The sequence below is a fragment of the Arthrobacter sp. fls2-241-R2A-200 genome, from assembly GCF_030209745.1.
In the GTDB taxonomy this organism is placed as follows: Bacteria; Actinomycetota; Actinomycetes; order Actinomycetales; family Micrococcaceae; genus Arthrobacter.
The window spans coordinates 172,066-273,673 of sequence record NZ_JARVRJ010000017.1 but is presented as its reverse complement, the minus strand read 5'-3'; the positions used below and the strand labels follow the sequence as shown (position 1 = coordinate 273,673).

The 101,608-nt window shown below is 62.9% G+C and carries 99 protein-coding genes and 3 tRNA genes (1 of these 102 cut by a window edge); 45 read left to right on the top strand and 57 right to left on the bottom strand.

Annotated elements, in window-relative coordinates:
• A partial coding sequence (locus QRN42_RS17055; protein ID WP_284980299.1) for a 6-phosphofructokinase occupies positions 1–233 on the top strand: 233 nt, incomplete at its 5' end.
• 49 nt (positions 234–282) lie between these two features.
• On the top strand, positions 283–1,023 hold the full coding sequence (locus tag QRN42_RS17050) for a GNAT family N-acetyltransferase (RefSeq protein WP_284980298.1): 741 nt from the start codon (positions 283–285) through the stop codon (positions 1,021–1,023).
• A gap of 33 nt (positions 1,024–1,056) precedes the next feature.
• Here QRN42_RS17050 and QRN42_RS17045 read toward each other — a convergent pair whose 3' ends face one another.
• The 7 genes from QRN42_RS17045 to QRN42_RS17015 form a co-directional block, all read right to left on the bottom strand.
• Positions 1,057–2,595 carry a DHA2 family efflux MFS transporter permease subunit gene (locus QRN42_RS17045; RefSeq protein WP_284980297.1) on the bottom strand — a complete coding sequence of 513 codons (1,539 nt, stop codon included), beginning with the start codon at positions 2,593–2,595 and terminating at the stop codon, positions 1,057–1,059.
• Positions 2,579–3,208, bottom strand: coding sequence for a PadR family transcriptional regulator (locus QRN42_RS17040; protein WP_284980296.1), 630 nt, complete (start codon positions 3,206–3,208; stop codon positions 2,579–2,581). The genes QRN42_RS17045 and QRN42_RS17040 overlap by 17 nt, the downstream gene beginning before the upstream one ends.
• Before the next feature lie 139 nt (positions 3,209–3,347).
• A complete protein-coding gene (locus tag QRN42_RS17035) occupies positions 3,348–3,761 on the bottom strand; it encodes an ankyrin repeat domain-containing protein (RefSeq protein ID WP_284980295.1) in 414 nt (137 codons plus the stop codon).
• Positions 3,758–4,843 carry a CAF17-like 4Fe-4S cluster assembly/insertion protein YgfZ gene (ygfZ, locus tag QRN42_RS17030; protein WP_284980294.1) on the bottom strand — a complete coding sequence of 362 codons (1,086 nt, stop codon included), beginning with the start codon at positions 4,841–4,843 and terminating at the stop codon, positions 3,758–3,760. Before ygfZ ends, QRN42_RS17035 begins: the two co-directional genes overlap by 4 nt.
• 39 nt (positions 4,844–4,882) lie before the next feature.
• Entirely contained in the window at positions 4,883–5,605 is a 723-nt protein-coding gene (locus QRN42_RS17025; protein ID WP_284980293.1) for a flavodoxin family protein, read from the bottom strand.
• A gap of 63 nt (positions 5,606–5,668) precedes the next feature.
• Positions 5,669–6,268 carry a nitrobindin family protein gene (locus QRN42_RS17020; protein WP_284976339.1) on the bottom strand — a complete coding sequence of 200 codons (600 nt, stop codon included), beginning with the start codon at positions 6,266–6,268 and terminating at the stop codon, positions 5,669–5,671.
• Between the two features lie 166 nt (positions 6,269–6,434).
• Positions 6,435–7,169 (bottom strand): permease, encoded by a 735-nt coding sequence (locus QRN42_RS17015; RefSeq protein ID WP_284976338.1) that lies wholly within the window; start codon positions 7,167–7,169, stop codon positions 6,435–6,437.
• 263 nt (positions 7,170–7,432) lie between these two features.
• On the opposite strand from QRN42_RS17015, the gene QRN42_RS17010 reads away from it, so the two are divergent.
• The 8 genes from QRN42_RS17010 (at position 7,433) to asd (ending at position 15,618) form a co-directional block, all read left to right on the top strand.
• Positions 7,433–8,131, top strand: a complete 699-nt coding sequence (locus tag QRN42_RS17010; protein ID WP_159706924.1) for a winged helix-turn-helix transcriptional regulator — start codon at positions 7,433–7,435, stop codon at positions 8,129–8,131.
• Between the two features lie 274 nt (positions 8,132–8,405).
• The gene (mshD, locus tag QRN42_RS17005; protein ID WP_284980292.1) at positions 8,406–9,374 is read left to right on the top strand and encodes a mycothiol synthase; all 969 of its coding nucleotides are present in this window, start codon (positions 8,406–8,408) and stop codon (positions 9,372–9,374) included.
• Between the two features lie 105 nt (positions 9,375–9,479).
• Positions 9,480–11,729 (top strand): RNA degradosome polyphosphate kinase, encoded by a 2,250-nt coding sequence (locus QRN42_RS17000; RefSeq protein WP_284976336.1) that lies wholly within the window; start codon positions 9,480–9,482, stop codon positions 11,727–11,729.
• 9 nt (positions 11,730–11,738) lie between these two features.
• Positions 11,739–12,707, top strand: a complete 969-nt coding sequence (locus tag QRN42_RS16995) for an NUDIX hydrolase (protein WP_284980291.1) — start codon at positions 11,739–11,741, stop codon at positions 12,705–12,707.
• A gap of 59 nt (positions 12,708–12,766) precedes the next feature.
• Positions 12,767–13,570, top strand: a complete 804-nt coding sequence (locus QRN42_RS16990; RefSeq protein WP_284980290.1) for a thymidylate synthase — start codon at positions 12,767–12,769, stop codon at positions 13,568–13,570.
• Positions 13,567–14,169 (top strand): dihydrofolate reductase, encoded by a 603-nt coding sequence (locus tag QRN42_RS16985; protein WP_284980289.1) that lies wholly within the window; start codon positions 13,567–13,569, stop codon positions 14,167–14,169. The genes QRN42_RS16990 and QRN42_RS16985 overlap by 4 nt, the downstream gene beginning before the upstream one ends.
• 10 nt (positions 14,170–14,179) lie before the next feature.
• Entirely contained in the window at positions 14,180–14,401 is a 222-nt protein-coding gene (locus tag QRN42_RS16980) for an NF038396 family protein (RefSeq protein ID WP_284976332.1), read from the top strand.
• Positions 14,402–14,463: 62 nt separating this feature from the next.
• Positions 14,464–15,618 carry an aspartate-semialdehyde dehydrogenase gene (gene asd, locus QRN42_RS16975; RefSeq protein ID WP_284980288.1) on the top strand — a complete coding sequence of 385 codons (1,155 nt, stop codon included), beginning with the start codon at positions 14,464–14,466 and terminating at the stop codon, positions 15,616–15,618.
• A 2-nt stretch (positions 15,619–15,620) separates the two neighbouring features.
• On the opposite strand, the gene QRN42_RS16970 is transcribed toward asd, so the two are convergent.
• Positions 15,621–16,766 carry a winged helix DNA-binding domain-containing protein gene (locus tag QRN42_RS16970; RefSeq protein WP_284980287.1) on the bottom strand — a complete coding sequence of 382 codons (1,146 nt, stop codon included), beginning with the start codon at positions 16,764–16,766 and terminating at the stop codon, positions 15,621–15,623.
• An 84-nt stretch (positions 16,767–16,850) separates the two neighbouring features.
• Between QRN42_RS16970 and QRN42_RS16965 the strand changes: the two genes are divergently transcribed.
• The gene (locus QRN42_RS16965; protein WP_284980286.1) at positions 16,851–17,330 is read left to right on the top strand and encodes a hypothetical protein; all 480 of its coding nucleotides are present in this window, start codon (positions 16,851–16,853) and stop codon (positions 17,328–17,330) included.
• Between the two features lie 30 nt (positions 17,331–17,360).
• Here the strand turns inward: QRN42_RS16965 and QRN42_RS16960 are convergent, their stop codons facing one another.
• The 5 genes from QRN42_RS16960 to QRN42_RS16940 all read right to left on the bottom strand — a co-directional run bounded on the left by QRN42_RS16960 (position 17,361) and on the right by QRN42_RS16940 (position 20,614).
• Entirely contained in the window at positions 17,361–18,428 is a 1,068-nt protein-coding gene (locus tag QRN42_RS16960) for a UDP-N-acetylmuramate dehydrogenase (RefSeq protein WP_284980285.1), read from the bottom strand.
• Positions 18,429–18,513: 85 nt separating this feature from the next.
• Positions 18,514–18,960, bottom strand: a complete 447-nt coding sequence (locus QRN42_RS16955) for a MaoC family dehydratase (RefSeq protein WP_284976327.1) — start codon at positions 18,958–18,960, stop codon at positions 18,514–18,516.
• A 2-nt stretch (positions 18,961–18,962) separates the two neighbouring features.
• Entirely contained in the window at positions 18,963–19,412 is a 450-nt protein-coding gene (locus tag QRN42_RS16950; protein WP_284976326.1) for a MaoC family dehydratase N-terminal domain-containing protein, read from the bottom strand.
• Between the two features lie 9 nt (positions 19,413–19,421).
• Positions 19,422–19,646 carry a DUF3188 domain-containing protein gene (locus tag QRN42_RS16945; RefSeq protein WP_284980284.1) on the bottom strand — a complete coding sequence of 75 codons (225 nt, stop codon included), beginning with the start codon at positions 19,644–19,646 and terminating at the stop codon, positions 19,422–19,424.
• A 104-nt stretch (positions 19,647–19,750) separates the two neighbouring features.
• Positions 19,751–20,614 carry an HpcH/HpaI aldolase/citrate lyase family protein gene (locus QRN42_RS16940; RefSeq protein WP_284980283.1) on the bottom strand — a complete coding sequence of 288 codons (864 nt, stop codon included), beginning with the start codon at positions 20,612–20,614 and terminating at the stop codon, positions 19,751–19,753.
• Between the two features lie 370 nt (positions 20,615–20,984).
• Between QRN42_RS16940 and QRN42_RS16935 the strand changes: the two genes are divergently transcribed.
• The 4 genes from QRN42_RS16935 to QRN42_RS16920 are packed head-to-tail and all read left to right on the top strand — an operon-like array spanning position 20,985 to position 24,818.
• Complete coding sequence (locus QRN42_RS16935) at positions 20,985–22,031, top strand: ABC transporter substrate-binding protein (protein ID WP_284980282.1); 1,047 nt, start codon at positions 20,985–20,987, stop codon at positions 22,029–22,031.
• A 2-nt stretch (positions 22,032–22,033) separates the two neighbouring features.
• Positions 22,034–22,924 (top strand): ABC transporter ATP-binding protein, encoded by an 891-nt coding sequence (locus QRN42_RS16930; RefSeq protein ID WP_284980281.1) that lies wholly within the window; start codon positions 22,034–22,036, stop codon positions 22,922–22,924.
• Positions 22,924–23,841 (top strand): ABC transporter permease, encoded by a 918-nt coding sequence (locus QRN42_RS16925; protein ID WP_284980280.1) that lies wholly within the window; start codon positions 22,924–22,926, stop codon positions 23,839–23,841. The genes QRN42_RS16930 and QRN42_RS16925 overlap by 1 nt, the downstream gene beginning before the upstream one ends.
• A gap of 29 nt (positions 23,842–23,870) precedes the next feature.
• Entirely contained in the window at positions 23,871–24,818 is a 948-nt protein-coding gene (locus QRN42_RS16920; RefSeq protein WP_284980279.1) for a TauD/TfdA dioxygenase family protein, read from the top strand.
• Positions 24,819–24,892: 74 nt separating this feature from the next.
• On the opposite strand, the gene QRN42_RS16915 is transcribed toward QRN42_RS16920, so the two are convergent.
• Positions 24,893–25,852 carry an aldo/keto reductase gene (locus QRN42_RS16915; protein WP_284980278.1) on the bottom strand — a complete coding sequence of 320 codons (960 nt, stop codon included), beginning with the start codon at positions 25,850–25,852 and terminating at the stop codon, positions 24,893–24,895.
• Between the two features lie 23 nt (positions 25,853–25,875).
• Positions 25,876–27,636: a glycoside hydrolase family 13 protein gene (locus QRN42_RS16910; RefSeq protein WP_284980277.1), complete on the bottom strand. Its 1,761-nt coding sequence runs from the start codon at positions 27,634–27,636 to the stop codon at positions 25,876–25,878.
• A gap of 105 nt (positions 27,637–27,741) precedes the next feature.
• Here QRN42_RS16910 and QRN42_RS16905 point away from each other — a divergent pair, with 105 nt between their 5' ends.
• Positions 27,742–28,944: an ROK family transcriptional regulator gene (locus QRN42_RS16905; protein WP_284980276.1), complete on the top strand. Its 1,203-nt coding sequence runs from the start codon at positions 27,742–27,744 to the stop codon at positions 28,942–28,944.
• 23 nt (positions 28,945–28,967) lie between these two features.
• Here the strand turns inward: QRN42_RS16905 and QRN42_RS16900 are convergent, their stop codons facing one another.
• From QRN42_RS16900 to QRN42_RS16860, 9 genes are all read right to left on the bottom strand, one after another.
• Entirely contained in the window at positions 28,968–30,539 is a 1,572-nt protein-coding gene (locus tag QRN42_RS16900; protein ID WP_284980275.1) for a Na+/H+ antiporter, read from the bottom strand.
• A gap of 135 nt (positions 30,540–30,674) precedes the next feature.
• Positions 30,675–31,331 (bottom strand): SDR family oxidoreductase, encoded by a 657-nt coding sequence (locus QRN42_RS16895; protein ID WP_284980274.1) that lies wholly within the window; start codon positions 31,329–31,331, stop codon positions 30,675–30,677.
• Positions 31,332–31,393: 62 nt separating this feature from the next.
• Positions 31,394–31,467, bottom strand: a tRNA-Met gene (locus QRN42_RS16890).
• 61 nt (positions 31,468–31,528) lie between these two features.
• Positions 31,529–31,600, bottom strand: a tRNA-Thr gene (locus QRN42_RS16885).
• Between the two features lie 117 nt (positions 31,601–31,717).
• Positions 31,718–32,191, bottom strand: a complete 474-nt coding sequence (locus QRN42_RS16880; protein WP_284980273.1) for a LysM peptidoglycan-binding domain-containing protein — start codon at positions 32,189–32,191, stop codon at positions 31,718–31,720.
• Positions 32,192–32,364: 173 nt separating this feature from the next.
• The gene (locus QRN42_RS16875; RefSeq protein ID WP_284980272.1) at positions 32,365–34,506 is read right to left on the bottom strand and encodes a DEAD/DEAH box helicase; all 2,142 of its coding nucleotides are present in this window, start codon (positions 34,504–34,506) and stop codon (positions 32,365–32,367) included.
• A 416-nt stretch (positions 34,507–34,922) separates the two neighbouring features.
• Positions 34,923–35,579, bottom strand: coding sequence for an MOSC domain-containing protein (locus QRN42_RS16870; protein ID WP_284980271.1), 657 nt, complete (start codon positions 35,577–35,579; stop codon positions 34,923–34,925).
• A gap of 9 nt (positions 35,580–35,588) precedes the next feature.
• Entirely contained in the window at positions 35,589–36,263 is a 675-nt protein-coding gene (locus QRN42_RS16865; RefSeq protein ID WP_284980270.1) for a response regulator, read from the bottom strand.
• Complete coding sequence (locus QRN42_RS16860) at positions 36,260–37,774, bottom strand: sensor histidine kinase (RefSeq protein ID WP_284980269.1); 1,515 nt, start codon at positions 37,772–37,774, stop codon at positions 36,260–36,262. The genes QRN42_RS16865 and QRN42_RS16860 overlap by 4 nt, the downstream gene beginning before the upstream one ends.
• Positions 37,775–37,838: 64 nt before the next feature.
• Between QRN42_RS16860 and QRN42_RS16855 the strand changes: the two genes are divergently transcribed.
• Both QRN42_RS16855 and QRN42_RS16850 read left to right on the top strand, forming a co-directional pair.
• A complete protein-coding gene (locus QRN42_RS16855) occupies positions 37,839–38,027 on the top strand; it encodes a YciI family protein (protein WP_284980268.1) in 189 nt (62 codons plus the stop codon).
• 78 nt (positions 38,028–38,105) lie between these two features.
• A complete protein-coding gene (locus QRN42_RS16850; protein WP_284980267.1) occupies positions 38,106–39,290 on the top strand; it encodes an acyl-CoA dehydrogenase family protein in 1,185 nt (394 codons plus the stop codon).
• 67 nt (positions 39,291–39,357) lie between these two features.
• On the opposite strand, the gene QRN42_RS16845 is transcribed toward QRN42_RS16850, so the two are convergent.
• From QRN42_RS16845 to QRN42_RS16825, 5 genes are all read right to left on the bottom strand, one after another.
• A complete protein-coding gene (locus tag QRN42_RS16845; protein WP_284980266.1) occupies positions 39,358–40,704 on the bottom strand; it encodes an MFS transporter in 1,347 nt (448 codons plus the stop codon).
• Positions 40,701–41,234 (bottom strand): winged helix-turn-helix transcriptional regulator, encoded by a 534-nt coding sequence (locus tag QRN42_RS16840; RefSeq protein ID WP_284980265.1) that lies wholly within the window; start codon positions 41,232–41,234, stop codon positions 40,701–40,703. The genes QRN42_RS16845 and QRN42_RS16840 overlap by 4 nt, the downstream gene beginning before the upstream one ends.
• Positions 41,235–41,370: 136 nt before the next feature.
• Positions 41,371–42,534, bottom strand: coding sequence for a cystathionine gamma-synthase (locus tag QRN42_RS16835; RefSeq protein WP_284976306.1), 1,164 nt, complete (start codon positions 42,532–42,534; stop codon positions 41,371–41,373).
• A 40-nt stretch (positions 42,535–42,574) separates the two neighbouring features.
• Complete coding sequence (locus QRN42_RS16830; RefSeq protein WP_284980264.1) at positions 42,575–43,960, bottom strand: cystathionine beta-synthase; 1,386 nt, start codon at positions 43,958–43,960, stop codon at positions 42,575–42,577.
• Positions 43,961–44,025: 65 nt separating this feature from the next.
• Positions 44,026–44,418 carry a VOC family protein gene (locus tag QRN42_RS16825; protein WP_284980263.1) on the bottom strand — a complete coding sequence of 131 codons (393 nt, stop codon included), beginning with the start codon at positions 44,416–44,418 and terminating at the stop codon, positions 44,026–44,028.
• A 131-nt stretch (positions 44,419–44,549) separates the two neighbouring features.
• Here QRN42_RS16825 and QRN42_RS16820 point away from each other — a divergent pair, with 131 nt between their 5' ends.
• Complete coding sequence (locus QRN42_RS16820; RefSeq protein WP_284980262.1) at positions 44,550–45,524, top strand: DNA-3-methyladenine glycosylase family protein; 975 nt, start codon at positions 44,550–44,552, stop codon at positions 45,522–45,524.
• A gap of 25 nt (positions 45,525–45,549) precedes the next feature.
• On the opposite strand, the gene QRN42_RS16815 is transcribed toward QRN42_RS16820, so the two are convergent.
• On the bottom strand, positions 45,550–47,226 hold the full coding sequence (locus QRN42_RS16815) for an AMP-binding protein (RefSeq protein WP_284976302.1): 1,677 nt from the start codon (positions 47,224–47,226) through the stop codon (positions 45,550–45,552).
• Positions 47,227–47,308: 82 nt separating this feature from the next.
• On the opposite strand from QRN42_RS16815, the gene QRN42_RS16810 reads away from it, so the two are divergent.
• A complete protein-coding gene (locus QRN42_RS16810) occupies positions 47,309–47,587 on the top strand; it encodes a putative quinol monooxygenase (protein WP_284976301.1) in 279 nt (92 codons plus the stop codon).
• Positions 47,588–47,615: 28 nt separating this feature from the next.
• Here QRN42_RS16810 and trxA read toward each other — a convergent pair whose 3' ends face one another.
• Complete coding sequence (gene trxA / locus QRN42_RS16805) at positions 47,616–47,993, bottom strand: thioredoxin (protein ID WP_284980261.1); 378 nt, start codon at positions 47,991–47,993, stop codon at positions 47,616–47,618.
• Positions 47,994–48,136: 143 nt separating this feature from the next.
• On the opposite strand from trxA, the gene QRN42_RS16800 reads away from it, so the two are divergent.
• The 3 genes from QRN42_RS16800 to QRN42_RS16790 are packed head-to-tail and all read left to right on the top strand — an operon-like array spanning position 48,137 to position 50,611.
• On the top strand, positions 48,137–48,835 hold the full coding sequence (locus tag QRN42_RS16800; protein WP_284980260.1) for a TetR/AcrR family transcriptional regulator: 699 nt from the start codon (positions 48,137–48,139) through the stop codon (positions 48,833–48,835).
• Complete coding sequence (locus QRN42_RS16795; RefSeq protein WP_284980259.1) at positions 48,832–49,818, top strand: ABC transporter ATP-binding protein; 987 nt, start codon at positions 48,832–48,834, stop codon at positions 49,816–49,818. Before QRN42_RS16800 ends, QRN42_RS16795 begins: the two co-directional genes overlap by 4 nt.
• The gene (locus QRN42_RS16790) at positions 49,811–50,611 is read left to right on the top strand and encodes an ABC transporter permease subunit (protein WP_284980258.1); all 801 of its coding nucleotides are present in this window, start codon (positions 49,811–49,813) and stop codon (positions 50,609–50,611) included. Before QRN42_RS16795 ends, QRN42_RS16790 begins: the two co-directional genes overlap by 8 nt.
• Here the strand turns inward: QRN42_RS16790 and QRN42_RS16785 are convergent.
• Positions 50,608–51,153, bottom strand: a complete 546-nt coding sequence (locus QRN42_RS16785) for an acyl-CoA thioesterase (RefSeq protein WP_284980257.1) — start codon at positions 51,151–51,153, stop codon at positions 50,608–50,610. The two genes, QRN42_RS16790 and QRN42_RS16785, sit on opposite strands and share 4 nt — an antisense overlap.
• Positions 51,154–51,281: 128 nt before the next feature.
• On the opposite strand from QRN42_RS16785, the gene QRN42_RS16780 reads away from it, so the two are divergent.
• Positions 51,282–51,503 (top strand): hypothetical protein, encoded by a 222-nt coding sequence (locus QRN42_RS16780; protein WP_284980256.1) that lies wholly within the window; start codon positions 51,282–51,284, stop codon positions 51,501–51,503.
• Positions 51,504–51,573: 70 nt separating this feature from the next.
• Positions 51,574–52,326: a potassium channel family protein gene (locus QRN42_RS16775; RefSeq protein WP_284976294.1), complete on the top strand. Its 753-nt coding sequence runs from the start codon at positions 51,574–51,576 to the stop codon at positions 52,324–52,326.
• A gap of 74 nt (positions 52,327–52,400) precedes the next feature.
• Here QRN42_RS16775 and QRN42_RS16770 read toward each other — a convergent pair.
• Together QRN42_RS16770 and QRN42_RS16765 are read right to left on the bottom strand one after the other, a co-directional pair.
• A tRNA-Tyr gene (locus QRN42_RS16770) sits at positions 52,401–52,482 on the bottom strand.
• Between the two features lie 128 nt (positions 52,483–52,610).
• Complete coding sequence (locus tag QRN42_RS16765) at positions 52,611–52,877, bottom strand: hypothetical protein (RefSeq protein ID WP_284975419.1); 267 nt, start codon at positions 52,875–52,877, stop codon at positions 52,611–52,613.
• Between the two features lie 178 nt (positions 52,878–53,055).
• On the opposite strand from QRN42_RS16765, the gene QRN42_RS16760 reads away from it, so the two are divergent.
• The 5 genes from QRN42_RS16760 to efeB all read left to right on the top strand — a co-directional run bounded on the left by QRN42_RS16760 (position 53,056) and on the right by efeB (position 57,374).
• Positions 53,056–53,547 (top strand): YajQ family cyclic di-GMP-binding protein, encoded by a 492-nt coding sequence (locus QRN42_RS16760; protein ID WP_284975420.1) that lies wholly within the window; start codon positions 53,056–53,058, stop codon positions 53,545–53,547.
• Between the two features lie 102 nt (positions 53,548–53,649).
• On the top strand, positions 53,650–53,793 hold the full coding sequence (locus tag QRN42_RS16755; protein ID WP_284980255.1) for a hypothetical protein: 144 nt from the start codon (positions 53,650–53,652) through the stop codon (positions 53,791–53,793).
• A gap of 135 nt (positions 53,794–53,928) precedes the next feature.
• Complete coding sequence (gene efeU, locus QRN42_RS16750) at positions 53,929–54,780, top strand: iron uptake transporter permease EfeU (RefSeq protein ID WP_284980254.1); 852 nt, start codon at positions 53,929–53,931, stop codon at positions 54,778–54,780.
• A 48-nt stretch (positions 54,781–54,828) separates the two neighbouring features.
• Positions 54,829–56,016: an iron uptake system protein EfeO gene (gene efeO / locus QRN42_RS16745; RefSeq protein WP_284980253.1), complete on the top strand. Its 1,188-nt coding sequence runs from the start codon at positions 54,829–54,831 to the stop codon at positions 56,014–56,016.
• On the top strand, positions 56,013–57,374 hold the full coding sequence (gene efeB / locus QRN42_RS16740) for an iron uptake transporter deferrochelatase/peroxidase subunit (protein ID WP_284980252.1): 1,362 nt from the start codon (positions 56,013–56,015) through the stop codon (positions 57,372–57,374). Before efeO ends, efeB begins: the two co-directional genes overlap by 4 nt.
• 11 nt (positions 57,375–57,385) lie before the next feature.
• Here efeB and htpX read toward each other — a convergent pair whose 3' ends face one another.
• Together htpX and QRN42_RS16730 are read right to left on the bottom strand one after the other, a co-directional pair.
• The gene (gene htpX, locus QRN42_RS16735; RefSeq protein ID WP_284980311.1) at positions 57,386–58,246 is read right to left on the bottom strand and encodes a zinc metalloprotease HtpX; all 861 of its coding nucleotides are present in this window, start codon (positions 58,244–58,246) and stop codon (positions 57,386–57,388) included.
• A 92-nt stretch (positions 58,247–58,338) separates the two neighbouring features.
• Positions 58,339–59,610: an MFS transporter gene (locus QRN42_RS16730; protein ID WP_284980251.1), complete on the bottom strand. Its 1,272-nt coding sequence runs from the start codon at positions 59,608–59,610 to the stop codon at positions 58,339–58,341.
• A 130-nt stretch (positions 59,611–59,740) separates the two neighbouring features.
• Between QRN42_RS16730 and QRN42_RS16725 the strand changes: the two genes are divergently transcribed.
• The 7 genes from QRN42_RS16725 (at position 59,741) to QRN42_RS16695 (ending at position 64,741) form a co-directional block, all read left to right on the top strand.
• Entirely contained in the window at positions 59,741–60,208 is a 468-nt protein-coding gene (locus QRN42_RS16725; RefSeq protein ID WP_284975426.1) for a Fur family transcriptional regulator, read from the top strand.
• A 25-nt stretch (positions 60,209–60,233) separates the two neighbouring features.
• Positions 60,234–61,730, top strand: coding sequence for a catalase (locus QRN42_RS16720; RefSeq protein WP_284980250.1), 1,497 nt, complete (start codon positions 60,234–60,236; stop codon positions 61,728–61,730).
• A 120-nt stretch (positions 61,731–61,850) separates the two neighbouring features.
• The gene (locus QRN42_RS16715) at positions 61,851–62,486 is read left to right on the top strand and encodes a DUF2461 domain-containing protein (protein WP_284980249.1); all 636 of its coding nucleotides are present in this window, start codon (positions 61,851–61,853) and stop codon (positions 62,484–62,486) included.
• A gap of 367 nt (positions 62,487–62,853) precedes the next feature.
• On the top strand, positions 62,854–63,036 hold the full coding sequence (locus tag QRN42_RS16710) for a hypothetical protein (protein ID WP_284980312.1): 183 nt from the start codon (positions 62,854–62,856) through the stop codon (positions 63,034–63,036).
• On the top strand, positions 63,011–63,571 hold the full coding sequence (locus QRN42_RS16705; RefSeq protein ID WP_284980310.1) for a GAF and ANTAR domain-containing protein: 561 nt from the start codon (positions 63,011–63,013) through the stop codon (positions 63,569–63,571). The genes QRN42_RS16710 and QRN42_RS16705 overlap by 26 nt, the downstream gene beginning before the upstream one ends.
• 8 nt (positions 63,572–63,579) lie before the next feature.
• Positions 63,580–63,882: a hypothetical protein gene (locus QRN42_RS16700; RefSeq protein ID WP_284980248.1), complete on the top strand. Its 303-nt coding sequence runs from the start codon at positions 63,580–63,582 to the stop codon at positions 63,880–63,882.
• 136 nt (positions 63,883–64,018) lie between these two features.
• Positions 64,019–64,741 (top strand): GAF and ANTAR domain-containing protein, encoded by a 723-nt coding sequence (locus tag QRN42_RS16695; protein ID WP_284980247.1) that lies wholly within the window; start codon positions 64,019–64,021, stop codon positions 64,739–64,741.
• A 120-nt stretch (positions 64,742–64,861) separates the two neighbouring features.
• Here QRN42_RS16695 and QRN42_RS16690 read toward each other — a convergent pair whose 3' ends face one another.
• The 5 genes from QRN42_RS16690 to QRN42_RS16670 all read right to left on the bottom strand — a co-directional run bounded on the left by QRN42_RS16690 (position 64,862) and on the right by QRN42_RS16670 (position 71,473).
• Positions 64,862–66,418 carry an amino acid permease gene (locus tag QRN42_RS16690; RefSeq protein WP_284980246.1) on the bottom strand — a complete coding sequence of 519 codons (1,557 nt, stop codon included), beginning with the start codon at positions 66,416–66,418 and terminating at the stop codon, positions 64,862–64,864.
• A gap of 147 nt (positions 66,419–66,565) precedes the next feature.
• Positions 66,566–66,982, bottom strand: a complete 417-nt coding sequence (locus tag QRN42_RS16685) for a DUF779 domain-containing protein (RefSeq protein ID WP_284980245.1) — start codon at positions 66,980–66,982, stop codon at positions 66,566–66,568.
• 26 nt (positions 66,983–67,008) lie between these two features.
• Positions 67,009–68,532, bottom strand: a complete 1,524-nt coding sequence (gene exaC, locus QRN42_RS16680) for an acetaldehyde dehydrogenase ExaC (protein WP_284980244.1) — start codon at positions 68,530–68,532, stop codon at positions 67,009–67,011.
• 71 nt (positions 68,533–68,603) lie between these two features.
• A complete protein-coding gene (locus QRN42_RS16675; protein WP_284980243.1) occupies positions 68,604–69,959 on the bottom strand; it encodes a sigma-54-dependent transcriptional regulator family protein in 1,356 nt (451 codons plus the stop codon).
• Positions 69,960–70,033: 74 nt separating this feature from the next.
• The gene (locus QRN42_RS16670; RefSeq protein ID WP_284980242.1) at positions 70,034–71,473 is read right to left on the bottom strand and encodes an FAD-dependent oxidoreductase; all 1,440 of its coding nucleotides are present in this window, start codon (positions 71,471–71,473) and stop codon (positions 70,034–70,036) included.
• A 128-nt stretch (positions 71,474–71,601) separates the two neighbouring features.
• On the opposite strand from QRN42_RS16670, the gene rarD reads away from it, so the two are divergent.
• Positions 71,602–72,672 (top strand): EamA family transporter RarD, encoded by a 1,071-nt coding sequence (rarD, locus tag QRN42_RS16665; RefSeq protein WP_284980241.1) that lies wholly within the window; start codon positions 71,602–71,604, stop codon positions 72,670–72,672.
• Positions 72,673–72,778: 106 nt separating this feature from the next.
• Here the strand turns inward: rarD and gabT are convergent, their stop codons facing one another.
• Positions 72,779–74,134 carry a 4-aminobutyrate--2-oxoglutarate transaminase gene (gene gabT, locus QRN42_RS16660; RefSeq protein WP_284980240.1) on the bottom strand — a complete coding sequence of 452 codons (1,356 nt, stop codon included), beginning with the start codon at positions 74,132–74,134 and terminating at the stop codon, positions 72,779–72,781.
• A gap of 55 nt (positions 74,135–74,189) precedes the next feature.
• On the bottom strand, positions 74,190–75,620 hold the full coding sequence (locus QRN42_RS16655; RefSeq protein WP_284975435.1) for a gamma-aminobutyraldehyde dehydrogenase: 1,431 nt from the start codon (positions 75,618–75,620) through the stop codon (positions 74,190–74,192).
• 144 nt (positions 75,621–75,764) lie between these two features.
• Between QRN42_RS16655 and QRN42_RS16650 the strand changes: the two genes are divergently transcribed.
• The 3 genes from QRN42_RS16650 (at position 75,765) to QRN42_RS16640 (ending at position 79,240) form a co-directional block, all read left to right on the top strand.
• Positions 75,765–77,207, top strand: coding sequence for a PucR family transcriptional regulator (locus QRN42_RS16650; RefSeq protein WP_284980239.1), 1,443 nt, complete (start codon positions 75,765–75,767; stop codon positions 77,205–77,207).
• 78 nt (positions 77,208–77,285) lie between these two features.
• On the top strand, positions 77,286–78,557 hold the full coding sequence (locus QRN42_RS16645) for an MFS transporter (RefSeq protein ID WP_284980238.1): 1,272 nt from the start codon (positions 77,286–77,288) through the stop codon (positions 78,555–78,557).
• Positions 78,554–79,240: a FadR/GntR family transcriptional regulator gene (locus QRN42_RS16640; RefSeq protein ID WP_284980237.1), complete on the top strand. Its 687-nt coding sequence runs from the start codon at positions 78,554–78,556 to the stop codon at positions 79,238–79,240. Before QRN42_RS16645 ends, QRN42_RS16640 begins: the two co-directional genes overlap by 4 nt.
• A 116-nt stretch (positions 79,241–79,356) precedes the next feature.
• Here QRN42_RS16640 and QRN42_RS16635 read toward each other — a convergent pair whose 3' ends face one another.
• From QRN42_RS16635 to QRN42_RS16620, 4 genes are all read right to left on the bottom strand, one after another.
• Positions 79,357–80,823, bottom strand: a complete 1,467-nt coding sequence (locus QRN42_RS16635) for an FAD-dependent oxidoreductase (protein ID WP_284980236.1) — start codon at positions 80,821–80,823, stop codon at positions 79,357–79,359.
• A 20-nt stretch (positions 80,824–80,843) separates the two neighbouring features.
• A complete protein-coding gene (gene cobA / locus QRN42_RS16630; RefSeq protein WP_284980235.1) occupies positions 80,844–82,115 on the bottom strand; it encodes a uroporphyrinogen-III C-methyltransferase in 1,272 nt (423 codons plus the stop codon).
• A 119-nt stretch (positions 82,116–82,234) separates the two neighbouring features.
• Positions 82,235–83,146, bottom strand: coding sequence for a glutaminase (locus QRN42_RS16625; protein WP_284975441.1), 912 nt, complete (start codon positions 83,144–83,146; stop codon positions 82,235–82,237).
• A 4-nt stretch (positions 83,147–83,150) separates the two neighbouring features.
• Positions 83,151–84,767 (bottom strand): PucR family transcriptional regulator, encoded by a 1,617-nt coding sequence (locus QRN42_RS16620; RefSeq protein WP_284980234.1) that lies wholly within the window; start codon positions 84,765–84,767, stop codon positions 83,151–83,153.
• Positions 84,768–85,137: 370 nt separating this feature from the next.
• Between QRN42_RS16620 and QRN42_RS16615 the strand changes: the two genes are divergently transcribed.
• From QRN42_RS16615 to QRN42_RS16605, 3 genes are all read left to right on the top strand, one after another.
• Complete coding sequence (locus tag QRN42_RS16615) at positions 85,138–86,631, top strand: amino acid permease (protein WP_410550901.1); 1,494 nt, start codon at positions 85,138–85,140, stop codon at positions 86,629–86,631.
• A gap of 34 nt (positions 86,632–86,665) precedes the next feature.
• Positions 86,666–89,434 (top strand): aminotransferase class I/II-fold pyridoxal phosphate-dependent enzyme, encoded by a 2,769-nt coding sequence (locus QRN42_RS16610; protein ID WP_284980233.1) that lies wholly within the window; start codon positions 86,666–86,668, stop codon positions 89,432–89,434.
• 113 nt (positions 89,435–89,547) lie between these two features.
• Positions 89,548–90,297, top strand: a complete 750-nt coding sequence (locus QRN42_RS16605) for a hypothetical protein (protein WP_284980232.1) — start codon at positions 89,548–89,550, stop codon at positions 90,295–90,297.
• A 49-nt stretch (positions 90,298–90,346) separates the two neighbouring features.
• On the opposite strand, the gene QRN42_RS16600 is transcribed toward QRN42_RS16605, so the two are convergent.
• The 10 genes from QRN42_RS16600 to QRN42_RS16555 all read right to left on the bottom strand — a co-directional run bounded on the left by QRN42_RS16600 (position 90,347) and on the right by QRN42_RS16555 (position 101,199).
• Positions 90,347–91,393 carry an LLM class flavin-dependent oxidoreductase gene (locus QRN42_RS16600; protein WP_284980231.1) on the bottom strand — a complete coding sequence of 349 codons (1,047 nt, stop codon included), beginning with the start codon at positions 91,391–91,393 and terminating at the stop codon, positions 90,347–90,349.
• A 41-nt stretch (positions 91,394–91,434) separates the two neighbouring features.
• Positions 91,435–92,379: an ABC transporter permease gene (locus QRN42_RS16595; RefSeq protein WP_284975446.1), complete on the bottom strand. Its 945-nt coding sequence runs from the start codon at positions 92,377–92,379 to the stop codon at positions 91,435–91,437.
• The gene (locus QRN42_RS16590) at positions 92,369–93,100 is read right to left on the bottom strand and encodes an ABC transporter ATP-binding protein (RefSeq protein ID WP_284975447.1); all 732 of its coding nucleotides are present in this window, start codon (positions 93,098–93,100) and stop codon (positions 92,369–92,371) included. Before QRN42_RS16590 ends, QRN42_RS16595 begins: the two co-directional genes overlap by 11 nt.
• A gap of 37 nt (positions 93,101–93,137) precedes the next feature.
• Complete coding sequence (locus tag QRN42_RS16585; RefSeq protein WP_284980230.1) at positions 93,138–94,289, bottom strand: ABC transporter substrate-binding protein; 1,152 nt, start codon at positions 94,287–94,289, stop codon at positions 93,138–93,140.
• 203 nt (positions 94,290–94,492) lie between these two features.
• Positions 94,493–95,446 carry a homocysteine S-methyltransferase gene (mmuM, locus tag QRN42_RS16580; RefSeq protein ID WP_284980229.1) on the bottom strand — a complete coding sequence of 318 codons (954 nt, stop codon included), beginning with the start codon at positions 95,444–95,446 and terminating at the stop codon, positions 94,493–94,495.
• Between the two features lie 18 nt (positions 95,447–95,464).
• Complete coding sequence (locus tag QRN42_RS16575; RefSeq protein WP_284980228.1) at positions 95,465–96,895, bottom strand: sulfate adenylyltransferase subunit 1; 1,431 nt, start codon at positions 96,893–96,895, stop codon at positions 95,465–95,467.
• On the bottom strand, positions 96,896–97,855 hold the full coding sequence (gene cysD / locus QRN42_RS16570; RefSeq protein ID WP_502869522.1) for a sulfate adenylyltransferase subunit CysD: 960 nt from the start codon (positions 97,853–97,855) through the stop codon (positions 96,896–96,898). It abuts the gene before it with no gap.
• Entirely contained in the window at positions 97,852–98,598 is a 747-nt protein-coding gene (locus tag QRN42_RS16565; protein WP_284975452.1) for a phosphoadenylyl-sulfate reductase, read from the bottom strand. The genes cysD and QRN42_RS16565 overlap by 4 nt, the downstream gene beginning before the upstream one ends.
• Positions 98,595–100,337, bottom strand: a complete 1,743-nt coding sequence (locus QRN42_RS16560) for a nitrite/sulfite reductase (RefSeq protein WP_284980226.1) — start codon at positions 100,335–100,337, stop codon at positions 98,595–98,597. Before QRN42_RS16560 ends, QRN42_RS16565 begins: the two co-directional genes overlap by 4 nt.
• Positions 100,338–100,437: 100 nt before the next feature.
• Positions 100,438–101,199, bottom strand: coding sequence for a sirohydrochlorin chelatase (locus QRN42_RS16555; protein WP_284980308.1), 762 nt, complete (start codon positions 101,197–101,199; stop codon positions 100,438–100,440).
• Between QRN42_RS16555 and QRN42_RS16550 the strand changes: the two genes are divergently transcribed.
• Positions 101,200–101,608, top strand: the 5' portion of a protein-coding gene (locus QRN42_RS16550; protein ID WP_284980225.1) for a trimeric intracellular cation channel family protein. It continues 263 nt past the right edge of the window; the window shows 409 of its 672 coding nt (coding positions 1–409); its start codon is at positions 101,200–101,202; the stop codon falls past the right edge of the window. It begins immediately after the preceding gene.

The following is a 101,608-nucleotide window of genomic DNA, read 5'->3' as shown; positions in this document are numbered from 1 at the left end:
GCGCCACCATCCTCGGCCACATCCAACGCGGCGGCGTCCCCACCGCCTTCGACCGAGTCCTCGCCACCCGACTCGGCATGGCCGCCACCGACTCCGTCGTCGACGGCCGCTGGGGAACCATGGTCGCCCTCAAAGGCACCGACATCTCCCACGTCGGCTTCGAAGAAGCCCTCGGCAAACTCAAAACAGTCCCCCAACACCGCTACGACGAAGCGTCCGTCCTGTTCGGATAGTCGGGATGCATGTCGGATAGGCTGAATTTATGTCCGATAGGCTGAATTCATGACCCTGGAGTCCACGTCCGCTGCCATTATCCAGTTGGCGTGGGCTCGCCATTTAGGGCTCGACGACGACGCTTTCGCCGGCGGACTCACGGGACGGAACTCCGACCCGAGCGATCCTTCAGGACGCATCACGCGGATAGACGACTCGGCACGCGCCCTGGTCTTTCTGCGATTGTTCGGTGCTTCGGCACTGGTAGGACCGCAATGGGCACTGGATGCCGCGGCCGACGTGCCCGATACCGAACTTGCCCAGCATGTGACGCTCTTGACCTTGACCCGGTCACATGGTGGGCACGGGCTGGGGTCCTCAGCCTTGTTCTTCGCAGACGACCTGCCACTTCGGCAACCGGCCGCGGAACTCACTGTCTCCCGGGGAAATCCCGAGGCGACGGGGTTGGAGGGCCTTTGCCCTCCGGATGATGTCAACGAAGTAGGCCTCCAAGGACTCGAACACCGCTTCACCATCATGCACTCGGATGAAGAGCAGGCTACTCCGGTGGCTTGCGGGGCCTACTCGGAATGGGAAGGCATCCTGGGGAACATGGGGGTCTTGGTGGCACCTCCGTGGCGCCGCCGCGGCCTCGGTACCCTCGCGGCGTCGATCGCTGCGCATGAAGCACTAGCCGCAGGGTTGACGCTCCAGTGGAAGGCTGATGTCAGCAACACAGGAGCGCTCGCGATGGCCCGCAGCCTTGGCTTTGCCACGGGCGGGCTTCACGCGAGCGTCCTGCTTGGCTGATCAATCAACAGCCAGTCCCGGCTGTGGGCATGCCTACTTGCGGGCGGCGTCCTGGGAGGAGGCTTCCTGAACTGCCGGAGTTCCGGCAGCGGCTGGCTTGTTACCCCAGCCGCTGACCGACTTGGGTTTGCCGTAGAACGCGGCAACGACCGCACCCAGCAGAATCGCACAGGCTGGCAGCACGATCGCCTGGCTCATCGCCGTCGAGAATCCCGCGTGAAGTGCCTGCGGCAAGGTTCCGGACATGGAAGCTTCTCCCACCGGCGCTCCGGCGGGGGCTGCAGGCAACTCCGCAGCCAAGCGGGCTTGGATCAGTGCAGCGATAGCCGCTGAACCCAGGACGGCGCCGATCTGCCGCGTGGTGTTGAAGACACCGGAACCGGCGCCCGCCTGCCGCGGCTCCAGGTTACGGGTAGTTGCATTCGAAACCGGGCCCCAGATGCAAGCGTTGGCTACGCCCTGCACAGCGCTCGGCAGGAGGAACATCCAGATGGGCGTGTCCGGACCCAGCAGGTTTGCCGTCCAGAAGAGTGCACCGGCGAGGCAAACGAGTCCGAAGGTTGCAAACCAGCGCGGGTTGGTTTTGTCGATCAATCTGCCCACCACCGGGGCGAGGGCACCGGATATGACGGCCATGGGGATCATCAGCAGTGCGGACTGAGTTGGCGTGAGGCCCCGTACCACTTGGTAGTAGAAGATGGTGGGTAGCGGGAATGCCGTTACCGAAAAGCCCACTGCCATGATGGTGGCGTTGCCCAACGAGAAATTGCGTTCTTTGAACAGGCCCAGCGGCAACAACGGTTCACCGCCGCGGCGTTCGAGCATCCACTGCCAGGCGACAAAGAGAACCAGAACCACCAGCCCGCTGATAATCAGGCCCCAGACCGAGATCACGCCGGTAACGGTTCCCCACTTATATGTCTGGCCCTCTTGGATGCCGAACACCAGGAGGAACATGCCGACGGCGGACAGCACCACACCGAGGATGTCGAAGCTGTGGCTGTGGGTAGTCAGCTTCGGCACAAACCGGGTGACCAGGACGAACGCTACGATCCCGATAGGAACGTTAACGAAGAAGATCCATTCCCATCCCAAGCTGTCCACCAGGACGCCGCCGAGGATCGGGCCAACCAAGACGGCCATGCCGGCGGTTGCGCCCCAGAGTCCCATGGCTGCGCCACGGCGATCCGGCGGGAAGATGCGCGTGATGACCGCCATCGTTTGAGGGGTCATCATGGCAGCACCCAGGCCTTGCACGGCACGGGCTGCGATCAGCATGGTGATGTCGCCGGAGAGGCCGCACCATAGGGACGCCAAGGTGAAGACCACCAAACCGATGAGGTACAGGTTCTTGGGGCCGAACCTGTCACCGAGCCGGCCGGTGATGAGCAGTGGAACTGCATAAGACAGAAGGTAGGCGCTGGTCACCCAGATGACGGCATTGATGTCCGTGTTGAGGCCCGCCATGATCCGGGGGTTGGCGACCGACACAATAGTGGTGTCGATCAGGATCATGAAGAAGCCAACGACGAGTGACCACAGTGCGGGCCACGGTTTAGCTACGTTTTCCAAGGGATTCCTTTGGGTGGTGTGAGAGTGCTGGCGGAGCGGTTTGGGGTTCATCCCAGGGCAGTTGCCCGGTCCCCAGCTCCTGAAGGAAATCGCGGATCCACGCAATTTCGGTTCGGCGCATGGCCTGTTGGTAGGTGATATCGATCCAATACTTGCGGTCGACGCCCTTGGCCGTCACGGTGGCTTCGGCATTGACCAGGAAGTCCAAGTCCGCGGCGAGCGCCACGAGGCGTTGTTCCATCAGGTCAACGACCACTTCCGAGGGAAGGTGGTGCGCTTCGGCGATGGCGTGCGGAAAGACAGGATATTCGTTCAGCGGCGTGGACAGCATTACTTGGAGCCGGGCATCGAGGGCACGGTGTCCATCGTCCGTGATCCGGTACGTTGTGCGCTCGGGCCGGTTGCCCTCCCGCTCCGTGCCCGTGGCTTCAACGAGTCCATGCTCCTCGAGCCGACCAACTGCGTGGTACAGCGTCCCGGGCCGGACCTTGACCAGCCGGTCCTCGTGCCGCGCCATGAGGACTTGGTACATCTCATAGGGGTGCATGGGTTCTTCCGCCAGGAGCGCCAATGAGGCAACTCCCAGAGGAGTCAGTTCAGCGGCTTTGGGCATAACCCCTCCCCTTGGTGCGTATATTCCACTACAACTATTCCACGTGGAATAAGTGAGCGCAAGGCGACGCTTTCGCGGTCCCTGTTCTCGCAGCGAAGTCCCTGTTCCCTTAGTCCTGTTCCCTCCGCCGGGAGTTACCTCAGCCCAGGAGCGCGAGAATGTCCGAGCGTGCAAACATTGCCGCGGCCTCCCGCGCGGTGGGGATGCCGGCGTCGGGGTCGGCTCCGGCATCCAGCAGTACGCGGGCGACGCCGGTGTAGCCCTTGAAGACCGCGCCCGCCAGCGGAGTCTGGCCACGGTCGTTGGCAGCGTTGGCATCGGCGCCGTGGTGAAGAATCAGCTGAACGGCTTCTTCGTGTCCGTGATAGGCCGCGAGCATCAACAGTGAATCGCCGGAGGCGTTGGTCAAGTTGGCGGGAGCACCCGCGCCCAGGTAACCGCGCAGCAATTCAGTGTTGCCCTCCCTTGCGGCGTCGAACAACGCGTGCGCGAGGGCCAACGTTTCATCGTCAGCGTTCGTTGCATCGCCGGAGGGGTACGTTGCCTGGCTCATCGGTGGGGTCCCTTCAAGAATCCGGTCTGGCGCCCGACCACTTGGCCGGCATCGGGGGCGACGATCACTTCCTGGGCTGCGACGTAGGGCTCTTCGCCGTCCATCACCGTGAGGTTTTCCTCAGCCGAAACGGATCGCTTTATCACTGCCAAAGCCACCGGTCCCATCTCGAAATGTTGCGCCACCGATGTCAGGGTACCCACCTTGCGATCTCCGGCAAAGACAACGCTGCCCACGGCAGGCAGGGTGTGCTGCGAGCCATCCAGTTGCAGGAACACCAGCCGGCGCGGAGGGTGTCCCAGGTTGTGGACGCGCGCGATGGTCTCCTGGCCTTTGTAGCATCCCTTGTTCAAGTGCACGGAGGTCCTGAGGAGGTCCAATTCGTGGGGAATTGTTTTCTCGTCCGTCTCCGCACCGAGGCGAGGACGCCATGCGGCAACACGCAATGCATCTGCAGCCATGGCGCCGGCCAATGGCAAGCCGTCCACCGCGTCTTCAAGCCCGGCCATCGGAACCAAGTACTCGAACCACGGCCGTTCGAGGCCGGGATGGGAATCCTCGGGCACGATGCTGTACGCGTACCCTCCCGGGCCGACGTGCGGCCACGGGTCTTCCCACAGGAGGCGGGCGGACAACTGCTCCACGGGTTTGGTGGCACCCACCACTGCCCACTGCTCGGTGACGTCCTCGATCTCCACCCGGAGCATGAACTTCATCTTGTTCAGCCACTCGGCCAAGGGAGCAGCTTCTGCCGCCTCGACGATCAGCCAGGTGGTGCCGCCGTCGTCGATAACGCGGGCATCAAAGTCGATCCGGCCCTGAACGCTCAGCAGCAACAACTCGCTGGAGACGCCGGGCGCGAGGTTGGTGAGCTGTTGCGAGGAAAGAGTATTGAGCCAGCTGAGCCGATCCGGCCCGGCTACCGTGACTACTCCCCTATGGGAGAGATCGACGACGGCGGCACCTGCGGCCAGGGCGCGTTGCTCGCGAAGGGGTTCGCCGTAGTGGGCTGCGACGCCGGCGTCCAGGCCGGTGTCCTCGACGGCGCCGGGGCGCGACAACAGAGGGCTCTTGTAAGTCATATGTAGTAGAAGAACTTCCAGCTCGGCGGTATTCCGGGATCAGCGGTATTCCGGGTTTTCGAAATCAAATCGGGTGCCCGTTTTCCATTCTTCGGGCAAATTGCCGTAGGCCGGGATACCTCCGGCATCACGGAGTAGCTTGGCCATGTGGAGCAGGTTCCACGTCATGAACGTGGTGTTTCGGTTGGTGAAGTCGCTTTCGGGGCCACCGCTTCCCTCGTCAAGATAGCTGGGGCCCGGGCCCACCGGACCGATCCAGCCGGCGTCGGCTTGGGGTGGGATGGTGAAGCCGATGTGCTGAAGGCTGTAGAGGACATTCATGGAGCAGTGTTTGATGCCGTCCTCATTGCCTGTGATCAGGCATCCTCCGACCTTGGGGTAGAAAGCCCACTGGCCGTTTGCTGTCAGCTCCCCGGAATGGGCGTAGAGACGCTCGATCAGCTTCTTGGTCTGCGAAGAGTTATCCCCCAGCCAGATAGGGCCGGCGACGACGACGATATCGGCTTCCTGCACGGCTGGATAAAGCTCAGGCCACGCATCACTCTGCCATCCGTGCTCGCGCATATCGGGGTAGACGCCGCTGGCAATATCGTGGTCAACCGTCCGGATGAGACGGGTGGAAACTCCTTGTTTCTCCATGATCCCGCGGCTGATCTTGATCAAGCCATCGGTGTTGCTGACCTGGGGTGAGGGCTTAAGGGTGCCATTGAAAAAGACGGCCTTGAGGCCCTCATAGCCTCCCGGCTTGAGGTGGGTTGTCACTATCTGCTCCTTCTGCTGGTTGGCTGTGCGGAACGTACAGTGAGACCTCTCGTCAGGGAACCTTCAGGGCACCCTGTGGAGGAAAGCCGAGGCATGTGCTTCCAGCGCTTTGCCACTGGCGGCAACATCCCAACGCCAGAGCAGGTTGCCATCCACCAAACCGAAAATGCGGGTAGCTGCTGTGTACTCCTTGGAGTGACTTCCGCGCATCACCATGTCGGTGCTGAGCTGGATCTGCGGCCCCTTGATCTGGCCGTAGTACAGCTCAGTGATGCCCCCCGGATGGGCGATCGAGACGGATATATCAAAGCCACCGTCGGCATTCCGGCGCTCTTCGACCTCATCGGCCGTCTTAAGCACCGGGACGATGTCGGCGGGAACAAGCCCGGGACCGCCGTCGCCCTCTTCGAGTTTCCGCTCCAAAGCCCAGAAGCCTGTTTCAACGGTCAACGGACGCAGCTTCGCGCCGGCGTCGTCACTCAGCCATGTCTCCGCCCGGTACTGCAAATACGGGAGGCCGTTATGGGTGAAAGAGACGTGCTGGACGAAATGCTCCGAGTCCTCGTCACCACTACCCAAACGGCCGCGGCCCTCCCACTCACCAATGAGCCAGGAAAGCGGGACAAGTTCAGGTGTTAGATCTGTTGGAATCTCTATAGGCATAAACAACTACCTCCCTTGACCTGAGGGACGGACTGCTTACTTCTGGCCCTGGAAAAGGCGGTAAACGACATAACCCGCGAACCAAGCCATGGACACACTGGCCAGGCCAAGGAGGACGAGGAAGAAGATTTCAAATGCGAGTACAGACATGATGCCATCCTAACCGTTAGTAGATGAGTAGTTTGTCAATGAAGTAAGCGATGGCGCCCACTGCCCACACAGGCGCGATTCCCATCCCCACTGCTGCCTGGATGTTGAGCCGTCCACGCCTGAGAGTGGTCATCCGCCGGAAGCACACCAGGACCGATGCCACCACCACGCCCACCAAGGCCGCCGGCAGCACCGCAATGTCCGAGAAAACCAAACCGGCCAAGGGAGCCATGAGTCCGGCCATCACCACGCCCAAGGGGGCGACGATGCGATCCGGCCAGCGGATGATGCCCACAAGGAGCGCGACGGCGGCGCTGAAGCCGGCCACCAGCGCCATCTCCCGCACCCCGTTAAAGCGTGCTCCGGCGATCCACCCGGCCCCCAGGCAGTTCAACAGGACTCCTGCGCAGCAGCCAAGCGTTGATTCGAGCCGCTGGGCTTGGCCTGTGCCCCGGATCAATTGAATAGTGAAAACTGCCATGACACCCAAGGCTATGAAGGCCGGGGTGCCATCCAGGAATCCGGGCGCCGGCATATAAGCGGCAGCTACGGCGGACCCTGCACCGGCAAGGCCAATGACCGCTGCCAGCGTTTTCTTGGCCGGGACCCCCAGGAAATGGGGCCAGCCAATGCCAACCGCGGCAGAGGCCGCAACGCCGACGCCCACCATGGCTTCCCGGGAAACGAAGGTGCTGGCCACGATGGCTGCGAGCGCCACGAGCCCAAATACCCCGATGCTCCAAGACTTCACTGTGTGCCCGACCTCAATCCGATGCGCCTTACGACCTCTCGACAATCCTGCCTTAAGCCAGCCCAATATGTCGTAATTCCGGCATCAACCCGTCACGAATCCCTGTGACGCAGCACCCCTGCGGGTATACTCAGACTTCAACAGCGCACAGGCTTGGCCTTGGTTTCCGTTACAACGGGAAGAGGAAAACTGTGCACCGTGACAGGCCGGTGAGACTCCGGTTTCGACGCCCGATGATGCGCGTACCGCCCATTGGAGGAACTATGTCGCACATCCTGCTCCTGACGAACAGCACCGGCTCATCGGTGGACATCCTGCCTGCCTTGGAGCTCCTGAACCACCGCGTGCACATCCTCCCGGCAGAGCCGACAGCGCTCCTTGAAACCGACCCCACGGACATTGTTTTTCTGGATGCCAGGAAAGACCTCGTGGGGGCACGCTCCCTCACGCAGCTCTTGAAGGCGACCGGCCTCAGCGCTCCCCTGATGCTGATACTTACCGAAGGCGGAATGGCGGCCGTGTCCTCAGCCTGGGCAGTCGATGACATCGTGCTGGACTCCGCGGGTCCGGCCGAGGTGGAAGCCAGGATCCGATTGGCCATGGCGCGCGCTGTACCGGGCGAAGAGGAAACGCAGACGGAGATCCGGGCCGCCGGCGTCGTTATTGATGAAGCGAGCTACACCGCACGCGTGAGCGGGCAACCCCTGAACCTGACCTTCAAGGAGTTCGAACTCCTGAAGTACCTCGCCCAGCATCCCGGCCGGGTATTCACGCGCCAACAACTGCTCACCGAAGTGTGGGGCTACGACTACTACGGCGGTACCCGCACCGTGGATGTGCACATCCGTCGGCTCCGGGCAAAGCTGGGCGTGGACCACGAGAACCTCATCAGCACGGTCCGCAACGTCGGTTACCGGCTCACCCTCGTACGGCTTCCGGACGACCAACTCTCTGAGGCGTAACGCGCCTGCGCCAGCACCTGAAAACGGGGCCAGCACCTGAAACCGACGCCACCACATGAAAACAGGCAAATAAGAAGAGGGGCCCGAATCTGAACTGGTCAGATTCGGGCCCCTCGCCTGCTTGTGGAGGACATACGGGTCGAACGTATCGAGGCCACCCCACTGGTGGATCCCCCCTGCATTCAGCCTCAGAGCCGAACGAGATTACGACACTATCGCGGTTTGACCGGGAGCTCCAAATCGCGTGCTTGCCCCGTGCGTATAGCCTTGCTTCATGAGTCAAGTGCACCCGGAAAACTGGCCCGTCCTGATAACCAACGGCGCTTTGGACCCTGAGCTCCTGGCGGACGTGCGGGCGCTGGCGGCCGCAGCCGAAGAAGACGACGGGAACCCGCCCTTTTCCGAGCAGACCATGGTGATGCTACGCGGCGTCGACGACGGCGACAGCACCGTCGCATCGTTCGCCCTGTACGCCCCGGACGAAGATTCCGATCCGATGACCGGAGAAGACCTGGCTGGGATCGCCGTCGTGGTTCAAGCGGGAAGCAGCGGTGTGCTGGAACTGGCCGTCCACCCGAGCTACCGCAATCAGGGTGTGGCGGGCAGGCTGCTGTCCGCCCTACAGGACAATCGCGGCCTTGACGGGCTGAACGCCTGGTCCCATGGCAACCACGAAGCCGCCGCCGAACTTGCCGAACGCTTCGGGTATGCCCCGTTGCGCGAATTGTGGAAGATGCGGCTGATGTCCTCTGCCGCGGACCTGCCCGACGCCGGCCTTCCGGATGGGATCTCGCTGCGCGCCTTTGTGCCGGGCCGCGATGAGCAAGCCTGGCTGGCTGCCAACCGTGCGGCCTTCGCACACCACCCTGAACAAGGATCGATGACCATGGCAGACCTGATGGCCCGCGAGGCCGAGAGCTGGTTCGATCCTGAAGGCTTCTTGTTGGCGGTAAATGCCGAGGATGAATTACTGGGATTCCACTGGACCAAAGTCCACGCCCAGCTTGGTCCGCACCCCGCCATGGGCGAGGTGTACGTAGTCGGCGTCACGCCCGATGCCCAAGGTTTGGGCTTGGGGAAAGCCCTGACTGTGGCAGGCATCAAGTACTTGCAAGCCCAAGGTCTTCACGCAGTGATGCTGTACGTCGATGCCGATAATCACGCCGCCGTGGCCCTCTACCAGAAACTTGGCTTTGTACGTTGGGACACCGACGTCATGTACGGACCCTTATCCCAAAGTTAGAGTGGGCCGACTGTTGGACTTTAAAGCAGCAGACGTCATGGATTCCCACAGGGCAATTGCTTGTAATGTGGGAGGGAAACCCAGTCCTGAGCTTAGGAGAGACCCATGCAGCCGGACACCGTAGGCGCCGCAGGATCGATATCGACGGGAGCTACGCTACCCGCACGCTTCGGATCCTCGGAAGTGCCAGCCTCCCGGGCCACCCAGGACCGTATCGACATCCCCGAATTCGCGCCCAGCCCCGAACCGGAAGGCGACATCTCACCGGATCGTTTCCTGGACCGGGAGCTGAGTTGGCTCGCTTTCAACTCTCGCGTCCTCGAATTGGCGGAGGATCCGGACTTGTTCCTGCTGGAGCGTGTCAGCTTCCTGTCGATCTTTGCCTCCAATTTGGACGAATTCTTCATGGTCCGGGTGGCCGGGCTGAAACGACGCATCGCCACCGGCTTGGCAGTCCCCTCTCCCGCAGGTTTGAGCCCCATCGAGGTTCTGGAAAAGATCGGGGAGGAAGCACACAGACTCACCGAACGCCATGCGCGCGTCTTCGCCGAGCAGATCCGCCCGGCCCTGGCGTATGAGCACATCCACATCATGCACTGGAACGAACTCGATGAGGACGCACGCCAGCGCATCAGCATCATGTTCCAGGAGAAGGTCTTCCCCATCCTGACCCCCCTGGCTGTGGACCCTGCGCATCCGTTCCCTTACATTTCCGGCCTGTCCCTGAATCTCGCAGTGATTGTCAGCAATCCCATCAGCGACAAGGAACTCTTCGCCCGCGTGAAGGTCCCCGACCAACTTCCCCGCCTCATTTCGGTGGATGGGCCGCGGGCCGGTGCGATTCCTGGCCGCGTTGCCCGTTTCATCGCCCTGGAGGAAGTCATCGCCGTCCACTTGGACAAGCTCTTCCCCGGCATGGAGGTTTTGGAGCACCACACGTTCCGCGTCACCCGGAACGAGGACTTGGAAGTCGAAGAGGACGACGCCGAAAACCTCCTGCAGGCGCTGGAGAAGGAACTCCTGCGCCGGCGTTTCGGCCCTCCCGTGCGCCTTGAAGTCACCACGGATATCAATCCCAACATCAAGGCCTTGCTGGTCCGCGAGCTGGGGGTGGAGGAGTCCGAGGTCTACTCCGTTCCGGCACCCTTGGACCTTCGCGGGTTGTCCGCCATCGCCGCGATCGACCGCGCGGATCTGCACTACCCCAAGCACGTACCGCACACCTCGCGGTACCTGAACGAGTCCGAGACGTCCAAGGCGGCCAACGTCTTCGCCGCCATGCGACGCCGCGACATCCTGCTGCACCACCCCTACGATTCGTTCTCCACCTCCGTGCAGGCGTTCCTGGAGCAAGCGGCGGCCGATCCCAAAGTTCAGGCCATCAAGCAGACGCTGTACCGGACCTCCGGGGACTCCCCCATCGTCGATGCCTTGATTGACGCCGCCGAGGCCGGAAAACAAGTACTCGCCCTGGTGGAGATCAAGGCACGTTTCGACGAGCAAGCCAACATCTCCTGGGCACGGAAGCTCGAGCAGGCCGGCGTCCACGTCGTCTATGGCATCGTGGGCCTAAAGACACACTGCAAACTCTCATTGGTGGTACGCCAGGAAGTGGACGGACTGCGTCGCTACTGCCACATCGGCACCGGCAATTACCACCCCCGCACTGCCCGGTATTACGAAGACCTCGGGTTGCTCACAGCGAACGAGCAAGTGGGCGAGGACCTGTCCAAGCTGTTCAACCAGCTCTCCGGCTACGCACCGAAGTCCACGTTCAAGCGACTGCTCGTTGCCCCGCGATCCGTGCGTGCCGGCCTGATCGAACGGATCGAAACCGAGATCCGCAACGCCCGTGCCGGCATCCCCGGCAGGGTCCAGATCAAGGTCAACTCCATGGTGGATGAGGCAATTATCGACGCCCTGTACCGGGCATCGCAGGCCGGCGTCCGCGTCGACGTCGTGGTCCGCGGCATTTGCTCGCTGCGCCCTGGCGTCCCGGGGCTCAGCGAGAACATCACTGTGCGTTCCATCCTTGGCCGTTTCCTGGAGCACTCCCGCGTCTTCGCTTTCGCCAACGGCGGCGAACCGGTGGTGTACATCGGTTCCGCGGACATGATGCACCGCAATCTCGACCGCCGCGTCGAAGCCCTGGTGCAGCTGGCCAGCAAGGAAGATACCGCCACGGTAGTTGACCTGATGCGGCGCTACGTGGACGACGGAACGGCGAGCTGGCATCTGGACAACCAAGGCAATTGGACCAGGCACCATTTGGACGCGGACGGCAAGCCGTTGCTGGACATGCAATCTTGGCTCTTGGCTTCCCGATCCCGGCAGCGCGCCGCCACCCGGCTGTAAAGGACCCAGTTGAACAGCGATACGCCCGTGGCGGATCAGACGGACCATCCCGGCGAGCCCATTGCGGTAGTAGCCGCCGGGGCCATTCCTTGGCGGATCGTCAATGGCCACTTGGAAGTCCTGCTGATCCACCGGCCCCGGTACGACGATTTCTCGTGGCCCAAAGGCAAGCTCGACGCCGGCGAAACAGTCCCGGAGTGCGCAGTGCGTGAGGTCCGCGAGGAGATCGGCCTCCAAGCAGGTTTGGGCATTCCGCTGCCACCGATCCACTATCACGTGAACGCCGGCCTCAAAGTAGTCCACTACTGGGCGGTCAAAGTCAACGGCGCACCTCTTCGACCAGATGGCAAAGAAGTGGACAGCGTCATGTGGTGCACACCGGACAGGGCTGCCAAGTACCTCAGCAACCCCACCGACGTCGAGCCGCTTGAGTACTTGGAGAAGGCCTATGTGCGAGGCGAACTCGATACATGGCCGCTGGTGCTCATTCGCCACGCCAAGGCGAAGCCTCGTTCCTCATGGACCAAAGCGGAGGGCGACCGCCCGTTGGCGGCCACGGGGCAGCGCCAGGCAGCGGCTGTGCGTCGGCTTTTGGAGGCTTGGTGGCCGCAACGTGTGGTAACCAGCCCGTGGCTCCGTTGCGTTGCAACGATCGCGCCTTACGCCAAAGCCAGCGGAGCCAAGGTCAAGCTGTCCGAGGCCCTCACCGAGCACCATCATCAGCGTTCCCCGAAGAAGACCGCTGCGGCCGTTGAAGCACTGTTCGACAAGCAAGTTCCGATAGCTGTTTGCACCCATCGCCCGGCCCTGCCCACGGCACTCAAACAACTTGGCCGGCACATGTTGCCCGAGCTGCGGGCCTTGCTTCCGACGTCGGACCCGTTCCTGTCGCCCGGAGAGGTGATCGTGTGCCAAGTGGCCCGCGGGGCCGAGCGGAAGATTGTCTCCGTGGAGCAGATCAGGCCGTTCGACGACTAGTGCTCCGGTTGACCCGGGTCAGCGCGTAGACCCCGGTTGTTGACTAGTAAGCTGGACCCGTGAGCATCCCCACTCCCTATGAAGACCTCCTCCGCGACGTTATGGCCAACGGCACCCACAAGTCGGACCGCACCGGAACCGGAACCCGCAGCGTCTTTGGACGTCAACTGAGGTTCGATCTCGCCCGGAGCTTCCCGCTGATCACCACCAAGCGGGTTCACTTCAAATCCGTGGCGGTGGAACTGCTATGGTTCCTTCGCGGCGAGTCGAACGTGAGGTGGATGCAGGAACAGGGTGTGTCCATTTGGGATGAATGGGCGGACGCCGATGGTGAACTTGGACCCGTTTATGGGGTGCAGTGGCGCAGTTGGCCCACCCCTGACGGGGGCCACATCGACCAGATCGCTGATCTCATGGCCAACTTGGCCTCGAATCCGGACTCACGGCGACACATCGTGTCTGCATGGAACGTCTCCGAGCTCGCTGACATGGCTTTACCCCCCTGCCATGCCTTCTTCCAGTTCTATGTTGCCGATGGCAAGCTTTCCTGCCAGTTGTACCAACGCTCCGCCGACACTTTCCTCGGCGTCCCGTTCAACATCGCCTCCTACGCCCTCTTGACCCTGATGGTGGCCCAGCAGTTGGACTTGGAGCCCGGTGAATTCGTGTGGACCGGCGGCGATGTCCATGTCTATGACAACCACGTAGACCAGGTCACGGAGCAGCTGAGCCGCGAGCCTTACGACTATCCGCAGTTGAAGATCCTCCGTAAGCCGGACTCCATTTTCAATTACAAACTGGACGACTTCGAGGTTGTTGACTACCGCCACCACCCCACTATCAAGGCGCCGATTGCCGTATGAGTAACGCTTCCTCTTCTGACTCTCCTTCTCCGCTTTCCGGCGTCACTTTCACGCAGGAAATCTCTGCGCGCATGAACGGGATCGGCATGGTGTGGGCCCAGACAGCCGCGGGCGTGATCGGCAAGAACGGCACCATGCCGTGGTACGTACCCGAGGACCTCAAACACTTCAGCCAGCTCACGTCCGGCCACCCGGTCATCATGGGCCGCAAAACGTGGGAGTCGTTCCCCGAAAAATACCGGCCTCTTCCGGGACGCACCAACATCGTGGTGACCCGGAACTCCGAGTGGGCGTCCGCGCATGAGGCGGAGGGCGTCGTCGTGGTGTCATCTTTGGACGCCGCGCTGCTCGAGTCGCAATTCGCACCTGGTTGCGAGCAGGTGTGGATTATTGGCGGCGCTGAAATCTTCGAACAGTCCATGGGCATCGCCAACGTTGCGGTGATCACCGTCATCGACGGCGATTTTGACGGCGATACTTTCGCGCCTCAGCTCGGCGCGGACTGGTCCCTTGAAAGTGCGGCGCCCAGCGAGGGCTGGCTGACCGCCGCAAATGGCACAAACTACCGGTTCACCGCGTTGCGCCGGACGGACAGCTAGGAAACCCGGAATGTTGAAAAAACCCGAGACCCTTTTCGTCCTGGGCTACATGCTTCTGCCGCTGCTGGCACTCCTCTCCGCTATCGTAGGCCTGACCATGATCCTGGGTGGGAATAGGATCGCGGGGATTATTGTGCTCGTGGTAGTGACCCAGGTATTTACGTTCGGTTCCTTCTTTGCGTTGCGCCAACGCAAGGCCGCCATGCTCCAAGAGCGCGACGCCGGTCAGTAGCCAGCCAGCGCACGTGACGTAACGGACAGCGGCGGCTGGTTCCGAAAGTTTAGACTGGGTGCATGACTACAGCAGCTAATCCGTCCGTTGGACTGGTCGGTTGGCGTGGCATGGTCGGTTCCGTCCTGACGCAACGCATGCAGGAAGAGAACGACTTCGCCAACATCAACCCGGTATTTTTCTCCACCTCGAACGCGGGAGGTGCCTCCCCTTCGTTCCTGAACTCCACCGAGGGCGACGCCGGCACCCTCCAGGACGCGTTTGACATTGAGACGCTTGCCAAGCTGCCGATTATTGTTACCGCCCAGGGTGGTGACTACACCAAACAGGTCCACGGCGAGCTGCGCAGCCGGGGTTGGGACGGCCTCTGGATCGATGCTGCCTCAACGCTTCGCATGAGCGATGATTCCATCATCGTGCTGGACCCCATCAACCGCGACGTCATCGACGCCGGCCTTTCCGGCGGCGTCAAGGACTTCATCGGCGGCAACTGTACGGTTTCGTGCATGTTGATGGGCCTCGGCGGCCTATTCAAGAACAACCTGGTTGAGTGGGGCACCTCCATGACCTACCAGGCTGCTTCCGGCGGCGGTGCCCGCCACATGCGTGAGCTCCTGAACCAGTTCGGCACGCTCAACAACGAGGTCAGCAGCGAACTGGATGATCCCGCGTCCGCGATCCTTGAAATCGACCGCAAAGTACTCGCCGCGCAGCGCAACGGCGTGGACGCCACGCAGTTCGGTGTTCCCCTGGCCGGTTCCCTGATTCCTTGGATCGACGCTGACTTGGGCAACGGCCAGTCCAAGGAAGAGTGGAAAGCGGGCGTCGAGACCAACAAGATCCTTGGCACCGGCAAAGGCACCGCGGGCAAGGAACACATCGCCATGGACGGCCTGTGCGTCCGCATCGGAGCCATGCGCTCCCACTCCCAGGCCCTCACCCTCAAACTCCGTGAAGACCTGTCCGTGACGGAGATCGAGAACCTCCTCGCCAAGGACAACGAGTGGGCCAAGGTGGTTCCCAACACCAAGGAAGCCTCCATGGCCGAGCTGACTCCTGTGGCCGCTTCCGGCACCTTGGACATCCCGGTGGGCCGAATCCGGAAGCTCGAGATGGGGCCTGAATACATCAGCGCCTTCACAGTGGGCGATCAACTCCTCTGGGGTGCCGCCGAGCCGCTCCGCCGCATGCTCAACATTGCGACAGGCAAGCTCTAAATTTAGCCGGCCATGAACCTCACATAGGCGCGGCCCTGAGCCTCGAAGGAACGCTGAGCAGCCGGACTGAGTTTCCCGGTGAACGGCTCTGGAATTGCGCTGACCGTTTTGCCGCTGACCGTCCGGGACCAGGTCCCCACCACTTCTCCTCCGGAGACGATCATGCGCTTGAAGATGCCGTTGTTCCCCGGCACCACCAGGCCTGCATACTCGGGGTCCAGGACCAGGGTCCGGTCCTGGTACCCGAGGAGGAATTCGTCGAACCCGGGAAGTGCCAGCAACGTGCGGGAGCCGGGAACGCCGTCGTCGAGCAATTGCGCGACTTCAGGAGAAAGCCAATAACTGGTGCCTTCGAAGGGCAACTCCACCAGTTGCTCCCGTACCACGGTGAGCGCCCGACGAGCCTCCGTGAGCGGCACTTGGCTCCACCAGGAAAAGTCGCGCACCGTCGCGGGGCCGTGACTGCGGAAGTAGCGGAACATGAGCTCAGCTATCCCTTCTTCACGCCCGAGGCTCCTGGACTTGGGAATCCAGTCGTCGAAAGGCACGAACAGTTGCTGCGCGCCCGGCTTCCCGTTGCCCGCCTTCCCGCTGGCGGCCATGGGCCCCTGGACCAGCCATGCCCGCTGGCAGAGGCTCGCCACCAAATGGATGCCGCGCTGGGTCTTGGTGATCTGGCCGGCGTCCTCAAAGGCGGCGAAAAGCTGCTCGCGGGTGGCGCCGGGGGTGCCATCGCCGGCCTTGAGGGCTTCGCAGGTCTTGAAGGCGATGTCCCGACAGTGACTGATGTCCTCGGGCGTGATGTCCAGCTCCCGGTGCCGCCCTGCTACTACTTTCATGAGCCGGCCACTCGTGATGCCAAGTATCCAGCGGAGGTCCTCGGGGGCGAGCAGATGCAGTGTCCCGCGCATCGGCCAGGAACGCACCACAGCTCCGCTATCCAGGGCCGCACGAACGTCTGACGCCGTGGTGCCGCGAGAGCGCTGGCCCACGGCCCACAGGGCGGAACCAAGGTCCTGCGCTTGGATGCATGCCATCCATCGGACGGCGTCCGGAACGGGTCGGGAACCGTCAGCCAACAGGCCGTGGCTCACGAGCCGCAAACGGCCCATGACCCGGGGAGTCAAGCTGCTGGAGGCAGGAGGCATGCTCCATCCTAAAGCCCTACCATCTACAGCGAACCTTGCCGCGTCTCACAGCGGCCTTCCAGCACAGCCTCATAGGATGAGGGAATGCTTTTTGGTGACCTAGCTCCGCAGGTGCGGCCTCTTAGCCGGTGGCTGGCAGCCGCTGGCTGGCTCTGCACCGTCGTCGGGCTTGGCATGGGACTCATCGTTGCGGTTGGCACGGGTGTCAGCCTGTCTGCCTCGATGCAGGCGATCCAGACCGCCAGCCTCGTCGCGACTGCGTCTGCTGCGCTTCTCATTGGCACCGCGGCCCTCAGCCAGCCCATGGCCGACCGGGACAGCGCCTCCCCCGAGCCGTGGTTCTACCCAGCCGCCGCAGCGCAGGTCCGGAGCTTCCTTTTGGGTTCGGTGGTCATGCTGTTGGGCTTGGTCGGATTCGCGATGGCCGGTCTGTTCATGCCCAGCGGACCGTCGCCACAAAGCATTGCGTTCAGCCAGATCTTCCTCTTGGGCTCCGTCAGCTGCGGCCTCACGTTCCTTTTGCTGAACAAGGTGTTGCCAATCGCCGAACGCCGGGCCCGCTAGCGCAGCCAGCGTAACGGCGTTCGAGGGCCGCTAGAGTTCGACGCCGATCAGCAGCGGCTCGGGGTGCAGCTCAATGCCAAACCGATCCACGACGCCGGCCCGCACTTCGCGCGCGATCGCCAGCATGTCCGCCGTGGACGCCGAGCCGCGGTTGGTGATTGCCAAGGTGTGTTTCGTGGAGAGGGAGGCCCTGCCTCCGGTGACGCTGGATTCTTCCAAACCGAAGCCCTTCCCAAACCCTGCCTGATCAATCAGCCACGCCGCGGAGAGTTTCACCAGCCCGTCGGAACCTGCCGGATACTTGGGCGCGTTTTCCGGCAAATGCGCAGCTTGTTCGGCCGGCACGATGGGATTGGTGAAGAACGAACCCGTTGAATAGGTGTCGCGGTCGGCCGGGTCCAGGACCATTCCTTTGGACGCACGCAGCCGCAGGACCGCCCTCCGCACGTCGTTGGAATAAGCCCTTTTGCCGACCTCGACACCAAGAACCCGCGCCAGTTCGGCGTAACGGACGGGCGCGCTCATCCTTCCCAAAGCCAACTGGAACTCCACCGTCAGCACAACGAATCGTGGCGAGCCATCAATGGTGGTCTGCTTCAGGATGGAATCGCGATACCCGAACTTGAGTTCGGAATTGGTGAAGGTCCGGATGGCATTGCTGTCCCGATCCCACGTTCGCACGGCGGCGATGGTCTGCGACACGTCAGCGCCGTATGCGCCCACGTTCTGAACAGGCGTGGCCCCGGTAGCACCCGGTATCCCGGATAACGCTTCCAGACCGGACCAAGCATGAAGCACTGTGTACTCAACCAAGGCGTCCCAGTTGTGTCCTGCCTGGACCACGACCGAAGCCCCGCCGCAGCTATCCTCCGAATTGACCTCGACGCCTTCGGACGCAATCTGCACCACGGTGCCGGGGTATCCCTCATCAGATATCAGCAGGTTGGAGCCGCCGCCGATGATCAGGAGCTTCTCGCCCGCGGCATCTGCAGACCGCACGGCGTCGATAATCTCGGCCTCGGTCCGGGCCAGCACGAACTTGCTTGCTGGCCCACCAACGGCGGCCGTGGTCAATTCGGAAAGCAGGGTCTGAGTCACCTGTTAAGCCTAACGGGCAGTCCGGGGCCGCGCTGACGGAACTCCGCCGTGCACAAGTCCAAGTCCATCCGTCTGGGCTACGTCGTCAGTTGGCTGACGCAACCTTCACGATCGCCTGCGACTTCATCAGTACTTTCTGGCCCGCAGCCATGACTGTCAGATCGATGCGCGCGGTGCGGGCTTCGGCGTCGAGCGCCCCCACCGTAGCTGTGACGTCGATGACCGCACCCGCTTCGCTGGTCCCGGTGGTGTCAGTAACGAGGACAGGCTTGGTGAACCGGGTCTGGTAATCGACGACGGCGGCAGGGTCGCCTGCCCAGTCGCTCACCAGTTGCACAGCGGCACCCATGGTGAACATGCCGTGGGCAATGACGCCCGGCAGCTCCACTGAAGTGGCGAAGGCCTCGTTCCAATGAATGGGGTTGAAGTCCCCCGATGCTCCTGCATATTTGACCAGGTCCTGGCGGGTAACGTCGATGCTGCGGCTGTCGATTTCCTGGCCGACCGTGAGTTCTTCGAATGTGGGGCTCATGGTTACTGTCCCTCTCCTCGGACCAGGATGGATGAGGTGGTGGTGGCAACCTTTTCGCCCTCGACGGTGGAAATCTCGGAGCGCGTGGTGATCATGGCCCCGCCGCCCATGGCCCGGACGCCGTCGACGTGCAGTTCGGCCACGAGCCGGTCGCCGGCCACGATGGCACGATGGTGGGTAAACCGCTGGTCAGCGTGGACCACGCGGGAAAAGTCGATGCCGGCATCAGGGTCCTGCACCAGTTGGGCGTCGGCACGCTGGGCAACAATGATGGCGAATGTTGGCGGTGCTACGAGGTCCTTGTGGCCGAGGGCCTTGGCTGCCTCGACATCGAAGTGGGCCGGGTTGGTGGCCTTCACAGCTTGGGCGAACTCACGAATCTTTTCGCGGCCGACGTCGTATACCTCTGCGGCAGGGTAGCTGCGGCCCTGCAAGTCCGGATTGATACTCATGCACCAACCCTACTTCTTGTAGGTCTTGCGGATTTGCTGGCCGCGGACCACCAAACCGCCCACGTGCAGCAGCAGCCCGACGCCGATGACCGGGAGGGAAGCCAATGCCATGCCTTGGTTAGCGGAGGTGTTTCCCACGATAGAGAGGACAAGCCCGACGGCGATGAGCCCCATTGCGCTGAAGACCAGCACTTTGTAGGCAACAGGGGCCGTGGCCCAGAATTCGTTCAGCACCGTCCAAGTCTACCGGCGCCCCGCGAGGGGTTGGCTCTCGCGCCTATGACGCACGCTTCCAGCCGAGAACCCGCCCCTCGCGAAAAGGACGTGGATGGAGTGGCCTACAGGGAGGGCTGGACTCCAAAAGCCACCGCGAGCTTCATGATCTTCTCTGCCCGGCCCAGGCGCGGGAGGTCGGATCCATCACGGATAACACGGCCGTTGGACTCGAAGTCGTGCATGAAGTCAGTTGCCCACGCAACGTCCGACGGGGTGGGGCTGATGACCTCGTTGATCACAGTGGTCTGGTCGATAGCCAGGCATAGCTTGCCCGTCATGCCCATGGTCACGGTGATGCCCGTCTGCTCACGCAAAATGGGGTGGTTGGTCCCGACGGTGGGCCCATCAATAGGGCCGGGCAGGTTGCCCACCCGGCTGGCGACCACGAGCTTGGCCCGCGGGTAGGCCATAGCCTCCGGGGTGGCGGCCATGCCCGTATCGCGGCGGAAGTCGCCGGAGCCGAACGCGAGCCGGAAAGCACCCTGCGCCTTGGCGATGTGGTTGGCTTCCTCGATGCCGAGGGCCGACTCCACCAACGGGATAACGGGGGTCTTACCGTCCATGCGGTGGAAAGACTCGGTCACCTGGTCAGCGGATTCGGTCTTGGCCAGCATGACGCCGAGCAGTCCCGGGGTGCCGCGCAGTCCGGCGAGGTCATCGGCCCAGAACTTGCTGGTGGCGTCATTGATGCGGACCCAGGCCTGGCCACCGGCGGTCAGCCAGTTCACGACGTTTTCGCGAGCGGCGTCCTTCTGGGAAGGGTCAACAGCGTCTTCGATGTCAAGGATGATGGCGTCTGCCCGCGAACCCGCGGATTCGTCAAAGAGCTCCGTTTTCATGGCGTTCACAAGGAGCCACGAACGGGCAATGTCGGCGGGAATGTTGCGGGTTGGCCGAATTGATTCGGCGGCGATGCTAGACGTCATGTATCTACCGTATCCGGCCAGCGGGTCACACGGCGAAGAAATCCGCCCGGTTGTGAGGATCAATACGAACTAAACCCCGTATGACTGTCGGGTCCCGCAGTATGAACGCCCGACGACGGCCCGCGCCACTCATTTCGGCCCACCCGTCGTAGTTCTTCATCGCGGTCAATCCGGCGTCTTTGTGTCTTTCGATTGCCGGGAATGGCCCAACATTTCGCCCCGTTTCGGGCTGTTTCGCAGCGTTTCCGGGAGTTACCGAGCCGCTTCCCACCCGGCACCAGCATGGGTTTTGATCGTTCCCAAGCCGTCGCTCACGTCCGGCCCACTCCACCATCATCATCCCCATCATCCCCATCGAAAGTAGCTCCCCATGAAACTGCATCTGCCCCTGCTAAGCGTCGCGGCCGCCGTCGTACTAGCGCTGACGGTGAGTGGCTGCGGCGGCGCTGCCGACGCCGGGCAAGGCAATCAAAGCGGCGCCGAAGTCAAGGAACTGCGCTACCAAGGTTCAGCAAACCAAGTCACCTTCCCGGAACTCGCCCAGGACCTCGGATACCTGGGGGACGTCAAGCTGAAGTGGGTAGGCAACACCACCAGCGGTCCCCAAGACATACAGTCCGCGGCAACGAACCAAACCGACTTTGGCGGCGCCTTTACCGGTGCCGTGGTCAAGCTCGTCGAAGCCGGAGCGCCCGTGAAGGGCGTCATCAACTACTACGGCTCTGACGAGAAGAACTTCAGCGGCTACTACGTGAAGTCAGACAGTCCGATCAAGAGTGCACGCGACCTGATCGGCAAGAAGATCGCCGTGAACACGCTCGGCGCGCACCACGAAGCAGTCATTGACACCTACTTGGCCAAGAACGGCTTGAGCCCGGATGAAATCAAGCAGGTTCAACTTGTTCCGCTGGCGCCGAACGACACCGAGGAAGCGATCCGGCGCGGCCAAGTTGACGCGGGAACGCTCGGAGGCGTGCTCCAGGACCATGCGCTCGCCACTGGTGGCCTGCGTTCCTTGTTCAGTGACTTCGGGCTCTTCGGCACCTTCGCCGGTGGGCAGATTGTGCTCCGCAACGACTTCATCCAGCAAAACCCCGGCACCACCCGCACTTTCACCACGGCAGTAGCCAAAGCCATCAAGTGGGCTACCGAGACTCCTCGCGCTGAAGTGATTGCACGGTTCACCAAGATCATCGAGGGACGTGGCCGTAACGAAAGCACAGCCAACCTGAAGTTCTGGAAGAGCCCGGGAGTCCCGGACAACGGCGTGATCCAGGATGCAGACTTCACACGCTGGGAGAACTGGCTCACCACGTCCGGGATCGTCAAGGGCAACCTGACGCCGTCAAAGTACTACACCAACGAGTTCAACGAACTGGCCGGCACTGCTGGTCAAAGTTCCGCGAAGAAGGGATAGCCATGTCCGTGAAGATCAGCCTCAAAAATGTCAGCAAGGAATTCACGGTCCGGGCCACCAAGACCACCAGCGCCACCCGGCTCACCGCCGTCGACTCCCTGAGCCTGGACATCCGCGACGGCGAGTTCCTTACCTTGGTGGGCCCCAGCGGGTCAGGCAAGACCACGCTGTTGGACCTCCTGGCTGGCCTGTCCACGCCCACCTCCGGGGAGGTATTGGTGGACGGCCGGCCGGTGACGGGGCCGGGAAAGGACCGCGCCGTGGTGTTCCAGCAGTACGCCCTGTTTCCCTGGCGGACGGCGTCAGCCAACGTCTCGATCGGACTCGAAGGAACGGGCCCGGACGGCAAGAAATTGAACCGCCGCCAACGTGCCCGCAAGGCCAGTGAATACCTCGGGCTCGTTGGGTTGGCGGGGTTTGAGGACCGGTACCCGCACGAACTGTCCGGCGGGATGAAACAACGCGTGGCCATTGCCCGAAGCCTCGCCTATGAGCCCGACGTGCTGCTCATGGACGAGCCTTTTGCAGCCTTGGACGCCCAGACCCGCGAGCAACTGCAGGACGAACTGCTGCGGATCTGGCGGGCCACCGGCAAGACCATCGTCTTCATAACCCACGGTATTGATGAGGCCGTGTACCTCGGCCAGCGCGTCGCCGTGCTGAGCGCCCGACCGGGCCGGCTCAAGGAGATCGTGGACATCAATATCCCGGACCGCGACGGCGACGAAGACATCCGCTCGAACCCCGCCTTCGTGGAGCACCGCCACCAGGTCTGGACCCTCCTGCACGACGAAGTCCGGCGCGCGCAAGATGCGGGCCACCGCAAAATCCTGCCGGACGGCAGCGCGCCGGACGAGCCCGCAGTCACCGCCACAGAGAGGAGCGCAGCCTGATGACCAGCACGCTGACCCAAACACAAGCCGGACCAAAGGCGGCCAGTACCGCAAGCCCCCAGGCCGACGTCGAACGTTCCGTTCTGCCGGAACCAACTCAACGCACGACGCCGGGCCTCACCGCGGTGCGGGGGGCGGCCGCGGCGGCGGGTTCGGTGGTGTGGAAAGCCGCCGGCATCCTGGCGTTCTTAGCTCTGTGGGAGCTGGGACCGACGTACTTAGCCAGCGCGTCCACCCGGGTGTTCCTCCCTCCCTTGCATGAGGTGCTCTTGGCGTGGGGTCGGCTCTTCGAAGCCGGCACCATCCAAGGCCACATCGCGGCCAGCCTCACCCGTTCAGTGGCGGGCTTCGGTGCGGCGCTGGTGGCAGGTGTCTCATTGGGCTTGCTGATCGCTTGGTACGGGCGGCTGAACTCGATCCTGAATCCGCTGCTGGAACTGTTCCGCAACACCGCTGCCTTGGCCTTGCTGCCCGTGTTCACGTTATTGCTCGGTATCGGCGAGGAATCGAAGATCAGCATCGTGGCGTACGCGGCGTTCTTCCCGGTTCTCCTCAACACCATTGCCGGCGTCAAAACGGTGGATCCGCTGCTCATCCGAGCGGCACGGTCTTTGGGGCTCAATAGTTTCCAGCTTTTCCACAAGGTCATCCTGCCCTCGGCCGTACCGACGATCTTCACGGGGATCCGCATGGCCGGGACAGCATCCATCCTGGTCCTGATTGCTGCGGAGATGGTGGGGGCCAAAGCCGGGCTGGGCTATCTGATCGTGAACGCTCAAAGCAGTTTCCTCATCCCTGACATGTATGCGGGCATCCTCACGGTCTCCCTGCTGGGGCTCGGTGTGAACTTCCTGCTGGTCGCCCTTGAGCGGCACTTCTCCCGCTGGCGGACCGCCGTCGGTGCCACAGCTTCCTAAACCATCACAACAAAAGTAAGGAAAGAACCATGACAGTCATTACCGAAACCAAATTGGAATTCGCGAAGCTTGGCTCGCGAATCGGCGCAGAAATCCGTGGGCTGGACATCAGCGGAGACCTCAGCGCTGACACCGTTAGCCAGATCCGGGCCGCGTTGAATGAGCACAAGGCACTGGTTTTCCGTGAGGCAAACATCCTCACGGATGAGGCACAGGTGAAGTTCGCTTCGCATTTCGGCCCGTTGACCAAGGCCCACCCGACTGTCGCATCAGTGGATGGCGAGGAAAATGTCCTGCCCGTGGACAGCGAAAACGGCTCGGCCAACAACTGGCACACGGACGTCACCTTCGTGGTCAACCCACCGCAGGCTTCAACCCTGCGGAGCATCGACCTGCCCGCCTATGGTGGCGAGACACTGATTGCGTCATCAGCCGGCGCCTATCGGGACCTCCCCGAGGAGCTTCGCAATTTCGCGGACACTTTGTGGGCCATCCATACCAACGACTACGACTACTCGGTTCCCAAGAACCTGGAGCATGCCAATGCCGAGGAGCGGCGCAAGGAGTTCACCCGCCTGAAGTTCGAAACCGCCCACCCCGTGGTGCGCGTCCACCCCTTGACCGGCGAGCGCGGGTTGTTCATTGGGGGCTTCGCGCAGCGGCTCAGGATCGTGGGCTTGTCCAACACCGAGTCCAGGGACATCATCCGGCTGCTCCAGGCGTACGTGACCCGTCCGGAGAATGTGGTCCGCGTGAACTGGGAGCCGAACCAAGTGGTTCTCTTCGATAACCGCATCACGCAGCACTATGCTCCGGACAACTACGACGGACAGCCCCGCAAGCTGAACCGCGTGACCATCGCCGGTGACATCCCGGTCAGTATCCATGGCAAACCGAGCCAGGCCCTCCAAGGCGATTCGAGCACATACTCGGTGGTGGCCCCTGTGGATTCGGTCGCTGCGCCTGCTGCCCTGTAGAGCCGAAGTAGCACGCGTGTGTTGCCCTAGGCGCGAATCCCCTGACCGCTGACCCGTCTGGTGCGGGTCAGTGGTTAGGGGATGTTGCTGCCGCGAGCTGTAACCCACAGGCCGTACCACTCGGCGCGTGACATGGCGCGGGCCACCGAGGCGGCGTCCGCGCAAGCCTTTATCCGATCCGGGTTGGTGGTGCCCACTACCGGTGAAATCCCGGCCGGGTGCTTCATCAGCCAGCCCAGCAGCACGGACTCGGGCGTGGTGCCCTTTCCTTCGGCCAACCGTTCAAGCATCCCAGCCGTAGCCGATTCAGCGGGTGACATCCCTGAGGACCCCGCTCCCGTGTAACGCCCCTGCGCCAAGGAACCGTACGCCTGAAGCTCAATTCCCCGGGCCATGCAGTGTTCCATGGTCCCGTGCGGGAAGCTGTATTCCTGCCCTTCCACGTGGTTGACCAGCACAGTGCTTTCCAGCCAGTCCCTGCGCAGCAGGCTCATCTCCAGCTGGTTCACCACGATGGGTACCTCCAGCTGGTCTTGGAGGAAGGCGATCTGCGCGCCGGACATGTTGGATACACCCAGCTGCCGCACCTTGCCTTCAGCCATCAATTGCCCGATGGCGCCCGCCACCTCATGGGGGTCCATCAGCGGATCGGGCCGGTGCAGGAGCAGAACGTCGACGTAGTCGGTGTGAAGGCGCGTGAGGCTATCGTTGACGCGTTCAAGGATGGCTTCCCGGCTGAGGTCGTAGTGCGTGTCCAGCCCACGCTCCCCCAACCTGATCCCACACTTGGTTTGCAGCTGGATTTCCTGGCGCAAACCTTGCGAACGGGAGAGGACTTCCCCGAACACGGCCTCGGACTTTCCGCTGCGATAAATGTCCGCATGGTCGAAAAGCTCGATGCCGATGCCCCGTGCGGCTTCAATCGCCGCAGCCGCCTGGTCGATCTCCGCAACACCGTAGGATGTGCCGGCCCACGGTCCGCCGAGCCCCATGCAGCCATAGATGAGGCGTCCCCGCCCGTTCGCAGTTGTCATTGCGTCAGTATTCTCCGCGTTCCCTAGGCCTTGCTGACGATCCAGGCAGTGGTGTCGGCGGGCAGCTTTCCGTCCGAGAGCGGACCGCTGCTGACAACTACCTCGCCTTCCGGGAGGTCAACGGGATCCGAGCCGAAGTTCGTAACCGTGTGCCAGCCTCCTGGACGGCTGAAGTGCAGTACGTCATGGTTGCCGGTTTCCACCCATTCCAGTTCTTCATCCGTCTGGAGCTCGCTGCGCAGGCGCAGGGCCTTACGGTACAGCTCCAGCGTGGAGCCCTCCACGCCTTCCTGCGTGGAAACAGCGTAATCGGCGAACCATGCAGGCTGGGGCAGGTGAGCGGAGCCGGCACCGAATCCGAAGGACGAACCATCCGGTGTCCAAGGCAGCGGAACACGGCACCCGTCACGGCCGATTTCCACGCCCTTGTTCCTGAAGAAGGACGGGTCCTGGCGCTCTGAGTCAGGAATTTCCGCCACTTCACGCAAGCCGAGCTCCTCGCCTTGGTAAAGGTACGCGGAGCCTGGCAGCGCGAGCAGCAACAGCGTGGCAGCGCGGGCCCGACGCAAGCCAAGTTCGACGTCGAGCTCTTCAGCGGGCGCACCGGCGAGTAGCCACCCCTTGCCGTCCTGCCCCTTGGGCTCACCGCCCGTAACATCCTGCGCTGCGTTGGTTCCCTGGGCGGTGGAACCGCCCTTCGGCAGTCCGTAGCGTGTGGCGTGGCGGACGACGTCGTGGTTGGAGAACACCCAGGTGGACGATGCGCCGGATTCCTTGGCGGCCACCAGGTTGTCGGTGATGATTTTCCGGAACGATGAGGCGTCGAAGTCGGACTGCAGCAGGTCGAAGTTGAAAGCCTGCCCGAGGCCCTCAGGGCTGGCATAGCGCGCGCGGCGGGACTCGTGGACCCATGCTTCGGCCACGGCGGTCCGGGGCGGGTTGTACTCGTTGAAGAGCTTGCGCCACTCGGCGTAGACCTCGTGGACCTCGTCCCGGTCCCAGAACGGGTGCGATCCATCGATGAAGCCATCGGTGCCGTGGGCCCTTGCTTCGAGGTCCGCCTTCATGGGCATCGGCTCCGAGAGGTCTTTTGCCATGCCGTGGGCGACGTCGATGCGGAATCCGTCCACGCCACGGTCGGACCAGAACCGCAGGGTCTTCAGGAAGTCCTCGCGGATTTCCGGGTTTTCCCAATTGAAGTCCGGCTGTTCCTTGGCAAAGATGTGCATGTACCACTGGCCCGGGGTGCCGTCCGGTTCCGTGATGCGCTCCCAGATGGGTCCACCGAATACGGAGTCCCAGTCCGACGGCGGCAGCTCACCGTTCTCGCCGCGGCCATCGCGGAAGATGTAGCGGTCCCGGGCAGCGGAGCCTTTGGGAGATGCGAGGGCTTCCTTGAACCATTCGTGCCGGTCCGAGGAGTGGTTGGGGACGATGTCCACCACGAGTTTGATACCCGCCGCGTGCAGCGTTGCGGCCATCTCATCGAAATCTTCAAGGGTGCCCAGCTTGGGGTCCACGTTGCGGTAATCATCGACATCGTAACCGCCGTCGGCCAGTGCCGAGGGGTAGAACGGGCTGAGCCAGACGGCGTCGATCCCCAGCTCCTGGAGGTACGGGACCTTCGCAGTGATGCCTTTGAGGTCACCGAGACCGTCGCCATTGGCGTCATAGAAGCTGCGCGGGTAGATCTGGTAAACCGCTGCCTGGCGCCACCATTTCGGATCGGCCATTCGCGCGGATCGCTGTGCGTCGGTGAGTGTTGCCAAGGGTGTGGTGGACAAGGTGATTCCTTTTCGTGTGTCTTTGTTTTCTCGTAGATTTGATTTAGATTCTAAATAAAGCTCCTTAAGTATTATCTGGCGCGGGCAGAGAGAGGTCAACACTCGATGGCAGAAGTTTCCGCAGCGACTCCGCAGCTCCTGCGCAGGGTCAACGCAGCCGCTGTGCTCGGCGTCGTGCGGAGCTCCGGCGTCGTTACCGTGACTGAGCTCATGGAAGCCACCGGCCTCACCCGCGCCTCGGCACTGGCCGTGTGCGAAGACCTGATGAAACGTGGGTGGATACGGGAAGTGATGGTGCCGCGGGAGCCCGCCACCTACCAAAAGGGCCGGCCGGCGCGCAGGTTCGCGCTCGATGAGACCGCAGGCTTCGTGGTGGGCGTGGACGTCGGCGCGCTCAAAGTGACCGTGGTTGTGGCGGATCTGAGGGGCGACACCATCAGCCGCGCCAGCGAACCCTTCGCCCACATGCGGATTTCATCCCAAGAACGCATCGACACGATCAACCGCACCGCGTTGCAGGCTTTGGACGACGCCGGGGCCTGCCCGTCGCGGGTCCTCGCCGCCAGCGTCGGGATTGCGGCGCCGGTTGACCGCACCGGCAAAGTCCTGGCGAGCCAACAGTTTTGGCGGCAGTTCGACGTCGGACTCCGCACCGCACTGCACGACCTCCACGGGTGGGAGGTACTGCTTGAAAATGACGCCAACCTGGCCGCGCTCGGAGAACGGTGGCGGGGCTCGGCAGTGGGCGTGGACGACGTCGTGGTGCTGCTGGCCAGCGAGCGCCTGGGCGCGGGCTTGGTCGAAAACGGACGGCTTCTGCACGGCAGCCACGGGGCGGCGGGTGAAATGGCCTACCTGAACCTCGTTGAAGGAGTGGGCGACACCCACGGTATAGCTGCGCTCGCAAGGATCTGGGCCACCGAGCAACTGGGCCTTGGGGCCGCGACCTCGCTCCGCTCGTTGCCCCCCGGGCACACGGTGACGGCCGAGGATGTGTTTGCTGCCGCGGCGGCTGGCGATGTGGTCGCCGTCGGACTTATCGAGCGCCTGGCCGAACGCCTGTCCCGGATCGTTGCCACGGTTGCCACCATCTATAACCCCGACCTTGTGGTGGTGGGTGGCGCGGTGGCTGAGTCAGTGGCGGGTATGCTCGACGCCGTCGCCGCGAAGATCCCGGCATACACAGCCACTCCCCCGCGGCTCGCGGCCTCCACCCTCGGCGACACCGCCGTGACCGTAGGCGCCGTGCGATGCGCCCTCGACTATGTGGAGGCGCATTCCCTGGACCTTAAACTCGTTCGAAGCTAGGGAAACTGGTTCGAAGCTAGTGACTAGTCCGGCATCGTCATGGTGCGCAGGTCCAACTGCCGGAGGACACGGTCGGCAATTTCCGGGTCGGTGCCGGGCTCGCCCCTGGCCGCCACCACTTCCTGGCGTGCCGCATCCAACGCGATGGTCTGCACGGCCACCGATAGTTCCCGTCCCTTTTTGAGCTTCTCCACCACAGGCTTGTTCTGAAGATCGTCGCCCAGCAACTCCGCCTGCAAGCGACGCATCCGTTCCTTGACCGACGCCACTTTCTCTGCAGGAAGTTCCTTCATCAGATCGTGCTCCTTCAACGCGGCCACTGCCGCGGACTGGGCACGCCTGGCCAAGAGCCGGGCAGCGTCGTGTTCGTAGGAACCGTCCTCCCTTGCATTGAGTACCCTCATCAGCCAGGGCAATGTCAGGCCCGGCAGCACCAGGGTGGCCAGGAGCACTGCACAAGCAATGACGAGGATCTCGTGGCGGGCCGGGAAGTCGCTGCCGTCAGGCAGCGTCAGTGGAAGGGCCAAGGCCAGTGCCAAGGTGGCCAGCCCCCGCATGCCACACCATGTCAGGATGAGCACTTCCTTGGGCGATGTTGGCTGCAGGAGGTTCCGGCGTCTGCGTGCCGTCAACGCAAGCAAACCCAACCACAGATAGCGCACCACAAACACCAGGACACAGGTGGTGACGGCCATTCCGACCATGCCGAAAATGGCCGTCCCTTCGTCATGGATCACATGGCGGATTTCCAATCCGACCAATCCGAACGCCAGTCCTGTGACCAACAGTTCCACCACGTCCCAGAAAGCAGTCCTGGTCAGACGTTCGGCGGCATCCTGCGGACGCGCGTGGCGCTGCAGCTCCAAAGCTGTCACTACCACTGCCACGACGCCGGAGGCGTGGAGCTCTTCGGCAAGGATGTACGCAGCGAAGGGAACCACCAATGTCACGGCGCTCCGGGCAACCATTGATGTAACGAGCTTGGTGATGACCTTGGTCAGGAAACCCATGGCGATACCGATCAGCACCGCCACCGCGGCTCCGACCACGAACTGCCAGATGATGCCGGGCCCAACGTTGTTGCCCGAGACTGTGGCAGCCACCGCGGCCTGGAAGATGACAATGGCCGCAGCGTCGTTGAAAAGACCCTCACTCTGAAGGACAGTGGTCAACCGCCGAGGCATATGCACCCGACCAGCCACCGACTCGACCGCAACGGGATCAGGCGGAGCCACCATCGCTCCCAGGGCGATTGCTGCGGGGATGCCGATGCCTGGAATCATGAGCCACGCAGCGCCGGCAACAACTGCGGTGGAAATGACCACCAGGGCCACGGCTAGAAGGAGAAGCGTGCGCCACCGCACGCGGAACACTGCCCACGAACTCTTCTGGGCGGTCGCGAACAGCAAGGGTGGCAGGAAGATCGGAAGGATCAGCTCGGGCGCTATTTCGAACTCGGGGAAGCCGGGGATGAAAGTGAGCGCCACAGCCAGCAGGAGCATCAACACCGGGTATGGGAGCCGGAGCCTGTCTCCCAAACCGACTGCCACCACTGTTGCCAGAAGCAACCCGACAATGAGCGCCAACTGATCCATAGTCCTGCTTCCCCGAACGGCCGAAAGTTGCTGCGCCCGGCATGAGGCGCTGAGCGCAAGCTACCTACAACTTATCGCGGCGGCACCAGCCCATGAGTGCCGCAGGGAGCCGAGAGTGCCGCAGGAGCCGGCCCGTTACCCCGCGGTGAGGGCATCCACTACGTCGTCCGATCCGTCCGTGAAGGTGATGGTTTGATGGATGGTCTCCCGCAGCTCCAACACCGCGGCCACCACCAAAGCAACGTTTGCGCGCGAAGTATGAGTGCCCTCGCCCGAATTGTCAGGGTTCCGTTCGATCAACCCCGTCGCCGGCTCATCCGTCAAGCTCCCTGGCCCAAGAACAGTCCAATCGAGCCCCGTGCCGCGCAGGTAGTCGTCCGCCGCGGCCTTGGCTTCGGCATAGGCAAAGAACGGGTGGCTCGGAGGAACTCCATGATCCTTGGCCGAACCGATGTACGACACCATCACATAGCGGGCCACACCTGCCTCAGCTGCTGCATCCATGGAACGGATCGCGGCGTCCCGGTCCACGGCATACGTCCTGTCCGGGTTGCCCCCACCGGCCCCGGCCGACCAGACCACGGCGTCGTGGTCCTTCATCCCTTGGGCGAGTTCCGCCGTCGTCGAATTTTCCACGTCGAGCACCTGGGCAGACGCACCGGTCTCCGTGACGTCCGGCACATGATCCGGATTTCGCACGAAAGAGGTCACGTCATGACCTTCGTCACTGAGGATGCGGGACAGGTGCAGGGCCACTTTGCCGTGGCCGCCTATGATTGCAATTCGGCTCATGGACCCATTCTGTCCCAAGAAACAAAAAACCCCGCAGGGATTCCTGCGGGGTTTTTTCTCTGTAGCGGTGGGGAGGCTCGATCTCCCGACCTCACGATTATGAGTCGTGCGCTCTAACCAACTGAGCTACACCGCCACGAATGAGAAAAACCTGTGTCAAGCCGGTCAAAACCGCCCTGACACAGGCTCCCATTCAGAGCCCCCCACCGGAATCGATCCGGTGACCTCGTTCTTACCAAGAACGCGCTCTACCACTGAGCTAGGGGGGCAACGAGTAAATACTCTACCGGACGTTTTCGGATGCTACAAATCGGCTAAAAAGCAGGGAAAATCGCCCCCGACACAATTTGACAGGATCGGATTTTCCGATGGCTAAAAGGAAGAAATCAGGGCAGCCGCAGCACTTGGCCCGGGTAGATGTGGTCCGGATTCGGAACGGTGTCCGCGTTGGTTGCGATCAACGCTGTGAGGTCCACTCCGAACTGGGCTGCGATCCCGCCCATGGTATCGCCAGGCTCCACCACAACCTCGGTAACCCGCTTTGCATCCGGGCCGTCCTCGGCAGCACCGGAGGCGTTTGGGAATGCCTCGTGGGCTTGCTCCACCTCTTGGGCTTCTTGGGCTTCTTGGGCTTCTTGGGAACCATCGATGTCCGCCTCCGTCTGGCGGGCCGCCTGCATCCCAGCAACGTCCGCAGCTTCCTGTTGAGAAGCAGCCTCGGCGGCTGCAGCCTCCGTTGCGAACGGGTCCTCCTTGGAAACCTCGACGGCGGCAGTATCTTCACCAGCCTGCCTACCCGCGCCCGGGTGCCCCTTATCGGCCAGCCCGAGATTCCTCTTCACCCTGTCCAGTAGTCCCATGGAGTCCTCCTGCTTTAGATTGCAGCGTGCACCGTTCCGGCCTCCTTCGATCCTACGGCGGTGCTCCCGCGGGATGGAACCTTAAACGCCGTCAGGGGGCCGGCCCGGAAGCCGACCCCCTGACGGGAACCACTAAGTCTTTACCGCTTAGCAGTGTTTACCACTTGCGGTGTTTACCACTTGCCCTTGCGGTTGAAATCGCGGTGGCCGCCTTCGCCGCCACTGCGGGGCTTGCGAGCACCGTCGCCGTGACCACCGAAGCGCGATCCACTGGCCTGGCCACGATCACGATCGCCGTAGCTGCCTGCAGAGCGCTCTGAGCGGTCACTGTAGGAGCGTCCGCCACGGTCAGCGGAGCCCCGCTCGCCGTCGGACTTGCGGAAGTCCTTCTTGAAGCCACCGGCGCCCTTGAAGTTCCCGCCACCACGGTTCTCACGATCACCGTAGCCACCACGGTCGCCACCGGGGCGGCGGCCGTTATCGAGCTCGAGGTTGATCAGTTCGCCGCCGATCCGAGTGCGGGACAGTGCACGCAACTGCTCAGGGCTGAGATCTGCCGGGAGTTCCACCAAGGAGTGATCCGAGCGGATGTCGATGCCACCGATTTGTGCGGAGGAGATGCCACCTTCGTTGGCAATGGCGCCAACGATGGAACCCGGCATGACGCGCTGACGGCGTCCGACGGCGATCCGGTAGGTTGCGTTTCCTTCGGTAAGTGCACGGGTCGGCCCACGTGAACCGAAGCCGTCCTTGGAGCGCTCACGCTTCTGGTACTCAGGAGCCGCAGGCAATTCCTTGACCAAAAGGGGCTGTCCGCCCTGCGCCATGACTGCCAAGGCAGCGGCGATCTCGGCAGCCGGAACCTTGTGCTCTTCTTCGTAGGAAGCAATGAGATCGCGGAAAGCCGACACATCCTCGGACGCCAAGGTCTCGGTGATGCGTTCTGCGAACTTGCCCAAACGCAGCGTGTTCACGGTCTCAGCGGTGGGAAGGTGCATCTGCTCTACCGGCTGGCGCGTAGCTTTCTCAATGGAACGCAGCAAGTACTTCTCACGCGGGGTCATGAACAGGATGGCGTCACCGCTGCGGCCTGCACGGCCCGTGCGGCCGATACGGTGCACGTAGGACTCAGTGTCGTGCGGGATGTCGTAGTTGATGACGTGGCTGATGCGCTCAACGTCAAGGCCACGGGCCGCGACGTCGGTCGCAACCAAGATGTCGATGCGGCCTTCCTTGAGCGCGTCAACAGTGCGTTCACGCTGCTGCTGCGGGATGTCGCCGTTGATGGCGGCAGCCTGGAAGCCACGGGCCTTGAGCTTGTCAGCCAGGTCCTCGGTAGCCATCTTGGTGCGCACGAAGGCGATAACGCCGTCGAATTCTTCAACCTCGAGGATGCGGGTCAGTGCGTCCAGCTTGTGCGGGCCCATGACCTGCAGGTAGCGCTGGCGGGTGTTCGCACCGGTGGTGGTCTTGGACTTGACCGAGATTTCCGCCGGGTTGTTCAGGTACTGCTTGGACATGCGGCGGATCTGGCCTGGCATGGTCGCGGAGAACAGTGCAACCTGGCGATCCTCCGGGGTCTGCTGGAAGATCTGCTCAACGTCATCGGCAAAGCCCATGCGCAGCATCTCGTCAGCTTCGTCCAGCACCAAGTACTGAAGTTCGGACAGATCCAAGGAGCCCTTGGCGATGTGGTCGATGACGCGGCCAGGGGTACCGACAACAACCTGTGCGCCACGGCGAAGGCCGGCGAGCTGCGGGCCGTAGGCCGAGCCACCGTACACGGGCAGGACGGTGAAGTCATCAATGTGCTTGGCGTAGGAGGTGAAAGCCTCGGCAACCTGGAGGGCCAGTTCACGCGTCGGAGCCAGGACCAATGCCTGGGTCTTGCGGGAGGGGCCGTTGAGGTCGTGCAGTTCAGCCAGGCGGGACAGGGCAGGAACAGCGAAAGCCGCGGTCTTACCGGTACCGGTCTGGGCCAGGCCTACGACGTCGCGGCCCTCAAGGAGCAGCGGAATGGTGGCAGCCTGAATGGGCGACGGCTTCTCGTAACCGACATCCTGCAACGCGGCCAGGACGCGGCCATCAATGCCGAGCTGGGAAAAGAGAACGCCTTCTTCTTCCGAGTCTTCCGTCTTCTTGGCGGGAGCTTCGGTGGTGTCTGCAGCCTGGGCTGCAGGAGTCTCGACGGGGGCAGCGGCCTCGGTGAATTCGACGGCGGGAGCTGCAGTTTCGGGCGCTTCGGTGACGGTATCTGCTACGTCAGCAGATTCTTCGTTCGTGGCCTCGAAGTTTTCGTTGAGATTTTCGGTCATAGGGGGAAATTTCCTCATCCATAGGGCATCGGCGCGGCCCGGTTGGGCTTGGCCGCAGTACTCATCGCTTGAACGGGGCAAGGTGCCCTGCTCTCGCAAGAAGTCCGGCGCTATCGCAATCCCATGGCAGGACTTCCCGCTGCATCTCTTGGCTGCTATCCCAGCAGTCTGTACAGCGTTTTCTTTAGCCGGCTCTCCCTATGCAAAATGCCCGCACACAGTAGCGGGCCCCAACACTTACCAGTCGTGCCTCAAGAATTGGGCAGGATAAAGGGATTTCCGGAGTGGGGGATATTTCAAGTGTAGGGCACGCAGGGGCATGACCGCGAGTTAACCACCGGAAACGCCCGGTGACATTCCCCACAGCGGTATCCCCCACCGCCTTATCCCCCACCGCGGTATTCGCACGGCAGGGCCTAAAGGCCGCTGCGCCGCATGACTTTCGCGATCTCCGGGTGATAGTCCTCTTGGAGCCGGATTTCCCCATCCGCCTCGGCATCCAACAAGGCTTGGGCCAATTCAACGGTGGGCTCGGTAAACCACTGGCCCACCGTAATGCCGTGGCGCGGGACGAACGTGCGGTGAATGTGGTCCCCTGCCGAGATGGTGCCCGTCCTGATGACGCGCAGGTATGTCCCCACCCTGCCCGCCTCCGAGAAGCGCTTGACCCACTGCGGCTCCCCAAACACCCTTTGGAACGTGGCGCACGGCGTCCTGGGCGAGGTGACTTCCACCTCCACATCCAAGCCAATCTTCCAGCGCTCACCGATCACCGCGCCCGAGGCGTCGATTCCGGCCAGCCTGAGGTTCTCGCCGAAGGCGCCGGGCAGGAGTTCCCGCCCGAGTTCAGCGGACCAATAATCCGCATCAGCCTGTGAATAGGCGTACAACGCCTGGTCTTCCCCGCCGTGGTGGACCCGGCTGGCTTGCACATCCCCGTGGACACCCAGTTTGTGGACCTTCACCGGCCCTTCGATGGGACGCTTGTCGATGGCAGTGACACCGACACTCCCTTCGGGGTCAGGAAGCAACTGGTGGACTCGGCAAACGGCAAGAAGTGATGCAGCGCTCATGTGACCAGTCTAAGGATCAAATCTGTAGCCCATCCCTGCCTCCGTGTGCAAGTGTCGCGGCGCCGCAGGATCCCGCTCCAGTTTGCGGCGCAGCTGTGCGATATAGACCCGCAGGTACTGGGTTTCCTTGGCATAGGCTTGCCCCCACACCTGGGTCAGGATCTGTTGCTGGCTTACCAGCTTTCCCTTGTTGCGGACCAGCAGTTCCAAGATGTTCCACTCGGTGGGAGTCAACCGGACTTCCGAACCGTCCTTGAGGATTCTCTTGCCGGCAAGATCCACGCTGAAATCAGCCATTGCCAATGTTGGTTCTTCATGCTCGGTGACCAAGCGCCGGGAGGCGACCCGGAGCCGGGCCAGCAGCTCATCCAAACCGAACGGTTTTGTCACGTAGTCGTCCGCACCGGCGTCGAGCGCTTCAACTTTGTCCTCGGAAGCGTGCCGGGCCGACAACACGATAATGGGCATGCTGCTCCAAGCACGCAGGCGGCGAATGACGTCCACGCCATCCATGTCCGGCAGCCCAAGATCCAGGACAACGATCTTCACCGGCTGCGTGGACGCCAGGTTCAAGGCGTCAAAACCTGTCCCCACCGTCAACGCGCGATACCCGTGGGCCTGGAGGGTAACCTGCATGGCCCGGGCAATCCGGGCCTCGTCTTCGACGATCAGCACCAACGTCATGGAAGCTCACCACCGTGACCGGTCCACAACGGCAGGGTGACCACCATGGTCAGTCCACCGCCCGGCGTCGGCTCCGCACCGAGGGTGCCGCCCATCGCCTCTGTGAATCCCTTCGCCACCGCAAGCCCCAAACCAACTCCGCCGCCGGACAGCACGCTGGCCGAGGAATCATCGAGCCGCTGGAACGGCTGGAACATTGTGAGCACCTCTTGGTGCGCCACTCCCCTGCCGTGGTCCGTCACGCGCAGCTCGCTCGCTGGCAGGTCACCGAGCGTTATTCCCGCCCCCGTCCGGGCGTTGAGGACAACATCGGAATCGGGCGCGTACTTCACGGCGTTTTCCACAATGTTGGCTATCACCCGCTCCAGCATGCCGGCGTCCGCCTGCACAGGGGGGAGGTTCGGGGGCAATTCGTTGCGCAGCCTTCCAGTCGGGACGCCCCGAAGTGCCTCCGGAAGGATCTCAGCCCACGTGATGCCATCCAGCAACGGACTAACGGCATCGGCGGTGATCCTTGACATGTCCAGGAGGTTGTTCACCAAATGGTCCAAGCGATCCGCATAGTCCTCGATCGTTTCCAGTAGTTCCTGCTCAACATCGGGTGGAAAGGTCACGTCTTCCTGCCGCAAACTACTGACTGCCAGCTTGATCCCGGCCAGTGGAGTTCTCAGATCATGCGAGACGGCACGCAGGATCGAGGTACGCATCTTGTTCCCCTCGGACAGCCGGAGATTGTCCCGCCGGCTCTTGACCAACTGCTGCCGTTCCCGCACCGCCACCACGAACGCTCCGAAGGCCGCCAGCAACCGCTGCCCTTGCGGTGAGAGGGGTCCGCCGCGCAACAGCAAGGTGTAATGGGGATCTACGACGGCGGTATGATCGGCGGCCGCGTGGGTCACCGGCGGATTGGGGCCGGCACTGGCCAGGACTTGCCAAGCCGGCGGCCCCGAACCGCTGTCCGATGCCTGCGCTGACGCTCCTAGCAACGTCACTGCATCCATCCCCAGCGTGCCGCGAATCTTCTCAAGGAACGATTCCAGGGTTCCATCCGAGCTCAGGATACGCAGGGCCAGCGCGCTCAGGGCTTTCGCTTCCGCCCCGGAACGTGCCGCGTCCTGGGCCCGGCGGCCGGCCAACCCTACGGCGAGCGCGACGCCGCAGGCCAAAGCGAGAAACACGACCAACGTGAAAAGCGTCGTCGGGTCCGCAACGGAGAGCGAACCCACGGGGTCCGCTGAGTAGTAATTAAGGAGAAAGCTGCCCAATACTGCCGCCACCACCGCGGGCCACAGGCCGCCTATGGCAGCGACCGTGACCGCAACCGCCAACTGCAGCAGCATGATCATGGCGAAGTTGCGGAAGGACATCACCGCAACCACCAGCTCGACGGCGGGCGGCAGGGACACCGCCAGGCAAAGGCCTCCAATGACGCGGGCACGCCCCATGCCCCGAACCGGCGGAGGCAACAATCCGCCGTCGAGGTCGTCGCCGTTTACCTGGGGTCCCGCCATGGCTACATCCTTACATGGTTCGTCGTTCTTGCTTGGCTCGCCTGTTCCTTGACTCGCTTGTTCCTTGGCTCGCCATCTTGGAGGCGGGCTCCTGGCCCTCGGGCCGTTCCTTACTGCCGACCCTGCCGGGAGCTCGATGGGGATTTTCAGTTACCGGGAGGATGCGGAAAAGTTCCTGGCCGGCGATCCGTTCGTCACCGAGGGACTGGCCGTTCCGCGAATTCTCGAGTGGGAAGCGGTGCGCTTCAGCTAACCGCCCTTCCGCTTTCCTCCTGCTCCCGCCGTCATTCCGGCGGGGGAAGAGTGCAGGGCCAACGCCTAGGATGCTGGAATGAGCGATTCAACGACGAACACCTCCGACGTCCTTGCCCTCGATTCCTTGCTGACACCGGACGAGCTGGCCCTCAGGGACAAGATCCGGGACTACACCGCCCAGCGGATCCGGCCGAACATCGCACGCTGGTACGAGGACGCAGTCTTCCCCCGGGAGATCGCCCCGGAGTTGGGTGAGCTCGGAGTCCTTGGCATGCACTTGGAGGGCTATGGCTGTCCTGGGCGCACCGCCGTCGAATATGGCCTCGCGGCCATGGAACTGGAGGCCGGTGATTCGGGGATCCGCACGTTTGTTTCGGTGCAGGGTTCCCTTGCCATGACCGCCATCCACAAGTGGGGCTCAGAGGCCCAAAAGCAGCAGTACCTCCCGCGGATGGCTGCCGGTGAGTTGATCGGCTGCTTTGCGTTGACGGAGCCGACGGCGGGTTCCGATCCGTCGTCGATGGTCACGTGCGCCCGTGAAACCGACGACGGCGGCTGGGTCTTGGACGGGGCCAAGCGCTGGATCGGCTTGGCGTCGATAGCCGACGTCATGGTGGTCTGGGCGAGGACCACCGGGGATAACCCGGGCATCCGAGGGTTCCTCGTTCCGGCCGGGACCCCCGGCGTCACGGCCACCCCCATCGAGCCGAAGCTTTCCATGCGCGCTTCCATCCAGTGCGATGTGACGTTCGACGCCGTGCAGCTGGGTCCGGAGGCAATCCTCCCGGATGCGGTGGGACTTCGGGCGCCATTTTCGTGCCTCAACGAGGCGCGCTACGGTATCGCGTGGGGAGCCATGGGTGCTGCCCGCGACTCCTATGAGGCAGCACTCGAGTACGCCGGATCCAGGCTCCAGTTCGGCCGGCCACTGGCGGGGTACCAGCTAACGCAGGAGAAGCTGGTGAACATGCTCTTGGAGATCCAGAAAGGCACCATGGTGGCCCTCCACTTGGGACGGCTCAAGGATTCCGGGCGCCTCGAACCGCAACAGATCTCGCTGGGCAAACTAAACAACGTGCGCGAAGCCATCAAGATCGCGAGGGAAGCCCGGACCATCCTCGGGGGCAATGGGGTCACCTTGGACTACTCGCCCCTGCGGCATGCAAACAACCTCGAATCGGTGCGGACGTACGAAGGCACGGACGAGGTCCACACTTTGATCCTCGGGCAGCACCTCACCGGCATCAACGCGTTCCGTTAACGTTGTGAGGCCCGCTCTGCAGGGAAACGCGCGGGTTTTGTACGCAGAGCGGGCCTCACAACGGCAGTCAAGCGACGGGAACTGGGGTCCTTTTCACAGCGTCCTTCCGGATGGTGGCGCTGATGACCGCGGCAACTGTGCACATGGCCGCCGCGCCGACCCACGCGTAGTTGTACTGGCCGGTGGCATCGCGGACGTAGCCTGCGGCCAGTGCCGCGACCGCCGCGCCGAGCTGGTGGGCTGCAAAGACCCAGCCAAACACCACGGATCCATCAGCACCGAACACGGAGCGGCAGATCGCCGCGGTGGGCGGCACCGTGGCCACCCAGTCCAGTCCATAGACCACCACGAAGATGATCATGCTTGGCTGCACCGATGAACTGAGCAGCAGGGGCAGCACCAGCAGGCCAATGCCTCGGAACTGGTAGTAGACGGCCAACAGGATTTTCGGGTTGAAGCGATCGGTCAGCCAACCCGATGCGATGGTTCCCACAATGTCGAACACTCCGACGACGGCGAGCAAGCCCGCCGCGGTGGTTTCGGGCATGCCGTGATCATGGGCCGATGGAATGAAGTGCGTGCCGATGAGTCCGTTGGTGGTGGCCCCACAAATGGCAAAGCCCGCAACCAGCCCCCAGAAAGTCCTGACTTTGCTGGCCCTTTTCAAGACCTGAAGGGCGCGGACAGCCACGTTGGGCGAATCTTGTTGAGCCGGGGCTTGGAGGGTTGCCGGCTCCGCCCCCGCGGATTCCCCTACCGGCAGGATCGTTGCGGTGGGTTCTTCCGCACCGTAAGGCAAGACGCCGACGTCGGCCGGTGAGTTCCTCAGCCACCGCAAGACCAAGGGCACCACGGCGAGGGCGCCGGCGGCGATGAGCAGCGAGGCGCCGCGCCAGCCGGGATTCTGTGCCAGTGCGGCGATGAAGGGCAGGAACACCAGTTGGCCAGCGGCGCTGCCTGCCGTCAGGATCCCGATCACCAGCCCACGGCTCTTCGCGAACCAGGTGTTGGCGATCGTGGCCGCGAAAACCAAGGCCATGGATCCTGTGCCGAGGCCGATCAGCACGCCCCACGTGAGCAGGATCTGCCAGGACTGGTTGACGAATACTGTGAGCGCCGAGCCAAGCCCGATCAGGCAGAGGGCCAAGGAGGTGACTTTGCGGATGCCGAAGCGTTCCATCAGCGCCGCGGCGAAGGGTGCGGTCAGCCCAAAGAGGACAAGGTTGATACTGACGGCGAGGGACAACACCGTGGTGGACCAACCAAATTCCTGCTGCAGCGGGACCATGAGCACACCGGGCGCTGCACGGAAGCCGGCGGCGCCCACCAAGGCGAGGAAGGCAACCACAGCCACCATCCAGGCCGGGTGGAGCCGACGGCGGGAGCGTTTGACTGTTTCCAGGGGAGCACTCATGCGGGGATCTCCGTTCCGAGGGCTGTTTCCCTGCGGGTTTCGGGCGGTGCGATGGCAAGGGGAACGGGCTGGTCACTGCGTTTGAAGCTGTGCCAGCTCGTATTTGCTGCAGTCAGGTGCGTGCCGCAGTGGGAACAAGTATCGGCCGAGGTTGTTGGCCGCCCGCAATCGGTGTGGATCACCTTCATGTGGGATACCTCGTTGGGAGCATCCAGGTGTTTCTCGGCCCAGATGATAATGGCGTTCAGAACGGGAAGTGCATCCTGTCCCTTGGGCGTGAGGACGTATTCCTGCCGGGTACGGGCTCCGTCCCGGTAGGGACGCTGGGCTAGGAGGCCGGCGTCGAGCAGCCATGCCAAGCGCTTGCTCAGCACGTTGTCCGCCACCTCAAGGCGTTCCTTGATGGCATCGAAGCGGCCATTACCAAAGAAGATTTCCCGGAGGACCAAACTCCCCCATGGATCTCCCAGGACATCGAGGCCGCGGGCAAGGCTGCAGGACCGGGCAGACCAGTCGGATCGCAAAGGCATGAGCACAAACTAGCTGACTTTCCTAAAGAAAGCTAGACCTTACGGTGACACCTTTGACGGCAGAATCCGGACCCTGTTCGAACTGCTTACCGTCGAGCGGTCAGCTGGACGAACAGGGTCCGGACTTCGGTCACGGCTAGCTGATCTTGGCGAATGCCTGTTCAAGGTCGGCAATCAGGTCTTCGGCTTCCTCGATGCCGCAGGACAGACGCAGGAGGTTGACCGGCACGGCCAGCTCCGTGCCTTTCACCGACGCGTGAGTCATCTCCGAGGGGTAGTTCATCAGCGATTCGATGCCGCCCAGCGATTCCGCGAGTGTGAAGACGGAGGTGGATTCAGCAACGGTGCGGGCTGCCGCCTCGCCGCCCTTGAACTGTACGGACACCATGCCGCCGAATTTCTTCATCTGCTTGGCAGCAAGTTCGTGGCCGGGGTGGCCCGGAAGCCCCGGGTACAGCACAGCCTCTACTTCGGGGCGCTGGAGCAGCCACTCGGCCACAGCCTGGCCGTTCTCGCTGTGACGGTCCATGCGCACACCGAGCGTCTTCAGGCCACGGGTGGTCAGGAACGCATCCATCGGCCCGGACACTGCGCCCACGGCAAACTGGATGAACCCGATCTTCTCGGCGAGCTCAGCATCCTTGACCACGATCGCGCCACCGACCACGTCGGAGTGGCCGCCAATGTACTTGGTGGTGGAGTGGACCACGACGTCGGCACCCAAGGCCAGCGGTGTCTGCAAGTAGGGCGAGGCGAAGGTGTTATCCACCACCAGGAGGGCACCGGCGTCGTGCGCTACAGCGGCGAGCGCCTCGATATCGGTGATCTTCATCATCGGGTTGGACGGGGTTTCAACCCACACCATCCGCGTCTTGTTCGCAGCGACGGCAGCGGCAACAGCGTCCAGGTCGGACATGTCCACTGGGGTGTTCCCGACGCCCCAGTCGCCGAGGACACGGCTGATGAGGCGGTAGGTACCGCCATAAGCGTCGTTGCCCAGCACGATGTGGTCACCCGGACGCGCGAGCGCCCGGATCAGTGAGTCCTCGGCAGCGAGGCCGGAGCCGAAGGAGAATGCCGCCGTTCCGCCTTCCAAGGCGGCAAGCTGCTCCTGGAGGGCATCGCGCGTCGGGTTCCCGCCGCGACCGTACTCGTACCCGGAGCGCAAACCGCCGATGCCGTCCTGCGCGTAGGTCGAGCTGAAGTGCAGCGGCGGGACCACGGCACCGGTCCGCGGCTCGAAGGCTTGCCCGGCATGGACGGCGCGCGTGTTGAACCCGGCGTTGTTGTTGGCAGACATGGAAGCTCCTCTGTGTTCGTTGGACGGTTGGATCGGGCGCCTAGTTGCTCAGGTACGCCAGAAGGTCGTGGCGGGTCAGGATCCCCACGGGCGCTCCGACGAACGTCACCATCAGGGTATCGACGTCGGACAAGAGCTCGCGCGCGGCGGAAATGGTTTCCAGCGAGCCGATAACGGGCAAGCGGTCACCCATGTGCTCGGCGATCTTGTCGGTGAGCTTGGCTTCCCCGCGGAAAAGTTTGGAAGTGAGGCTGCGCTCGTCCACAGCTCCCAGAACCTCGCCCATGACAACGGGCGGCTCCTGTGAGAGGACCGGGATGTGCGAGACCCCGAATTCGTTCATGATGTTGATAACGTCCCGCACTGTCTCGTTCGGGTGGATGTGGACCAGGTCCGGCATCTCCCCCGTCTTGGACTTGAGCACTTCTCCCACGGACGCTTCCTCGCCGCCGGAGAGGAAGCCGTAGGAACGCATCCACTGGTCGTTGAAGATCTTGGCAAGATAACCGCGGCCTGAGTCGGGCAGGATCACGACAACCACCGCGGACTCGTCCAAGTCCTTGGCTGCCTCAAGCGCGGCAACCACGGCCATGCCGGAGGAACCACCGACCAGCAGGCCTTCTTCGCGGGCGAGCCGACGGGTCATGGAGAACGAGTCTGCGTCCGAAACCGCAATGACCTCATCCGGGACGGAGGCGTCGTAGTTGGCGGGCCACATGTCCTCGCCTACGCCTTCCACGAAATACGGACGGCCGGTTCCGCCTGAGTAGACAGAACCTTCCGGGTCGGCGCCGATAATCCTGACGGGGCCGCCGTCGGACGCTGCCCGGTCTGCCGAAACTTCCTTGAGGAAGCGCCCGGTGCCGGTGATGGTGCCGCCGGTTCCCGCACCGATGACCACGTGCGTTACCTTGCCGTCGGTGTCCCGCCAGATTTCAGGACCGGTTGACTCGTAGTGGCTGCCCGGGGCCGCGGGATTGGAGAACTGGTCCGGTTTGAAGGCACCGGGGATCTCCTTGACCAGGCGGTCCGAAACGCCATAGTAGCTCTGCGGGCTGTCGGGGGCGACGGCGGTAGGCGTCACCACAACTTCGGCGCCATAGGCAGCGAGTACAGCGCGCTTGTCCTCGCCCACCTTGTCCGGCACCACGAAGATGCACCTGTAGCCCTTTTGCTGGGCGACGAGCGCCAGCCCTACTCCTGTATTGCCTGACGTCGGCTCAACGATGGTTCCGCCCGGCCGGAGCCGGCCGTCCCTCTCAGCGTCCTCGATCATCTTCACGGCGATCCGGTCTTTGATGGATCCACCGGGATTGATGTATTCGAGCTTCACCAAGACGGTTGCTTTGATCCCGTCGGTGACGTGGTTGAGCTTGATGAGGGGCGTATTGCCGATGAGGTCCAACACGGACTGCGCGTACTTCATAGGTACAAAGCTACCGCCTGACCGCTGACAGTTTTCTCCCCGGCGGTGACGTCACAGTCCTCGAGCTAGCTGCCCGCGCTTTCGTCCGACTGCCAAACGCCCAGGATATTGCCCTCGGTGTCCTTGAAGTAGGCGTAGTAGCCCATGCCGGGAATGGTTTCCTTGCCTTGGACCACCGAACCTCCGGACCTTTCCACCTGGCCAAGGGCAGCATCGACATCGTCCACGTCAATGGTGAGGATTGGCGTCTTGAGGTTATCCGTGCGTGGGAACAGCGCACCGTTGATGGCGCCCGGCTGGGTGGGCATGCCCGTCTTTTCATCAGAAGGCGTGGTCATGGCGATCGTGTACTCCATGCCTTGCATCGGGCTGAGGTTCCAGCCGAAAGCACTCTGGTAGAAGGTGTTTGCCCGCTCCGTGTTCTCCGTGGGAATCTCGAAATGCACTATTCCGGCCATGACTCGCACTCCTGTTTTAGAGGGTTGAGGCGCGGCCCTCCCGCGCCACATTCGGGAGTCTAGCCCTGTAGGGCCATCACTGTAAGAGGTCCCCTTGGTGGAATGTCGGCCAAGCGTGGGACGATGAAAACATGACCATCGCAGAGGCCCCGTCACGTGTTGCTGCGGCAGCAGATGCGGCCGTCCGGTGGCATCCGGGCAGCCCATTCCGCTTGGACCAGACCCTCTTCCCGCTGATGCGCGGAGCTGCGGATCCCTCCTTTGCCAAAGACTCCGCCGGCTTCTGGATGGCCTTCACAACACCCTCCGGGCCCGTGACGCTCCGGCTCTCCTCCGCTGGCCTTGCCGCCGTTGCTTTCGTCGATGCGCAGGCATGGGGCCCCGGTGCGGCCGACGCCGTCGCCGGCGTTCCCGGGTTGCTGGGCGCGGGAGATGATTGGTCGGCCTTTGACGCTCCGGACTTCCACGCCACCCTCCCCCGCATCGTCAGGGAAGCACGACGCCGGAACCTGGCAGTGCGGTTACCCTCCACCGGCCGGATGGTTGACTCACTTGTGCCCACCATCTTGGAGCAAAAGGTCACCGCCCTCGAGGCGAGGCGGGCTTACCGGTACTTGATGTACCGCTACGGAAAACCCGCTCCGGGCCCAAGGACGCCCATGGGACTCCTGGTACCGCCCACCGCCAGCGACTGGTTGGCCGTTCCGTCCTGGGAATGGCATAAAGCCGGAGTTGGACCACAGCGTTCGGCCACCGTCATGCGGGCGCTGCGGAGCGCCGTCGCGCTTGAACGGCTCACTGCCCTGGACTCGACCCAAGCCGGCGAAAAACTGCAGACCATTCCCGGCATCGGGATCTGGACGGCCGCGGAGGTGGTGCAGCGGACACATGGATGCCCTGACTCGATCTCTGTGGGCGACTACCACCTGGCGGCCTATGTGGGCTACGCATTGACCGGCCGGAAGACCGATGACCCCGGCATGCTCCAGTTGCTGGAGCCTTGGCGCGGGCAACGGCAGCGGCTGGTGCGGATGCTGTACCTGAGCGGTTTCCGCAAGCCCACGTTCGGACCAAGGATGACGGTCCAGGATCACCGCGGCCACTAGGACACAGGTCTACAGGTCTACAGGTCTACAGGTGCAAGCGGGCCACGGCTTCCTCGCGCATGTCCACTTTCCGCACCTTGCCTGAGACCGTCATGGGGAAGCTCTCGCGGACATCCACGTACTTGGGAATCTTGTAGCGGGCCAACTTGCCCTGGCAGTATTCCGCAACATCCTCGGCAGTGATGCTGGGTGCGCCGGGTTTCAGGATGATGCAGGCCATGAGCTCCTCGCCGTACTTCTCGTCCGGGACGCCGATCACCTGGACGTCCTGGACGGAGGGATGCAGATACAGGAATTCCTCAATTTCGCGCGGGTAGATATTTTCACCGCCACGGATCACCATGTCCTTGATGCGCCCTTCGATAACGACGTACCCGTCCTCGTCCATCCGTGCGAGGTCCCCTGTGTGCATCCAGCCTTCGCCGTCAATCGCTTCGGCGGTCTTGTCCGGCTGACCCCAATACCCCTGCATCACCGCATATCCGCGCGTGCACAGTTCCCCGATAACGCCGCGCTCCACGCCTTCCCCCGAGCCCGGATCAACAATACGGCTCTCCAAATGCGGCATGGTCCGGCCCACGGTGCTGGTGCGTTGTTCCAACGTGTCGCCGTCGCGGGTCATGGTGGACACCGGCGAAGTTTCGGTCATCCCATAGCAAATGGCCACATCCACCATGTGCATCTCATCGATCACCCGGCGCATGACCTCGATGGGGCACAAGGAGCCGGCCATGACGCCGGTCCGCAACGTTGAGAGGTCGTAGGAGTCGAAGTCCGGCAAGGCGAGCTCGGCGATGAACATCGTGGGCACGCCGTAGAGGGACGTTCCGCCGAAGTCCTGCACCGCTTCCAATGCCGCGGAGGGGCTGAATCCGCGGCTGGGAATAATCGTTGCCGCTCCAAAGCTCAGTGCGTTCAGGTTTCCGATCACCATGCCAAAGCAGTGGTAGAACGGCACAGGTATCACCACACGGTCGTGCTCGGTGTAGCGCAGCAGCCGCCCGATCGAATGCCCGTTGTTGAGGATATTGTGGTGCGTCAGGGTGGCTCCCTTGGGGAACCCCGTGGTGCCGGAGGTGTATTGCAGGTTGATGGGATCGTGCGGATCGAGTTGCGCCATGCGCTCGCCTACCGCCGAGAGCCCGACGCCGTCTGCTCGGGTCAGGAGCTCGCCGTAGGTCAGTTCGTGGCCGGCTTCCGGCACGCCTTGGACGAGTCCGAGCTCCGGTGCGCCGGGGAGGAAGACCAGCTCGCGCAACTCCGGGCAGGTCCCGGCGACTTCCCTGGCCATGCCCACGTACTCGTTGTTTTTGTCCGATGGAGCGGTCACCAACATCCGCATCCCGTTTTGCTTCACCACAAACTCCAGTTCGTGGCTCCTGTACGCGGGATTGACGTTGACCAGGATCGCGCCGATTTTGGCGGTGGCGTACTGCAGGATGGTCCATTCGGCGCAGTTGGGACTCCAAATGCCCACGCGTTCGCCCTTGCCCACCCCCAGGGCCAGTAACGCTCGGGCGAGGCGATCGACGTCGTCGTTGAGTTTTTGGTAACTCCAGCGGCGGGCGTCCCCTCCCGGCGATGCCGCTGCTTCGATCAGCGCGTCCCTTAGCGGAAACTGGGCGGCAATCCGCTCTAAATTGGCGCCAATGGTTTCATCGAGCAGCGGGACGTCAGTGTCTCCGGCGGTATAGGACAACATGACGAAACGCTACCAAGCCGGGGCCCGCAACAGAACAGGCCGCAAGACATCCCGGCCGTGTCGCGCAGGTAGGGTGGATGCCATGAGTTCACCCATTGACCTGCAGGCCACGTTCATTCCCAACGACGGCGAGTTCTTCCGCGTGAAGCTTGCCCTTGAAATCGCGATCGACGAGGTCGTCAACGAGCCCGGCTGCATCCGCTACGAACTGACCGAGGCCACTGAAGAGAAGCTGGTGCTCACTGAGCGCTGGGAATCCGAGGAACTCCTCGACAAGCACTCCAAGGGCATCGCCGTCCAAGACCTGAATGAATCGCTCAGCGCCCTCTTGGCCGAACCGGTTCAGTTGGTCCGCCTCTAGTACCGAGGTTCCGCAATACTGGGACTCGCTAGCTTTCCTGGGATTCAGCACGGCTCTTGGCAATGTGGGCGTGGACCTCGTCCATGTCCAAGCCTTTGACGGCTTCGATGACTTGCTCCAGTTGCTGGCCGTTCAGGGCGCCGGGCTGGGAGAAGACCAGCACCTTGTCACGGAATGCCATGAGCGTGGGAATGGATGTGATCCCCGCTTCCGCTGCAAGCTGTTGCTCAGCTTCGGTGTCAACCTTGGCGAAGACGACGTCGGTGTGCTTCTCCGACGCCGCGCCGTACGTGGGCGCAAACTGACGGCAGGGGCCGCACCAGGCAGCCCAAAAATCCACCAGGACAATGTCATTGCCCTCGATGGTCGATGCGAACTGTTCTCCGGTGATGTCAACTGTGGCCATGGTTCAACGGTACGCGCCCGCCTTGCCGATGTCCCATGCGGGAGCCCGTTGTTCGCTTCCCGCGTCACGCGGAATAAAAGTGCTGCACACCAGATTTCCGCTGACCCTTGCTGCTGATTGAACAAGTGTTTAGTATATAAAACATGCGTTCAACGGTGGAAGATCTGACGACGAGGGCCCGCATCCGGGATGCGGCCATCGCCCTCTTCGGCCGCGATGGTTTCTCCCGAGCCACAGTACGCGCGGTGGCCGCTGACGCAGGTGTCAGCCCCGGATTGGTGATCCACCACTTCGGCAGCAAAGAAGGCCTCCGGCAAGCCTGCGACCAGCACGTCCTTGCCCAAACCGCCAGCCAAGGCAAGGAAAAAGCGGACCCGTCCTCAACAAGGCACCTCATCCAGGACTACCTGAACCATCCGGGTCAGTATGCGGACGAGATCGCCTATATCCGCCGCTCGCTCGGCGATGAGTCCGACGCCGGAAACGCTTTCTTTGACGCCGTCGTGGACCAAACCCAAGGGATCATTGAGGCCGGCATCGAGGCCGGCACCATTCGGGACTTCGAAGATGTCCGGTCCACCGCGGTGATCATTGCCTCCAACAGCCTCGCGATGCTGGTCCTGGGGCGGCACCTCTCCCGGGCGCTGGGCACCGACTCCGGCCCAGGCACTGACGCCAGCGAAACCGGGGGAATCAGCCCGGACCTGCTGCGACAACTGACCCTCCCGGCCTTGGACATTTACACCCACGGCTTTTACGCAGATGCGCGTTTCCTGGACGCGGCCCGGGATGCCCTGCAACACAACAACGCAACCACCCAAGGAAGGGAGCATGCCCCGTGACCCAGGCAATCGTCGTCGAAGGGTTACGCAAGAGGTTCGGACGCCGGGAGGTGTTGCACGGGCTGGATTTCGCCGTGGAACCCGGAACGGTGTTCGGAGTCATCGGCCCCAACGGCGCGGGTAAGACCACCACCATGCGCTGCCTCCTGGACATCATCCGGCCCAGCGCGGGAACCATTTCCGTCCTCGGGCAGGATCCACAACAGGGCGGGACAGCGTTGCGCCGCAGAATCGGATACCTTCCCGGTGAACTGCACCTGGAGAACAGGACCACGGGGCGCCGCATGGTGGAACACTTCGCGGCTATCAGCGGTTCTGTGGATCCCCGGTACGTCGAGGAACTCGCCGAGCGCCTTGGCCTGGACCTGGACCGCCAGACCCGGAAACTGTCCAAGGGCAACAAACAGAAGCTTGGCCTCCTGCAGGCATTCATGCACCGCCCCGAGCTGTTGATCCTCGATGAGCCCACCAGCGGCCTGGATCCGCTGGTCCAGCAACAATTCCACGCCATGATCGGCGAGGCCATGGACCGCGGGGCCACTGTCTTCCTCAGCTCGCATGTGCTCAGTGAAGTGCAGTTGACTGCCGACGCCGTAGCGATACTGCGCGACGGCGAAATCGTCACCATCTCCACTGTCGAAGCCCTCAGGACAGCGGCGGTGCGGCAGGTCAAGTTCACTGCCGCCGGCACTGATGCGCACGACGTCGGCACGCTGCTGGCCCGGGTGCCGGGCGTGGACAGTGTGGTGCTGCGGGAATCGCCACCGAGCGGTCACACCGGCAAATCGGTGGAGGCGAGAGCCACCCTGTCAGGGCAGGTCCAAGCCTTGGTCCAAGCGTTGGCCCACCTCAATCTCAGCGAACTGGTCCTGGAAGAACCGGACCTCGAGGAAGCCGTGCTGACCCTCTACGCAAAGGGCTCTCCGAGTCGTGAGGATACCCCCAAGCCGTCCAGCGTGCGGGAAGGAGCCCACCATGCCTAGTTACTTGCCTCTGTTTACCAAAGCGCTGACCGATTCGTGGCGCTCGACCCTCGGCTGGGCCCTGGGCCTCACAGCGGCCTGCATGCTGTATCTGCCCATCTTCCCCTCCATTGGCGGCAGCTCCCAGATGCAGGACCTCATCAATGCCCTGCCCGCGGGAATGACCAAGGCGCTGAATTACGACCAGATCGCCACCGGGCCCGGCTACACACAAGCCACCCTCTTCGGGCTCATCGGATTCCTCCTCATGTCCATGGCTTCCGTCAGTTGGGGCGCAGGTGCAGTGGGTGGGGACGAAGAGTCAGGGCTGTTGGAGTTGACCCTCGCGCACAGTGTGACCCGGATCCAGGTGGTCTGGGAACGTGCGTTGGCCCTGCTGGTCCGCGTCGCGGTTCTCTCCGCCGTCGTCTTCCTCTTGGTGCTGGGACTGAACGGACCCTCGCAACTGAAAATCGACGTCGGCCATCTTTTCGGCGCGACGGTGCTGTTCGCCTCCTTGGCGTTGCTCAGCGGTACGGCGGCGCTGTGCTTTGGCGCGCTGACCGGGCGCAAGGTTTATGGCATCGCAGCCGGGGCGGCCGTCGCGGTTATCGGGTATGTCTTCAATGCGGTGGGGCGGCAGAGCCCCGACGTCGGATGGCTTCTGAATCTTTCGCCGTATCACTGGGCTTACGGCAACTCGCCGGTGGCGAACGGGGCTGATTGGGGAGCCGCGACCGGACTGCTGGGGATCTCCGCTGCCCTCATCGTTATTGCCGCGCTGGCGCTGAAACGACGGGATGTGGGCGTCTAGTTCCAGTCATGAGGCGCGGAGCGACGCGCCCCGGGGAGGGCGTTGTTTCCGCGCCACTCGTGAATCCATGCGGGAAGTTCCAGATCCGAGGGAGGGGCCCCGAACTCCTGGATGATCTCTTCTTGGGTGACAGGCTTACCCTTGCTGACCAAACGCGTGGCAATGTGCGCACGCGCGTAAATCTCCCCCTCCACCACCATGCGCTGCTCAAAGTAGATCGCTTTGGTGTCCAGCCCGATAATCCGGGTTTCGATGCTGTACTTCTGCCATAGCTGCAGGGACTTCCGGAACGCGATGGTTTCACCGGCGGCCACAGGAGTCCAGCCGCGCCTGCGCATACGCCGCCAGATGCCGCTGCGCACCATGAGATCGAAGCGCCCCAGGTCCATGAGGGAGAAATACATGCCGTTATTGACGTGCATGGCGATGTCGATGTCCGTGGGGAGGACCCTCAACTCCAACGACGACGGTTCCCACACGCCCAGAGCGGACCGTTTGCTGGAAGTGAACAACAACATGAGGGTGCGAAGAAGCAGGTGCATGCAGTCATGTTACCGGTCGGTAACATGATCTGGAACTTTCTTCGTTTACCCCCGGTTCATAAATTCCGTGCAGAATGTCTGGAACTCGTATTAATCCTCGGACATACGCCGGCATTCAAGGAGGAACTTTGAGCACGCTTCAGACCGAGAGAGGCCACGCGGAAGTGTGGCCCGAACTCGCCCGACACCAGGAGATCGTGCTTTGCGATGCGCGAGGCAACCGCATCGAGGGCACCATCGACGGCATGACAGAGGACCGAAGCACCCTCTGGATCCAACTCAAAGGTGGGCTGGGGCGGCAGTTGGTACACCACTTGGACGGATATTGGCTGGAGCTTCCCGTCGCCTGACAGGGTTGGACCGCCTGACAGGGTTGAACCGGGCAAGGGGTCACCAAAGAGCAGTGACTAAAATTCCCCTATGACCCAAGCGCGATACCGGGCCCTCGTTGAATGGCCCCTGATGGCCACGGCCCTGATCTTCCTCACGGCTTATGCGTGGCAAGTCATCGGCCGGGTGGAAGGGCCCGCCGGCACGCCGTTCGAGATTGTCCTGTGGATTACCTGGGGCATTTTTGCCCTGGACTACTTCATCAACCTCTGGCTTGCCGAGGACCGTTGGCGGTGGTTCATCCGGAACCTGCACGAACTCCTGATTGTGGTGCTCCCCTTCTTTCGTCCACTCCGGCTGCTCCGGTTGGTCACCCTGCTCTCAGTCCTGCAGCGCACGGTCGGCGAGTCGCTGCGGGGACGCGTCGCAACATACGTCGCAGGGTCGGCTTCCATGCTGGTCCTCATTGGCGCCTTAGGGGTGCTTGATGTGGAGCAGAATGCTCCAGGCGCAAAGATCCTCAACTTTGGGGATGCCGCCTGGTGGGCCATCACCACCATCACTACCGTCGGCTACGGAGACCTCTATCCGGTAACGCCCATCGGCCGGATAGTCGCTGCCGCTCTCATGATGAGCGGCATCGCCGTCCTGGGTATCGTCACCGCAGCCATTGCTTCCTGGCTCGTTCAGCGGATCGAGGAGAACGCCGAGGGTGTTGCAGCGGCGGCGGAAGAAAAGCTGGTTGCCGCCGAAGAACCTGTCCGGGCTGAACTGGCGGACCTGATCATCGAGATCGCCGCCCTGCGCAAGGAAATCGCCGAGCTCCGAAAAGCCCAAGGCTAACGCGGACGATAATCCGGAATTCGACGCAGCACAAAAAATCCCCGGAACCAGTGGTTCCGGGGATTTTTCTTGGGTGGCAGATGAGGGATTCGAACCCCCGTAGGCGTTGCCAGCTGATTTACAGTCAGCCCCCTTTGGCCGCTCGGGTAATCTGCCGAACTTCAAAAGAAGATCACTTCCGGAGACCATTTCTTTCCGATCCGGTAACCGAAGGCAGAGACAACCTTACAGAACTTCCCGCGAAGAATCTAATCGGCAAACCCGGGCCTCGAGGCTTCGGTATTTCAAGCCTGCCCGAGGATTCGGCCAGCAAGCCTCGCTTCGAACTTTTGGGCCTGCTCGGCGGTGATCTGGTTTAGCTGCACAGCACGGAGCAGATCAGTGTGGATGCCGTCCATTCGCGCGTCGGCGTTAGGGACGGGGCTGAGGACTATGGATGCCGCGACGGCGGCTGCAGCGACCACACTTGCTGCCGCTACTGCTGCCGTGCCGATAGAACCCGCTGCCGCAGAGGCGGACTTACCGACGTAACGGACGGCCTTGGTGCTCATGCTTACCTCCGGTTGTGCTCTTCAACTTGGTACAACTCTCCGGGCAGGTCCTCGGTTCCAGCCAAGCGTGTGCTGTGAGCGAACTGTGAAAGCTGTCCACCGTTCCAACAGTCGCTGTCCGTACTAGGCTGGATGCCAGACCAACCGCCCTTACAGGGCCCCCAACCTAAGGAGAGTCATGGCAGGCGAATCCACGTTCGACGTCGTCAGCAAGGTAGACAAGCAAGAGGTCGCCAACGCGCTCAATCAGTCCCAGAAGGAAATCGCCCAGCGTTACGACTTCAAGGGCGTGGGCGCAGAGATCGATTTCAGCGGTGAAAAGATCCTGATGAAGGCCAACTCGGAGGACCGCGTACTCGCTGTCCTGGATGTGTTCCAGTCCAAGCTCATCAAGCGCGGCATCTCACTGAAATCGTTGGAGCAGGGCGAACCGTTCCCCTCGGGTAAGGAGTTCCGCCTTGAGTGCTCCATCAAGGAGGGCATCGCCCAGGACATCGCGAAGAAGATCAACAAGATCATCCGCGATGAGGCCCCCAAGTCAGTAAAGTCCCAGATTCAGGGCGATGAACTTCGCGTCACCTCCAAGTCCCGCGATGACCTGCAGGAGACCATGAATATCCTGAAGAAGTTCGACGAAGCCGATCTTCAGTTCGTCAACTTCCGCAGCTAAGTCCGTTCCGCAGGCACCGAGGGTCGCAGCGAGCAATTGTGCTCCTGCGGCCCTCGTCGTCTTCCTCAGCGTACGCTCAGATTGTGCTGTCACGGTGTGACGGTGACAACTGAACTACGCCCCGCAACCGGTGACAAGCTGGCCGACATTCAGCAGTTCGCCGAAGACCTCCGATCCTCGGATAACCCGGACGAAGTTGCCGTCGGCCTCAAGCTCCTGCTCATCCTCAAGGGCAAAAACACCTAGATCGCCAAGACGCAGCGCCCCTACCCAGCAGCGTATTGTCATTACGTCACGAAAACTTTGCGTAATGACCGCCACACAGTATTCTTTCTTATTAGGCGAGCCTAAGTACGGCTTCCCTTAGCGAAAGAATTGATCATGACCGCCAATTTCCTGATCGGCCTGCGCGAAGGCCTCGAGGCATCCCTCGTCGTTGTCCTCCTGATGACCTACCTCGTCAAAACAGGCAGGCAGTCCTTGATCCCAAGGCTATGGGCCGGCGTTGCCCTCGCTATCGCTGTATCCCTTGGATTCGGCGCCCTCCTGACCTTCGGTCCCCGTGGGCTGACCTTCGAGGCCCAGGAGGCAATCGGTGGCGGCCTGTCCATAGTGGCCGTCGCCTTGGTGACCTGGATGGTCTTCTGGATGGCGCGCACGGCGCGCAGCCTGGGCGGCGAGTTGCGCTCGCACGTGGATAAGGCGGCCGACGGCGCCGCCTGGGGACTGGTCTTGGTGGCAGCCCTGGCCGTGGGCCGTGAAGGGCTGGAAACAGCTCTGTTCATTTGGGCCGCCGCGCAGTCCACCGGAGCAAGCACTCTCCCGCTGGTGGGTGCATTGCTCGGTCTCTTGGCTGCCGCTGGCCTCGGGTACCTGCTGCACCGGGGAGTCCTGAAAGTGAACCTGGGCCGCTTCTTCACCTGGACCGGAGTTGGACTGATTATCATCGCCGGGGGCGTGTTGGCTTACGGCGTCCACGACCTGCAGGAAGCCGGCATCTTCCCAGGCCTGCACAGCCTGGCCTTCGACGTCTCAGCCGCCGTGCCGCCGTCGTCGTGGTACGGCACTTTGCTCAAAGGCACCCTGAACTTCTCCCCCGCAACCACTTGGCTCGAGGCCACGGTCTGGTTGCTGTACGTCATTCCCGTGCTGTTCCTGTACATCCGCGCCAATAGGTCTCCTGCTGCGCAACCGGTACGCAGTCCGGCTGCCGCGGTCACCGCGCACCCCTGATCCCGCTCCGCTCACACTCGCTTCCCCTCGAACCTAAAGGACACGCCCATGCCTGGCGCCGCCATGCCCGCTTCGCCCACATTCCGTAGAGTGCTTGCCGTACTCGGCGCAGCAGTCGCTGTGCCTTTGGTACTGACTGGTTGCACGGACAATGCCAAACCTGCGAGCGCAACCGGGGGCCCCATCCAGGTGAGCAGCACCGCAACCGAGTGCAAGCTGTCTGCCACCAGCGCCCCGAGTGGCAACCTGACGTTCTCCGTGAAGAACGATGGAACCGAAATCACCGAGTTCTATCTGCTCGCCGAGGATGGCTTGCGGATCCTCGGCGAAGTGGAGAACATCGGCCCGGGCATTACCCGGAACTTGGTGGTCACCGTTTCCGCTGGCAAGTACACCACGGCGTGCAAACCGGGCATGCAGGGTGACGGGATCCGCGGCTCCTTCGAGGTCACGGACTCGGGCAACAAGCCCAGCCTCAATGCCGACCACCAGAAACTCCTGGATACCGGGACCCAGCAGTACGCAGCCTACGTCAAAGACCAAAGCGAGCAATTACTCACGGGGACCAAAGACTTCGCCGCTGCCTTCGCTGCCGGAGACGCCGCCAAAGCCCGTGACCTCTATGCAGCCACGCGCATGCACTGGGAACGCATCGAGCCCGTAGCGGAGTCCTTTGGTGACCTTGACCCGAAGTTGGACGCCCGCGAGGCGGACCTTGAGCCGGGGCAGGAATGGACCGGCTGGCACCGGGCTGAAAAGGACCTGTTCCCACCCGCTGGGTACACCCCTATGACGCAGGCAGAGCGCCAGGCTGTCTCCACCAACTTGATCGCCACCACGGAGGATCTGGTCCAACGGACCCGGTCCGTGACACTGACGGCGGACAAGCTCGGCAACGGCGCCAAGGAACTCCTCGATGAAGTGGCCACCGGTAAAGTCACCGGTGAGGAAGAGATCTGGTCCCACACCGACCTCTGGGATTTCCAAGCCAATGTTGATGGCGCCCGGATCGCCTTCGAAAGTCTCAAGCCTGCACTGAAGGAAAAGGATGCGGATCTCGCCGCCTCACTGGACGAGAAATTCACCGCCCTTCAAACAGAGCTGAAAAAGCACGCCAAGGGCGACGGCTTTGCCTACTACAACGAGCTCAGCAAGGACCAGGTGCAGCAGCTTGCGGCCTTGGTCGACGCGTTGGCCGAACCCCTCTCCAAGCTCACCGCTTCGGTGGTGCTGTGAGCGGCTGCCCTTTCGGACACGGCGGTGAGGTTTCCGGCGGTGCAGCCGGGGGTGCCCCTAACGAATCTCGACAGACGAGCGGGTTTTCGCGCCGCGGTTTGCTGTCCATTGCGGGCATTGGCGGTGCCGGGGCCGTCGCCGGCTTGGCTGCCGGGTTTCTGGGCCACGACGCCGTCGCGGCCACACCGGCAGGAGCTACCGCGCCTAGCACCGATGCCGCCGTGGTGCCTTTCTTCGGCGATTATCAGGCCGGAATCACCACTCCCGCCCAGGACCGCCTCCACATGGCCGCTTTCGATGTAACCACCGAGGACCGCAAGGACCTGGTCAAGCTCCTGCGTGATTGGACCGCCGCAGCGGAGGCCATGACCGCAGGCAAGCCCACCGGCGAGACTGGCGCCGTCGACGGACCGTACAACGCTCCGCCCGAGGACACCGGGGAGGCGCTGGATCTCGCCGCCGCACATTTGACCTTGACGTTTGGCTTTGGGGCGGGGCTTTTCGAGAAGGACGGCAAGGCCCGATTCGGCCTGGAGGGCCGCCGCCCCGAAGCCCTGATCGATCTTCCGCACTTTCCCGGGGACGATCTTCAGCCCGGGCGGACCGGCGGGGACATTGTCATCCAGGCCTGCGCCGACGACCCCCAAGTGGCAGTCCACGCCATCCGCAACCTGGCCCGGATCGGCTTCGGCAAGGTCCGGGTGCGCTGGTCGCAGTTGGGTTTTGGGCGCACGTCCTCCACCTCAAGGGCGCAGGCGACACCCCGGAATCTCTTTGGCTTCAAGGACGGCACCAACAACCTCAAAGTGGAGGACAACTCGCTCTTGAACGACCATGTGTGGGTGGCTCCCGGGGACCGTGCCGGGGAGCAGTGGATGGCCGGGGGAAGCTACCTTGTGGCACGCCGTATCCAGATGCACATAGAGACGTGGGACAGGACGTCGCTTCGGGAACAGGAGGGTTTGATCGGACGCACCAAGGGCACCGGGGCGCCGCTGTCCGGAGGCGACGAGTTCACCGCTCCCGACTTCAAGCTCGCCGGGCGGGACGGAACCCCCTTGGTCCCCCTCGACTCGCACATGCGCCTCGCCCATCCCGACCAGAACGACGGCGTACGGATGCTGCGCCGCGGTTACAACTTCACGGACGGCTCTGACGGCCTGGGCCACGTGGATGCGGGGTTGTTCTTCATCGCATTCGTCAAGGATCCCAGGACCCACTACGTGCCCATGCAACTGGCACTGGCCAAGGGCGACACACTCTCCGTGGACTACCTCAAGCACACAGGCTCGGGGCTGTTCGCCGTGCCACCGGGCATTAAACAGGGTGGCTTCATCGGCGAAGGCCTGTTCTCCTAACCCGGCGGGGGCTAACGGACCGCCATTCGCTCCAGGCGGCTGATCCTCTCCTTCATGGGAGGATGCGTGGCAAAAATCCGCCGCATTCCGCCGCCACGGAATGGATTCGCGATCATGAGATGCGAAGCATTGACGAGGTTCTGGTCCTGTGGGAGCGGAATTTGTGTGACGCCATTCTCGATCTTGCGCAGGGCTGAGGCGAGCGCCAGCGGATCGCCGGTCAACCGCGCTCCGTCCTCATCGGCGTCGTACTCCCGCGTGCGGGAGATGGCCATCTGGATCAAGGACGCGGCAAAAGGTGCCAACAGTGCCATCGCGATCATGGCGAGCGGGTTTGCGTTGCGGCGGTCCCCGCCGCCGAAGAACAACAACATCTGCCCCACGGACGTGATGACCCCAGCCACCGCGGCGGCAACCGAAGATGTCAGGATGTCGCGGTTGTACACATGCATGAGCTCGTGGCCCAGCACGCCCCGAAGTTCGCGGGCGTCGAGCAAGTGCAGTATCCCTTCCGTGCAGCACACGGCGGCGTTCTTGGGGTTCCGCCCTGTGGCGAAGGCGTTGGGCGTCATGGTGGGCGAGAGGTAGATCCGCGGCATGGGTTTGTTGGCCCGCATCGAAAGCTCCCGGACGATCTGATAGAGCTGCGGGGCTTGCGCTTCGCTGACCGGATAGGCGGCCATGGAGCGAATCGCGATTTTATCGCTGTTCCAGTAGCCGTAAGCCGTGGTCGCCACACCCAGCAAGGCCATGATCCACAGCGGCGCGGCACTCCGCGTTCCGGCCCCGATGATGGCGCCCAGTCCCAGCAACACCGCCCATAGCACGCCAAAGAGTGCGGCGGTCTTGAGGCCGTTGTTGTGGTTTCGCACCGTTGTCATCGTCACTTTCATCAGTTCGCATGTGGATTGGTTGTCAGGTGGATTAGCTAATGACCTTAACGACGACGGCGGCCGTCCTGTTCCTACGGCGTCGGGTGTTTGGCATCGTACGCCGCAAACCCGGGCTGGATTCGCGCGGCCAGCAGGGCCAGGACCATGCAGACCATCCCTCCCGCGAGCAGCACCCCACCCTCGCTGAGGAATCGGGTGACCCCGCCGGCAACCAGGTCACCGATGCGTGGGCCACCGGCAACCACCACCACGAACACACCTTGCAGGCGCCCACGGAGATGGTCGGGGGTGGCCGACTGGAGAATGGTGGTTCGGAAAACGGCGCTGACGGAATCCGCGATTCCGGCGAGCGCGCAGCAAAGAGCCGCGGGAATCAGCCAGGATGTCACGCCTCCACGCCCTGATTCACCGGCCAGGAGGACCACCAGGCCAAAGGCGGCGATTGAACCACCCCAGCCGATCACGGACCACACAACTGCGCTCCCTTGCCGTCGGACCCGTCCCAGCGGTCCCGAGAAGAGGCCCGCGAGAAATGCGCCGACCGCCGTTGCCGCGAGGAGCACCCCTACTGTGATTTCACCGCCTCCGATCATCACGGCTCCGATAGCCGGCATCAGAGCGCGCGGCTGGGCGAAGATCATGGCGATGAGGTCGATGATGAAGGTCATGCGGACGTTGGGGCGTGTGCCGAGGAACCGGAATCCCTCCACCACTGAGCGAAGTCCCGGCCGGGCGGCGTCGTGGGATGGCGGCATGGCCGGGAGCCCCAAAAGGCCCCACAGCGCGAAAGTGAAACTGATGACATCGATGGTGTACGTCCAGCCGAAGCCGATGCTCGCTACCAGTACGCCTGCCAGCAATGGCCCGGCCGTCATCGAAAGGCCGAACGTCAGCATGTTCAGTGCATTTGCAGCTGGAAGCAATTCCTTGCGGACCAACAGCGGGATGATCGCGCTGCGTGCGGGTCCGTTGATTCCCTGCGCGCCGCTCTGGATAGCTACCAGCACGTAGAGGATCCAGATGTTGCCTAAGTGCAACCATGCCTGCAGGGCCAAACCTGCCGTGGATGCCCACAGGACCAGGGAAGCAATCAGGGCAACTTTCCGGCGGTCGTAAGCATCTGACACTGATCCGCCATATAGCCCCGCAACGACGAGGGGCACCAAGGCGAAGATGCCGAGCAAGCCGACATAGAGGCTCTGTTGGGTCAGCCGGTAGACCTCCAAACTGACAGCCACCAAAGTGAGTTGGGAACCGACGGCGGCTATGGACGCCCCCAGCCACAGTCGTCGAAATGCGGGACTCTCCTTGAGGGGGGTGATGTCCGCCAATAGTTTTGCCACCGTGTAAGCCTAAGCAGCGCGCACCAGCCCGGGCCGCAAGACGGGCAGGTTACGGAAGGTTTTGCTTTGTTCACGCTAAGTTAGCCACGCCTTATTGTGAACTCCTAATAATAAGTGTTTCAATGAATGCATGACCGCACTCACAGCCGAACAGGAAACATGGGCCGCTGAGCTGCGTGCCCACGGCCGGCGAGTCACCAAACAGCGCCTGGCTGTGCTTGCAGCAGTCCAGCACCACCCGCACTCTCCCGCCGAAGGAATACTCGCGGCCGCCCGCCAGGAGCTTCCCGAACTAACGGCCCAGTCCGTCTATGTGGTCCTCAGCGACCTGACTGACCTTGAGATGCTGCGCCGGTTCGAGCCACCGCACTCCCCCGCACTCTATGAAACCCGCGTGGGCGACAACCACCACCACGCCGTCTGTACCAGTTGCGGCCGTGTTGAAGACGTCGATTGCGCGGTGGGGCACGCACCGTGCCTCACGCCGCATTGGAGTGGGAACTCCAAGCCCATGACCATCCGGATCGCAGATGTCCTCTACCAAGGCATCTGCCAGGACTGCCAGTCCAAACAACAGCTTCCCGTAAACCTCACGTAACCAAGAAATAGAAAAAAGGAGAACGATGACCGCGAATATCACGCCCGTTCAGTCGACCACCCAGTCCGGTGCCCCCGTCACCTCGGACGCTCACTCGAAGTCCGTCGGCGCTGACGGTGCCATCATCCTGACTGACCACTACCTTGTGGAAAAGCTCGCCCAGTTCAACCGCGAGCGGGTCCCGGAGCGCGTAGTTCACGCCAAGGGCGGCGGAGCTTTCGGCACGTTCAAAACCACCTCGGACGTTTCCGCATACACCAAGGCGGCCTTCCTGCAGCCCGGCGTCGAGACGGATATGCTGATCCGTTTCTCCTCCGTCGCAGGCGAAAACGGCTCCCCGGACACGTGGCGCGACCCTCGCGGTTTCGCGGTGAAGTTCTACACCTCAGAGGGCAACTACGACCTCGTCGGCAACAACACCCCGGTGTTCTTCATCCGCGACGGCATCAAGTTCCCGGACTTCATCCACTCCCAGAAGCGCCTCCCGGGCAGCCACCTGCGCGACGCCGATATGCAGTGGGACTTCTGGACGCTCTCCCCGGAGTCGGCGCACCAGGTGACCTGGCTCATGGGTGACCGCGGCCTTCCGGCTTCCTGGCGTGAAATGCAGGGCTACGGCTCGCACACTTACCAGTGGATCAACGCGGCCGGCGAGCGTTTCTGGGTCAAGTACCACTTCAAGTCCAACCAGGGCGTGGACTCCATGACCGGAGACCAGGCAGAAGCACTTGCCGGCTCGGATGCAGACTTCTACATCCGCGACCTTCAGGAAAACATCGACGCCGGCAACTTCCCCTCGTGGGAACTGCACGTCCAGGTGATGCCGTATGAGGACGCCAAGACGTACCGCTTCAACCCGTTCGACCTCACCAAGGTGTGGCCGCACTCGGACTACCCGCTGATCCACGTGGGCACCATGGAACTGAACAAGAACCCGGAGAACTACTTCGCGCAGATCGAGCAGGCCACCTTCGCGCCGTCGAACTTCGTCCCGGGGATCGCGGCTTCACCGGACAAGATGCTGCAGGCCCGCATCTTCTCCTACGCGGACGCGCACCGTTACCGCGTGGGCACCAACCACGCACAGATCCCGGTGAACCAGCCAAAGAACGCTGTGCACAACTACAGCCAGGACGGCCAGGGACGCTACCTGTTCAACGCTCCCACCACTCCGGTGTACGCACCGAACTCAGTCGGTGGACCTGCAGCGGTGGAGCCCCTCTCCCCCGCCGGTGGCTGGGAGAATGATGGAGAACTGACCCTCTCCGCTCACACCCTGCACGCTGAGGACGACGACTTCGGCCAGGCCGGAACCTTGTACCGCGAGGTCTACGATGAAGCTGCCAAGGCCCGCTTCCTCGACACGATCACCGGTGCCGTCGGTGGCGTGAAGAGCGCCGTTATCAAGGAACGCGCTATCCAGTACTGGACCAACGTCGACGCCGAACTCGGTGCCAAGCTGCGCGCCAACCTCGGTGCCGGCCAGACCACGTCAGACGCTGAAGCAGCCAACAAGCTCTAAGCTCTACGGCTTCTTGGGACACCCCGTCACGGATCTCCGTGGCGGGGTGTCCCTTTTCTTTTTCCACATAGCCTTAGCGGCCTATGGTTGTCGCTCGGCCCCGATCCATAGGATCTTCTCATGAGCACATTCGAGGGCATCCCCACCGCTGCATTCCGCTTCTACGCCGAGCTTGAAGAGAACAACAACCGCGAGTGGTGGTTGGAACACAAAAAGACGTACGACGACTGCGTGCGGGGTCCGCTGGCAGCTCTTCTTGCGGAGTTGGAGCCGGAGTTCGGGCCAGCCAAAATTTTCCGTCCCAATAGGGACGTCAGGTTCTCGCAGGACAAGTCTCCGTACAAGACGGCCCAGGGAGCTTTCGCTGCGATCCAGGAGGGCGTGGGCTATTACCTCCAAGTCAGCGCTGACGGTCTGTTGGTGGGCGGCGGATACCATTCCCACACACCAGCCCAACTGGCGCGCTTCAGGGCTGCAGTTGACGCTCCGGACAGCGGCTTGGAGTTGGAGCGCATCATGGACTCCGTGACCTCCGCCGGGTTTACCGTCGAGGGCGAAAAACTCAAAACCGTTCCCCGCGGTTTCGACAAAGACCACCCCCGGGGTGAGCTGCTCAAACATAAGACGCTATCTGCCCGAGAGCATCTGGGAGAGCCTGCCTGGGTCTCGACGGACGCTGCGGTGGAACACGTCGCCGCTCGTTGGGAAGCGCTCAAGCCCTTGGTGCAATGGGTCAGCGTTCATGCCGCACCGTGACGGACAGCCAGCAAGACTGTGGGTCAGAAAGACTGTGGGTCTAAAGATCGTGGCGGTTCTAAGACCGTGATTCTGATCCCAATGTGTCAGCGATGTGCGATCGCTCGGTGATGGAGGATCCATCGGTGCGGGCCAGGACTAGGATCGTAAGTGGGACCTGTAGGCGCATGCTCTGCGTGACTCTGCGGACGGTTGACCGAAATCAACTCGGGCGCAGCAATCGCGCGGGCTGTCGTGGATGTTTGTCTTTTCTATTTTTGGGTAGAACAGGCACACACGAGGGCCGCTTCGGGTGGCTGCAGCACGTCAGGTCATCAGGTTCCGCGGCAGCCAGGGCAGTCCTTGGCACTATAGAGGCGAGAAAGCAATGAACGATTTCCTTCCACTGGCAAGTGAACTTACTGCCTTGGCAGGACCAGCAGCAGGTGGTTCCCTCACGGAGGAGAACGCCGCTAAAGCCGTGCAATCCCTCGCGTACGTCCTCAAGGACTCGGTACCCCAGCGCAACAGGTGCTGGCGCGTCAATCATCAACGCCCGCGGACGCCGTGAAAGCGCAGGCGCAACGGACTCGGTAGTACTACAGGCCGACAAGCTTCAGTACATGCTCGGGATAGGCCCATGCCTGAGCGCGTGGGCAGAGCAACGCCCTATCCTCATCCAGGACATCACGAGGGAGACCCGCTGGCCGGAGTGGACGGCCCGGATCACCGGTCTTCCGCTGCGGTCCGTGCTCAGCGCCCCGCTGACAACCGAAGGAAGGCGCATTGGTGCGATCAAGGTCTACTCGTCGGCTCCCAACGCCTTCGATGATCACTCGGTATTCCTCATCGAACGGCTCGCCACCCCCGCGGCTGTGATGCTCGGCAACGCCCGGGACAGGGAAGCCACGGAGCGGATGAGCTCACAACTGGTAGAAGCCTTGTCCAACCGCGACTTGATCTCGCGGGCTCAGGGTGTGCTCATGGAACGGATGAAGCTCACGGCCAGGGAAACCCTGACCGTCATGCTCTCCGCCTCCAAAGGCGGAGACAAGCCCTTGCACGAGATAGCCCGGGAGATCGTCAACGGAATGACCAACCAGTAGGAGAACCTGTGGAGTCGTTCGATGAACCAAACGGACAAGCACCAGCAACCCGCCGGGCTATGGAAGAAGCCGGTCTCCGGCTCAACGCTGTCTGGATGCGGTACTTCAGCTTCACTGGAGAAGCCGGCGAGTACGAAATCGACGCCTACCTCAACGGATCATTAGAGCTGCCCGCCCACGAACGTGACCTCATCTCCCACGCGGTCAATGAACTCATCAAAGAGCTCCCACCGCGGCGGATGGCGCCCTACAGCGGTAAACCTCCCGAGACGCACCAAGAGCAAAATTCATCAAGCGAAAACCCCTCATGAAACCCGGGCTCCGGAAGGCGGCCCGTCCCGCGTGCTTCCGAGCAGCGCAAACCTTTACAGGCGTCCCTGCCTTGCAGGGGTCCCTTCCTTACAGGGAGCCCTTCGATCCTTGAGCGTCTGCTCCTATGATGGAAATGTGGGTGATCGCGAAGAGGACCAGCAACGTCTTCGCCAGCTCATAGCCGGCAGCGAGGACGTCAGAAGCTTCCTTGACGGAATGACACGCTATGCGGCCACACTGATGAGCCGAGCCACAGGCGCGCCAGTACAGTGCGCCCTGATTCTGTGGCGGCCCGGGGGTCCTGTAAGTATTGTCGGAAGCAGCAACGACGCACTCTGGCAGGGAGGGCTGGCATACGTGTGGGGTAACGGGCCCGCCCTGGAAGCCACGGAAACGTCCCGCCTCATCGTTATTGCCGACACGAGCCTGGACCAGCGTTGGCCGGACTACACCAAAAGCCTTGCCTCCGCCCACATTCGGAACGTCTTAATCGTTCCCTTGGGTGTTGGGAAAGACGCGTCCGCAGCTCTGCACTTCTTCGCCGACAGGACAGGGGTCTTCACAGGGCAGGCTATCAGGGACGCAACCGGGTTTGCCGAGAGCGCGGGCCCAGCACTACGCCTCACCCTTCGCATGCCGACCTCTGGCGGGAATGACAAGGACCTGTACGCCGCCTTGGCCCGGCAGGCACCTATCGAACTCGCCAGCCGGATGATCATGTCCCGAAACAATTGCACTCGCGCCGAGGCCCGGTCGGTACTCCTCGGGAGATCCCGGAGTAACCACCAAAAACTTCAGAGTGTTGCCGAAGACATCATTGCGGGGTTCCCGGGAGGACGGCGCTTCTACCAACCTTGAAGATCGGGACCCGCCACGGCCACGTGGCAGCACCGACACAAGAGCGCCCGGAACCATTCTCTCCGGGCGCTCCATGGGGCACATACCAGTCAGCTGTCTGACAAGACAGCCCTGCCAATGTCAGACCTTGGTATAGCTGCCTTCCGACGTTCCGCGGTGTGTTTCGTCCTCGCCCGCAGGGGTGTTGACGGCGGCCTTCGCAGAGGCGAACTTCTCATTGAGCCGCGAATGGCGTTGTCCGTAGGAGAAGTAGATGACGATGCCAATGACCAACCAGATAGCGAAGAAGATCCACGTCTCTACGGCGAGGTTGGTCATCAGGTACACGCACAGGACCGCAGAAACCCAAGGGAGCACCTTACCCAAGGGAACCCTGAACGCGGGCTTGAGGTCGGGACGCTTTTTGCGGAGGACAAGGATGCCAAGGCTGACCATCACGAACGCAGACAGTGTCCCGATGTTGATCATTTCTTCCAACAGATCCACGTTCGTCAGCCCGGCCACCAAGGCAACGGCACCGCCGCAAATGATTTGCAGGCGTGCGGGGGTGGATCGTTTGGCGCTGGTCTTCGAAAGGGCGCGGGGCAACAATCCGTCCCGGCTCATTGCCAGGACAACACGTGAGAGGCCCATGAGAAGCACCATGATCACCGTGGTCAGGCCGATCAACGAACCAAAAGCGATGACCTTGGCCGCATCGGTGTTACCTACGGCCTCGAATGCCGTAGTCAGGGTGGGGTTCTTTTCCTGGGCCAGCTGGGCGTAGGAAACCATGCCGGTGAGGGCAAGTGAGACCAGAATGTAGAGCAGGGTGACCACAGCCAAGCCGCTGAAGATCCCTCGCGGCAAGGTCTTCTGCGGATTCTTGACTTCCTCGGCGGAAGTGGCCACGACGTCGAAGCCGATGAACGCGAAGAACACCAGCGCAGCACCAGCAAAGATGCCTAAGGTTCCGTATTGGGCCGGGACCGCACCAGTGAGGAAACCAAAGAAGGACTGCTTCATCACGTCGCCTGCACCAGCTCCGGCGGTCGGCTGGGAGGCGGGAACGAAGGGCGTGAAGTTGGAGAACTTGACGTAGCTGAAACCCACGATGATCACAAAGAGCACCACGGCGATCTTGATGATCGTGAAGACATTGCCCACGCGTGCGGACAACTTAGTCCCCAGGACCAGCAAGACGGTAAAGATTGCGACGATGAGGAACGCACCCCAGTAGAGGTCGACGCCGCCGACGTTCAACGCCGGCGGAACGTCAACACCCATCAAGGCAAAAACCTTGCTGAGGTAGATCCCCCAATATTTGGCGATCACTGCCGCGGCGGTAAACAGTTCCAGGATGAGGTTCCAGCCGATGATCCACGCGAGCACCTCACCCATGGTGGCGTAGGTGAACACGTACGCCGACCCGGCCACTGGGATCGCCGTGGCGAATTCCGCGTAACACATGATGGCCAGGGCACACGTAACAGCAGCGATGGCAAAGGAGATCGTGACGGCCGGACCGGCAAAGTTCGCTGCGGCTTTGGCCCCAACGGAGAAGATCCCGGCGCCAACCGCAACGGCCACGCCCATAATCATCAAGTCCCAGGTACTGAGGCTGCGCTTGAGCTTACGCCCGGGCTCATCGGCGTCGGCGATCGATTGCTCGATCGACTTGGTCCTGAAAATGTTCATGAAGGTGCCACATTCTGGAGGAGGCTGGTAATGGACTCATCAAGAATAGTGTCCGGCCAATGGACGGCCCCAGTTATTCCAGATACTGAGACGCCCGGATAGCCGATACCCAATAGCCGACTCACGGTTGCACGTCACGGCCCCTCGTCACATCCCCGGGACTTTCCAATCCATCAGGGTAGACCTGATGAGGAACCGTTTGCCCTCGGGGGCTTCCACCGAAAACCCGCTTCCCCTGCCAGGGACCACGTCCACGGTGAGGTGGGTGTGCGACCAATAGGCGAATTGTTCCTTGGACATCCAGAATTCCAGCGGCTGCGGTTCCTGAACCGATCCGACGTCGAACCTTCCGAGGAGGACATCGGAGTCCCCGGTCAGGAATTCCCCGGCGGGAAAGCACATCGGGGACGAGCCGTCGCAACAGCCCCCGGACTGATGGAACATCAGTGGCCCGTGCTGGAGCCACAGTTTACGCAGGAGCTCCACGGCCGCCGCGGTGAGCGCCACCCGGGAGAAATCCTCCCCGGGCAACGTCACCGCAGCGTCCAGGCTGGGGTTGTTCATGGTGAACCTTCCCTGGTGACCGACTCCTAGAAGAAGCCGAGCTTGTTCTCGTTGTAGCTGACCAGGAGGTTCTTGGTCTGCTGGTAGTGGTCCAGCATCATGGCGTGGTTTTCACGGCCGATGCCCGAGGATTTGTATCCGCCGAAGGCAGCGCCGGCCGGGTAGGCGTGGTCGTTGTTGATCCACACGCGGCCGGCCTGGATTTCCCGTCCGGCCCTGTAAGCGACGTTTCCGTCGCGCGACCAAACACCTGCGCCAAGCCCGTACAGGGTGTCGTTGGCGATACCGATGGCGTCGTTGTAATCGCTGAATTTAGTAACGGACACCACCGGACCAAAAATCTCTTCCTGGAAGATGCGCATCCGGTTGTGGCCTTCGAAGATGGTGGGCTGGACGTAGTAGCCCTCGCCCAGTTCACCGGAGAGTTCGGCCCGCGCGCCGCCTGTGAGGATCTTGGCGCCTTCCTGCTTTCCGATGTCGATGTAGGAGAGGATCTTCTCGAGCTGGTCGTTGGACGCCTGGGCACCCACCTGCGTGTCAGTGTCCAGCGGGTTGCCTTGGATGATTTTCTGCGTCCGGGCGATGACGTCGGCCATGAACGAATCGTAAATTCCCTCTTGGACCAGCGCGCGGGAGGGGCAGGTGCACACCTCACCTTGGTTGAAGGCGAAGAGCGTGAAGCCTTCCTGGGCTTTGTCGTAGAAGGCATCGTCCCGGGCTGCGACGTCGTCAAAGAAGATGTTGGGGCTCTTACCGCCCAGTTCCAAGGTGACAGGAATGAGGTTGTTGGATGCATATTGGCTGATGAGGCGGCCTGTAGTGGTCTCGCCCGTGAAAGCGATCTTGCGGATGCGCGGGCTGGAAGCCAACGGCTTTCCGGCTTCAACCCCGAAGCCATTGACGACGTTCACCACGCCCGCAGGCAGAAGATCGCTGATCAGTTCCATCAGGACCAGGATGGACGACGGCGTCTGCTCGGCCGGCTTGAGCACCACCGCGTTGCCGGCTGCCAGGGCCGGAGCCAGCTTCCACACAGCCATGAGGATGGGAAAGTTCCACGGAATGATCTGGCCCACCACGCCCAAGGGTTCCTTGAAGTGGTACGCCGTGGTGTCCTCGTCGAGCTGGGAAAGGTGGCCTTCCTGGGCACGAACGGCTGCGGCGAAGTAGCGGAAGTGGTCGGCGGCCAAGGGGATGTCGGCATTGAGCGTTTCACGGATGGGCTTGCCGTTGTCCCACGTTTCCGCAACGGCGAGCATCTCCACGTTCTCGTCGATACGGTCGGCAATCTTGTTGAGAATGGCCGCGCGTTCGGTGGCCGACGTCTTCCCCCAAGAAGGCGCAACTTTGTGGGCGGCGTCCAGGGCCAGTTCGATGTCCTCGGACGTTCCGCGGGCAACCTCGCAGAAAGCCTTGCCTGTCACCGGGGTGATGTTCTCAAAGTAGGCGCCCTTGACCGGGGCAACCCACTCGCCGCCAATCCAGTTCTCGTACCGGTCCTTGAAGGTAACCTTCGAACCCTCGGCACCTGGCCGGGCGTAAACGGTCATTGCTAGCTCCTTTGCTGCGAATCACGGTGGCTGTCGCCGTTGATCCGAGCCTAGGAGCCGCTACGTTGCAGCTACGTTGCAACCTTGTGAGCCAGCTCACTGTCGATGCGTTCGAGGTCAATGACGACGGCGGCGCGGCGTGGCGAGCGCGGCGGCAGCAGCCTGAGGACGGCAAGGCGGACGTCGACGTCGTACTTCGCCTCAGGCAGTTCAGCGTACTTGAGGAGCGAATCGACGCTACCGTCACTGAGCAGCGCTTCACGCAGCACGTGGGAGAGGCGCTCGCGCAAGTGCACGACGCCGGGCGCCTCCGAACGCGGCAGGACAGCACCTTTGTAGATCTCCAAGGCGATGCGGTGCGCGCCGCGCTGGAGGCAGTTCAGCACTTGCCCGGAGTCAGGAAGCAACTCGACGGGCAGCCGGTAAGGCCGTGACTCGGGAACGGCATCCGGGCTGAGCTCTTGGAGGACCTTGCGCAGACGTACCATCTCGGCGCGAAGTGTTGCCGGGGATCCGCCACCCGGATAGAGCTCGGCGCACAAGTCCTCTGCGCTGAGACCGTCAGGGTGGCTGGAAAGGATGGCCAGGAGCTCGCTGTGCCGTGCCGACAGGGAAACAGTCCGGCCCGCAATGCTGAGCAGGGCTTGGTCCCGTCCGAGCAACTGGAGGCTGTTCCGATACAAGGCCTGGTTCGGAGTCGGCAGCGCGCTGCGGCGACGCGGCCTGTCCCGAACAGCCGCGGCACGCTGCAGGCGTTCGATTCGAAGCTGCGCTTGGGCTGCAGCAACAGTTGCCTCCACTAAGGAGACCGTGTGTGGTGCCACGGCGATGTCGGTACCGGTGATGTCCACAACACCTAGCACCGCTCCGGAATCGGGGTCATGGAAGGGCACGGCGGTGCAGCTCCAGGCATGGGCAGACCTCTTGAAGTGTTCCGCGCCGGCGATCTGGATGCTGCGGTCCAGGGCAAGGGCCGTACCGGGCGCGCTGGTCCCAACGGATGCCTCTGACCAGTCGGAGCCGGCGACGAACATCATCCCTTCTGCGCGCCGCTGCATCACCGGGTCACCGTCCACCCATAGGAGCCGGCCAACGTCGTCGCCCACCGCCACCAAAAGGCCGCTGTCATGGCTGGGCTGGACCAGGAGTTTCCTGATGACCGGCATGATGGCAGCCAACGGATGGTCCTGGCGGTACTGCTCCAGCTCATCTCTGTCCATGGCGAGGGGTGCTTCGGCGAGGTCTGGATTGGCCTTCAGGCTGGCCGAACGCTGCCAGGATTCGCGGACCAATCGGCGCAGGCCGGAGATCTCGGTCGCGGAGTCGGACCGCAGAATGTCCAAGTGTTCGTGCCCGGCCAAGGCACGCTTTTGCAACAGCTTCCCGGCATCGCTACCGGCAACTGCAGGATGGACTGAATTCTTCATGGAACTCCCGTAGTGCGCCGCGCAGGTGGTGCGCGGCACAGTACCGAGGAGTCTAGTTCGTTACAGGGAGATTGTCAGCCACGCGAAATTCTGATCATGTCCTCACGTGGAACAACCTTGATGCGCTCACGAACCACGCCGTCCGGGTTTTCATCCGAAGCCGACCAGGAAGCACCCAAGGCGGTTTCGTGGGCATCGAGCCGGTTCCAGCCCTCCCAGGTGGTGTACTCGATCCCGCGATCATCCAAAAGATCGATGATCGCCTGGGGGTCGGGGTTCTGGGCGGGTGGCAGATTCAGCCGGTCTTCCAACAGAAACCCAACAGTCTCCAAGGCATCACCCTTGGTATGCCCGATCAGGCCCACGGGCCCGCGTTTGATCCAGCCAGTGGCATAGATGCCGGGCATGTGGTTTCCGTCGGCATCCAGGACGCGGCCGCCGTCGTTCGGTATGACGCCACGGCGGGTATCGTATTCAAGCTCTTCCAGCGGCGAACCGTGGTAGCCAATGGCGCGGTACACGGACTGGACCGGGTATTCGATGAACTCCCCCGTGCCCTTGACGTTTCCGGTGCCATCCAACTGCATGCGCTCGAACTTGATGCCCGCCACCTTTCCCGGTGTCTCCGGCGAGTCCACGATTTCAGCGGGGCTGTGCAGGAAGTGCAGGTGCAGGCGGCGGGAGGACGGCTGCTCTGACTCCGTGTGCTCCTCCACAAGCCAGTTGGTCATGGTGTTGACCATGGTCTTGATCTGGTTGTTGGTGCGTATCGCTTCGTCGGAGGCGTCGTCGAACTCGAAGTCCTCCGGGTACAACACGATGTCCACGTCCTTGCAGTGCGAAAGCTCGCGCAGCTCCAAAGGCGTGAACTTAACCTGCGCGGGACCTCGACGGCCAAAGACGTGGACGTCGGTGACCGGGGACTTCTTGAGCCCGGCGTAGACGTTGTCCGGAATCTCCGTGACAAGCAACTCTTCAGGATGCTTGACCAGCATGCGGGCTACGTCCAAGGCCACGTTGCCATTGCCGATGACCGCAACTTCCTTGGCATCCAGTGGCCAATCCCGGGGAACGTCCGGATGGCCGTCGTACCACGACACAAAATCCGCTCCACCAAAAGATCCATCAAGCTCGACGCCGGGAATCTTCAGGTCTGCGTCCTTGATGGCACCGGTGGAGAAGATCACTGCGTCATAGAAAGAACGGAAGTCATGGAGGGTGAGGTCCCGGCCATATGTGACATTGCCCAGGAACCTGATATCGCCGCGGTCCAGCACTTTGTGCAGTGCGTTAACGATGCCCTTGATGCGCGGATGGTCAGGCGCAACACCATACCGGATCAAGCCATACGGTGCGGGATAAGCCTCGAAGAGGTCGATGCTGACCTCCACGCGGCCTTCTTTGACCTCCGCGGACTTGGTCAAGATGTCCGCCGCATAGACACCGGCGGGGCCCGCACCGATGATCGCGACGCGAAGCGGCCGTTGGGGAGTGTTATCGGTTGAGTTGGACACCGTTAGCCCTTCCGAAGCAGTGAGCCACGCCGCCGTAGGGGCGTGCAGACTCCAATTCTAGGGGTCTGCTCCGCACCGGGCCGCTTATATGGCAAGAGTCACGACATTTCATCAACAGCCCTGTTACATTGCGGAATATTGCGCGGTCCGGCTCTGTTGCCGACAGTGTGTCTACACCGGATCAGATAGCTTCCAGCCCACCTTCCACCACGCAACCCACGACGCCGGGTGCCCGCCCGGGGACGGCGGGCAAAGCTGGCGGTGCCGGTACCTTCGGCAAACCCGTGCGTAGCGAGTCGAGGGCGGGGATCCTGTTCGGCATCGGTGCGTACGGCCTGTGGGGACTCCTTCCCCTCTATTTCTTCATCCTTCAGCCCGCCGGAGCCCTTGAGATCGTGGCCAACCGCGTTGTTTGGTCGCTGATTTTCTGCGCACTTCTGATCACCGTCACGCGGGCCTGGAAGGCTTTGGGTAACGCGCTCCGGGACCGCTCCGTGTTTGGCCCCCTTGCAGTGGCCGCCGTGCTGATTGCCATCAACTGGCTGACATATACCTTCGGAGTCACTACCGGGCACGCCGTTGAAACGTCCTTGGGCTATTTCATCAACCCGCTGGTGTCCGTGCTGCTCGGCGTCTTCGTCCTGAAGGAGAAGCTGCGGCCCTTGCAGTGGGCCGCCGTCGGGATCGGATTCCTGGCCGTGGGCGTCCTGACCTTTTCTTATGGGCAGTTGCCGTGGATTGCCTTGGTGCTTGCTTTCAGCTTCGGCTTGTATGGCTTCGTCAAAAAGCGCGTCGGTCCCAAGGTGGACGCACTGACCAGCCTGTCGGTGGAGACCGTGGTTCTCGCGCCCTTCGCGGCCGTCACCATGGTGGTTCTGGGAAGCTCCGGTGCCTCGACGCTCACAACGATGGGCCCGGGACACTTCTGGCTGCTCCTGGCATCGGGCGTCATCACCGCAGTGCCTCTGTTGTTCTTCGGCGCCTCTGCCAGGCGGCTCCCGATGACCACCATCGGGTTGCTCCAGTATTTTGCACCGATCCTTCAGTTCATTGTGGCGCTGACGGTGTTCAACGAAACCATGACGCCGGCACGCTGGACCGGCTTTGGCGTGGTGTGGCTGGCCTTGGTCCTGCTGACCATCGACATGCTTCGGATGACCCGGAAAAACTCGGTACTCAAGAAACAGGCCCGCGCCTAGGCTGCGCCCGGTTTGAATCGGGCCCCGTGTGAATCGGGCCCGGTTTAGACCGGGTTAAAAAGAGGAGGGCCGGGGAATCCCCGGCCCTCCTCTTGGGTGGTGCAGCTTACGCGTTGGCCTTGATGGCCGCAGCGAGAACTTCGAGGCCGTCGATGAGCAGCTCGTCGCTGATCACCAGCGGCGGGAGCAAGCGGATCACGTTGCCGTAGGTGCCACAGGTCAGGATGATGACGCCTTCCTTGAGACACGCGGCGGCTACTGCCTTGGTGAGCTCGGCGTTCGGTTCCTTGGAGCCGGGCTGGACGAGTTCGATGGCCAGCATGGCGCCACGGCCGCGGACATCGCCAACCGCCGAAACTTCAGAGGCCAGTTCGCGGAGCTTGCCCAGGGCCAGCTCTTCGATGTGGCGTGCACGGCCGTTGAGGTCATGCTGTTCCATGGTGCCAATTGCGGCGATGGCTGCAGCACAAGCAACCGGGTTGCCACCGTAGGTGCCGCCCAGGCCGCCCGGGTGAACGGCGTCGAGCAGGTCTGCGCGGCCGGTGATCGCGGACAGCGGGAGGCCGCCGGCGATGCCCTTGGCCATGGTGATGATGTCCGGGACAACACCTTCGTGGTCAACGGCAAACCATTCGCCGGTGCGGCAGAAGCCGGACTGGACTTCGTCAGCAATGAAGACGATGCCCTTTTCCTTGGCCCAAGCGGCCAGTGCCGGGAGGAAGCCTTCGGCCGGGACGATGAATCCGCCCTCGCCCTGGATCGGTTCGATGATGATCGCGGCTACCTGGTCGCCACCGATCTGCTTCTCGATCATGGTGATGGCGCGCTTGGCGGCCTCGGCACCGGTGATTTCCGGGTTCTCTTCACGGAACGGGTAGCTCATGGGCATGCGGTAGACCTCGGGCGCGAACGGGCCGAAGTTGGTCTTGTACGGCATGGCCTTGGCGGTCAGCGCCATGGTCAGGTTGGTGCGGCCGTGGTAGGCGTGGTCGAAAGCTACGACGGCGTCGCGGCCGGTGGCCAAGCGTGCCACCTTGACGGCGTTCTCAACAGCTTCGGCACCGGAGTTGAACAGCACAGTGCGCTTGGCGTGGTCGCCCGGGGTGAGGCGGTTGAGCTGCTCGGCGACGGCGACGTAGCCCTCGTACGGAGTCACCATGAAGCAAGTGTGCGTGAAGTGCGCGGCGGCTTCCTGGACAGCGGCGACGACGGCGGGATCGGACGCGCCGACGCTGGTCACGGCGATGCCGGAACCGAGGTCGATGAAGGAGTTGCCGTCGACGTCGCGGATGATGCCGCCGTCGGCGTCTTCAACGTAGACCGGGACGCCGGAGGCGACGCCGGCCGCAACGACGGCGGAGCGGCGCTCGGCCAGTGCCTGCGACTTGGGCCCGGGGAAAGCGCCGTTGATGTTGCGCTTCTGCTCGATGCGGTACGAGAGTTCGTTCGCGGTAGTAGTCATGAGGTTGCCTTTCTGGGAATTTCGTACGGTTACGCGGCTGCGTTATGCAATCGCGTTATGCATCGAGCGCAGACATCACGTGCTTGATGCGCGTGTAGTCCTCAACGCCGTACATGGAGAGGTCCTTGCCGTAGCCGGACTGTTTGAAGCCGCCGTGCGGCATCTCAGCCGTCAGCAGGATGTGGGTGTTGATCCAGACCGCACCGAAGTCCAGATCGCGGCTCATGCGCATGGCGGTGCCGTGGTCGGTTGTCCACACGCTGGATGCAAGGGCGTACTCGACGTCGTTTGCCATCTCCAGCGCTTCGGCCTCGGTGCTGAACTTCTGGACGGTGATGACCGGGCCAAAGGTTTCCATCTGCACGATGTCATCGGTCTGCTTGGCGCCGGAGACGATAGTGGGCTCGAAGAAGAAGCCCTTCTCGCCAGCGCGGTGTCCGCCGGTCTCGATCTTGCAGTTTTCCGGAAGGTTCTCCACCACGGACGTCACCGCGTTGAAGTGGTTGATGTTGTTGAGCGGGCCGAAGTAGTTGTCTTCGTCATTCTGCGAGCCGGTCTGCAGGGTCTTGGTGTGCTCCACCATGGCCGCCACCATGTCATCGTGGATCTCGTCCTGGATCAGCACACGGGTGATGGCAGTGCAGTCCTGGCCTGCGTTGAAGAAGGCAAACTCGGCGATGGCTGCCGCGCTCTTCTTGATGTCGGCATCCTTGAACACGATGGCCGGCGCCTTGCCGCCCAATTCAAGGTGAGCACGCTTGAGGCCCTTGGCAGCACCAGTGGCGACGGCGATGCCTGCGCGGACGGACCCGGTGATGGATACCAGGCCGGGGACTTTGTGGTCCACCATCATGGCACCGGTTTCACCCGTACCGAGGACGACGTTCAGGACACCGGCGGGGAAGATCTCACCGGCGAGGCGGGCCAGCACCAACGTGGATTCGGGAGTGGTGTCGGACGGCTTCAGGACCACGGTGTTTCCCGCGGCCAAGGCAGGGCCGATCTTCCAGATGGCCATGAGGAACGGGTAGTTCCACGGTGCAACCTGTGCCACCACGCCGATCGGTTCGCGGCGCACGTAGGAGGTGTGGCCCTCGAAGTATTCGCCGGCCGACTTGCCTTCCATGATGCGCGCGGCACCGGCGAAGAAGCGGAGCTGGTCAGCACCGGCAGCAACTTCCTCGGATGCGATGAGGGAGCGGACCTGTCCGGTGTTGCGGTGCTGGGCTTCGACCAGTTCCTCGCTGTTGGCCTCGACGGCGTCGGCGAGCTTAAGGAGCATCAGCTGGCGCTGCCCGGGGGTCACTTTCTTCCACGTCTTGAAGGCTTCCTTGGCCGCGGACATGGCAGCGTCGACGTCGGCCTGCACCGAAATGGGCGACTTGGCAACGGTTTCCCCGGTGGCCGGGTTCACGATGTCCATGAGATTCGTGCCCGTCGGCGTGACAAATTCGCCGTTGATGAAGTTTTGCAAGGTTTGAACCACGGTGTGCAACCCTCTTTCGGAGCCTGGAGACTGGATTTAGCTGATCAGAGCCTATGCCAGGCGAGGGGTCCAAGGAATAGTCAGCTGCACACTCCCCCGGGCTCGCCTTAGTGCGCTTGACCAACGCCGGGTTATCCTTTCACCATGGCCATGTCCCTCGCTTCGCTCGTCGCTGTCCCGTCCCTGAAACTCCGCCGAGCAGGGAGCGCGGAGACCACCTGGGACCAGGACATCAGCTGGGTAGCAGTGACTGAGTTGGAAGATCCGCAGCGCTTCCTGAGCGGTGGGGAATTGGTCCTCACCACTGGGTTGCGCCTCAAGAGCGCTGCCGATCAGCGTCGGTTCGTCCGGCAGGCCCAACGCGCGGGGGCCGTCGGCATCGGCTTCGGCATTGGCTTGACGCACGAGTCCGTCCCGGACGCCCTCATCGCGGAGGCAAACCGTTGGGGCCTGCCCTTGGTGGAGGTGCCGTATGAGACCCCGTTCATTGCCATCGGCAAGCTGGTGGCCGAATCCCACTCAGCCGATCACTACTCCAACCTGGAGCGGCTCCTCGCCGGGCACCAGATCCTGGCCCGCTCGCTTCTGACCGGCGGTGGCCTCAACGAACTCCTCAAGCAGCTCGGAAGCATGCTGCGGACCGATGTTGTGCTCACCCAGTTCAGCGCACAGCTCTACAACAGCGTGGCCGGCAAGCCGGCTCCGACGGCGGACGGCTGGGCCTCCTACCCCATCCCCACAGGCCGGAGGGACGCCTGCACGCTCTGGTTGCGCCAGCCCTTCGTGGACTCCGGAATCGTCAGTTATGCGCAAAACCTCATCAGCGTGGAGCTGAACAACATGGTCAAGCAACGCCAGGCCCAGCGCGCCATGGCCGGCCAGGTTTTGGACGACGTCATTCATGGCACCCTGGAGACGATCGAAGCTGCCCGGCGCTTGGCGGGGGTGGGAATCAACAGCACCCGAAAGAACGTGGTACTGGTCGCTGAGTCCTCCGCGCACACCAAACAACTGATCAGCATTTCCCTCCCCCAAGCGCTGGACGCGGGCGTCAGCGCCGTCGTCGGGAAAGACTTGGTGACGGTTATCCCGGACGATGGAAGCTCGGCGACTGCCTTGGCCAAGGGGCTCAGCGATCACCTTCAAGAGGCCGGAATACATGCGGTCATCGGCATCGGCGGGGCGTACACCAAGCCAAATGGCTTGCGCTGGAGCTACTTTGAAGCGCGCGACGCCGTGGCGCACGGCTTGCCGGTCAACGAACCGGAGCGGCTGAGCCTGACCTCGTTGTTGCTGGCCAGTGAGGACGTTCCGCTGGCCGACATGGCCAGCGAGTCGCTCACTCCGCTGCGGAAATTCGACGCCGCGCACGGAGCGGAACTGGTAACCACACTGGAAAGCTATCTCAACAACAACGGTTCGGTCGCCGCCGTCGCCGATGCCTTGACGCTGCACCGCAACACAGTCAGATACCGCTTGGCGCAGATCACCGAGCTGACCGGTTACGACCCCTCCCAGACCCAGGATCGGGTGCAGCTCTGGCTTGCCCTGGCGGTGCAGAGATTGGGTTCGCGGCAGCCGCGGTAGCCCCGTAGGGCTGCGGGGACGGCGAGAGATCCACCACAGAACCACGAACATTAGACGTCAAACGTCTAACCTTTAGCTATGGCTGTGTCGACTCCCCGTACCCCCAACACCGAAAGCCCCTCCCTGACTCCCGTTTCGGGCGGCAAGCAGGGCGTGGCACCCAAGCCACGTGTCGTCGTCGTGGTGGGCATCATTGCCGTGGTGTTGATCGGCCTGAACCTACGTGCCGGCATCACCAGCGCGGCGGCACTGTTCCACGACTTGCAGCAGAACCTGGGCTACGGGGCGTTGGTGGCATCGATCTTGCCCTCCATTCCGTTGCTCTGCTTTGCGGTGGCCGGGATGGGAACAGCATGGTTGACCCGCCGGGTTGGAGTCGAAAAGGCGATCTTTATTGCCCTGGTGTTGCTCGCCGGCGGCCTGTTGGTGCGCGGCGTCCCGGCAACTGGCGCTTTGTTGGGCGGCACCGTGCTCGGAATGTCCGGTCTGGCTGTGTGCAACGTCGCCATGCCGTCCTTCATCCGGGAGCACTACGCGGAGCGAACCTCCATGATGACAGGGCTCTACACGTTCGCCATGTCCGGCGGCGCAACGTTCGCCGCGGCGGTCAGCGTTCCCTTGGCGCAGCAACTCGGTACGCCGTCCCTGGGCTTGGCTGCATGGGGTGTCCTCGGCGTCGCAGCGCTCCTTGGTTTCTTCCCCGTTGTCCTTCACTCGCACCGCCACGCGAGCAAGGCCGACGCCGCACGCGTTTCCATGTGGCCGCTGCTGCGCACACGCCTCGGCCTGCTGATCACTGCCATCTTCACGCTGCAAGCGTTCCTTGCCTACGCCGTCATGAGCTGGTTCGCCTACATCCTGACCTCCGAAGGTCTCAGCGCTTCCGACAGCGGATTGCAGTTCGGCATTATGCAGTTGGTCTCCGTGGCCGCCGGCATGATCCTCCTCGCGCTCGGTTCCCGGCGCGGCATGCTTCGGCCCACGCTCTACCTCGCGAGCAGCGCCACGCTTGTGGCCATCGGTGCCACGATCTGGCTGCCCACGTCCTTGGCCGTCATTCCGGCGGTACTCTTTGGTTTCGGTCTGGGCATCTTCCCGCTGGTCCTGGTGATCATCAGCCGCAGCGGCCGGTCGACGGCGGAAACCACCGCGCTCTCCACCGTCGCCCAATCCGTGGGGTACTTGATCGCCGCAATTGGCCCGTTCGGCATGGGCTTGCTCCACAGTGCCACTGGCAGTTGGGTCTTGCCCTTGGCGTTGCTTTCCATCGTTGCTGTGGCGCTAATGATTACCGGCCACCTGCTTACGAGCAAGCGCACCGCCACCAAAACGGGACCGAGGACAGCATGACCCTGACACCTTCACATCGGCCGGCGCTGGCCGAGGAGATCACCGCCAAACTCCGGGACATGATCACAACAGGTCAGTGGCCGCTCCAGGAGCGGATCCCGGCGGAGCCCGAGCTGATGGCGACCCTGGGTGTGTCGCGCGGAACCCTCCGGGAGGCCATTAAGGCCCTGGCCCACTCCGGGATGCTCGAGGTCCGGCGCGGCGATGGCACGTATGTCCGTTCCAACAGCGAAATGTCCGGTGCAGCGCAACGGATGTACGCAGAGCACACGCAAGAACACGTGGTGGAAGTGCGCCTCGGCCTTGACACCCAAGCCGCGCGGCTTGCCACCAAGCATGCCACCGCAGAGGACCTTGCTGAGATGCGCAGGTTCCTGGCCCTCCGGCGCGATGCGTGGGAAAAGGGAGACTACCCGGCGTGGGCGCGGGCCGACTGGGATTTCCACGAACGGGTGGCTTCGGCCTCCGGGAACCCCCTGCTGCATCAGCTGTACGCATCATTTGGCGGGGTCTTCCACAACGACCTGCTGCGCAGTCAGCGCGAAGACGGCTTCAACGGCCTCCCCCGGGCAGGACATGACGAGCTGATTGAAGCTCTGGAAGCCCGTGACCCCGAGGCCGCCGTCCGCAGCGTCTATAAGAACCTGGACTACAGCGTGGACCAAGGACACAACGTTCTCTAACCGTTCGCAGCGCCGTGGCACGTGCGGGCCGCTTTAACGCCGTCGCCCGACCTTAACGCCATCGCCCGACCACAGATGTGGTCGGGCAACGGTTACAGCGGAATTCAGGCAGGGATTTAGACCTCCGCGGCTACTCCGTCACGGGAGATGGTGACCATGTCCTCGCGCGGCACAACCTTGATGCGTTCCCGCTTAACCTCAACACCGTGGGATCCGCCGGCCTCCGTGGCCGCTGCGCCGAGTGCGAGTTCATGGGCGTCCAGCGCAAGCCAGCCTTCCCAACTGGTGAACTTCACGCCGCGCGCGTCAAGAAGATCCACGACGGCGTCTGCCGCGGGAACTTCCGCAGTCGGCAGGTTCTCCCGGTCCTCCAGAAGGTACGTGACTGTTTCGAGGGCATCGCCCTTGGTGTGCCCGATGAGGCCCACCGGACCACGCTTGATCCACCCAGTGGCGTAGAGCCCGGGGACGTGGTTTCCGTCGGCGTCGAGGATACGGCCGCCGTCGTTGGTAACAACGCCCTTCTTGTGGTCGAACTCCACGTCCGGCAGGGCCGAGCCGAAGTAGCCGATGGCGCGGTAGACGGCCTGGACGGGGTAATCGATGAACTCGCCCGTGCCACGGGCATTGCCGGTTCCGTCCAACTCGGTGCGCTCAAACTTGATGCCTGCCACCTTCCCCGGGGTCTCCGGGGAATCGACAATTTCAACCGGGCTGTGCAGGAAGTGCAGGTGCAGGCGGCGGGAAGCCGTGAGCTCGGAGAGGTCCTCGGGCTGCTCGGCGATCCAGTTGGTGAGCGTGCCAACCATGGTCTTGGTCTGGTTGTTGGTCTGGATCTGGCGGTCCGACTCTTCGTCGAATTCGAAGTCTTCGGCGTACAGAATGATGTCAACGTCCTTGGAGTGCGAGAGCTCGCGCAGTTCCAACGGAGTGAACTTGACCTGGGCCGGCCCGCGGCGGCCAAAGACGTGAACGTCGGTGACCGGGGAGTTCTTCAGGCCGGCGTAGACGTTGTCCGGGATTTCGGTGACCAGGAGGTCGTCTGCGTGCTTGGAAAGGACGCGGGCTACGTCCAGCGCCACGTTGCCGTTACCAAGAACCGCGATTTCCTTGGCATCCAAGGGCCATTCGCGGGAGACATCAGGGTGGCCGTCGTACCAGGAAACAAAGTCCGCGCCGCCGAAGGAACCCTCAAGCTCGATACCCGGGATATTCAGGTCCGCGTCCTTGATGGCGCCGGTGGCGAAGATGACGGCGTCGTAGTGCTTACGGAGGTCCTCGATGGAGATGTCCGTGCCGTAGTCGACGTTGCCGAAGAAGCGGATGTCGCCGCGGTCCAGCACCTTGTGCAGCGCGTTCACGATGCCCTTGATGCGGGGGTGATCCGGTGCCACGCCGTAGCGGATGAGGCCGTAGGGTGCTGGGTAGCGGTCAAAAAGGTCGATGCTGACATTGAGTTCGCCGCTCTTGACGGCCTCGCTCTTGGTCAGGATGTCCGCGGCGTACACACCGGCCGGGCCGGAGCCGATGACGGCGACGCGAAGCGGACGGTCCGCAGAACCTACGGGAGTGCTAATTGACACGGCTGTGTTCCTTCTTCTGTTCAGTTAGTGCGGACGCGGGGACGATTAGGGGTGATGGTGCTGTAATCAGCGGTCTTGAAATGCTGCGGCGCAAAGGGGCTGACACGGACGACGTCGCCGATCACGATGACCGCTGGATTGGCCACACCGATGGCTTCGGCCTGATCCGCGATGCTCCCCAGCGTACCGATAGTGACGCGCTGATTCGGCAAATACCCGTTCTCAACGATACCTACTGGAGTGTCCAAAGGCAGACCCGAGCCAGCCAAGGAAGCCGCAGAATCACGCAATTGAGCCACCCCCATGAGCAACACCACAGTGTGATCGGGCCGGGCGGGGACTTCGGACAGCTCCTCATGGCCGGTCACCACGCTGAAGCCTTTGGCCAACCCGCGGTGCGTCACTGGAATGCCGGCGGCAGCGGGAACCGAGATTGCCGACGTCACGCCGGGCACAACTTCAACCTCGACGCCGTTCTGGCGGCAGAACTCCGCTTCCTCCCCGCCGCGCCCCAAGACATACGGGTCCCCGCCTTTGAGGCGGACCACCCGTTTGCCCTGCAAGGCTTCGTCCACGAGGATGCGGTTGATCTCCAGTTGAGGCACGGGGTGGTGTCCAGGAGTTTTACCCACCTCAATGACGCGGACGTCAGGGGCGAGTTCGTTGAGCAACTCGCGCGGGCCAAGACGATCGGCAACCACGACGTCGGCCTGGCCCAGCAAGCGCCGGCCGCGGACCGTGATGAGCCCGGAGTCGCCCGGACCCCCGCCGACGAGTGCGACCGATCCTGTGGTTCCGGAAGCGTCCGGCGTGCGGTGGCGCCTCAGCGGCAGGTCCCCCGTTTCGAGGGCCGTTGCCACGGCGTTGCGGAGGGCCATGGCGCGGCGCGGATCTCCGCCGGCGTTGATGGCGATTTTGACATCGTCGACGACGGCGACCGCGGGCGTCCACGCCGCTGAGGCTTCATGGTCGGAGGCGTTGACGCACCACAACCGCTGCGCCTCGGCGTCGGCAGCCACTTGGGTGTCCACGGCGGAAGTGCCGGTGGCGGTCTGGACGAACCAGACGCCGTCGAGGTCCTCCGTGCGGTACTCGCGGCGCTCCCAGGTGAGCAGGCCGGCGTCGGATAGCCCGCGAAGGTTATCGGTGGCAACCGGAGCGACCACGGTGACTACTGCACCGGCGTCGAGCAGTCCTTTGGCCCGGCGCTCCGCGACGGGACCGCCGCCAACCACCAGCACCGGCCTGCCCAGAAGCCGCAGCGCCGTGGGGTAAATGTCCTGTATTGCCATGAAAAAACTGTAGGGCGGCTCCGTAACATGCTTCAAAGGCCCGGAAACACCCGGTAACGCTGGGTAATGCTGCGTCACATAGAGCGCAGGCCTAAAACACAGGGCCTGGAACACAGGGCCTAAAACACAGACCACCCCGTGCGGGTGGTGAACTCGTCCAAAGCAGCGACACCGGCCACAGAGTTGCCGGACCTCCCCAGCCCTGGACTCCACACACTGATGGCGCACTTGTTGGGGACCACAGCCACGATCCCACCGCCCACGCCACTCTTGCCCGGAAGTCCCACCCGGTACGCGAACTCCCCTGCGGCGTCATAGGTTCCGCAGGTAAGCATCACGGCGTTGATCCGTTTGGTCTGCGCGGGCGACAGCAGCCGGGTGCCTTCAGCGCCGACGCCGTTGGCTGCCAGGAACCGGGTTGCGAGCGCCAGGTCTTCGCAGGTCATCGCCAAGGCACATTGGTTGACGTAGGACTCAAGGACGAGGTCCACCGGGTTCTCCAAATTGCCGCAACTGGCCAGGAAGTGTGCCAGTGAGGCATTGCGGTGGCTGTTGGCCAGTTCGGAGCCTGCCACCCGCTGATCCGCTTCAAGCGTGGCGTTTCCTGTCTCCCGCCGCAGGAGGTCCCGAACAGCCATCGCAGCACTCCCGGTGACGCTCAGGAGCCTGTCCGAAACCACGATGGCGCCAGCGTTGATGAAGGGGTTCCGCGGAATGCCGTTTTCGCTCTCCAGTTGGATCAAGGAATTGAACGGATTACCGGACGGTTCCCGGAAGACGCGCTTCCAGATGCCGTCGCCGTCGAACGCCAACACCAAGGCGAGCGCGAAGACCTTGGAGATGCTCTGGATGGAGAACTCCACGTGGGCATCCCCCGCGGAGAAAACTTCGCCGTCCCGGGTGGCTACGGAAATGCCGAACTGGTGGGGATCAACGGCGGCCAGTTGCGGGATGTAGTCGGCCACGTTTCCTTGGCCGACATGGGGCTGCACGGCCCCCACAATGTCGTCGAGGAGGTTTTGAATGTCCATGGTGTCAGCCCTTTGTGCCTGCGTAGGTCCAGAGCCTGATCTGGAGGTGGGCGAGTAGTCGTTGGTCCGCGGACTGCAGATCCAACCCAGCCACTTCGCAGGCGCGGCGGAGCCTGTAGTGGACGGTGTTGCGGTGGATGGCCAGTTCCTCGGCACACCGGTTGACGTCGCCAAAAAACTCCAGGTAGGTCAGCAGCGTCAACGCGAACTCCGGGTAGAGGCTGCAGAGCTTGGTGATCCCTTCATGCCGGAGGGTTGTCCGTGACCCGAGCAACTCCAGGAGCTCATTGGTCAGCACCGTGGTTTCAACGTCGCTGTAGGACGCAACCCTGATCGACGGCGTGGCCTCGAGCACCTTGAGGACATTCCGGACGTGGTCCAGCGTGGCGGACAATGCATCCAAGCGGGGAACAATCGGGCCAACGGCTGCCTGGACGTGGAAGTGCAGGTGGGTGGTGGCATCACGGACAATCGTGTTGACCAGCCGGTTGATGGCAGGCAGCGACTTTGCCGGGTCCAGGTCCGGGAGGATGATGGCCGTCTCAAGGCCCAAAGCTCCCACCACTGCGCCGGGACGGTATCCGGCCGCATGGATGGAGGCGAGGTTGGAGAGCTCGCCCCTGCGAAGCTGAAGACCCGCTGGGCTCTGGTCCAGACCTCCTGCGGAGATCAGCACCAGTGCCGCCGGTTTTGATGGGTCGATGCCTGCGGACTGGGCTTGGGAATGGACCTGTGCGGTGCCGCTGAGCAGGCTGGACACGCGGTCCTCGCGCATCGACTGGGACTGCTCGTTGCGGTGCCGTACCAGTTCGACGGCGGCATGGCGGGCGGCCCCGACCATCAGCCTGTCGGTGTTCGGTGCGAGGGGCTCGGCGCCCTCCTGCAACCAGATGTAGCCCATGACACGGCTACCGGCATGGATACCGATGGCTACCCGTTCCCGGAGTCCCGCTTCCGGGTTGGCTTCAACATGGACGGGCGCTTCGGTGGCTTGAAGGTGTTTGTAGACCCCGGATTCCTTGAGCAGCTTCTGGTACCGCTCCGGTCCGCGCCTGGCCAGGATGGAGAGGCGGCGTAACTCGTCCACATCATTGGAGGCAGGCGAATAGGCCAGTACTTGGTTGCCGGGGTCCTCGATCACCACGTGCCCGTTGGTCAGGGTAGCGGTGGTCTGCGCAATCGCGAACAGGTCCCGGTGGACCGACGTGGGGCTGTCCCCCGGAACATCGTTCTCGTGGATTCGGTCCATGACGATGCGCTTGAAGTTGTCCCAGCGCAGGCCCGGAGCTACCGCGATGAGTCCGATCCCGGCTGGTTCCAGCAGCTGGGCCGTGGCTTCCAGTTCACGTTCGTTGCCTTTGACGGCAATGGCCGCGGGCCGGTAGGTCATGATCCGGCGGATAGCAGGCAGCGCCGCCCGACCGCGGGCGCCTATGAGCATCACCAGGGTTCCGGGCTGAACCCCGTCTTCATCTTCGGCATCCACGATGATCGCATCACGGACGATCCCGTTGTCCGGGTTGGGTGCCAGCAACAGCCTGGCGTTGTCCACTCCCAGGTCTTCCAGTACATCGCTTAGCAGGGTGACGACATCGTCGTCGTCGGGTTCCAGGGCTTTCAACGAAGCTGACGCTTCCTCTCCTTATTAAGTTCGTCGCATTGACTTCACCGCATTTTCACCGGCCCAGGGCATTTTTCGCCATTGAAAAATACCTGCCGGTGCATGCGCATGAACGCGCACAGCCAGCAACATTACCGGCACTTCAGCTCAGCAGTGTTGTCCTCCCAGCACAAGAGCCGGGCCGTGAATTTGGTTCGCCAGCCAGTTTCCCGAGGACCGTCTCGCCCTAGAGTTGGTGACTGTCCCCAAACGCCACGAAGACTGCCCTGGGACGCGCCCAAGCCATGGTGCCCGCGTCCTTCAGTCCGGCCACGCGTTGCGGAGTATTGAGCCACCTGACCGGTGGCGCCGGAGTCAAAGGAGACCCCCAGTGATACCCAGTCCAGCTTCAACAGAGAAAGCCGCGCCGAGCCTTCACGGCGCGTTGGCCACCGCCACTAAACCTTCCGCCGCGCACGATTTTTCCTTGGAGGAAGTCGGCTACCGAAAGACGCTCAAGCCCCGGCAAATCCAGATGATCGCCATCGGAGGCGCTATTGGAACCGGCCTTTTCATGGGCGCAGGCGGCCGGCTCCACGCTTCCGGACCGGCCCTGGTCCTGGCCTATGCGGTATGCGGGTTTTTCGCTTTCCTGATCCTGAGGGCCTTGGGCGAGCTGGTGCTGTACCGTCCGACGTCGGGCTCTTTCGTTTCGTACGCCCGTGAGTTTTACGGCGAGAAGATGGCGTACACGGCCGGTTGGCTGTACTTCCTGAACTGGGCCATGACCTCCATTGTGGACGTCACCGCCGTCGCCCTGTATGTGAAGTTCTGGGGCCACTTTTGGGCGCCCCTCAACGATGTGCCGCAGTGGCTCGTGGCGCTCGTTGCCTTGGTGGTGGTGCTGTCCCTTAACCTCGTTTCGGTCAAAATCTTCGGCGAGATGGAATTTTGGTTCGCCCTCATCAAGGTGGGCGCATTGGTGGCGTTCCTAGTGGTGGGCGTCTGCTTTATCGTCTTTGGCGGCAGGACCGACGTCGGCATTCCGGGGCTGAACATCATCGCTGAAAACGGCGGAGTGTTCCCCACCGGAGCCGTGGCGCCGCTCCTGGCGATCAGCGGCGTCGTGTTCGCCTACGCCGCGGTTGAGCTCGTGGGCACTGCCGCGGGCGAAACAGCCAACCCCCACAAGGTCATGCCCAAGGCCGTCAACACCGTGGTGCTTCGGATCGGCATCTTCTACGTTGGCTCTGTTCTGTTGCTGTCCCTTTTGCTGCCTTTCACGATGTACAAGGCAGGCGAATCACCGTTCGTGACCTTCTTCTCCCACCTCGGCGACCCGCAGGCCGGGGCCGTCTCGGCGTCGGTGATGAACTTCGTGGTCTTGACCGCCGCGCTCTCCAGCCTCAACGCAGGGCTTTACTCAACGGGCCGGATTCTGCGCTCCATGGCGCTCAATGGCTCGGCTCCCCGCTTCACCGCCAGGATCAGCGCGTCAGGAGTCCCTTACGGCGGAATCCTCCTGACCGCGGCAATCACCTTGGTGGGCGTGGGTCTGAACGCCATAGTTCCCTCACAGGTCTTCGAGATCGTGCTTGAGATCTCGGCTGTGGGCATCATCGGCGGCTGGGCCACCATCATGTTGTGCCACATCAAACTGCAGTCCTGGGTCAAGACCGGCAAAGCCACCAGGCCCGCGTTCCGGCTCTTCGGTGCCCCTTTCACGTCATACTTGACCCTCGGGTTCCTGGCCTTCGTGCTGGTCACCATGGGCTTTTCCGAAACCGGCCGTTGGGTGCTGGCGTCGCTGCTGGTCCTTGCGCCACTGCTGGTGGCGGGTTGGTACGCGTACCGGGGCCGTATCCGCAGTGGCCTGACCGCATAGCCGTTCCGTCAGTTTGAAAGAGAAAAAACTACACATGAGCAACCACTCCCCGTCCCCCACCATTGGCACGCCCAGCCGGGCCTGGCGTTCCCGCGCCGACGCCTGGGAGTTCCTGGGATACGCCATCAAGCAATTGGCGTCGGGCCGTCACAGCGATTCGTCGGACCCGGACCTCGGCTCGCAGATCGGCCGGGCCTTCGCCCTTCTGGAGGCCGTGGAACCGTATTGGGCGCAGCCGGGGGTAGCGGTAGTGGCACAGTTGCGCCACTTCGTCGACGACGGCGATCCCCGCTCCGCGCTCGACCTCCTGTCGGGTTTGTCCAACCTTCCCCTCGCGGCCGCAACCGAGTCCGGTACCGGCGCCGTCGTCGAGCCTTTGGACGATGATGGCGTGGCCGGTGCCGGCGGCCCGGAGCGTCCCCGCTTCGAGGTGCTGGTGGTGGACACCCTGGATCACTTCGAGGCCGAATCGCTCAAAGCGGATATGGCCGCACAAGCCCGGCCTTCGGACGCCTTCACGTACGCCATCAACGTGGTGCCCAGCTACGAGGATGCTTTGGTTGCCGTCCTCCTCAACCCGGATATCCAGGCTGTCATTCTGCGCCCGGGCTTTTCATACCGCAGCACACAGCCTTTGGGCCGGGATCTCCGTAAATTCCTGGCCCCGCACTCGGACCAGGGCTTGGAGTCGGCCCGGCCACTGCGGCGCATTCTTGGTTTGGCCGAGGCTGTTTCCGGAATCCGACCGGAACTGGATGTCTACCTGGTTGCGGGTGTGTCCATCGAGTCCTTGGCAGGTTCCTTGACCAAGGGGTTCCGGCGGATTTTCCGCAGGCAGGACCACTTGGACCTGCACCTTTCCCTCCTGTCCGGCGTTGCAGAGCGATACGAGACACCGTTCTTCACCGCCCTGCAGGAATACAGCCGCAGGCCCGCAAGCGTCTTCCACGCGCTCCCGATTTCCCGCGGCGCGTCCGTTGGTAACTCCCCTTGGATCAGGGACATGGCCGACTTCTATGGGACGAATCTCTTGCTGGCCGAAACGTCTGCGACCTCCGGGGGGCTGGACTCCTTGCTTGACCCCCACGGATCCATCAAGCGTGCACAGGATCTCGCAGCCCGGGCGTTTGGTGCCCAGCGGACCTACTTCGTCACCAACGGAACGTCCACGGCCAACAAGATCGTCCACCAATCAATGCTTGCCCCCGGCGATGTGGTGCTGGTGGACCGCAACTGCCACAAATCCCACCACTACGCTTTCGTGCTTGCCGGCGCCCGTGTCTCGTACCTGGATGCATACCCTTTGGACAAGTACGCCTTTTACGGTGCTGTCCCGGTGGCAAGCCTGAAGCGGCGATTGTTGGAGTACCGGCGTGCCGGGCGCCTTCACGAGGTCAAGATGGTCACGCTGACCAACTGCACCTTCGACGGAGTGGTTTACGACGCCGAACGGGTCATGGAGGAATGCCTCGCCATCAAACCGGACCTCGTTTTTCTCTGGGACGAGGCGTGGTTTGCCTTCGCGCGCTCCCATCCGGTGTACCGCCGTCGTACGGCCATGGCGGCGGCCGCGAGCCTGACGGCGTCGTTCGCTGATCCCGCCTACGCCGCCCGGCACGCGGCACAGGCCAAGGCACTGCATGATCCGGTCACCGGCGAACCCGTTGCCGACGAGGCATGGATCCGGGAGCGGCTGGTGCCTGACCCCGCCGTCGCACGGATCCGGGTGTATGCCACCCAGTCAACCCACAAGACGTTGACCTCGCTGCGCCAAGGCTCCATGATCCACGTGTTCGACCAGGACTTCGCCTCGTCCAACAGTGAGTCTTTCCGCGAGGCGTATATGACCCACACGTCCACGTCGCCGAACTACCAAATCCTGGCGTCCCTGGACATCGGACGGCGCCAAGTGGAGCTGGAAGGTTACGGCCTGGTCCAGAAACAGTCCGACCTCGCCGTCTCAGTGGCGCAGGCCGTGGCCCGCCATCCCCTGCTGCGGAAGTACTTCCGGGTTCTCTCGTCGCGGGACCTCATTGAGGACCAGTACCGGGAGACCAGCTCAACCATGCCGTTGCGGGAAGGCCTGGCCGAGCTCCAGGACGCATGGCAGCGCGACGAATTCGTCATTGACCCCAGCCGCCTCACGCTGGACATCAGCAGGACAGGGATCGACGGCGACACGTTCCGCCACAGCTATCTGATGGACGGTCACGGGATCCAGGTGAATAAGACGTCCCGGAACACCGTGCTGTTCATGACCAACATCGGCACATCGCGCAGTTCCGTGGCCTACCTGATCGAGGTGCTGGTCAAGCTTGCGGAGGGCTTCGAGGACTCTCAGGGCACCGTACGCCCAGGCTCAACACACCCCACCGGCCGAGGGTCGGTCGGGGTGGGACAGACGCCACCTTTGCCGGACTTCAGCACCTTCGCTGAGCGCTTCCGCACAGCCGACGCTTGCGAGGACGGGGACATTCGGGCCGCCTACTTCGAAAGCTATAAGCCGGATTCCACGCGCTACTTCTCAGCTGAGGAAGTAGCGGCTGCAGTCGCCGCCGGGCAGGAGGTGGTCTCCGCAGGTTTTGTCACTCCCTACCCGCCGGGCTTCCCTATCCTTGTCCCGGGCCAGGTCATCACACGGCAGACCTTGGAGTTCATGGCGGCTTTGGACACGCGGGAAATCCACGGCTTTGATCATGACCGCGGGTACCGGGTGTTCGCTGACCACGTTTCGGGGACCAAGGGCGCGGAGGGTGTTGGCAGTGAGGGTGTTGGCGCGGGGCTGGTGACGGCCGCCTCGTAACGTTCGGCAGGCGGGTTCTTTCAGTTAGCATCCAGCCTCGGCTCGTAGAGTGGCTGCAGGCCGGATACCAAGCCCGGCCTGCAAGACTCGAAAGCGGAAGGAAACAGGTAGAAATGCCGACAAACCTCTCATTGAAGACCCGCCTCGGCGTAGGAGCAGCAGCGGTTTTGGCCGCCGGCGCCATCGCCAGCGTGGGCGTCAGTGCCGCCTCAGCAACATCCACGTCCCCGTCCCCGTCGGCGACATCGACGGCCGCCCCGTCCACAGGAGCCAAGGCACGCACCCACGCAGGCCTGCACGGCCTCGGTGCTTTCCTGGAAATCACGGCGAATAGCCCTCAGGCGGCCGGTGACCGTGCTGCCAAGGCAGCAACAGCACTGGTGAACCACCAGCAGGTATTCGCCAAGCTCCCCGCCGCCTTGCAAACTGACCTTAAGGCACTCAAGGACGCCGCCCCCGCTGACCGCGTAGCCGCCGCCTACAAGATCAAGACCACCGCCCTGTCCGGCGGATACGGTGCAGAGATCCAGACGCGGGCCGAAACTGCACAGAAGACCAAGACCGAAGGCAAGACGGAAGGTGCGGGCCTGCGGTCGGAGCTGCGCTCAGCGTTCACGTCGGCCAACCCCGGCGCGGGACTCCAGAAGGTCGCCGATCAGGTGATCAGCCACCCGAAGCTTTTCGCCAAGCTCCCGGCCAACCTGCAAGCTGACCTGAACACCCTCAAGGCCGCCGCACCGGCTGACTTGGATGCCCAGGCCAACAAAATCAAGGACACCGCGCTGAACGGCGGTTACGGTGCCAAGATCCAGAAAGCCGCCCAGGCCCTCGGCAAGAAAGCCGAAGCAGCGTCGGCCTCATAAACAGAAGCAACCGCTGACGGCAAAGGCCGGGCAACCCGGACGGCAGGTTCTAGCCGACCGGGTGTCCGGCCTTCCAACCGATGGCTGGTGCGATGTGCTTGGCCACGTTGCCCAGCAGCTTGGCGTTGTAATCCACGCCAAGCTGGTTGGGAATGGTCAGGAGCACGGTATCCGCTGCCTGAACCGCGGCGTCCCGGGCGAACTCCTCCGCCAGGGTTTCGGGTTCGCCGATGTAGCTCTTCCCGAAACGGGACAACGCGCCGTCGAGAATCCCCACCTGGTCCTGGCTATCCGCCTGGGCGCGGAGACCGAAGTAGTGGTTGTCGATCTCGTCCACAATCGGGATCACGCTGCGGCTGACCGAGACCCTCGGCTCGAAGTCATGTCCGGCCGCGGCCCATGCCTCACGAAACATGTGGATCTGCTCGGCCTGCAGCTCATCGAAGGGAATGCCCGTGTCCTCCGTGAGAAGGGTGGAACTCATGAGGTTCATCCCCTGCTCTGCTGCCCAGACCGCCGTCTTGCGTGTCCCTGCACCCCACCAGATCCGCTGTGACAGTCCGGGCGATTGCGGCTGGATCGGCAACAAACCGGTTGCACCGCCCGCGTAGTGCGGATCGGCCGGGGCGACGCCATGGCCGGCAATGGCCTTCCGGAACAACGTGGTGTGGCGGCGGGCCATGTCACCTGCAGCCTCGCCGTCGGCCGGGACGTAGCCGAAGTTGCTTGCACCGTTGAGTGCCGGCTCGGGTGAACCACGGCTCACCCCGAGCTGGAGGCGTCCGTCACTGATGAGGTCCGTGGCCGCTGCTTCCTCCGCCATGTAAAGCGGGTTCTCGTAGCGCATGTCGATCACGCCGGTGCCGATCTCGATCCGGCGGGTTCTTGCTGCGATCGCGCTCAGGAGCGGAAACGGTGACGCCTGCTGCCGTGCGAAGTGATGCACGCGGAAGAACGCCCCGTCGATGCCCAGTTCCTCAGCAGCCACGGCTAGCTCGATGCCCTGTTTGAGGGCCTCACCCGCCGTGGGTACCAACGAGCCGGGGACCCGGGCCCAGTGTCCGAAGGAGAGGAAGCCTATCCGTTTCTTGTGCATGCTGGGGACAACTCATTGCGCGTCCGCAGAATTCCTCAGAACTAGCGGCTGCTGCCGGCCAAAAGTCCGCGGCGCTGCAGGAGGCGTTTCTCTATCGGCCCGAAGACGATGAGTTCGATCAGGATTCCCACGGCGAGGATCAGCAAGATAGCGGCCATGACCACCCCCATATCGGATAGCGAACGTCCTTGGTCAAGGAGCGACCCCAAGCCAAAGCCGATGGTACCGCCCACCGCGATGATCTCCGCGGCCATCAGTGAGCGCCATGAGAAGGCCCACCCCTGCTTCAGGCCGCCAATGTAGCCGGGTAATGCTGCGGGAAGAACGATCTGAAGGGCCATCTGGAACCGGTTGGCGCCCAAGACTTTGCCGACGCTCCGGTATTGCGGCGGGATTTGGTCGACGCCGGAGATCAGGCCGTTGATGATGGACGGGATGGCGCCCATGAGCACCACGAAGTACACCGTGGCGTCGGTCAGGCCGAACCAGATGATCGCTGCAGGAACCCACGCAACGGACGGAAGGACCTGCAACCCTGAGATCAACGGACCAAAGGCCCGTCGAAGCGGTGCCACCTGGGCCAGCAAAAGCCCTACCGGCGTCGCAACCACCACGGAGATGAGGAATCCGATCAGGCCGCGCTGCAGGGAGGTCCACACTGTTTCCTGGACTTTCCCCTCGCCCCACAGCGCCGACAATTGGCTGAGCACATCGAGGGGACCGGGAACCTGATCGCGTCGCTTCAAGCCCAGTGAAACGTAGAACTGCCACACAAGGATGAGCACCACCAGGGCAGCGACGGGAAGCAGAATGCGCTTCCACTCGATCCCGTGCTTACGGCCCGCGTCTGATTGCAGGTTGTCCAGGCCCGCTTCAAGATCGCGTAACTCGGACGTATTGCCCTTCAAGGACGGGGAGGTGATGCGCTCAGTGGGTTCGGTCACGGGGACGGTCCGCTCGTCGGTGGTTGTGGTCTTACTTGGCATGGCGGCGGATCTCCTCGCGAAGGCGGCGGGTAATGGTCCCGGTGAGCTCCCCCGCACGACCGGCATCCGTGCGGTGCTCTTCGGTGACGTTCCATTCGGCCACCACCCGGCCCGGTCGGGAGGACAGAAGTAACACCCGTTGGCCCAACCGGACGGCTTCACGCACGTTGTGTGTCACGAACACGATGGTCCGTCCGGTTTCCTTCCAGATGCGCTCCAGCTCGTCGTGCAGGAGGTCGCGGGTGATCGCGTCGAGCGCCGCAAACGGCTCGTCCATCAGCAACAACTGCCTGTCCTGGGCCAAGGAGCGCGCCAGGGCAACGCGCTGCCGCATGCCTCCGGAGAGTTCATGGGGCCGCTTCTCTCCGGCGCCACCGAGGTGCACCAGTTCCAGCAGTTCGGTTGCCCGCAGCCGCCGGCTCGCTTTGGTGCTGGACTTGTCCGCTAGTTGCAACGCCAGTTCGATGTTGCCGCGGGCGGTCAACCACGGGAACAAGGACGCGTCCTGGAACATGAAAGCCGCGCCGTCGCTGGGCACCTCAAGGGCGCCCGACGTCGGCCGTTCCAGTCCCGCCATGATGTTCAGCAGGGTGGACTTGCCGCAGCCGGACGCACCGAGCAGGGCCACGAACTCGCCCTGCTCGATGGTGGCGTTGACGTCGTCCAGCACCGGGGCGCCGTCGCCGAAGCGCTTGCCCAGGTTCTCGAGTACGACTGGCATGGTCCCGTCCTTCGTGGTGATTGGTGGAGTGTGGTGCTTAGTCTTGGCCGAGTCCCGCAGCGGAGGTCTTTTTGCCCTGTACCTCGTTCAAGGCGCGGAGATCGAAAATCCCGTTGATGTCAGCGGCTTTGGTCGTGCCCGTATCGACGCCGTCCTGCAGCAATTTCTTGTACGTTGCGGCGAGGGGGTCCGTGGTAAACGTGATGTTCTTCAAGGCCCGGTCAATCACGTTGGCCGCGAGCGGCTTACCCGCTGTGTCCTTGAGGACTGCGTTGATGGTGGTGGCTTTCTCGCTGGCAGAAGCCGTGTTCAGCCAGTTCACTGACTCAACGTGGCCCTTCAGGAGTGCTTTCACAGTTTCGGGGTGTTCAGCGGCGAACTTCTTGTTCACGATCAGGATGGTGGTGGTGAATTCGCCCTTGTCCCACAGATCCTTCTCGTCCACCAGGACCTTCGCCCCGGCTTCGAGGACCAGGCGGGAGGCCCAGGGTTCCGGCAGCCATGCGCCGTCGAGCTTTCCGTCTTGGAACAACTTCAGCGTCTGGGCGTTGTCGGTGGGGTTGATGGTCACATCGCCGCTGCCGTCCGGGTTGGTTTTGTAGCCCTGGTGGCCGAGCCAAGCTCGAAGGGCCACGTCCTGGGTGCCGCCGAGTTGCGGCGATGCCAGGACCTTGCCCTTGAGGTCGGCGGCCGAGTTGATCCCGGGTTTGACCACGAGTTGGGCACCGCCGGAGGCTGCGCCGGCGATGATGCTGATGGACTGGCCGTTGCTCTTGACGAAGGAGTTGATGGCCGGGTTAGGGCCGATGTAGGTCGCGTCGATAGCGCCGGCGTTCAGCGCTTCCACCGCGGCCGGGCCGGCGTTGAAGACCTGCGTGGTGAGCTTGGTGCTGCCGAGGTCCTTGGCAATGATGCCCTTGCTGATGCCAACCAAGGCCGGAGCATGGGTGACGTTGCTGAAGTAGCCGAGCCGGAGTTCGGCAGCCGGTGAAGTGGCGGCGCTCGGGGTGGCCTGGTTGTTCTGTGAGACGGCGGAGGCAACTGCGGCGCCTGCACCGATCAGCAGCACAACGCCCAGTGCGATCACGATTTCGATGGTGCGGCGGCGCTTGGCCTTGGGTGCGGTCTCACCGGCGACGATGCGGGTGGTACCTGACCCGGGTTTTTGGGGATCGGGGGTGTTCGACATGAGTGGTCCTAAGGAAGATGGAGAAATGCTGTGGGCGAGGTTCAGGCCTCGCGACATCGCCCGTCGAGGGCAAGCAAGGACCAGTCCGGAGAAGTCATGCCTTCACAGTAGGGACTGTCATATTTCCGCTTCAATCCCGCAGAAACCAAGGTTCACGCAGGGTCACTTGGCGTCATAATCACATCCGGGGCTTCCATCTGCGTTCACGCACGGTCACCTGAGGTCATAGTGGCAGCGAGGGCGGCAATGTCGCGCGGTGTGGTGCGGCAGCAGCCCCCGATGAGCCGGGCACCACGGTCCAGCCAGTCAGCGGCGTTTCCTGCCAAAGTTCCGTTGCCTTGGACACCAGCCGAGGGGCCCCATGTCTTGGTCACGGCGTCGTAGGTCTCCCCCGAGTTCGGGTACGCCACCAGGGGCGCATCGGTGGCTTCCTGCAAAGTGCCCAAAGCCGCGGTCACGAGCTCCAGCGGCACGCAGTTAACCCCGACGGCGGCCACGCGCGGTTCCGCGCGCAGCAGCGCTGCCACCTCCGCCAACGGTGTTCCATCACTGATATGGCCACCATCCCGCAGCGTAAACGTGAACCAGGATTCGACGTCGAACTCCGCCACGAGGGACAGCACCGCCTCCGTTTCGGCGAACGAGGGAAGCGTCTCGCAAGCCAGGAAATCCGCACCAGCCCCTACCAGCGCGGCAATGCGTGGGCGATGGAAGTCGCGGAACTCGGCAGGCGAAAGGGTGTAGTCGCCGCGGTACTCAGAACCATCAGCCAGATAGGCGCCATAGGGGCCTACGGAACCGGCCACCAGCAAAGGACGCCGCGTTTGGTGAACGGCGAGGTACTCCTGCCGTGCTTCATCGGCCAGCCGTACACTCAGCGCCACCAAATCCAGAGCCTCCGCCTCGGCGAGCCCACGCCGTGCAAAACCCTGCGGCGTGGCCTGGTAACTGGCTGTAATCGCAACGGAAGCACCGGCGTCGAAATAGTCCCGGTGTACCTGTTTGATGAGGTCCGGCTGCTCCAACAGGACCTTCGCTGACCACAGCGCGTCCTCCAGGTCGCAGCCGTGGGCTTCGAGCTCGGTGGCCAAGGCACCGTCCAAGACCAGGTCGTTCCCGGCTGACAGGAGAGTGCTGAGGGTGGTGTTCTGTGGCATGTGCGCTACGTACGGACCCTAGATGACATAACGTTCGTCTTCGTGGTCCCCGGGGTGGTCCTTCACCAGGCCTGCGGCCAACGTGTTGCCGTCCAACGGGTCGATCACCAGGAACGCCCCGGTACGGCGGTGATGCAGGTAGTTCTCCAACGGCAGCGCAGCCGAGAGCCGCAGCTGGGCGTGTCCGATGTCGTTGAGCTCCAAGCTGGACGCGGGTTCCACGTTGAAGGTGGCCAAATCCAGCTTGCCGCTCACTGCACGGACCAACGCCTGCACGGTACGGGTGCCGTGCTTCACCAAAACTTTCTGGCCTTCGCGCAGGGGCTTGGGCGAGAGCCAGCAGAGCGAGGCGTACAGGTCCGCGGTGCTTTCTCGGACAGTGCCTGCAGCGGCAATCGTGTCACCACGGGCGACGTCGATCTCGTCGGCCAAGCGGATGGCGACGGACTGCGGAGCAGCAGCTTCCTGGAGGGAGCGGCCGGCGAAATCGATGCCGATCACCGACGTCGTGCGCGGTTCGTGGCCCGGGGTCAGGACGGTGACTTCGTCTCCGAGCTTGACCGAGCCCTCAGTGATCTGGCCTGCGTAGGCACGGTAGTCGCGGTACGCCTCGACGTCGAGCCCGGCTGCGACGGCGTCAGGAGCCAAGGCGCCTTGGGGACGGATCACCAGCTGCACCGGGAAGCGGAAGCTCTCCAGGTCGGCCTCGAGCTCGTCGGCTGCAGGAAGGGTTTCGAGGACCTCCAGCAACGCTGGGCCGCTGTACCAAGGGGTGCGCTCGGAGCGATCCACCACGTTGTCGCCGTCCAGCGCCGAAACAGGCACCACAAATAGATCCGTCACACCGCTCGCGTTTGACTGTTCACGGCCCAAGCCAAGTTCGCGGGCCACCTTCTGAACATCTGCTTCGATGTCGCGGTACACCTGCTCGCTGAAGTCCACCAGGTCGATCTTGTTCACGGCCACAATCACGTGGGCAACGCGGAGCAACTGCAGCACGGAAAGGTGCCGGCGGGTCTGCTCAAGCACACCCTTGCGGGCGTCAATGAGCACGACGACGGCATCCGCGGTGGACGCGCCCGTGACCGTGTTCTTGGTGTACTGAACGTGGCCGGGGCAGTCCGCCAGGATGAAGCTGCGGCGGTCTGTGGCGAAGTAGCGGTAGGCGACGTCGATCGTGATGCCCTGCTCGCGCTCGGCGCGGAGGCCGTCGGTGAGGAGCGCAAGGTCGATCGCCCTTGTTCCGGTGGCGTTCTCGCCGCCGAAACCGCGGTCCGCGGAGGTGCGGGCAACGGCGTCGAGCGTGTCGGCAAGGATCGCCTTGGAATCGTGAAGGAGCCGGCCCACCAAAGTGGACTTGCCGTCGTCGACCGATCCGGCAGTGGCGAAGCGGAAAAGGGTGGTGGGCAGGGCTGTTTCCAGCCCGGCAGCCAAAGTTTCGGTGCTCATTTAGAAGTAGCCGTCCTTCTTGCGGTCTTCCATGGCGGCCTCGGAGATGCGGTCATCTGCTCGGGTGGCGCCACGTTCGGTCAGGGTGGAGGCGGCGACTTCAACAACGACGTCGGCCACGGTGCGGGCGTCGGACTCGACGGCACCGGTGCAGGACATGTCACCCACAGTGCGGTAGCGCACCAGTTTGGTGATGACTTCCTCGTCCGGGCGCGGCTGGGAAACTTCGCCCACTGCGCGCCACATGCCATCACGGGCGAAAACGTCACGCTCGTGCGCGTAGTACAGACCGGGGAGCTCGATGTTCTCGCGTTCGATGTACCGCCAGATGTCCAGCTCGGTCCAGTTGCTGATGGGGAACGCCCGGACGTGCTGGCCCACGGTGTGGCGGCCGTTGTACAGGTTCCACAGCTCGGGCCGCTGGTTGCGCGGATCCCACTGGCCGAACTCGTCACGGAGGCTCAGGATGCGCTCCTTGGCGCGGGCCTTGTCCTCATCCCGACGACCACCACCGAACACGGCGTCGAACTTGTTCCGCTGGATAGCGTCCAAGAGCGGAACGGTCTGCAGCGGGTTGCGGGTGCCATCGGCCCGCTCGGCCAACTCGCCGCGGTCGATGAACTCCTGCACCGAGCCGACCACCAGTTTCAGGCCGAGGCGCTCAACCGTGCGGTCACGGAAGTCGATAACTTCAGGGAAGTTGTGGCCGGTGTCCACGTGCAGAACAGGGAAAGGCACCTTGCCCGGCCAGAATGCCTTGGTGGCCAGGTGCAGCATGACCACGGAGTCCTTGCCGCCGGAAAACAGTAGCGCAGGCTTCTCGAACTCGGCGACGACTTCGCGGATGATATGGATGGCCTCGGACTCGAGCGTGTCCAGGCTGCTCAGGCGGGTCGACTGCAGAGCCGCAGCAGCAGCTACCGCCCCGGGAGTGGGCGCATTGGTTGTTTGGGTGCTCATGTGTGTAGTCCGCATTCTGTCTTGTCGGATCCTGCCCATCGGCCTGCGCGGGGATCTTCGCCCGGGGCCACTTTGCGGGTGCAGGGCTGGCAGCCGATGGACGGGTAGCCCTGGCTCAGGAGGGGGTTGACGGGAAGGATGTTGTCCTCGGAGTACTCCACCAACTGGTCAAACGTCCAGTCGACCATGGGGTTCACTTTGACCAGGCCGAAGCCCTCGTCCCAGGTAACCACCGGAGTGTTGGTGCGGGTGGGGGCTTCATCGCGGCGGACACCGGTGAACCAGGCCTCGTAGCCGGAAAGTGACCGGCGGAGCGGCTGCACCTTGCGGAGCGCGCAGCACTGGGCGGCATCCCGGGCGAACAAGTCCTTGCCCAGCAGGCGGTCTTGCTGTTCAACCGTGGTCTCGGGAAGGACGTCCACTACGTTGACGCGCAGATTCGCCGCAACTTCGTTACGGGTCTCGTACGTTTCCTTGAAGTGGTAGCCCGTGTCGAGGAACAAGACGTCGACGCCGGGAAGCTGGTCCGCGACCAAGGCGGGCAGGACGGCGTCGGCCATGGAGCAGGCGACGGTCACCGCGGGCAGCTCGAAGTTACGGGCTACCCACGCGATGACGTCCCTCGCCGGGGCGTTCCAGCCGAGCTCTGCGGCGCCGGCTTCGGCCAAGGCCTTGAGCTCTTCGTGTGAACGCAGCGCGGGCCGGGGTGCCGGAGTCGGGGCGACGGCCCGGGAAGCGGTCACTGAAGGTCTCCTTCATCTGCGGCGAGTGCCCACTCTGCGAAGGTCTGGCCCTCGGCGCCGTCGGCCACGAACTTACGGACAACGCGCTCCACGTAGTCGGGCAGGTTTTCCACTGTGACCTTGAGGCCGCGGACGGTACGTCCCAGGCCGGCTTCCTCGCGCTCGTTGTTGGCCAGCCCGCCACCGAGGTGGACTTGGAAACCCGGGGTGGGGTCGCCGTCGGGCGTCGGCAGCATCATGCCCTTGAGGCCGATGTCGGCGGTCTGGATACGAGCGCAGGAGTTCGGGCAACCGTTGATGTGGAGAGACAGTGCCTGGGGCAGTTGCTTGGTCTCCACGAGATCGGCCAGCCGGCGTTCCAGTTCAGCAATGGCAGTTGCCGCGGTGACCTTGGTTTCCACGATGGCCAGCTTGCAGAACTCGATGCCGGTGCACGCGATGGTGCCGCGGCGGAACACGGAGGGTCGGGCCGAGAGGCCCAAGGTGTCCAGCTCGGCGACAAGCGGTTCCACCTGCTCTTTGGCCACGTCAAGGATGACGAGCTTCTGGTGAGGAGTAGTGCGCAGGCGGTAGGAACCGTGCTTTTCCAAGGTATCGGCCAGCGTGACCAAGGCCTCGCCGGACGTCCGTCCCACGGTGGGCGTCATGCCGATGAAGAACTTGCCGTCCTTCTGCTCATGGACGCCGATGTGGTCACCGGGAGACGTCGGCTTGGGAGCGGCCGGGCCATCAGGAAGCTTGAAACCGAGGTATTCGTCTTCAAGGATCTGGCGGAACTTGGCCGGTCCCCAGTCGTTCATGAGGAACTTCAGGCGTGCTTTGGTGCGCATGCGGCGGTAGCCGTAGTCGCGGAAGATGCTGGTGACACCGAGCCACACTTCAGCGGCGACGTCGGCCGAGACAAACACGCCCAGCCGTTCCGCCAAGCGCGGGTTGGTGGAGAGGCCACCGCCGACCCAGAGGTCATAACCGGCACCCAGCTCAGGGTGGATGACGCCCACCAAGGCGAAGTCGTTGATCTCATGGACCACGTCCTGGGACGGGTGCCCGGTGATGGCCGTCTTGTACTTGCGAGGCAGGTTTGCCAGCTCAGGATCGCCGATGAAGCGCTCGGCGAGTTCGTTGATGATCGGCGTCGGATCGATGATCTCGTCCTTGGCGATCCCGGCAACCGGCGACCCTAGAATGACGCGGGGAACATCGCCGCAAGCCTCGGTGGTGGACAGGCCGATCGATTCCAGGCGGCGCCAGATCTCCGGCACATCCTCAACGCGGATCCAGTGCAACTGGATGTTTTGGCGGTCAGTCAGGTCTGCAGAGCCGCGGGCAAAGTCCACGGAAATTTGGCCGATGACACGAAGCTGCTCAGTGGTCAGCGCGCCGCCGTCAATGCGCACACGCAGCATGAAGTACTTGTCTTCGAGCTCGTGCGGTTCAAGCGTTGCGGTCTTGCCGCCGTCGATCCCGGGCTTGCGTTGCGTGTAAAGGCCCCACCACCGGAAGCGCCCGTGCAGATCCGTGCCTTCAATGGAGTCGAAACCCTCTTTGGAGTAGACAGATTCAATGCGTTCACGGACGTTCAGCCCGTTATCGTCCTGTTTCCACGTTTCGTTGGCATTGAGGGGCGTGGTGCCATCAACCTTCCACTGGCCGTGGGGCTTGGCGGCGGGACGGGTGCGCGCCGGGCGGGACGGGACTGCGGTGTCCGCCGACGCACCGGCTACAGCTGTATCTGTCATGCATCGACTGTAGGTCCGGCCAGATTTCGTCAGCAAAGGTCCGGAAACGCTAAGTCACCTAGGGAAACATTTCGTCATGAACGCGCCGGAGGCCTTGCATTTACGAAGTGACCACGCCGTCAAACCGTTCCAACGCGATCTCCGATAACACCAGTGAGGGCAGCAGCGGAGCAGTCACGACGTCGGCGCCGGCCTTGGCCAACTGATCGTGGAAATAGCCTGTTGCCAGGAGGTAGGAGGCGATGAAGACCCTGCCTGGTGTGCCGTCGGCGGCGAGTTCGGCACGCAAGGCGGCGACGCCGTCGGGCACTGTTGGCTGGGCACTGGCACCATAGGCGACGCGGACCTTGTTGGGCAGCAGCTTGGCCAGGAGCCGTCCTTGCTCCTCCGAGTCCACCGAGCCGTCGGGAAGTGACGATCCGGCGGCAGCCAGCAGCACGCCGTCGTTCTCCCCCAGGCCGGCAGCGCGCAGGTGGCTGGCGAGCAGCTCGGCCAAGCGCGGGTCCGGACCCAACGGCCTGGCGGCCACTACTTCCGGGCGGCCCGAAATCGCCTTGGGGACGTCCACTTTGACGTGGAAGCCGGTAGACAGCAGAAGCGGCACGACGACGGCGGCAGCCCCCTCGGGCAGGGCCGCCACCACGGCGGAAAGCTCCGGTTCCTGCACGTCCACGTAGGCCTCCAAGACCTTCAAACCGGGACGCGCGGCCTCAATCTCCGCCATGACCTGACGGATGGCGGCTTGGCCGGCGGCATTCCGGGTTCCGTGGGCGCAGGCGATCAAAACGGGGCTGTTCATGGGAGCTAGCGTAACGTTGAGCAAGCATCTGTTCAGAGCCGCACCCAGAAAGAACCCGTTCAGTTGATTCCCATTGACATTGTCCTTCTGTGGCTCGACTTGGTCGGCGTCTTCTTCTTTGCGGTGTCCGGTTCCCTGCTTGCCGCCCGCAAACAATTCGACATCGTGGGCTCGGTGCTGTTGGCATCCCTCGTGTCGCTGGGCGGCGGCGTCATCCGGGACATCATTCTCAATGCCGGGCCGCCAATTGCCTTCACCAACCCTGCGTACCTGGCCCCGCCCCTTCTCGCCGCGATGCTGGTCTACTTCCTTTTCTCCTCCGTCCAGCGGTTTACGTCCCTTTTGACCCTGTTCGACGCCGGCGGGTTGGCCCTGTTCTGCATCACCGGGACGCTGAAGGCGCTAACCGCCGGCATGAATCCTGTCGCCGCGATCCTGCTCGGCGTGACCACGGCGGTGGGTGGCGGCATGC

What these genes read in the sequence shown, in the direction of transcription:
- QRN42_RS17050 (WP_284980298.1), top strand. Translation starts at nt 283, where the DNA reads ATGACCCTGGAGTCCACGTCCGCTGCCATTATCCAGTTGGCGTGGGCT.
- QRN42_RS17040 (WP_284980296.1), bottom strand. Translation starts at nt 3,208, where the DNA reads ATGCCCAAAGCCGCTGAACTGACTCCTCTGGGAGTTGCCTCATTGGCG.
- QRN42_RS17035 (WP_284980295.1), bottom strand. Translation starts at nt 3,761, where the DNA reads ATGAGCCAGGCAACGTACCCCTCCGGCGATGCAACGAACGCTGACGAT.
- ygfZ (WP_284980294.1), bottom strand. Translation starts at nt 4,843, where the DNA reads ATGACTTACAAGAGCCCTCTGTTGTCGCGCCCCGGCGCCGTCGAGGAC.
- QRN42_RS17020 (WP_284976339.1), bottom strand. Translation starts at nt 6,268, where the DNA reads ATGCCTATAGAGATTCCAACAGATCTAACACCTGAACTTGTCCCGCTT.
- QRN42_RS17010 (WP_159706924.1), top strand. Translation starts at nt 7,433, where the DNA reads ATGTCGCACATCCTGCTCCTGACGAACAGCACCGGCTCATCGGTGGAC.
- mshD (WP_284980292.1), top strand. Translation starts at nt 8,406, where the DNA reads ATGAGTCAAGTGCACCCGGAAAACTGGCCCGTCCTGATAACCAACGGC.
- QRN42_RS17000 (WP_284976336.1), top strand. Translation starts at nt 9,480, where the DNA reads ATGCAGCCGGACACCGTAGGCGCCGCAGGATCGATATCGACGGGAGCT.
- QRN42_RS16985 (WP_284980289.1), top strand. Translation starts at nt 13,567, where the DNA reads ATGAGTAACGCTTCCTCTTCTGACTCTCCTTCTCCGCTTTCCGGCGTC.
- QRN42_RS16980 (WP_284976332.1), top strand. Translation starts at nt 14,180, where the DNA reads ATGTTGAAAAAACCCGAGACCCTTTTCGTCCTGGGCTACATGCTTCTG.
- asd (WP_284980288.1), top strand. Translation starts at nt 14,464, where the DNA reads ATGACTACAGCAGCTAATCCGTCCGTTGGACTGGTCGGTTGGCGTGGC.
- QRN42_RS16970 (WP_284980287.1), bottom strand. Translation starts at nt 16,766, where the DNA reads ATGCCTCCTGCCTCCAGCAGCTTGACTCCCCGGGTCATGGGCCGTTTG.
- QRN42_RS16965 (WP_284980286.1), top strand. Translation starts at nt 16,851, where the DNA reads ATGCTTTTTGGTGACCTAGCTCCGCAGGTGCGGCCTCTTAGCCGGTGG.
- QRN42_RS16955 (WP_284976327.1), bottom strand. Translation starts at nt 18,960, where the DNA reads ATGAGCCCCACATTCGAAGAACTCACGGTCGGCCAGGAAATCGACAGC.
- QRN42_RS16950 (WP_284976326.1), bottom strand. Translation starts at nt 19,412, where the DNA reads ATGAGTATCAATCCGGACTTGCAGGGCCGCAGCTACCCTGCCGCAGAG.
- QRN42_RS16940 (WP_284980283.1), bottom strand. Translation starts at nt 20,614, where the DNA reads ATGACGTCTAGCATCGCCGCCGAATCAATTCGGCCAACCCGCAACATT.
- QRN42_RS16935 (WP_284980282.1), top strand. Translation starts at nt 20,985, where the DNA reads ATGAAACTGCATCTGCCCCTGCTAAGCGTCGCGGCCGCCGTCGTACTA.
- QRN42_RS16930 (WP_284980281.1), top strand. Translation starts at nt 22,034, where the DNA reads ATGTCCGTGAAGATCAGCCTCAAAAATGTCAGCAAGGAATTCACGGTC.
- QRN42_RS16925 (WP_284980280.1), top strand. Translation starts at nt 22,924, where the DNA reads ATGACCAGCACGCTGACCCAAACACAAGCCGGACCAAAGGCGGCCAGT.
- QRN42_RS16920 (WP_284980279.1), top strand. Translation starts at nt 23,871, where the DNA reads ATGACAGTCATTACCGAAACCAAATTGGAATTCGCGAAGCTTGGCTCG.
- QRN42_RS16915 (WP_284980278.1), bottom strand. Translation starts at nt 25,852, where the DNA reads ATGACAACTGCGAACGGGCGGGGACGCCTCATCTATGGCTGCATGGGG.
- QRN42_RS16905 (WP_284980276.1), top strand. Translation starts at nt 27,742, where the DNA reads ATGGCAGAAGTTTCCGCAGCGACTCCGCAGCTCCTGCGCAGGGTCAAC.
- QRN42_RS16900 (WP_284980275.1), bottom strand. Translation starts at nt 30,539, where the DNA reads ATGGATCAGTTGGCGCTCATTGTCGGGTTGCTTCTGGCAACAGTGGTG.
- QRN42_RS16895 (WP_284980274.1), bottom strand. Translation starts at nt 31,331, where the DNA reads ATGAGCCGAATTGCAATCATAGGCGGCCACGGCAAAGTGGCCCTGCAC.
- QRN42_RS16880 (WP_284980273.1), bottom strand. Translation starts at nt 32,191, where the DNA reads ATGGGACTACTGGACAGGGTGAAGAGGAATCTCGGGCTGGCCGATAAG.
- QRN42_RS16875 (WP_284980272.1), bottom strand. Translation starts at nt 34,506, where the DNA reads ATGACCGAAAATCTCAACGAAAACTTCGAGGCCACGAACGAAGAATCT.
- QRN42_RS16870 (WP_284980271.1), bottom strand. Translation starts at nt 35,579, where the DNA reads ATGAGCGCTGCATCACTTCTTGCCGTTTGCCGAGTCCACCAGTTGCTT.
- QRN42_RS16865 (WP_284980270.1), bottom strand. Translation starts at nt 36,263, where the DNA reads ATGACGTTGGTGCTGATCGTCGAAGACGAGGCCCGGATTGCCCGGGCC.
- QRN42_RS16860 (WP_284980269.1), bottom strand. Translation starts at nt 37,774, where the DNA reads ATGGCGGGACCCCAGGTAAACGGCGACGACCTCGACGGCGGATTGTTG.
- QRN42_RS16850 (WP_284980267.1), top strand. Translation starts at nt 38,106, where the DNA reads ATGAGCGATTCAACGACGAACACCTCCGACGTCCTTGCCCTCGATTCC.
- QRN42_RS16845 (WP_284980266.1), bottom strand. Translation starts at nt 40,704, where the DNA reads ATGAGTGCTCCCCTGGAAACAGTCAAACGCTCCCGCCGTCGGCTCCAC.
- QRN42_RS16840 (WP_284980265.1), bottom strand. Translation starts at nt 41,234, where the DNA reads ATGCCTTTGCGATCCGACTGGTCTGCCCGGTCCTGCAGCCTTGCCCGC.
- QRN42_RS16835 (WP_284976306.1), bottom strand. Translation starts at nt 42,534, where the DNA reads ATGTCTGCCAACAACAACGCCGGGTTCAACACGCGCGCCGTCCATGCC.
- QRN42_RS16830 (WP_284980264.1), bottom strand. Translation starts at nt 43,960, where the DNA reads ATGAAGTACGCGCAGTCCGTGTTGGACCTCATCGGCAATACGCCCCTC.
- QRN42_RS16825 (WP_284980263.1), bottom strand. Translation starts at nt 44,418, where the DNA reads ATGGCCGGAATAGTGCATTTCGAGATTCCCACGGAGAACACGGAGCGG.
- QRN42_RS16820 (WP_284980262.1), top strand. Translation starts at nt 44,550, where the DNA reads ATGACCATCGCAGAGGCCCCGTCACGTGTTGCTGCGGCAGCAGATGCG.
- QRN42_RS16815 (WP_284976302.1), bottom strand. Translation starts at nt 47,226, where the DNA reads ATGTTGTCCTATACCGCCGGAGACACTGACGTCCCGCTGCTCGATGAA.
- QRN42_RS16810 (WP_284976301.1), top strand. Translation starts at nt 47,309, where the DNA reads ATGAGTTCACCCATTGACCTGCAGGCCACGTTCATTCCCAACGACGGC.
- trxA (WP_284980261.1), bottom strand. Translation starts at nt 47,993, where the DNA reads ATGGCCACAGTTGACATCACCGGAGAACAGTTCGCATCGACCATCGAG.
- QRN42_RS16800 (WP_284980260.1), top strand. Translation starts at nt 48,137, where the DNA reads ATGCGTTCAACGGTGGAAGATCTGACGACGAGGGCCCGCATCCGGGAT.
- QRN42_RS16790 (WP_284980258.1), top strand. Translation starts at nt 49,811, where the DNA reads ATGCCTAGTTACTTGCCTCTGTTTACCAAAGCGCTGACCGATTCGTGG.
- QRN42_RS16785 (WP_284980257.1), bottom strand. Translation starts at nt 51,153, where the DNA reads ATGCACCTGCTTCTTCGCACCCTCATGTTGTTGTTCACTTCCAGCAAA.
- QRN42_RS16775 (WP_284976294.1), top strand. Translation starts at nt 51,574, where the DNA reads ATGACCCAAGCGCGATACCGGGCCCTCGTTGAATGGCCCCTGATGGCC.
- QRN42_RS16765 (WP_284975419.1), bottom strand. Translation starts at nt 52,877, where the DNA reads ATGAGCACCAAGGCCGTCCGTTACGTCGGTAAGTCCGCCTCTGCGGCA.
- QRN42_RS16760 (WP_284975420.1), top strand. Translation starts at nt 53,056, where the DNA reads ATGGCAGGCGAATCCACGTTCGACGTCGTCAGCAAGGTAGACAAGCAA.
- efeU (WP_284980254.1), top strand. Translation starts at nt 53,929, where the DNA reads ATGACCGCCAATTTCCTGATCGGCCTGCGCGAAGGCCTCGAGGCATCC.
- efeO (WP_284980253.1), top strand. Translation starts at nt 54,829, where the DNA reads ATGCCTGGCGCCGCCATGCCCGCTTCGCCCACATTCCGTAGAGTGCTT.
- QRN42_RS16725 (WP_284975426.1), top strand. Translation starts at nt 59,741, where the DNA reads ATGACCGCACTCACAGCCGAACAGGAAACATGGGCCGCTGAGCTGCGT.
- QRN42_RS16720 (WP_284980250.1), top strand. Translation starts at nt 60,234, where the DNA reads ATGACCGCGAATATCACGCCCGTTCAGTCGACCACCCAGTCCGGTGCC.
- QRN42_RS16715 (WP_284980249.1), top strand. Translation starts at nt 61,851, where the DNA reads ATGAGCACATTCGAGGGCATCCCCACCGCTGCATTCCGCTTCTACGCC.
- QRN42_RS16710 (WP_284980312.1), top strand. Translation starts at nt 62,854, where the DNA reads ATGAACGATTTCCTTCCACTGGCAAGTGAACTTACTGCCTTGGCAGGA.
- QRN42_RS16690 (WP_284980246.1), bottom strand. Translation starts at nt 66,418, where the DNA reads ATGAACATTTTCAGGACCAAGTCGATCGAGCAATCGATCGCCGACGCC.
- QRN42_RS16685 (WP_284980245.1), bottom strand. Translation starts at nt 66,982, where the DNA reads ATGAACAACCCCAGCCTGGACGCTGCGGTGACGTTGCCCGGGGAGGAT.
- exaC (WP_284980244.1), bottom strand. Translation starts at nt 68,532, where the DNA reads ATGACCGTTTACGCCCGGCCAGGTGCCGAGGGTTCGAAGGTTACCTTC.
- QRN42_RS16675 (WP_284980243.1), bottom strand. Translation starts at nt 69,959, where the DNA reads ATGAAGAATTCAGTCCATCCTGCAGTTGCCGGTAGCGATGCCGGGAAG.
- gabT (WP_284980240.1), bottom strand. Translation starts at nt 74,134, where the DNA reads ATGACTACTACCGCGAACGAACTCTCGTACCGCATCGAGCAGAAGCGC.
- QRN42_RS16650 (WP_284980239.1), top strand. Translation starts at nt 75,765, where the DNA reads ATGGCCATGTCCCTCGCTTCGCTCGTCGCTGTCCCGTCCCTGAAACTC.
- QRN42_RS16645 (WP_284980238.1), top strand. Translation starts at nt 77,286, where the DNA reads ATGGCTGTGTCGACTCCCCGTACCCCCAACACCGAAAGCCCCTCCCTG.
- QRN42_RS16640 (WP_284980237.1), top strand. Translation starts at nt 78,554, where the DNA reads ATGACCCTGACACCTTCACATCGGCCGGCGCTGGCCGAGGAGATCACC.
- cobA (WP_284980235.1), bottom strand. Translation starts at nt 82,115, where the DNA reads ATGGCAATACAGGACATTTACCCCACGGCGCTGCGGCTTCTGGGCAGG.
- QRN42_RS16625 (WP_284975441.1), bottom strand. Translation starts at nt 83,146, where the DNA reads ATGGACATTCAAAACCTCCTCGACGACATTGTGGGGGCCGTGCAGCCC.
- QRN42_RS16610 (WP_284980233.1), top strand. Translation starts at nt 86,666, where the DNA reads ATGAGCAACCACTCCCCGTCCCCCACCATTGGCACGCCCAGCCGGGCC.
- QRN42_RS16605 (WP_284980232.1), top strand. Translation starts at nt 89,548, where the DNA reads ATGCCGACAAACCTCTCATTGAAGACCCGCCTCGGCGTAGGAGCAGCA.
- QRN42_RS16600 (WP_284980231.1), bottom strand. Translation starts at nt 91,393, where the DNA reads ATGCACAAGAAACGGATAGGCTTCCTCTCCTTCGGACACTGGGCCCGG.
- QRN42_RS16595 (WP_284975446.1), bottom strand. Translation starts at nt 92,379, where the DNA reads ATGCCAAGTAAGACCACAACCACCGACGAGCGGACCGTCCCCGTGACC.
- QRN42_RS16590 (WP_284975447.1), bottom strand. Translation starts at nt 93,100, where the DNA reads ATGCCAGTCGTACTCGAGAACCTGGGCAAGCGCTTCGGCGACGGCGCC.
- QRN42_RS16585 (WP_284980230.1), bottom strand. Translation starts at nt 94,289, where the DNA reads ATGTCGAACACCCCCGATCCCCAAAAACCCGGGTCAGGTACCACCCGC.
- mmuM (WP_284980229.1), bottom strand. Translation starts at nt 95,446, where the DNA reads ATGCCACAGAACACCACCCTCAGCACTCTCCTGTCAGCCGGGAACGAC.
- QRN42_RS16575 (WP_284980228.1), bottom strand. Translation starts at nt 96,895, where the DNA reads ATGAGCACCGAAACTTTGGCTGCCGGGCTGGAAACAGCCCTGCCCACC.
- cysD (WP_502869522.1), bottom strand. Translation starts at nt 97,855, where the DNA reads ATGAGCACCCAAACAACCAATGCGCCCACTCCCGGGGCGGTAGCTGCT.
- QRN42_RS16560 (WP_284980226.1), bottom strand. Translation starts at nt 100,337, where the DNA reads ATGACAGATACAGCTGTAGCCGGTGCGTCGGCGGACACCGCAGTCCCG.